Origin of the sequence: Tunturiibacter gelidiferens (genome assembly GCF_013410115.1) — a bacterium.
In the GTDB taxonomy this organism is placed as follows: Bacteria; Acidobacteriota; Terriglobia; order Terriglobales; family Acidobacteriaceae; genus Edaphobacter; species Edaphobacter gelidiferens.
In genome coordinates this window covers 576,140-691,482 of record NZ_JACCCV010000002.1, presented here as the reverse complement: position 1 = coordinate 691,482, position 115,343 = coordinate 576,140, and the positions used below count along the sequence as shown (strand labels likewise).

General features: G+C 59.3%; 91 protein-coding genes, 1 other RNA gene and 1 pseudogene (2 of these 93 running past the window's edge). 44 read left to right on the top strand and 49 right to left on the bottom strand.

All coding sequences use genetic code 11. The annotated features are described in order from the left end of the window. Positions 1 to 578: the 3' portion of a YqgE/AlgH family protein gene (locus HDF12_RS14945; RefSeq protein WP_179584631.1), read on the top strand. Its footprint begins 244 nt before the window's first position; 578 of the gene's 822 nt are visible here — the last part of the coding sequence; its start codon lies beyond the left edge, outside the window; its stop codon occupies positions 576 to 578. A gap of 78 nt (positions 579 to 656) precedes the next feature. Here the strand turns inward: HDF12_RS14945 and HDF12_RS14940 are convergent, their stop codons facing one another. The 7 genes from HDF12_RS14940 to HDF12_RS14910 form a co-directional block, all read right to left on the bottom strand. Beyond that, positions 657 to 1,046, bottom strand: coding sequence for a hypothetical protein (locus tag HDF12_RS14940; protein ID WP_179584629.1), 390 nt, complete (start codon positions 1,044 to 1,046; stop codon positions 657 to 659). Then, positions 1,027 to 1,524: a tyrosine-type recombinase/integrase gene (locus HDF12_RS14935; RefSeq protein ID WP_179584627.1), complete on the bottom strand. Its 498-nt coding sequence runs from the start codon at positions 1,522 to 1,524 to the stop codon at positions 1,027 to 1,029. Before HDF12_RS14935 ends, HDF12_RS14940 begins: the two co-directional genes overlap by 20 nt. Before the next feature lie 207 nt (positions 1,525 to 1,731). Then, positions 1,732 to 2,085, bottom strand: a transfer-messenger RNA (tmRNA) gene (ssrA, locus tag HDF12_RS14930). 79 nt (positions 2,086 to 2,164) lie between these two features. Then, positions 2,165 to 2,584, bottom strand: coding sequence for an EamA family transporter (locus tag HDF12_RS14925; protein WP_179584625.1), 420 nt, complete (start codon positions 2,582 to 2,584; stop codon positions 2,165 to 2,167). Between the two features lie 52 nt (positions 2,585 to 2,636). Then, complete coding sequence (locus tag HDF12_RS14920) at positions 2,637 to 3,074, bottom strand: CYCXC family (seleno)protein (protein ID WP_257025682.1); 438 nt, start codon at positions 3,072 to 3,074, stop codon at positions 2,637 to 2,639. A 1,322-nt stretch (positions 3,075 to 4,396) separates the two neighbouring features. Continuing rightward, on the bottom strand, positions 4,397 to 4,687 hold the full coding sequence (locus HDF12_RS14915; protein ID WP_179584623.1) for a 4a-hydroxytetrahydrobiopterin dehydratase: 291 nt from the start codon (positions 4,685 to 4,687) through the stop codon (positions 4,397 to 4,399). 24 nt (positions 4,688 to 4,711) lie between these two features. Beyond that, positions 4,712 to 5,830, bottom strand: a complete 1,119-nt coding sequence (locus HDF12_RS14910) for an HD domain-containing phosphohydrolase (protein ID WP_179584621.1) — start codon at positions 5,828 to 5,830, stop codon at positions 4,712 to 4,714. Positions 5,831 to 6,300: 470 nt separating this feature from the next. On the opposite strand from HDF12_RS14910, the gene HDF12_RS14905 reads away from it, so the two are divergent. Further along, positions 6,301 to 6,825 carry a DinB family protein gene (locus tag HDF12_RS14905; RefSeq protein ID WP_179584619.1) on the top strand — a complete coding sequence of 175 codons (525 nt, stop codon included), beginning with the start codon at positions 6,301 to 6,303 and terminating at the stop codon, positions 6,823 to 6,825. 183 nt (positions 6,826 to 7,008) lie between these two features. Here HDF12_RS14905 and glmU read toward each other — a convergent pair whose 3' ends face one another. Next, positions 7,009 to 8,433: a bifunctional UDP-N-acetylglucosamine diphosphorylase/glucosamine-1-phosphate N-acetyltransferase GlmU gene (gene glmU, locus HDF12_RS14900; RefSeq protein ID WP_179584617.1), complete on the bottom strand. Its 1,425-nt coding sequence runs from the start codon at positions 8,431 to 8,433 to the stop codon at positions 7,009 to 7,011. A gap of 172 nt (positions 8,434 to 8,605) precedes the next feature. Further along, positions 8,606 to 8,869, bottom strand: coding sequence for a hypothetical protein (locus tag HDF12_RS14895; RefSeq protein WP_179584615.1), 264 nt, complete (start codon positions 8,867 to 8,869; stop codon positions 8,606 to 8,608). 34 nt (positions 8,870 to 8,903) lie between these two features. Here HDF12_RS14895 and HDF12_RS14890 point away from each other — a divergent pair, with 34 nt between their 5' ends. Next, positions 8,904 to 10,193, top strand: a complete 1,290-nt coding sequence (locus tag HDF12_RS14890) for a YncE family protein (RefSeq protein WP_179584613.1) — start codon at positions 8,904 to 8,906, stop codon at positions 10,191 to 10,193. 65 nt (positions 10,194 to 10,258) lie between these two features. Here HDF12_RS14890 and HDF12_RS14885 read toward each other — a convergent pair whose 3' ends face one another. The 6 genes from HDF12_RS14885 to HDF12_RS14860 all read right to left on the bottom strand — a co-directional run bounded on the left by HDF12_RS14885 (position 10,259) and on the right by HDF12_RS14860 (position 19,944). Next, positions 10,259 to 12,361 carry a glutaminase family protein gene (locus HDF12_RS14885; protein ID WP_373563982.1) on the bottom strand — a complete coding sequence of 701 codons (2,103 nt, stop codon included), beginning with the start codon at positions 12,359 to 12,361 and terminating at the stop codon, positions 10,259 to 10,261. 131 nt (positions 12,362 to 12,492) lie between these two features. Then, the gene (locus tag HDF12_RS14880; RefSeq protein WP_179584611.1) at positions 12,493 to 12,915 is read right to left on the bottom strand and encodes a nuclear transport factor 2 family protein; all 423 of its coding nucleotides are present in this window, start codon (positions 12,913 to 12,915) and stop codon (positions 12,493 to 12,495) included. 300 nt (positions 12,916 to 13,215) lie between these two features. Beyond that, entirely contained in the window at positions 13,216 to 14,697 is a 1,482-nt protein-coding gene (locus HDF12_RS14875) for a M16 family metallopeptidase (protein WP_373563935.1), read from the bottom strand. A gap of 173 nt (positions 14,698 to 14,870) precedes the next feature. Continuing rightward, positions 14,871 to 16,427 (bottom strand): M16 family metallopeptidase, encoded by a 1,557-nt coding sequence (locus HDF12_RS14870; protein ID WP_218892472.1) that lies wholly within the window; start codon positions 16,425 to 16,427, stop codon positions 14,871 to 14,873. 61 nt (positions 16,428 to 16,488) lie between these two features. Further along, positions 16,489 to 17,130 (bottom strand): glycoside hydrolase family protein, encoded by a 642-nt coding sequence (locus tag HDF12_RS14865; protein ID WP_179584609.1) that lies wholly within the window; start codon positions 17,128 to 17,130, stop codon positions 16,489 to 16,491. Between the two features lie 252 nt (positions 17,131 to 17,382). Continuing rightward, complete coding sequence (locus tag HDF12_RS14860; RefSeq protein ID WP_179584607.1) at positions 17,383 to 19,944, bottom strand: glycoside hydrolase family 2 TIM barrel-domain containing protein; 2,562 nt, start codon at positions 19,942 to 19,944, stop codon at positions 17,383 to 17,385. A gap of 258 nt (positions 19,945 to 20,202) precedes the next feature. Between HDF12_RS14860 and HDF12_RS14855 the strand changes: the two genes are divergently transcribed. From HDF12_RS14855 to HDF12_RS14825, 7 genes are all read left to right on the top strand, one after another. After that, entirely contained in the window at positions 20,203 to 21,375 is a 1,173-nt protein-coding gene (locus HDF12_RS14855) for an ROK family transcriptional regulator (protein WP_179584605.1), read from the top strand. Positions 21,376 to 21,377: 2 nt separating this feature from the next. Then, positions 21,378 to 22,628 carry a glycoside hydrolase family 88/105 protein gene (locus HDF12_RS14850; RefSeq protein ID WP_257025680.1) on the top strand — a complete coding sequence of 417 codons (1,251 nt, stop codon included), beginning with the start codon at positions 21,378 to 21,380 and terminating at the stop codon, positions 22,626 to 22,628. A 91-nt stretch (positions 22,629 to 22,719) separates the two neighbouring features. Then, positions 22,720 to 23,625 (top strand): dihydroorotate dehydrogenase, encoded by a 906-nt coding sequence (locus HDF12_RS14845; protein ID WP_179586952.1) that lies wholly within the window; start codon positions 22,720 to 22,722, stop codon positions 23,623 to 23,625. Between the two features lie 39 nt (positions 23,626 to 23,664). Then, entirely contained in the window at positions 23,665 to 25,278 is a 1,614-nt protein-coding gene (purH, locus tag HDF12_RS14840; protein ID WP_179584603.1) for a bifunctional phosphoribosylaminoimidazolecarboxamide formyltransferase/IMP cyclohydrolase, read from the top strand. Positions 25,279 to 25,433: 155 nt separating this feature from the next. Beyond that, positions 25,434 to 27,527, top strand: a complete 2,094-nt coding sequence (locus HDF12_RS14835; protein WP_179584601.1) for a tetratricopeptide repeat protein — start codon at positions 25,434 to 25,436, stop codon at positions 27,525 to 27,527. 75 nt (positions 27,528 to 27,602) lie between these two features. After that, positions 27,603 to 28,745 carry a dGTP triphosphohydrolase gene (dgt, locus tag HDF12_RS14830; protein ID WP_179584599.1) on the top strand — a complete coding sequence of 381 codons (1,143 nt, stop codon included), beginning with the start codon at positions 27,603 to 27,605 and terminating at the stop codon, positions 28,743 to 28,745. Positions 28,746 to 28,806: 61 nt separating this feature from the next. Then, entirely contained in the window at positions 28,807 to 29,436 is a 630-nt protein-coding gene (locus HDF12_RS14825) for a DUF4126 domain-containing protein (RefSeq protein ID WP_179584597.1), read from the top strand. A gap of 463 nt (positions 29,437 to 29,899) precedes the next feature. On the opposite strand, the gene HDF12_RS14820 is transcribed toward HDF12_RS14825, so the two are convergent. Next, positions 29,900 to 30,802 (bottom strand): M23 family metallopeptidase, encoded by a 903-nt coding sequence (locus HDF12_RS14820; RefSeq protein ID WP_179584595.1) that lies wholly within the window; start codon positions 30,800 to 30,802, stop codon positions 29,900 to 29,902. Positions 30,803 to 30,930: 128 nt separating this feature from the next. Here HDF12_RS14820 and HDF12_RS14815 point away from each other — a divergent pair, with 128 nt between their 5' ends. The 3 genes from HDF12_RS14815 (at position 30,931) to HDF12_RS14805 (ending at position 35,875) form a co-directional block, all read left to right on the top strand. Then, the gene (locus HDF12_RS14815; RefSeq protein WP_179584593.1) at positions 30,931 to 32,628 is read left to right on the top strand and encodes a 30S ribosomal protein S1; all 1,698 of its coding nucleotides are present in this window, start codon (positions 30,931 to 30,933) and stop codon (positions 32,626 to 32,628) included. 147 nt (positions 32,629 to 32,775) lie between these two features. Then, the gene (locus tag HDF12_RS14810; protein WP_179584590.1) at positions 32,776 to 33,093 is read left to right on the top strand and encodes a hypothetical protein; all 318 of its coding nucleotides are present in this window, start codon (positions 32,776 to 32,778) and stop codon (positions 33,091 to 33,093) included. Positions 33,094 to 33,139: 46 nt separating this feature from the next. Further along, positions 33,140 to 35,875 carry a TonB-dependent receptor gene (locus tag HDF12_RS14805; protein ID WP_179584588.1) on the top strand — a complete coding sequence of 912 codons (2,736 nt, stop codon included), beginning with the start codon at positions 33,140 to 33,142 and terminating at the stop codon, positions 35,873 to 35,875. Positions 35,876 to 35,946: 71 nt separating this feature from the next. Here HDF12_RS14805 and HDF12_RS14800 read toward each other — a convergent pair whose 3' ends face one another. The 5 genes from HDF12_RS14800 to HDF12_RS14780 form a co-directional block, all read right to left on the bottom strand. Continuing rightward, positions 35,947 to 40,446 carry a glucoamylase family protein gene (locus HDF12_RS14800; protein WP_179584586.1) on the bottom strand — a complete coding sequence of 1,500 codons (4,500 nt, stop codon included), beginning with the start codon at positions 40,444 to 40,446 and terminating at the stop codon, positions 35,947 to 35,949. Positions 40,447 to 40,570: 124 nt separating this feature from the next. Further along, on the bottom strand, positions 40,571 to 42,388 hold the full coding sequence (locus HDF12_RS14795) for an ABC transporter ATP-binding protein (protein ID WP_257025679.1): 1,818 nt from the start codon (positions 42,386 to 42,388) through the stop codon (positions 40,571 to 40,573). Positions 42,389 to 42,529: 141 nt separating this feature from the next. Next, positions 42,530 to 43,543, bottom strand: coding sequence for a 3-dehydro-L-gulonate 2-dehydrogenase (yiaK, locus tag HDF12_RS14790; RefSeq protein WP_179584584.1), 1,014 nt, complete (start codon positions 43,541 to 43,543; stop codon positions 42,530 to 42,532). A gap of 76 nt (positions 43,544 to 43,619) precedes the next feature. After that, entirely contained in the window at positions 43,620 to 43,817 is a 198-nt protein-coding gene (locus tag HDF12_RS14785; protein WP_179584582.1) for a DUF1771 domain-containing protein, read from the bottom strand. A 52-nt stretch (positions 43,818 to 43,869) separates the two neighbouring features. After that, positions 43,870 to 44,655 carry a glucose 1-dehydrogenase gene (locus HDF12_RS14780; protein WP_218892553.1) on the bottom strand — a complete coding sequence of 262 codons (786 nt, stop codon included), beginning with the start codon at positions 44,653 to 44,655 and terminating at the stop codon, positions 43,870 to 43,872. A gap of 104 nt (positions 44,656 to 44,759) precedes the next feature. Here HDF12_RS14780 and HDF12_RS14775 point away from each other — a divergent pair, with 104 nt between their 5' ends. From HDF12_RS14775 to HDF12_RS14760, 4 genes are all read left to right on the top strand, one after another. After that, positions 44,760 to 45,299, top strand: coding sequence for a cupin domain-containing protein (locus tag HDF12_RS14775; RefSeq protein ID WP_179584580.1), 540 nt, complete (start codon positions 44,760 to 44,762; stop codon positions 45,297 to 45,299). A 72-nt stretch (positions 45,300 to 45,371) separates the two neighbouring features. Further along, positions 45,372 to 46,202, top strand: a complete 831-nt coding sequence (gene kduI / locus HDF12_RS14770; protein ID WP_179584578.1) for a 5-dehydro-4-deoxy-D-glucuronate isomerase — start codon at positions 45,372 to 45,374, stop codon at positions 46,200 to 46,202. After that, on the top strand, positions 46,199 to 47,299 hold the full coding sequence (locus HDF12_RS14765) for a sugar kinase (RefSeq protein ID WP_179584576.1): 1,101 nt from the start codon (positions 46,199 to 46,201) through the stop codon (positions 47,297 to 47,299). Before kduI ends, HDF12_RS14765 begins: the two co-directional genes overlap by 4 nt. 20 nt (positions 47,300 to 47,319) lie before the next feature. Beyond that, positions 47,320 to 47,976, top strand: coding sequence for a bifunctional 4-hydroxy-2-oxoglutarate aldolase/2-dehydro-3-deoxy-phosphogluconate aldolase (locus tag HDF12_RS14760; RefSeq protein ID WP_179584574.1), 657 nt, complete (start codon positions 47,320 to 47,322; stop codon positions 47,974 to 47,976). On the opposite strand, the gene HDF12_RS14755 is transcribed toward HDF12_RS14760, so the two are convergent. The 4 genes from HDF12_RS14755 to HDF12_RS14740 all read right to left on the bottom strand — a co-directional run bounded on the left by HDF12_RS14755 (position 47,912) and on the right by HDF12_RS14740 (position 51,764). Continuing rightward, a complete protein-coding gene (locus HDF12_RS14755) occupies positions 47,912 to 49,258 on the bottom strand; it encodes an alginate lyase family protein (RefSeq protein ID WP_179584572.1) in 1,347 nt (448 codons plus the stop codon). The genes HDF12_RS14760 and HDF12_RS14755 overlap by 65 nt on opposite strands. A 483-nt stretch (positions 49,259 to 49,741) precedes the next feature. Then, positions 49,742 to 50,122, bottom strand: coding sequence for an HPF/RaiA family ribosome-associated protein (locus tag HDF12_RS14750; RefSeq protein WP_179584570.1), 381 nt, complete (start codon positions 50,120 to 50,122; stop codon positions 49,742 to 49,744). 112 nt (positions 50,123 to 50,234) lie between these two features. After that, complete coding sequence (locus tag HDF12_RS14745) at positions 50,235 to 51,170, bottom strand: NmrA family NAD(P)-binding protein (RefSeq protein ID WP_179584568.1); 936 nt, start codon at positions 51,168 to 51,170, stop codon at positions 50,235 to 50,237. 69 nt (positions 51,171 to 51,239) lie between these two features. Then, the gene (locus HDF12_RS14740; RefSeq protein WP_179584566.1) at positions 51,240 to 51,764 is read right to left on the bottom strand and encodes a hypothetical protein; all 525 of its coding nucleotides are present in this window, start codon (positions 51,762 to 51,764) and stop codon (positions 51,240 to 51,242) included. 125 nt (positions 51,765 to 51,889) lie between these two features. Here HDF12_RS14740 and HDF12_RS22940 point away from each other — a divergent pair. Then, a pseudogene (locus HDF12_RS22940) lies at positions 51,890 to 52,051 on the top strand (TetR/AcrR family transcriptional regulator); the annotation flags it as partial. Between the two features lie 12 nt (positions 52,052 to 52,063). Further along, positions 52,064 to 52,465: a hypothetical protein gene (locus HDF12_RS14735; RefSeq protein ID WP_257025678.1), complete on the top strand. Its 402-nt coding sequence runs from the start codon at positions 52,064 to 52,066 to the stop codon at positions 52,463 to 52,465. A gap of 159 nt (positions 52,466 to 52,624) precedes the next feature. On the opposite strand, the gene HDF12_RS14730 is transcribed toward HDF12_RS14735, so the two are convergent. Beyond that, positions 52,625 to 54,319: a hypothetical protein gene (locus HDF12_RS14730; RefSeq protein WP_179584562.1), complete on the bottom strand. Its 1,695-nt coding sequence runs from the start codon at positions 54,317 to 54,319 to the stop codon at positions 52,625 to 52,627. Positions 54,320 to 54,431: 112 nt separating this feature from the next. After that, on the bottom strand, positions 54,432 to 56,087 hold the full coding sequence (pgm, locus tag HDF12_RS14725; RefSeq protein WP_179584561.1) for a phosphoglucomutase (alpha-D-glucose-1,6-bisphosphate-dependent): 1,656 nt from the start codon (positions 56,085 to 56,087) through the stop codon (positions 54,432 to 54,434). A gap of 802 nt (positions 56,088 to 56,889) precedes the next feature. Here pgm and HDF12_RS22675 point away from each other — a divergent pair. Next, positions 56,890 to 60,234 (top strand): DNRLRE domain-containing protein, encoded by a 3,345-nt coding sequence (locus HDF12_RS22675; RefSeq protein ID WP_179584559.1) that lies wholly within the window; start codon positions 56,890 to 56,892, stop codon positions 60,232 to 60,234. Between the two features lie 205 nt (positions 60,235 to 60,439). Here HDF12_RS22675 and HDF12_RS14715 read toward each other — a convergent pair whose 3' ends face one another. The 6 genes from HDF12_RS14715 to HDF12_RS14690 all read right to left on the bottom strand — a co-directional run bounded on the left by HDF12_RS14715 (position 60,440) and on the right by HDF12_RS14690 (position 67,679). After that, positions 60,440 to 60,760: an Hpt domain-containing protein gene (locus HDF12_RS14715; protein WP_179584557.1), complete on the bottom strand. Its 321-nt coding sequence runs from the start codon at positions 60,758 to 60,760 to the stop codon at positions 60,440 to 60,442. Between the two features lie 459 nt (positions 60,761 to 61,219). Next, positions 61,220 to 61,594: a response regulator gene (locus HDF12_RS14710; protein ID WP_179584555.1), complete on the bottom strand. Its 375-nt coding sequence runs from the start codon at positions 61,592 to 61,594 to the stop codon at positions 61,220 to 61,222. Positions 61,595 to 61,910: 316 nt separating this feature from the next. Continuing rightward, positions 61,911 to 63,518 carry a response regulator gene (locus HDF12_RS14705; RefSeq protein WP_257025677.1) on the bottom strand — a complete coding sequence of 536 codons (1,608 nt, stop codon included), beginning with the start codon at positions 63,516 to 63,518 and terminating at the stop codon, positions 61,911 to 61,913. Positions 63,519 to 63,933: 415 nt separating this feature from the next. Further along, on the bottom strand, positions 63,934 to 65,001 hold the full coding sequence (locus HDF12_RS14700; protein ID WP_179584551.1) for a 1,9-bis(guanidino)-5-aza-nonane synthase: 1,068 nt from the start codon (positions 64,999 to 65,001) through the stop codon (positions 63,934 to 63,936). Between the two features lie 179 nt (positions 65,002 to 65,180). Beyond that, a complete protein-coding gene (locus HDF12_RS14695; RefSeq protein WP_179584549.1) occupies positions 65,181 to 66,095 on the bottom strand; it encodes an alpha/beta fold hydrolase in 915 nt (304 codons plus the stop codon). A 249-nt stretch (positions 66,096 to 66,344) separates the two neighbouring features. Next, positions 66,345 to 67,679: a PP2C family protein-serine/threonine phosphatase gene (locus tag HDF12_RS14690; RefSeq protein WP_179584547.1), complete on the bottom strand. Its 1,335-nt coding sequence runs from the start codon at positions 67,677 to 67,679 to the stop codon at positions 66,345 to 66,347. 171 nt (positions 67,680 to 67,850) lie between these two features. Here HDF12_RS14690 and pncB point away from each other — a divergent pair, with 171 nt between their 5' ends. After that, positions 67,851 to 69,155, top strand: coding sequence for a nicotinate phosphoribosyltransferase (gene pncB / locus HDF12_RS14685; protein WP_179586947.1), 1,305 nt, complete (start codon positions 67,851 to 67,853; stop codon positions 69,153 to 69,155). 153 nt (positions 69,156 to 69,308) lie between these two features. Beyond that, positions 69,309 to 70,232, top strand: coding sequence for a S1/P1 nuclease (locus HDF12_RS14680; protein WP_246373391.1), 924 nt, complete (start codon positions 69,309 to 69,311; stop codon positions 70,230 to 70,232). A gap of 132 nt (positions 70,233 to 70,364) precedes the next feature. Here HDF12_RS14680 and HDF12_RS14675 read toward each other — a convergent pair whose 3' ends face one another. Next, on the bottom strand, positions 70,365 to 70,928 hold the full coding sequence (locus tag HDF12_RS14675; protein WP_373563934.1) for a DUF2062 domain-containing protein: 564 nt from the start codon (positions 70,926 to 70,928) through the stop codon (positions 70,365 to 70,367). 74 nt (positions 70,929 to 71,002) lie between these two features. On the opposite strand from HDF12_RS14675, the gene HDF12_RS14670 reads away from it, so the two are divergent. From HDF12_RS14670 to HDF12_RS14660, 3 genes are all read left to right on the top strand, one after another. After that, a complete protein-coding gene (locus HDF12_RS14670; RefSeq protein ID WP_179584543.1) occupies positions 71,003 to 71,800 on the top strand; it encodes a lysophospholipid acyltransferase family protein in 798 nt (265 codons plus the stop codon). A gap of 96 nt (positions 71,801 to 71,896) precedes the next feature. After that, positions 71,897 to 72,709 carry a GNAT family N-acetyltransferase gene (locus HDF12_RS14665; protein WP_179584541.1) on the top strand — a complete coding sequence of 271 codons (813 nt, stop codon included), beginning with the start codon at positions 71,897 to 71,899 and terminating at the stop codon, positions 72,707 to 72,709. Beyond that, positions 72,696 to 73,538, top strand: a complete 843-nt coding sequence (locus HDF12_RS14660) for a lysophospholipid acyltransferase family protein (protein WP_179584539.1) — start codon at positions 72,696 to 72,698, stop codon at positions 73,536 to 73,538. The genes HDF12_RS14665 and HDF12_RS14660 overlap by 14 nt, the downstream gene beginning before the upstream one ends. A gap of 379 nt (positions 73,539 to 73,917) precedes the next feature. Here the strand turns inward: HDF12_RS14660 and HDF12_RS14655 are convergent, their stop codons facing one another. Continuing rightward, entirely contained in the window at positions 73,918 to 74,823 is a 906-nt protein-coding gene (locus HDF12_RS14655) for a purine-nucleoside phosphorylase (RefSeq protein ID WP_179584537.1), read from the bottom strand. Between the two features lie 464 nt (positions 74,824 to 75,287). Between HDF12_RS14655 and HDF12_RS14650 the strand changes: the two genes are divergently transcribed. Next, the gene (locus HDF12_RS14650) at positions 75,288 to 75,827 is read left to right on the top strand and encodes a thioredoxin domain-containing protein (RefSeq protein ID WP_179584535.1); all 540 of its coding nucleotides are present in this window, start codon (positions 75,288 to 75,290) and stop codon (positions 75,825 to 75,827) included. A 92-nt stretch (positions 75,828 to 75,919) separates the two neighbouring features. On the opposite strand, the gene HDF12_RS14645 is transcribed toward HDF12_RS14650, so the two are convergent. Both HDF12_RS14645 and HDF12_RS14640 read right to left on the bottom strand, forming a co-directional pair. After that, the gene (locus HDF12_RS14645; protein ID WP_179584533.1) at positions 75,920 to 77,044 is read right to left on the bottom strand and encodes a PP2C family protein-serine/threonine phosphatase; all 1,125 of its coding nucleotides are present in this window, start codon (positions 77,042 to 77,044) and stop codon (positions 75,920 to 75,922) included. Positions 77,045 to 77,125: 81 nt separating this feature from the next. Next, positions 77,126 to 78,364 carry a NupC/NupG family nucleoside CNT transporter gene (locus HDF12_RS14640; protein ID WP_179584531.1) on the bottom strand — a complete coding sequence of 413 codons (1,239 nt, stop codon included), beginning with the start codon at positions 78,362 to 78,364 and terminating at the stop codon, positions 77,126 to 77,128. Positions 78,365 to 78,553: 189 nt separating this feature from the next. Between HDF12_RS14640 and HDF12_RS14635 the strand changes: the two genes are divergently transcribed. Beyond that, a complete protein-coding gene (locus tag HDF12_RS14635) occupies positions 78,554 to 79,711 on the top strand; it encodes a WD40/YVTN/BNR-like repeat-containing protein (RefSeq protein WP_179584529.1) in 1,158 nt (385 codons plus the stop codon). Then, a complete protein-coding gene (locus HDF12_RS14630; protein ID WP_179584527.1) occupies positions 79,708 to 80,004 on the top strand; it encodes a MoaD/ThiS family protein in 297 nt (98 codons plus the stop codon). Before HDF12_RS14635 ends, HDF12_RS14630 begins: the two co-directional genes overlap by 4 nt. 389 nt (positions 80,005 to 80,393) lie before the next feature. On the opposite strand, the gene HDF12_RS14625 is transcribed toward HDF12_RS14630, so the two are convergent. Continuing rightward, positions 80,394 to 82,253 carry a sigma 54-interacting transcriptional regulator gene (locus HDF12_RS14625; protein WP_179584525.1) on the bottom strand — a complete coding sequence of 620 codons (1,860 nt, stop codon included), beginning with the start codon at positions 82,251 to 82,253 and terminating at the stop codon, positions 80,394 to 80,396. 309 nt (positions 82,254 to 82,562) lie between these two features. Between HDF12_RS14625 and HDF12_RS14620 the strand changes: the two genes are divergently transcribed. After that, positions 82,563 to 83,222 carry an FkbM family methyltransferase gene (locus tag HDF12_RS14620; RefSeq protein WP_179584523.1) on the top strand — a complete coding sequence of 220 codons (660 nt, stop codon included), beginning with the start codon at positions 82,563 to 82,565 and terminating at the stop codon, positions 83,220 to 83,222. Between the two features lie 432 nt (positions 83,223 to 83,654). Further along, positions 83,655 to 84,080 carry a hypothetical protein gene (locus tag HDF12_RS14615; RefSeq protein WP_179584522.1) on the top strand — a complete coding sequence of 142 codons (426 nt, stop codon included), beginning with the start codon at positions 83,655 to 83,657 and terminating at the stop codon, positions 84,078 to 84,080. Positions 84,081 to 84,154: 74 nt separating this feature from the next. On the opposite strand, the gene HDF12_RS14610 is transcribed toward HDF12_RS14615, so the two are convergent. Beyond that, on the bottom strand, positions 84,155 to 85,558 hold the full coding sequence (locus HDF12_RS14610; RefSeq protein WP_179584520.1) for a thymidine phosphorylase: 1,404 nt from the start codon (positions 85,556 to 85,558) through the stop codon (positions 84,155 to 84,157). A gap of 28 nt (positions 85,559 to 85,586) precedes the next feature. Continuing rightward, positions 85,587 to 86,051 (bottom strand): cytidine deaminase, encoded by a 465-nt coding sequence (gene cdd, locus HDF12_RS14605; protein ID WP_306458030.1) that lies wholly within the window; start codon positions 86,049 to 86,051, stop codon positions 85,587 to 85,589. Between the two features lie 47 nt (positions 86,052 to 86,098). Between cdd and HDF12_RS14600 the strand changes: the two genes are divergently transcribed. The 7 genes from HDF12_RS14600 (at position 86,099) to HDF12_RS14570 (ending at position 97,110) form a co-directional block, all read left to right on the top strand. Continuing rightward, entirely contained in the window at positions 86,099 to 88,288 is a 2,190-nt protein-coding gene (locus HDF12_RS14600; RefSeq protein ID WP_179584518.1) for a chemotaxis protein CheA, read from the top strand. Then, positions 88,285 to 88,818, top strand: a complete 534-nt coding sequence (locus HDF12_RS14595) for a chemotaxis protein CheW (protein ID WP_179584516.1) — start codon at positions 88,285 to 88,287, stop codon at positions 88,816 to 88,818. The genes HDF12_RS14600 and HDF12_RS14595 overlap by 4 nt, the downstream gene beginning before the upstream one ends. Continuing rightward, positions 88,799 to 89,170 carry a response regulator gene (locus HDF12_RS14590; protein WP_179584514.1) on the top strand — a complete coding sequence of 124 codons (372 nt, stop codon included), beginning with the start codon at positions 88,799 to 88,801 and terminating at the stop codon, positions 89,168 to 89,170. The genes HDF12_RS14595 and HDF12_RS14590 overlap by 20 nt, the downstream gene beginning before the upstream one ends. A gap of 37 nt (positions 89,171 to 89,207) precedes the next feature. After that, the gene (locus tag HDF12_RS14585; RefSeq protein ID WP_257025676.1) at positions 89,208 to 90,437 is read left to right on the top strand and encodes a protein-glutamate methylesterase/protein-glutamine glutaminase; all 1,230 of its coding nucleotides are present in this window, start codon (positions 89,208 to 89,210) and stop codon (positions 90,435 to 90,437) included. After that, positions 90,424 to 91,251 (top strand): CheR family methyltransferase, encoded by an 828-nt coding sequence (locus HDF12_RS14580; protein WP_179584512.1) that lies wholly within the window; start codon positions 90,424 to 90,426, stop codon positions 91,249 to 91,251. The genes HDF12_RS14585 and HDF12_RS14580 overlap by 14 nt, the downstream gene beginning before the upstream one ends. A gap of 95 nt (positions 91,252 to 91,346) precedes the next feature. Then, complete coding sequence (locus HDF12_RS14575) at positions 91,347 to 96,191, top strand: Lhr family ATP-dependent helicase (RefSeq protein WP_179584510.1); 4,845 nt, start codon at positions 91,347 to 91,349, stop codon at positions 96,189 to 96,191. Further along, complete coding sequence (locus HDF12_RS14570) at positions 96,184 to 97,110, top strand: Fpg/Nei family DNA glycosylase (RefSeq protein WP_179584508.1); 927 nt, start codon at positions 96,184 to 96,186, stop codon at positions 97,108 to 97,110. Before HDF12_RS14575 ends, HDF12_RS14570 begins: the two co-directional genes overlap by 8 nt. Before the next feature lie 242 nt (positions 97,111 to 97,352). Here HDF12_RS14570 and HDF12_RS14565 read toward each other — a convergent pair whose 3' ends face one another. Continuing rightward, on the bottom strand, positions 97,353 to 99,959 hold the full coding sequence (locus HDF12_RS14565; RefSeq protein WP_179584506.1) for a transglycosylase domain-containing protein: 2,607 nt from the start codon (positions 99,957 to 99,959) through the stop codon (positions 97,353 to 97,355). A gap of 20 nt (positions 99,960 to 99,979) precedes the next feature. Next, positions 99,980 to 101,779, bottom strand: a complete 1,800-nt coding sequence (locus HDF12_RS14560; protein WP_179586939.1) for a proline--tRNA ligase — start codon at positions 101,777 to 101,779, stop codon at positions 99,980 to 99,982. A gap of 341 nt (positions 101,780 to 102,120) precedes the next feature. Between HDF12_RS14560 and HDF12_RS14555 the strand changes: the two genes are divergently transcribed. Both HDF12_RS14555 and HDF12_RS14550 read left to right on the top strand, forming a co-directional pair. Beyond that, positions 102,121 to 102,825: a Crp/Fnr family transcriptional regulator gene (locus HDF12_RS14555; RefSeq protein ID WP_246373394.1), complete on the top strand. Its 705-nt coding sequence runs from the start codon at positions 102,121 to 102,123 to the stop codon at positions 102,823 to 102,825. 110 nt (positions 102,826 to 102,935) lie between these two features. Next, positions 102,936 to 103,337, top strand: coding sequence for a hypothetical protein (locus HDF12_RS14550; protein ID WP_179584502.1), 402 nt, complete (start codon positions 102,936 to 102,938; stop codon positions 103,335 to 103,337). A 47-nt stretch (positions 103,338 to 103,384) separates the two neighbouring features. Here HDF12_RS14550 and HDF12_RS14545 read toward each other — a convergent pair whose 3' ends face one another. Further along, complete coding sequence (locus tag HDF12_RS14545; protein WP_179584500.1) at positions 103,385 to 104,386, bottom strand: KpsF/GutQ family sugar-phosphate isomerase; 1,002 nt, start codon at positions 104,384 to 104,386, stop codon at positions 103,385 to 103,387. A gap of 183 nt (positions 104,387 to 104,569) precedes the next feature. On the opposite strand from HDF12_RS14545, the gene HDF12_RS14540 reads away from it, so the two are divergent. The 3 genes from HDF12_RS14540 (at position 104,570) to alaC (ending at position 107,019) form a co-directional block, all read left to right on the top strand. Further along, complete coding sequence (locus tag HDF12_RS14540) at positions 104,570 to 105,226, top strand: TlpA family protein disulfide reductase (RefSeq protein ID WP_373563933.1); 657 nt, start codon at positions 104,570 to 104,572, stop codon at positions 105,224 to 105,226. Positions 105,227 to 105,231: 5 nt separating this feature from the next. Further along, positions 105,232 to 105,717, top strand: a complete 486-nt coding sequence (locus HDF12_RS14535; RefSeq protein WP_179584498.1) for a protein-disulfide reductase DsbD N-terminal domain-containing protein — start codon at positions 105,232 to 105,234, stop codon at positions 105,715 to 105,717. Between the two features lie 120 nt (positions 105,718 to 105,837). Further along, complete coding sequence (gene alaC / locus HDF12_RS14530) at positions 105,838 to 107,019, top strand: alanine transaminase (RefSeq protein WP_179584496.1); 1,182 nt, start codon at positions 105,838 to 105,840, stop codon at positions 107,017 to 107,019. Positions 107,020 to 107,219: 200 nt separating this feature from the next. On the opposite strand, the gene HDF12_RS14525 is transcribed toward alaC, so the two are convergent. After that, positions 107,220 to 107,624: a nuclear transport factor 2 family protein gene (locus tag HDF12_RS14525; protein ID WP_179584494.1), complete on the bottom strand. Its 405-nt coding sequence runs from the start codon at positions 107,622 to 107,624 to the stop codon at positions 107,220 to 107,222. A 109-nt stretch (positions 107,625 to 107,733) separates the two neighbouring features. Next, positions 107,734 to 110,631, bottom strand: a complete 2,898-nt coding sequence (locus HDF12_RS14520) for a S53 family peptidase (protein WP_179584492.1) — start codon at positions 110,629 to 110,631, stop codon at positions 107,734 to 107,736. A 217-nt stretch (positions 110,632 to 110,848) separates the two neighbouring features. On the opposite strand from HDF12_RS14520, the gene HDF12_RS14515 reads away from it, so the two are divergent. Then, a complete protein-coding gene (locus HDF12_RS14515) occupies positions 110,849 to 111,301 on the top strand; it encodes a DUF1569 domain-containing protein (protein ID WP_179584490.1) in 453 nt (150 codons plus the stop codon). Positions 111,302 to 111,326: 25 nt separating this feature from the next. On the opposite strand, the gene gltX is transcribed toward HDF12_RS14515, so the two are convergent. Both gltX and HDF12_RS14505 read right to left on the bottom strand, forming a co-directional pair. After that, positions 111,327 to 112,847, bottom strand: a complete 1,521-nt coding sequence (gene gltX, locus HDF12_RS14510) for a glutamate--tRNA ligase (protein WP_179584488.1) — start codon at positions 112,845 to 112,847, stop codon at positions 111,327 to 111,329. A 207-nt stretch (positions 112,848 to 113,054) separates the two neighbouring features. Beyond that, positions 113,055 to 113,555 (bottom strand): MarR family winged helix-turn-helix transcriptional regulator, encoded by a 501-nt coding sequence (locus HDF12_RS14505; protein ID WP_179584486.1) that lies wholly within the window; start codon positions 113,553 to 113,555, stop codon positions 113,055 to 113,057. Positions 113,556 to 113,609: 54 nt separating this feature from the next. Between HDF12_RS14505 and HDF12_RS14500 the strand changes: the two genes are divergently transcribed. Continuing rightward, complete coding sequence (locus HDF12_RS14500) at positions 113,610 to 114,305, top strand: hypothetical protein (protein WP_179584483.1); 696 nt, start codon at positions 113,610 to 113,612, stop codon at positions 114,303 to 114,305. Between the two features lie 99 nt (positions 114,306 to 114,404). On the opposite strand, the gene HDF12_RS14495 is transcribed toward HDF12_RS14500, so the two are convergent. Both HDF12_RS14495 and HDF12_RS14490 read right to left on the bottom strand, forming a co-directional pair. Further along, a complete protein-coding gene (locus HDF12_RS14495) occupies positions 114,405 to 115,163 on the bottom strand; it encodes a molybdopterin-dependent oxidoreductase (RefSeq protein WP_179584482.1) in 759 nt (252 codons plus the stop codon). Beyond that, on the bottom strand, positions 115,160 to 115,343 hold the 3' portion of the coding sequence (locus HDF12_RS14490; RefSeq protein WP_348641519.1) for a cytochrome b/b6 domain-containing protein. The gene runs 593 nt beyond the window's last position; 184 of the gene's 777 nt are visible here — the last part of the coding sequence; its start codon lies off the right edge, out of view — the gene reads right to left on this strand; it ends in the stop codon at positions 115,160 to 115,162. The genes HDF12_RS14495 and HDF12_RS14490 overlap by 4 nt, the downstream gene beginning before the upstream one ends.

The following is a 115,343-nucleotide window of genomic DNA, read 5'->3' as shown; positions in this document are numbered from 1 at the left end:
TTCAATTCAAGAACCCCAAAGGTTTAGGTATTGGAAAGTTGCTCGTCGCGAGCCGCGGCCTCGGCGACCCGCATTTCGCTGGAACAGTAATCCTGCTAGTTCACTACGATGAAAATGGCGTAGTCGGACTAATTCTCAACCGGCGCACCGATGTGCCGCTTTCTCAAGTTCTTGATCTCAATGCCGCGAAAGACCGCTCCGACCCGGTCTATATCGGGGGTCCTATGGAGCCTTCGGCTGCATTTGCACTTTTTCAGTCCTCGGCCAAGATTGAAAAAGCTGAGAACATCTTCGGTGGTGTTTATTTGATCTCCGACAAAGGCCTCTTCGAAAAAACAATTTCGGCCCGGCCTGACCCTAACGTTTTTCACGTTTACCTGGGATATGCCGGATGGACGCAAGATCAATTGCGGACCGAGGTGCAATTGGGCGCGTGGTTCGTTTTTCCGGTAGACACCGCCACAATATTCAATCCTGATCCGGATTCTTTGTGGTTGCAGATGATTCGGAAGACAGAGTTGCGATTGGCGAAGACTGAGCCCTTCGTAGAAATCTCCCAGCCAGTAGAATTGTTTTGATAAATCCCGAGTCATTCACCAAGCCGATATTTCGCACAATACATCGTTCCGGGAGAATCACCGCCGATTCGGAACTAACTACTTGATCAACACCTCGCAGCGGGTGTTGTCAAAGATGATCGCTTCGAGCAGCGAGAGGATTTGGTCTCGTTGTGTTCCCGGCTTTTCTGAGCGATGCGATTGTCCGAAGTGATCTCGAAAAATCCGACGAAGTGCGCGGGAAATCACGGGATAAAATCTTATTTTCTTGTGTGGGGATTTTTGTGGGTCATCGTCGAATATCGACATATCTCTTTGATTTTCAAAATTTTCGAATCCCTGGGGGGCAATACCATCGACACCCGCTTCGGCGATTCTAACGATTACGGAAAAGGAATCGATCAGGCCGTTCTCCGGTAGTAGGTGACCATGGATCTGCATATTCACGAAGAAAAATGACAGTAACGAGTCAATGGCCGGCCTTCGCACCGTGCTCCGACGTTACCCACGTTGCCACGACCAGAGAGTCGAGCCGATCCTGCCTCGCTGTCACCCACGGCGCATAATGCTTCTCTGTCGTCTTGATTGAAGTGTGGCCCAACAGCTTACTCACCTCTTCCATTGGTACACCCTTTTGTAGAAGCGAGACGGCGAATGTATCGCGCAGTTGGTGCGAGTGGCCGTCCGGCATCCCCGCCGCTACGAACGTTTGCTTTACATCGTGTTGCCAGTTGGTGACGACCGTTCGTTCCGTTCCCGTCCCTGAGTTCCAGAAGATGTACTTATGACTTTCGTTCAGCTTCATCACGGATAAGGCTTCCATTGCCACGTCAGGCGGAATCAGTACGCTTACATGTGTTCCCGTCTTCTGGCGACTAGTGACAATGCGATAGAGACCCTTGTGTTTGTCATGACGAAGCTCAGTGCGTTCGAGGGTCACCGTATCCCGTGTTTGGGGCAATTGCATTTCTTGTACTCGGGATCATCGCGCCGGAGACAGACTGCGGAGTGACGGACGAATATGTCGATTGAAGGGATGGTGGAAACTTTGACTGCTCTCGTCGTCATGTGCTTGTGCTGCCTCTCCGGGATGGTGACCCGAAAAGGTTAGCACGGAATTAGCACAATTTGTTGATGTAACTTGCTATGTTGCTGAAAATAAATTGCTTATAGATGGTGGAGGCGGTGGGAGTCGAACCCACGTCCGAAAAAACTTCCAACAGAGAGCTTTCATGCTTTTTCCGTGTCATTTTTGTCTCGTCATCGGCGCTTAGAACGGACGAAGATGCGACGACGACCAGTCTGATTGATCTCGTCCGACCCGCTCAGACGGAGCAGGGAAGACCAGCCTACTGTGCGACGATCGGTACAGGCCCGTAGGCGAAGCTTGAGCGATCGGCTACTTATTTAATTAAGCAGCAAGAGCGAACTGAGGTTCGGCACTTATAGTTTTGTGAGCGATTACGGGTGTCCACACCCCGGCATGCCTCTCTGCCACAAGCAATCCCGTCGAAGCCGTGACGCCCCCATCTGGAGCTGGCACCAACATTGCATTGGGCGCTACAAAGAACTATTGCGATTATAACTCTTACTGTTCGAGGCAGAGACTAGGCGAAGGCGAGGATCACGGCGCCAATGGTGATCAGCGAAGCCCCGCCGATCTTTAGTGGAGTCAGATGCTCGCCGAGGAACAGCCACGCGCCGAGAATGACCAGCACCACACTGAGCTTATCGACTGGCGCTACGCTTGATGCCGGTCCCATCTGCAGGGCGCGGAAGTAGCATAACCACGACAGGCCAGTGCAGATGCCTGAGAGCACTAGAAACACCCAGCTGCGCCGGCCGATCTGCGCGAGTGCGTGATGCTTCTCGAAGGCGACGGCGATGGCCCAGGTAAAGATCAGGATCACCGTCGTTCGAATGGCTGTCGCGAGGTTCGAGTCGATTCCCGAGACACCGACTTTGGCCAGCAGCGCAGTTGCCGCAGCAAAGACTGCCGATAGAACTGCCCAGAAGACCCAAGTCATAGATGCAAGCATACCTCGGTGGAAAAAACTTGTGCCACGAGATCGCAAGGCGCTACATCGTTGCGTTTACGAGGTCGACCTGCTGCCACTCGCCGCGCTCGATTCCAGCGCGAATCTGTGCCGGAGTCTGTCCCTTTTTCGTCTGCTGGTAAGCGTAGACAGCTTCTCTCATGCAGGTAGAACAGGCGGCGCCATGGGTGCCTTCGAAGCAGCTATGGAGACTGTTGTGATGCATCTCGCGGTCGCAATGACAGTAACAGGGTTGCTGATGCAGTACGGCGGGGATGGCGGCAGCCATCTTATAAGCAGTCACCTGATAGGGATGCGAGAAGTAGACTCCAGTCAGCTGATCGCCGCTAAGCACCGGGGGGAGGGGCTTTGTCGGAGCAGATGCGTTGTAGGCCGGGATATCTTCCGACGGGTTTGACCACTGGGCTGAGGCCACCATAGTGGCCAGACCTAACGCGATACATCCGAGGATCCGCTTCATGTCGGTATTTTAGATCAATCTCTTCTGGCGCCCGAATATCAACTTCGCTTGCGATCGTCTTTTCCGCCCGATCTAGATGGACTAATCGTCTGAGTGAGTCAGGATATCGTTCATCGACCATGTGGTACCCCCCTCCCCCCCGGGGGTATTTGGACGTAAACTGCTTATTTTCTTAGCTTTGCAGACACTATACGACTGTAAAATATTCTATCTAAATGGGTTGCGTCTAAAATATTCTATCTAAATGGTTTATGGAGCTATTTTGTCGGAGATCGGACTAACCCGGAAAAAATCTGGGCATTAGTGTTAATTATAGCGATCGAACGATAACTCATGCGCCACGGCTATCTCATTGTTATGGTTTGGGTTGCAAGAGTTTGGGACTTGACAACAAAAAATGGCGATTCTTTCATCCGTCTTCTACTGAAACGGCAGGTGGCGAGATTTTGAATAGGGGCAGATCTTTTCGATCCGGTGGCGTGCTAAGTCTGTCGAGAAAGGTGGGCAAGAAGCGACGCGGGAGCTTGGAATCATTAAGTGTGGGAAGGGACGTCAGAACAAAAAAATGCGGCACGAACGGTGTTTTGCTCGTGCCGGGAGGCCAGTGACGCAACTTGTATCAGCCTTGCTTCGATGATGCGGGCTGAGAGATTTCACGCCGGAAGACTCACGCTGCGTTGAATTGAAGATACCACAATATGGAGGGAAAGAAAGAAAAATATGTTCCATCATAGAAATCTGATGGTTTGGAGGCCGGTTTTTGGGCCGTCTTGCCTCGAGATTTTTAAGTAAAGCCATTGTAATCATAGTTTTATAAAAACTTACGCTTTTTCCACATATTTTCTTTGACGAGAAATACGGGTTCAAATTCTTTCTATGAAATACAGTTTTTTGCTGGGCTGAGTGTGGGCTGAGCGACTTTGCGTCAATGGGCGGGATTAGGAAAGGCAAAGGAAAATACGGGGGTCTCTCCACAGCGTCGCGCGATAAGACTGCGCGACTTCGGTCGAGATGACGAGTCGCAAGAGAAGGCCCTGTTAGAAGTAGAAGCTGTCCCGCCGGACGGGCCTCCTGCGCGGAGAGCGGTCACTTCGTGACTTGTATACCTTTTCTTGCAGCTACGATCGATTGTGAACCTCCCGTTGGTCGTGGATCCACTTTCTTCCGACCAACTTTCTTCCGACCAACGGGAGGACCAGCATCGTTCGCTAACCACAACAAGGTTTACACGCCGCGAAGTGGCCGCTCTCCGCGCAGTAGGCCGTCCGGCAGGACAGTCTCTGGGCAGCTTCTTACAGGCATCTTCTATCTGGGGGAACTACTTATGCGGGAGGGAACTCTTTGCTCAATTGGCTGGCCATGGAGGCGTCGCGCTGAGTAACTCCTGCGGCGTCGTGAGAGACCAACCCAAGGACGACCTGGTTGTAGCGGATGTCGATGTCGGGGTGATGATTTGCGGCCTCTGCCAGGACAGCGACGCGGTTGACGAAGGTCATTGCCTCGAGAAAATCCTTGAAGGTCCATTCGCGCACCAGCTTGCCGCCCTTGAGATGCCACTCGGGGTTAGCCTTTAGAACGTCCTCGATCTCGGCTGCATTCATGGCTTTCTTCATGGAGAATCACCTCGCCCTGCGATCCTAGCTGCGTTGTTTGTCCGGCGCAACCGGGAGAGCGTTGATGCTTCGCGAGGATGGGGAGGGGGATCGTAGTTCCGTTGCGACGCGCAGGTTGGACCAGGTTTCGGGGGGCAGGGCGAGAAAGACTTCAACGATATGCGGATCGAACTGGGTTCCGGCACAGCGGATGATCTCGTCTCTGGCCGCCGCGAAGGTTGTTCCTCTGCGATAGGGGCGGTCGGAGGTCATGGCGTCGAGGGCGTCCGCGATGGCGAAGATACGCGCGCCGAGGGGGATCTCCTCGCCTCGCAGGCCGCGCGGATAGCCACTGCCGTCGAACTGTTCCTGATGGGCGTAGACGATCTCGGCGGCCTCGCGCAGGAAGGATATCTTGCGTACCATCTCGTAGCCGCGTTCGCAGTGTTGCTTCATGATGGCGGTCTCTTCGGCGGTGAGACGGCCGGGCTTGAGGAGGATGGCGTCCGGGGTTGCGATCTTGCCGATGTCGTGAAGGAACGCTCCGCGAGCGATGATTCGCAGATCTTCGGCTTCGAGCCCCATGGCCTGGGCGAGTGCGTTGGTGTAAGCGGTGACGCGTCGGGAGTGGCCTTCGGTCTCCTGGTCGCGCAGATCGAGCGCGTCGCCCATGGCTTCGAGGGTGATGTCGTAGCTGCGTTCGAGATCCTGCATGGTGGAGCGGAGGCGGCCGGTTCTGGTGTTGACGATGGCTTCGAGGTTGTGGCGGTAGATGGTGTTCTGTTTGCGAAGCCGGCCGTGTTCGATGGCTCGCATGACGACGCTTTCGAGGTCGGTGCGCTCGAAGGGTTTGAGGAGATAGTCGACTGCGCCGCGGCGGAAGGCGCTGGTGACGACGTAGATGTCGTTGATGGCGGAGAACATGACGACGGGGATGCCGGGGTGGTCGGTGCAGAGGTGATCGAGGAGGGTGAGACCGTCGGTGATGGGCATCATGACGTCTGAGAGGACGAGGTCGTAGTCGGGGTCCTGCTGGAGCCGGGTGAGAGCCTCTTCGGCGCTTTCGGCGGTGGTGACGGAGTATCCGCTGCGGGTCAGAAGTGCTGCAGCGACCGATCTTACGGGTTCTTCGTCGTCAACTACCAGGATTCGTTCCTGCGTCATGGATGGATACTTTCGCGTAGCGACGCTGCCGTCTTTTGGTTAGATGCGAGCGGCTTCTCTTCTGTGTCTTTATCGGCAGACTGAGCGGCTGGATGAGCGGTTGGTTGCGGCGCTTTCGGCGGAAAAAATCCTGATATGGGCCGTGGGGCGGTTTCTCATCTTTTTCGGATTTTTTTGAGGGGGTTCGTGGAAAAAGGCCGGAGTTGGTGTGGTGAATTGGTGGTGAGATCGTGGTGGTTTGCGTGGTGGATGTGGTCTTTGGAATGTGTTTTGAGAGGTGCGAAAAAATGCGCCACGATCTTCGAGTTTATTTTTGGCCTTGTGTGATTTTGGTGGATTTTGACAGATAGAACAGGGGGATGTAGTTTTGGCGCCATCAGGACTGCTCTCGTTCTCCGTTGGCGATGCGCTTGAGAGCCCGGATGCTTGGAACTACAACCCGTAGTCACAGAAGCGATGGAGAGAGACTTATGAAGACGTTGTTACTTTTGCTGGTGATGTGCACGACCTCTCTGCACGCCCAGATGGAGGGGCTTTGGGAGGGGTATGACGGAGAGTGGGCGCATGTTTCGCGGCAGCTGGTGGCGCTTGCGGAGGCAACGCCGGCGGACAAGTTTGCGTGGCGTCCTGCGCCCGGGGTGAGGTCGACGAGCGAGGTGTACATGCACATCGCGTTGGCTAACTTCTATCTGCTCAGCGTGACCGGACCTGCGATGCCGCCGGACATCAAGTCTGAGGATATGGAGAAGACTGTGACCTCGAAGGCGGACGTCATTGCGTTTCTGAAGCGGTCGCTGGATGCGGTGAAGACGGCGCGTGCTCAGTTGAAGCCGGGGGATCTTCAGCGCAAGGTCATGATCATGAAGAAAGAGGCGACGGTGGATGGGATGTATCTGCGCATTCTGGTTCACGATAATGAGCACATGGGGCAGCTGATCGCTTATGCGCGCATGTCGGGCGTAGTGCCTCCGTGGTCGGAGCCGGTTCATAAATAAACCTGCTCACAATAATCGCTGGGCTTTGTGGGCTGGCTGTTTAGAGCGATGTCCCTGATACCTACAGCAGATTCCTCCGCTGCGCTGCGGAATGACAACAAAAAGCGCGGAACGACAACAAATAAAGCGCCGAATGACAAAACGAAAAGGAGAACAAAGCTCTACACCGATGCGCATTCTGCTCTAGCTGTTGGTGTTTTGTTTGGCGGCGGCTTTGCGGGCGGCTACCCAGCCGGGTTTGGTGGTCTGGCGGGAGCGGCCCAGGGCCAGTGCGCCTTCGGGGACCTCTTCGGTGATGCTGCTGCCGGCGGCGATGTAAGAGCCTGCGCCGATGGTGACGGGGGCGACGAGGGTGGAGTCGGAGCCGATGAAGGCGCCGTCGCCGATGATGGTGGGGTGCTTATGGACGCCGTCGTAGTTGCAGGTGATGGCTCCGGCGCCGATGTTGACGCCGTCGCCGATGACGGCGTCGCCGAGGTAGCTGAGGTGGTTGGCCTTGGAGCCCCTGCCGATGATGGTCTTTTTGGTTTCGACGAAGTTGCCGATGTGGGCTGCTTCGCCGATGCGGCTCTCGGGGCGGAGGTGGGCGTAGGGGCCTAGGATGGCGTTGTTGGCCACTTCGGAGGTATCGAGGATGCAGCCGTTGCGGACGAGGACGTTGTCGCCGAGCCGCGAGTTCTGGATGACGGAGTAGGAGCGGATGCGGGAGTCGCTGCCGATGTGGGTGTTGCCGAGGAGCTGTACGTAGGGCTCGATGATTGTGTCGGGGCCTACTGTGACGTGGGCGTCGATGACGCAGGTTTCGGGGCGGAAGATGGTGACGCCCTGGGCCATGAGACGGTGGGCGGTGCTAAGGCGCATGGCGGCGTCGAGGTGCATCATCTCGGCGATGGTATTGGCGCCGAGGACCTCGTCGACGCTGTCGGCTTTGATGGCTACGACGCGCTTGCCTTCGGCGACGAGCATGGCGGCGATGTCGGTGAGGTAGAACTCGCCGTGGGTGTTGTTGGTGGTGAGGGCGTTGATTCTGGCGAAGAGGGCTGCGGTTTCGAAGCAGTAGATGCCGGAGTTGATTTCGGGGGCGCTGAGCTGGTCGGAGCGGAGGGATTTTTGTTCGACGATGGCGGTGACTTCGGGTTTATCTGCTGATGCGCGGAGGACGCGGCCGTAGCCGGTGGGATCGGCGGGGACGGCGGTGAGGATGGTCATGGCAGCGTGCTCGCGGAGGTGGGTGTCGCGGACGGCGGCGATGGTTTCGGGGCGGATGAGGGGGACGTCTCCGGAGAGGACTAGAAGATGCTGTGGGATTGGCCTGCCGGAGAGCTCGAAGTCGGCCTTGAGCATCTGGAGGGCGTGGCCGGTGCCGCGCTGCTCGGGCTGGAGGACGAACTGGACGCCGGTGGCGGCGACGGCTGTGCGGACGCGATCGGATTCGTGGCCGATGATGCAGAAGATGTGGTCGGCTCGCACGACGGTTTCTGCGGCGGCGATGACGTGGAGGAGGAGGGCGCGGCCGCCGATCTCGTGAAGGACTTTGGGGTGCTTGCTTTTGAGGCGGGTGCCTTTGCCGGCAGCCATGATGGCGATGGCGAATTCGTTGGAGACCATAGAGGACTATCGTCTCATGTTTGGGTTGGAGGATCGCAGACCGACTGAACGCACTTGCAAATTGGCAAAAGACAATCCCACTTCCGTGGCAAGTCAATAGCCGGAATTTTCAAGAGTTCCCAACTAACGTTCATTGACCGGTACTTGGGGGCGGGGTAGCTTAACTTGGCTACTAACAATAGAGCTCGGAGCATTTTAGAGAGATGCGTTCCCTTTCTTCTGTTTCACTTTTTGCCTGCATAGTTTTCGGTTCATTCGGCCTCTTCGGTTGTTCGAAGAGCAACACTCCAACGGACCCATCGTCCCCGCCCACATCATCGACGCCTCCCGGTTCCTCATCCTCGAATCCGGTTCCGACTTTGAGTTCGCTCAACCCAGCCACAGCGACAGTTGGAAGCGCATCGATCAGCATTGCGGTAACGGGTTCTAACTTCATTTCCTCCTCTACCGTGATGTGGAACGGAGTTGCGTTGAGTACGTCCTACACGAATTCAACGACCTTGACCGCACAGCTGAGTGGGGCGGATATGCAGGTTGTCGGTAGCGACTCCATTTCGGTGGTCAACACAGCACCTGGCGGAGGGACATCAAACTCGATCTCATTCGCCGTGACCGCAGCTCCGACGCAGGGGACAACGGTTATTCCTATCCAAGCGAACGACCTGGCATGGGATCCAGTGAACAAGAAGATTTATCTTTCGCTTCCGAGCGTCGATGGTTCCACGGGAAATTCGGTGCAGGTGCTTGATCCGGCGACGGGCTCGCTGGGCGCCTCTACCTTTGCGGGGAGCGAACCTAATCTACTCGCAGTGTCGGCTAATAGTAAGTATCTCTATGTAAGTCTGAATGGCGCTTCGAACGTGCAGCGGATGACTCTCCCGAATCTGGGTCTCGATATTTTGATCCCGTTGGGTGGGGATAAATTCGATGGCCCTTTTTCTGCGATGGATATGCAAGCTGCCCCGAATTCTGACGCGACGGTGGCGGTCGTCCGCGACACGCCAGGGTTCAGCCCTGCGGAAGAAGGTGGCGTGGTGATCTATGACGATGGGACTGCGCGTACAAGCGCGTTGTGTGGGTGGATACAAGCTGGGTGCTTTAACGCGAGCCCAGGTTTGTTTGACTCGATTCAGTGGAGTTCAGATGGAAGCACCATGTTCGCAGCCAACAATGAAGACACGGGATTCGACTTTTATACAATCCCGGTGACGTCTGCCGGTTTTGGAAAAGTGACAGACTACGGTGGTCTTGCTGGAGGATTTGGACAAGACATTCACTACGATGCAGTGACGACTTATGTCTACGATGACAACGGCCGCATCATCAACCCGGGTTCCGGAACGGTGGTTGGCACGTTTAACGCGTCGGGACTTATGGTTCCCGACGGCTCGCTTGGTATGGCGTTCTTTCTGGGTCAGAGCATTGACAATTTCGGAAGTTCCACCTACACCTTGCAATCGTTTGATATTCGACACTTCACTCCCATAGCGACTCTGACGATCAACAATGTCGTAGGAACTCCGACGCACTTGATACGTTGGGGAACGGACGGACTTGCGTTTACTACATCGAATGAATTCGGGCCTCCCGGCACGACAGGTGGTGCGGTTTATATAGTGAGTGGCTCTTTCGTTCAGGGGACCGGGTCTAATGTGGTTCCAGCGGAGATCTCGAATGTGCAGCGCAGTTGGAAGCATCCGCAGGTCGTGCAGCGGACGCAGTCGGTCGAAGAGAAGACGCGTTCCGTCCTAGTGTTCTAGCAGACGAGGTAATCTTAGTCGCAATGCTCGAAGACTTCGAATGGCCGATTAGTTGATTCGATAGATTAGCGGACGACGGGTAGTTGGGTTATTTCGGGTGAGGTGGATTTGGCGCGCCACTTGGTGGTGAGTTGTTTGTCGGCGAGGGCTTTGATGAAGACGCCGCCTACGACGCTGCGGGCCTGGAAGCCTACTTGTTTGCCGGTTTTGGTGTCGTACCAGTCGGTGAGGGGGACGCGGGTTGGGGTCTCGTTGGTCCAGCGGTAGATGGGGTCGATGATGGCGTTGAACTGGTCGGGGTTGGAGGCGAGGGTTGCGGTCCAGATGGACCAGTCGAGCTTGGTGTAGTCGGCGCGGCTGTCGAGGGGGAGGCCGTAGAGGTTGAGTTTGGTGAGGTAGAAGGCGACCTCGCTGTCGCGGACGCTGTTGGGGAAGAGGTTGTAGTCGAGGAGTTTGTCCCAGACAAGGTTGTACTTCTGGCTCCAGGTGTTGGGGCTGTTGAAGGCTAGCTTGTAGTGGTCGCCTTCCTTGGCCATGGTGATCCACTTTGCGGCCATCTCTTTTGCGGTGGATTGGTACTGCTTTGCGACGGCTTCCTGCTTGAGGAGATGGGCTAGGTCGGCGTAGGCGGCTAGGGCGTCGATGGCTTTGAGGGAGAGGTTGGCGTTGTGGGCGACGTGGCCGGCGAAGTCGTCGGTGGTGAGCTGGGTTTCGGGGTCGAGACCGTGGACGTTGAGATACTCGGCCCATTTGGTGAGCTGGGGCCAGTAGCGTTGGGCTAGTTGTGGCGTGCCTTCGGCGCGGGCTACGGCGTCAACAAGGATGATCATGTTGCCGCTCTCTTCGACGGGCATTTGATCTTCTTCGGTTTTTTCGCCGCCGCCGTAGACCTGTCCGTTGGCCAGGGGGTATTGACCGAGATCGTGAGGAGAGAAGGGAAACTTCGAGCGTGCGAGGGAGGAGTACTCGAGGACGGGGAGGAGCTGGGCTTCGAGGAGCTTTGGGTTGAAGAAGAGGAAGAAGGGGGCTGAGGGGTAGAGGACGTCGACGGTGGCGATGCAGCCGTTGGAGAAGTTCTCTTTGGCGAAGAGCATGGGGTCGCTGTTGGCGTCGGCTACGAGTTTGTGCGCGGCGATAGCCTGGCGGTACGAGAGGATGGCGATGTAGGCGTAGTGTTCACCACCAACTTTGATGAGGTCTGCGGTGAGTTCTTTGTCGAGTGCGGTGCCGCGGGCTTCGAGCTCCGGATATTGCTGTTCGGCTAGATCGAGCATCTGGTCTACGGGCATGTTGTTGCGCTGCCAGTAGGGGCGGAGGTTTCGCTGGAGATATTGGATGGCGTAGTCGTCGGTGTAGGAGACGAGGATGTGGCGAGTGACGGGCTGCGCCGTAACGGAGCCGAAGTCGATGATGGCGGAGAGCGCGGAGGCGGAGTGGTCGGCGCGCTCGGGCATGTCCATGGTGTCGGTGGTTGGGAGCTGGCCGGTGGAGGCGAAGGCGGTGGCTGCGTGCGGGGCGAGGAAGGTTGAGTAGTGCGAATCTTTCGGCACGGCGAGATGGAAGTAGCCCCAGTCGATGCGGAGATCGTCGCCGGAGCGGTTGAGGATCTTTTGATCCTGAGAGCCGGTGGAGAGGACGTTGAGGGAGGAAGTTTGGTTGCGGAAGGAGTTGACTTGTTGGCTGCGGTCGTTGACGGCGATTAGTGGGTCTACGTCGAGAAGGATTGAGACTTGGTGAGGTGTGGCGTCAGTCGATTCGGCGGTCCAGGTGAGGTAGGTTACGGGGCGTGAGAGGACGTCGAGGTCGCTGAGGATGGCGGGGGTGAAGAAGACGAGGCGGAGGGTGATGCCGTTTTGGCGGAACTCGTAGGGGGTGTGGGTGGGTGTGATGGAGTGCGCTGTCTGCTGGGCGGCGGGGACGGTGTCTGGGTTGTGACCCATGAAGCGGAAGGGCTTGCCATCGATGCGGACGATGCCGGTGATGGGTTGCGGGGAGCCGGTCCAGTGGGTTGTGTCGGAGTCGGTGAGGTTGTCGGTGGTGGACCAGACGCTAAAGTAGGGGTCGTGCGTGATGAGCGGAGTGGCGGGAGGGCGTTGCTGGGCTGAGGCGGGGAGAGCGGTGAGCAGGAGAGAGGCAGCACTTAGCAGGAACGCGTGCGGGTTTTTTATGACGAACCTCCGGGACGATGACGCTTTTCAAGGATAGCGCCATCGTGCCCATTGAGGGGGCTGTTGCTCAGAACTCGATTAGGAACTGCTTGCTTGGGTAGCAAATTACTTGGCTGACCCAAAGCAGTCCGCTATTTACCTGGTGGCGGACTTGTCCAGTGCTCCTGCGCAACAGCGTCCGGCCATGCCGAGCCTGGCGGCGCCATCGTAAGCCAAGTCTCTGCGAGCTTGCCTGCCTCGATCCGGTAGAGTTGCATGCCAGCTTGGCTGTGCGCCTCGCCAGTCTTTGTATCTGTCCACTTAAATGCAAAGCGAAACCAAGCGCGGTCGCCTGCAAATGTGTGGTCATACACAACTACGCGAATGCCCGGGCGCTCCTCGCGAATCTTGGCTATCTCCGCCGCGTAGGCGTCTCGGGTTACTGTACGGTCGCCCTTTTGGTCATGTCGGAGATAGGCTTCTGCAACGCAGCTCGGTACCAGGTCGTATTGGCCCTCGTGCCAAACCCGCTCCCATCGGTCGAAGAGGCTTATTATTGCAGACTCGTTTGACATTGAACTCCTTCGTGCTGGTGGCTCAGTTGGCGTCTTCTGGCTAGCGCGAGAGGCGGTATTGTTTGCTCCCAAGAGCGCAAATAGAAGAATCAGGATTCGTTTCATTGTTCACTCTTCGAGGGTGACAACTATCGAGACAGGTCCTTGCCTTAGGGTAGGCGAAGAAACGGTGGGTCAGTCAAGTACTTGTTACGCTTGCTTGTGTCCTGCCGGACGGGCCCACTGCGCGTGGGGCGGTCACTTCGTGACTTGTGTACCGCTTCGCCTGGTGCTCCCGTTGGTCGCGGGTTGGATTTAGGTTTATTCGGCTGGCTTGCCGCCGGGTGGGGGCGGGATGGTGATGTCGAGGTTTTTTACGGTGCCTAATCCCAGGGTGGCGAGCGATGGCGTGATCTGTGACTCGTTGCCTACTACGATGACGGCGAGTTTGCTGGTGTCGATGTACTTGTTGGCTACGCGGGAGACGTCGGCGGAGGTGACTTTTTCGATGCCGGATTTGTATTTTTCGAGGGTGTCGGCTGGATAGCCGTAGAAGGCGAGAGTGACTTGCTCGCCTAGCGTTTTGTCGGGCGAGTCGTAGTGGAAGATGAAGGAGTTGAGGACCTGGTCTTTGGCCTTGCTGAGTTCGGCGGGGGTGGGTGGTTCTGTTTTGAGGCGGTCGATTTCGGCGAGGAGAGCCTTGGTTGCGGCTACGGTGGTGGCGCTCTTGGTTGCGGCTTCGACGACGAAGATGCCGGGGTGGTCGTAGGAGGCGCCGTAGTTGCCTTCGACGGAGTAGGCCAGGCCGAGTTTGGTGCGAACGTCCTGGACGACGCGGGAGCCGAAGCCTCCGGAGAAGACCTGGTTCATAACGGAGAGAGCGTAGTAGTCGGGGTTGCTGCGCTCGGTACCGAGGCCGACGATGATGACGTTGGATTGGTTGACGTCGTCTTTGGAGACGAAGTTGACGGTGGGTTTTGGGTCGGTGAAAGTGGCTTTGAAGGACTGGAAGCGCTGGCCGCGTGGGATGGGCGAGAAGGCAGCGCGGAGCTTGGCTTCCATGGCGGTGGAGTCGAAGTCGCCTGAGAGCGCGACGATGATGTTGCTGCCGACGACGGTGTGGGTGTGCAAGGCGTTGAGGTCGGCGAGGGTGACGGCGTCTACGGTGGCGTATTCGAGCTCGCGGGCGTAGGGGTTGTGGGGGCCGTAGGCGATCTTCGCGGCTTCGCGAGTGGCGATGCTGCCGGCGTCGTCGTTGCGGCGAGCGATGCCGGTCTCGAGCTGCTGCTTGGCGAGTTGGAGTTTGTCATCTTTGAAGGTGGGATGGAGGAGGAGGTCGATGGTGGAGGCGAAGACGGTGTCGAAGTCGCCTTTGAGGCTGGACCAGGCCATGGAGGTGGAGGCGGTGCCACCGCTGGTTTCGATGGAGGCGGCCTTGGCTTCGAGGACGTCGTCGAGCTTGTCGCCGTCGATGGTTGCGGTGCCGCTGGTGCGCCAGGTTTCGCCGTAGAGGGAGGTGAGGCCTACCTTGGCGTTGGGCTCATCGCGGCTGCCGCCTCGGATGAGGATGGTGCCGTTGATGAAGGGGAGCTCGTGGTCTTCCTGGAGGAAGAGGACTATGCCGTTTTCTAGTTCGACGCGGTGGGGTTGGACGGGTTTGAAGGCTGGAAGGGGTGGGATGGGGATTTGCTTCCACGGTTGTACCTGTGTGGCGGGGGCTGTTGGCGCTGCGGTCTGGGCGTAGATGGGGAGTATTAGGAATGCTGCTGCGGCTATGGTCGCGATGTACTTTGTGAATGGCACTGGTCTTAGTGATTTGTGGCTCTGGGTTGCGTTGGGGATTTTCGATGAGACGGAATTTGAAGCCGCGAAGACAACAGCAGATTCCTCCGCTGCGCTACGGAATGACAACCAAAAAAAACTAGATGACAACTGAGAGATATGCGATGACAGGTGAGAGAAGCGGAGACTTGGGTTCACTGAGCACCTCCGGCGGTTGGTTGGACCTGAGGAGCTTTGCGTTGGGGTGGGACGAATTCGATTCGTGCGCTGGTTCGGTTGCTGTCGGTGAAGATCTTGTTGGCTACGCGGCGGATGTCTGCTTTGTTGACGGCGTCGATCTTGTGGAGCTGGTTGAAGAGCTCGCGCCAGTCGCCGAAGCGGGTTTGATATTCGGCTAGTTGATGAGCAAGACCTTCGTTGTCGGCGAGGCCGCGGAGGAGGTCGGCGCGGGCGCGGGTCTTGAAGCGTTCGAGTTCAGCATCGGTGACGTCTTCGCTCTTGAGGCGGTCGAGTTCTTTGTGAATAGAGGTTCGCATCTCTTCAGGTGTGTGGCCGGGGAGAGGGACGGCGTAGACGGCGAAGAGGCCGGGGTACTTGTCGCCGGGGAAGCCGCTGAAGCCCTGGGCCTCGGCAGCGATGGACTGGTCGCGGACGAGAGAGCGATAGAGGCGAGCGGTGCGGCCGTTGGAGAAGATGTCGGAGATGGCGTCGTAGGCGGAGTCGTCGGGGTCGAGGTAGTCGGGGCGGTGGTAGCCCTCGATGTAGAAGGGCTGGGTGGCCTCGCGGATGGTGACGGATTTTTCGGCGACTTGTGGCGGCTCGACGGTGGTCATGGGCTCGGGGCGCGGGGCGGCGGGGATGGGGGCGAAGTAACGCTCGAGGATGGGCATGGTCTCGGAGGCTTTGAGGTCGCCTACGACGGCGATGACGATGTTTGCGGGGACGTAGTATTTTTCGTGGAAGGTGGTGGCTTCGGTGGCGGAGACCTGGCTTATCTCGCTCTCCCAACCGACGCCGGGGCGGCGGTAGGGATGCGCGACATAGGCGGTGGAGAGGAACTGCTCGACCATGCGGCCTACGGGAGAGGAATCAACGCGCGTGCGGCGCTCTTCCTGGACGACGTTGCGCTCCTTGTAGAACTCGCGCTCGACGGGATGGGCGATGCGCTGGCTTTCGAGGTAGGCCCAGAGCTCGAGGCGGTTGGAGGGCATGCTCCAAAAATATTGGGTGGAGTCTTCGGTGGTATTCGCGTTGATGCCTACGGCTCCGTTCTCTTCGGCGATCTGGGAGAACTGGTTGGGGATGACGTACTTTTGCGCTTCGGCCTGAGCATCCTGAAACGCTTTGAGGAGCTGTGCGAGTTTTTCGGCGTTCTGGCCGACACGTTTGCGGTACTCGGCGTCGTAGGCCGCGTAGGTGGTTTCGACTTTGGCGAGGGCGATCTTTTCTGCTGGGTAGTCTGTGGTGCCGATCTCGGTGGTGCCCTTGAAGGCCATGTGCTCGAACATGTGCGCGATGCCGCTGGCGCCGTCGGGGTCGTCGGCGGAGCCTGCATCGACGAGGGTGTAGAAGCTGAAGACGGGGGCCTCTGGGCGCTCGCAGATGATGAGGGTGAGGCCGTTAGGGAGAACTTTGACGGTGGTGCGCTTTTCGAAGCTTGCGAGGTCCTGTGCCTTCGCTGTGACGCCTAGAGCGACTGCACATGCGATGATGATCGCGATTGAGGCGATGCTACGTTTTACCTTTACCAAAAGCCCTCCGCAGACTTTTTTGAGTCAAGAGTTCCACTATATCGAAGCCCGGGGCCGGGCTCTATTGCCGGGGGCCGAATAAGGCGTTCCATATTTGACGTATGACACGCCAGATTTGCTTCAGCAGGCTCTCAGCCTCTGCCTGGATGCTGGTTACGACGGCGGAGAGGAACTGCTCGCGTGTCCAGTTGTTGCGGGCGGCGCTGGGGCCTCGGCGCAGGCAACGTGCTGCTGCTTCGGCCCAGGAGCCGGACTGGACGGCGGCGATGAGGTGAGGGAAGTCTTTGAAGAGGCCTGCGGGGCCGAGGTTGTAGGTCATGTCGAGAAGCGCGAGCTTTACGGAATCGGGGAGGGTGTCGTAGTGGGGGAGGTGGGTGCGGAGGTCGGTTTCGAAGCTGTGGAGGACGGCGGTTAGTTTTGCGTCGATGGTCTGCTGGGGGAGTTCGAGGCCGTTGGGGGATTTGTAGAAGGCGGCGGCTCGGCCTTGGGGAAGGGAGTTGATGCGTGTGTACTCGGCGGCGATCTCTTGTAGTGTGGCGGGGCGGCTGCCGAGGATGAAGGGGAGGGACTCGGCGGCTTTGGCGTCGGGGAGCATGAGGCCGACGCCGACGGTGACTTTGCCGACTGTGTCGCGATACATCCACCCGACGCAGCCTTCGAACTCTTTCAGCTTTGCAAGCGATTGCTCTAGGTAGGTCGCCACGATTTCAGGCTAGCATGCGCGGCTTTCTGGGTTGGAGAAGATGGCATACGCCAGGGGCTGAAGCCCACTACCGGTCTTGAGGCGCAGAGAGACCCCAAGGCTAAAGCCTTGGGGTCCCCTACGGCAAAGACTTGCAAGAGCAGATCCCTACATGATGGCAACAAAAGACAAATGCAACAGCAGATCCCTACGGGATGACAACAAAAAGAAGCAACAACAGGTCCCGAATTTGCGGCTTAGTGAGGCCTACTGCTAGGGGATGGTGTAGAAGGCGGCTTGCATGCCGGGGGTTGTGACGCTGACTACGGAGGAGCTGTTGTTGCGGATGATGGTGATTTCGGCGCGGCCGTTGGACATTTCTACGACGCGGGAGGCTTTGGTGGTGCCGCGGTTGTCGATGAGGGTGCCGAGACCGGCGATGGTAAAGCGCAGGCGGTTGCGGGCGTCAAGACAGAGGATGCCTTTTGCGTCGTAGAGCTTTGCTTCGACGGTGACAGTCTCTTTGCCGTCGATGGTGGTGCGGGATCTTTCGGTGAGTTTTAGGTCGGCGGGAGCGCCCCAGGGCTCTGTCTGATAGATGAAGGTGATTTCGTCGGTGATGGTTTTACCGGCTTTGGTGGCTACGACGCGGAGGGTGTTTTTGCCGGTGGCGAAGGGAGTCGTCCAGCGGAGGCCGGCGGCGGGGAAGTCCTGGCTGCTGCGTTGTTTTGTGCCGGCGGATTTGCCATTGACGAAGAGCTCGGCGGTGTCGCAGTTGGAGTAGACCTTGACCATCTTTTGTTCGCCTTCGGTGCCCCAGCGAATGGGCCAGGTGTGGCCGTAGATGTGGGCCATGGGGACTTCGGTCCAGTAGGACTGGAAGACGAAGTAGCTCTCCTTCTTCGTCATGTCTCGTTCGATGAGGCCTTTTTGGTTGATGCGCGGGATGGGATTTTCTACGCGGAGGGGAGTGGTGAAGTCTTTGAAGATCCACTGGGCGGAGCCGGTGAGCCAGGGGAGAGTCTCCTGGGTTTTGAGGTACCAGTCGAAGAGGTTGCAGGCGTAGGTCTCCGACCAGTCGCCGTCTTTGGATACGCGGGTCTGGCCGCCCGTGAGGAGATAGTCCATGCCGCGTTCATCTGTACCTTTACCAGTTACAATTTTGCCGAGGACTTTGTCGGGGTCTTCAGAGTGGCGACCGGCGTGGCTGTCGGCTCCCCACTCTGCGTGGAAGAGATGGTTGACGCGCTCACGCTCGGTTTCGAGGGTCTTCTGGTACTCCGGGTAGGTGCCGCGATACCAGCCGGCCCAGATGGAGGGCGAGTAGACGTCGGGGATGTCGCGCGCGAAGTCGCAGCGGCGGATGGTCGTGAGGCGTGAGGGATCCAGTTGGTGCGAGAGGGTATTGAGCTCCTGCAGGTAGGTGCGGATGGCCTGCTGGTTGACGTCCGGGTATTCGGTGGGCCAGTCGTCCTCGTTGCCGAGGCCCCAGAGGAGGATGCTGGGGTGATTGTAGTGTTGGGCGATCATGTTGCGGAGGGTGCGGCGGCCCATCTCCTGGAAGGTGTCGTTGCCGATGCCGCCGCGGCACCAGGGGATCTCTTCCCAGACTAGGATGCCGAGGCGGTCGCAGTGCTCGAGGACGCGGCGTGATTGCTGATAGTGGGCGAGGCGGATGAAGTTGACGCCCATGTCCTTGATGAGCTGCATCTCCTGGTTGATGAGATCGTCGGGCATGGCGGCGGCGAAGCCTGCGTGATCTTCGTGGCGATGGGTGCCGCGGAGGAGGAGACGCTCGCCGTTGAATTTGAAGGGACCGTGCTGGACGAACTCGGTGTGGCGAATGCCGAAGGTCTCGCGCGCTGTGTAGTCGGCGTCTGCGCTGTTGGCTGCTGAGGCGTGGAGGGTGATGTGGCACTCGTAGAGTTGCGGGTTGGCGGGGCTCCATAGTTGAGGCTTTGCGATGGTGAAGCTGGTGAGTTCGGCGGTGTCGTGCCAGGGTGGAAGCTTGTGGGTCGACTGATGAACCAGGGTGCCCTTCGCGTCGATCACTTCTATGGAGAGATTGAGTTGATCGGAGGAACTGGCGGGGTTGTGCAGAGAGCCGAGGATTGTGATCTTCGCTGGACTTCCTGGTGTGGGCAGATCGGTGCGGATGTGGACCGTCTCGAGCGAGACCGCTGGAACGTAGACGAGATTTACATGGCGATACATTCCGCCGTAGAGACTGAAGTCGCTGAGGTCGGAGGGCATGCGGTCCTGATCGCGGGAGTTATCGCAGAGGATCGAGATGGGGATGCCTGCGGGCTTCTTAACTTTTGGTTTCGTCGGAGCGGAAGCTGGATCTGCTGCTGTCTGGGAGGCGTCGGGGAGCAGGTCGGTGATATCGAAGACGAACTCGTCGTAGCCTCCGGTGTGTTTTCCTGCTAATTTTTCACCCACATAGACGGTATTAGTTTGGCCGGCTCCTTCGAAGTGAAGGAGGGTGCGTCCGTTGGGGAAGGGGTTGGCGATGGGGACGTGGCTGCGGTACCAGCCGTTGCCGCGGTAGTAGGGGATGTCGGGGTCGCAGCCGTCGTAGGCGTTGAAGCAGTGGGGCATGGCGATGGGCTGCCAGACGGCGACCTCTTCGCTGTGCCATGCCTCCCATGGGCTGCCGAGAGAGCCCTGGAGGAACTCCCATCCTTCGCTGAGCCGACGCGTGTGGGGTGTGTCGGCCGCTGGATTGGTGTTGCGGCCAAGGGTTGCGATGGAGGCTTGTAAGGGGAGAGCAGGGAGCCACGAAGCTGCGACGGCGGTCGCGCCAGTCTTTAGAAAATTTCGTCGCGAGTACATCGTGGCTGTCGTTCTCCTATTGGTGGTTTGCGTTGTTTTAATGGAAGATTTCTGGGTGTTAATAACGTTTTCGAAACAATAATTCAAAGTATCTACAAAATGCTTGATCTCCAGTGATATAAAGACTCGTCGCCAAAGATGTCAAGCGATGGGCGGCTCAAGATTGATTCGAACGACAGTGCGACGTTCGAGTTTTGCCCAGTTCGTATGTTTTGATATGGTTTCGCCTATTGATTTTATGAGACACGAAAGCTAACGATGCCCACCACACATTCGGCTCGGTTCACCTTTACCCGCAGACAGAGCGCGTCGAACAAAACGCCTCGCCAGATCAACCGGAACCTTGTCTTCAATCTGATTCGAACTCGTCAGCCACTCTCACGTGCCGATCTTGCCCGCGTCTCAGGTTTGCAGCGCAGCACGGTCTCGCTGATCGTCGAAGATTTGATCAAGGAGAGGTGGATTCTGGAGGGTTCGACGGGCCGGCCACCTCGCGGTCGCAGGCCGACTTTTTTAGAGCTGAATCATCAGCGGGCGGTGATTGCGCTGGACATTCATCCGTCGCAGACGACGGTTGCGGTGACTGATCTTGGCGGGAAGATTGTGGCGCAGAATGTGGTCGAGCTGCCGGAGGATCCGAAGAAGGCGATTCAGCCGATTATCTCTGCGATTCGGAAGCTGATCGCGGCGCATAGCGACAAATCGTTTGACGGAATTGGCATCAGTCTGCCGGGTCGAGCTGACCCGCTTCGCGACGAGCCGATCTTTGCGCCGAACTTGAAGTGGCCCATCTCGAGTATCAAGTCGCGTATTCAAAAAGCTACGGGGCTGCGCGTTGAGATGGATAACGTCGCAAATGCGTGCGCGCTGTCGGAGGTCTGGTTCGGCGACAGCGATGGCTTGCATGACCTGGTGGTGGTGAATGTTTCAGAGGGAATTGGAACGGGAATCTTTGCCAATGGGCAGTTGCTTCGCGGCGCAAACGGCATGGCGGGAGAGTTTGGCCATGTGCAGATGGAGATGAATGGACCGCGGTGCGGGTGTGGGGGGCGAGGGTGCTGGGAGACTGTCGGCTCGAATCGCGCGGGTCTGCGCTACTACGAAGAGATGAGTGGGGCGAGCGCGCCGCCTACCTTTGCAGCGCTGGTGAAGATGGCGCAGTCCCATGATGCCAATGCGGTCAAAGCTCTTGAGAAGATGTCTTCGTTTCTTGGACGGGGATTGAGGATGGTTGCCAATGCCCTGGCTCCGAGTGAGATTGTGGTCGTTGGGGATATTACGGCTGCGTGGTATCTGTTCGGGCCGATCGTTGAGTCTGAACTCAAACAGAATGCTCTTTCGAAGGCGCCGAGGTTACGGCCTGCCTTTGAAGGGAACACGGCGCGGTTGCGGAGTGCAGTTGCACTGGTAATGAATGGGAGTCTGGTTTAGGGATGATGTTTTTTTCGAATGTTGTGACGCTGCAGTGGGGATCCGGTGGGGTTTCTCGAACTGGATTGCTGGCAAGAACTTCGCGTGGCTTTGCTCTTGTTCTGCTGGTCGGGGCTGTTTCGATGGGGGCCTTTGCGCAGACTGCTCCGGAGGTGGCTCGGACAGCGAAGGTGGTGCCGGTGGATGGTAACGCTGCGGGGGATGCTCCGGATGATCCTGGTCCACTGGCGAGGGGACTCTCGACGGAGTTGAAGCCGAAGGCCATCGATGCGGCCATAAAGAAGGTTGCCGACTGGCAGGTTGCTTATGCGGAGCCGCACTTCAATAAGCAGTGGACGTTTGCTGCGCTCTATGACGGATTGCTTGCGGCATCAAAGACTACTGGTGATCTGAAGTATCGCGATGCTGTACTGCATCTGGCGGAGCGGTCGGACTGGACGCTGCTCGATGCGCGGTTTCCTCATGCAGATGATCAGGCTTTAGGGCAGGCTTACATGGACCTCTATCGCGAAGACTCGCAACCTGTGCGGATGGCGGACACGAAGGCGATTATGGATCGTCTGATTGTGCGTGAAGACGACCCCAATAAGCTGCTTTGGTGGTGGTGCGATGCTCTGTTCATGTCGCCGCCGGTGCTTTCGCGGATGTATGCGATTACGAAAGACCGGAAGTATCTCGACTACATGGATCACGAGTGGTGGCTAACGTCGGGGAGCCTCTACAGCCAGGAGGAGCATCTTTACTTTCGCGACAGCCGCTACTTTATGCAGAAACAGGCGAACGGCAAGCCGATCTTCTGGTCGCGCGGCAATGGCTGGGTGATGGGTGCACTGGTCAACGTGCTGCGGATCATGCCGGTGGACTATCCTTCGCGACCGAAGTATGTGGCGCAGTTTCGTGAGATGGCCGGGGAACTGGCGGCGATTCAGAGTCCGGATGGGTTGTGGCGATCGGGGTTGTTGGACCCGGAGTCTTATGACCTGCCGGAGGTCTCAGGGTCGGCGTTTTTTACGTTTGCGATTGCGTATGGGATCAATGAGAAGATTCTCGATCGCAAGACGTATCTTCCGGTGGTGGAGAAGTCGTGGAAGGGGATGCTTGGGCATATCTATGCGGATGGACGCTTGGGTTCGATCCAGCCGATCGATGGGCAGCCGGGCAAGTTCAAGCCTTCGGCGAGTTATGTGTATGGAGTTGGCGGTTTCCTGATGGCGGGCTCGGAGATGCATCGACTCGCTGCGTCGAAGCACTAGCGCGTTGTGCATCGAGGGGTAACGCTACACTGGATGGTATGGGAACGGAATCGAGACGGTGAGCGCGACTGCACGAACCAAAGGTCCGGACATGCGGGTGACCGTCGCCGGTGTTGAGTTCAGCTCGCCGGTGATTGCGGCAAGCGGAACCTTCGGTTATGGGATCGAGTTTGAAGATATTGTTTCTTTGGATCGCATAGGAGGGCTGGTCACGAAAGGGCTCTCGCGCGAGCCGATGGCAGGCAACCCGGCTCCGAGAATTATAGAGACCGCCGCCGGGATGATGAATGCGATTGGGCTGCAGAACATGGGGGTTCGCGCCTTTATCGCAGAAAAACTTCCCAAGCTGAGGAAGATCACGGGCACGGTCATTATTGCGAACGTCTTTGGGTTCACCATCGAGGATTGTGTCGCGGTTATTCAAGCCCTGAACGATGCTCCCGGTGTTGCGATGTATGAGCTGAATGCGAGTTGCCCCAATACCAGCCATGGAGGGATGGTCTTCGGGACTGATCCGCCGCAGCTTTGGGAGTTGGTGGCACGATGCAAGGCAGCGGCTCGCAGGCCCCTGATGGTCAAGCTTTCGCCTAACGTTACGGATATTGGATTGATGGCGCGCGTAGCAGCGGATGGTGGAGCTGACGCGGTCTCGCTGGTCAACACGTTCGTCTCTTTGGCGATTGATGTTGAGACGCGTCGGCCTCGCATCGCCAATATCACCGGAGGACTCTCCGGACCCGCAATCAAACCCATTGCGGTGCGGATGGTGCATGAGGTTTCAAAGAATGTGACCATCCCTATCGTTGGCATGGGAGGAGTTGTTCGGGCCGAGGACGCGGTTGAGTTCATGATGGCTGGAGCGACCGCGGTACAGGTTGGGACGGCCAGCTACGCGGATCCTCGCGCCGTCGAGAATGTTGCGAATGGGCTCAAGCGCTGGTGTGTCGCGCACCAGGTTCTGCACGTAAGCTCGCTGACTGGTTCGGCTCTGCTGTGACGAGATGCTGTCGCTTGCTGGCTTTAGAATAGTCAGGTGATGATTGAACACGACGTTGCTTCCTTAGCTGTTCCTACCGATCTTCGGCAGATCCGCCGCGCTCTCCTCTCTGTTACTGACAAGACAGGACTTGTTGATTTTGCTCGAGTTCTTGCGTCGTTCGGCGTGGACCTGGTTTCAACCGGGGGAACCGCCCGTGCGCTACGAGAAGCGGCTCTGCCCGTGCGCGATATTAGCGACCTGACCGGATTTCCCGAGATGCTCGATGGCCGTGTGAAGACCCTTCATCCGAAGGTTCACGGTGGAATTCTGCATATCCGTGATAACGCGGAACATATGGCTTCGGTCGCTGAACATCAGATAGAACCGATCGATATGGTGGTGGTGAACCTGTATGCGTTCGAGAACACGGCCAATCGTCCCGGGGTTGGTTTCGCGGAGGTGATCGAAAATATTGATATCGGTGGACCCTCGATGGTCCGGTCGGCGGCGAAGAACTTCGCGGACGTCGCGATTGTGACCTCAGTCGCGGACTATTCTCGATTGGCGGATGAGATGGCCGCGAACTCGGGCGGTCTGAGTCACGCGACACGCTGGAGGCTCGCCAAGACAGCCTTCGCGGTGACCGCAGCATACGATGCAGGAATAGCGACCGCCCTGGAGAGCATCGAGACTCCGAGCGGCAAGGCTATTTTTTCGCGAGAGCAGTTACCTACAACTATTCGGGTCAATGATGCGCTTCTCAAATCGCTTCGCTATGGGGAAAATCCACACCAGAAGGCTGCGCTTTATACCGACGGCAGTGACAAAGGTGTGGCGAATGCTAAGCAGCTACAAGGGAAAGAACTCAGCTACAACAACATCGTGGATCTTGACGCTTGCTGGGAGTTGGTAAGTGAGTTCGACGAGCCGGCGGTTGTCATTATCAAACACACCAACCCCTGTGGAGCTTCGACCGGAGCCACAGTTGCGGAAGCGTATCGCCGGGCACTTGAGGCCGATCCGGTGTCGGCCTTTGGCGGAGTGATTGGGATAAACCGCGAGGTGGATGCCGCAGCAGCAGAGGAGATTGCGAAGCTGTTCGTCGAGGCTATCGTCGCGCCCTCGTTCACCCGTGAGGCGCTGGAACGTTTTGGGGCGAAGAAGAATCTCAGGCTCCTTGAGATTTCGCCCGCTGATACTCCACGCGTCTTGAAGCAGGTTTCAGGCGGGATGCTGGTGCAGGATGCCGATCGGTTGCGGATCAGGGAGGGAGAGCTTCAAATCGTCTCCAAGCGAGCGCCCACTGCGGAGGAGTTGCGTGCTTTGCTGTTTGCCTGGCGAGTATGCAAACACGTCAAATCGAACGCGATCGTCTACGCTCGTTTCAGCGGTGGCCACGGCCAGACGGTCGGTATCGGGGCGGGCCAGATGAGCCGGGTGGATGCAGCTCGCTTCGGCGCAATGAAAGCCGTACTGCCGCTAAACGGCACCGTTGCAGCCTCCGACGCATTTTTCCCTTTCGCGGATGGCCTGGAAGTTGTAGCTCAGGCTGGTGCCACAGCGGTGATTCAGCCCGGTGGGTCGGTGCGGGATGCCGAGGTGATCGAGGCTGCAGACAGGCTGGGCGTGGCGATGGCGTTTACCGGCGTCAGGCACTTTCGGCATGGATAATCTTCCGGATTTGAGCTAATGACGGATATAATCACCGCCATGCTGCGCAAACGGCTAGTCTGGGCCCCCTGCATCCAATCCGCAGGTGGCATCGTCTAACCAGTGTCTAGTCGAGCAGCATCGACTTCCATTCCGTCGGCACAGGAAACTACAACATGACACTTCTTTTACGTGCCTCGTCTATTCGCCATCTCCGGCTGATTCCGGCTGCGTCACTTCTTTTTGCTGCGCACACGATGATCGCTCAGGCTCCAGCCGCTTCAAAGGGGTTGGTTGCAACTTCGGTTCAAACTGATCGCGCGTCTTCGTACTACCACTATGGGTTGGCGCGGCTCTATGAAGATATGGCGGTCAATGCGGGGCGATCGGATTATGCGACCCAGGCGGTGGAGCAATACAAGCTGGCTTTGGATGCTGACCCGAATTCGCGCCTTCTGCAGGATGGTCTGGCCGACCTTTACTTCAAGATTGGCCGCATTCGTGAGGCTGTGACCGCTGCGCAGGATCAGGTGACCAAGAATCCTGATGATGTTGAAGCTCATACCTTGCTGGGAAAGGTCTATCTGCGTTCGCTCGGAGATATGCAAAGCTCTCAGTCGGGGCAGATGCTTCAACTCGCGATTGCAGAGTACGAAAAGCTTGCTCAGCTGAAGCCGAACGACGTAGAGACGCATCTTTTGTTGGGCCAGCTGTATGGACTGAATCACGACTCGGGGAAGGCTGAGGCTCAGTTCAAAGCAGCGCAGGGCATTGACGCAAATTCGGAGGAGGTTGCGCTCAATATGGCGCGGCTCTATAGCGAGCAGGGAGATCCGAAGCGTGCCGCCGATGTGCTCAGCGCGATTCCGGTCGACGATCGTTCGCCGCGCGTCGAGTTTGCGTTAGGTGCGAGCTATGAGCAGCTGAAGAGAAATAAGGACGCAATCGCTGCCTATCATCGGGCTCTCGATGCTGAGCCCGATAATCTGGATACAGAGCGCGGTCTTGCCAATGCGTTGCTTGGCGATGGGCAACTTGATGAGGCGCTCAAGGTGCTGAATGGGATTGTCGCCGCTGAGCCGCAGGACGCCCAGTCGCAGATCCATATCTCCGAGATCGAGCGGAGACAAGGGCATTACGATGAAGCGCTGAAGACCCTGGATAAGGCAAAGCCGCTGGCTCCTGACTCGCTCGAGCTTACTTACAATGAGGCACTTATCTATGACTCGCTGGGTCGTTATGACGATGCGATTGGGGTGCTGACCAAGCTGGTGGCTGACTCTTCTCATCCGGATGGAAAGTACACGGATGGAGAGAAGGCCAATCGCTCGATCTTCCTCGATCGGCTGGCGATCATCTATCGCGAGGAGAACAAAACCGCAGACGCTGCTGCTGCTTATAAGCAGATAGCTTCGCTAGGCGGTGATTACGTCAAGACTGGTTATCAAGGCCAGATCGATGCCTATCGTGATGCTCATCAGTGGAAGGAAGCTACTGCGACTGCCGCTGAGATCGCGAAGCTGATGCCGAACGATCACGGGATTCAGTTGATGTATGCCGGTCAGCTTGCCGATACAGGTTCGGTTGATGAAGGAATCGCGTTGGCGAATGCGCAGTTCGCGGCAACGAAGGGGACTCCGGATGAGCGTGACTCGCATCTGGCTTTGGCCCAGATTTACACTCGCCTGAAGCGTTACCAGGAGGCTTCCGCTGAGCTGACGAGCGCTGATGCACTGGCGACGAAGCCGGATGAGAAGCTCTACGTGGCGTTTCTGCGCGGCGCGCTTTACGACCGGCAGAAACAGTATGATCTGGCCGAAGCAGAGTTTCGCAAGGCGCTTGCGATTGATCCGCAGAACGCGACGGTTCTCAACTATCTTGGCTACATGCTGGCTGATCGCGGCGTTCGACTGCCGGAGGCTCTGACGCTGATCCGCAAGGCTGTTGAGCTCGATCCCCAGAATGGTGCGTTTCTGGATTCGCTCGGTTGGGTTTACTACAAGTCGGGTCAATATGCTTTGGCAGAGGAAAATCTGCGCAAGGCAAATGAGCGAATCAACACCGACCCCACGGTTCACGATCATCTCGGCGAGGTCTATGAGAAGACCGGGAACCTGAAGATGGCTGTGGTGCAGTGGGAGCGGTCGATGACTGAATATGCTCGCTCGCTGCCCGCGGATGCCGATCCTGCGGATGTTGCGAAGGTTCAGCATAAGCTCGAAAACGCGCGCGTGAAGCTGGCGAAGGTCGGCACCGTCTCCGTCAAATAGAGCCATAGCGGCGAAAGTATGAGGCTCCTCGAGCGAATCTTGAGGAGCCTCACGCCGTTTACACTAGAGTTGACTATGGCAATCGATCTTCATCGCTGCGCGGTCGTTGCCGATCCGGGCGATCTGCTGCTGACTCGTGTGTACCCTGCACCTTTTCGGCCTTCGCGGACGCCGTTTCAGCGGGACCGGGAGCGGATTGTGCAGGCTCGCGCGTTCCGGCGACTCGCAGGGAAGACCCAGGTCTTTACCAGTCGTTCGTCGGATCACTTTCGCAGCCGGCTGACTCATACCATTGAGGTCGCGCAGATTGCACGTGCGGTCGCGGCTGCGCTCGGTCTGCATGAAGATCTGGCCGAGACGCTGGCATTGGTTCATGACATCGGACATCCTCCGTTCGGGCATGCCGGGGAGCGCGCGCTTGACCGGTGCCTGAAGAGGCATGGCAGCGGTTTCGACCATAACATCCATGCACTGCGCATCGTCGATCACTTTGAGCAGCGGTACGCGGCGCATCGTGGGTTGAATCTGACGCTGGGTGTTCGCGAGGGCATCATCAAGCACTCGCGTGACTACAGCTTCGAGAAGCATCCCGACCTGGTCGGCTTGCTGCTCGATCAACGACCTCCACTCGAGGCGCAGTTGATCGATCTGGCCGATGAGATCGCTTATCTTACGGCGGATCTGGATGACGGCGTCGAATCGGGGCTGCTTGAGATCGGCCACATCTGTGAGCATGTGGAGATCGTTGCGCGCTGCTATAAGACGGTTGAGCGAGAACATGCTGGTGTTGATGAGAAGTTTCTGTTCAACGAAGCGTTGCAGCTTATGCAGAACATTCTCACCGACGACCTGATTGAAAACACCGCTCGAAACACGCTGGCGATTGAAGCGGAATCGCTGGCCGATGTTCGCAAACACGCCAGCCGGCTCGCGCTGTTTTCACCTGCAGTGGAAGCGCAGCGTCTTCAGGAGAAGCAATATCTTTACGACACTCTTTACACCTGTCCGGCGCTCGAACATGAGCACGATAAGGCAGAAGAGGTGGTCACGGCGTTGTTTGACTACTGGATCAACGATCCGGAGGAGCTGCCGGTGAGCCACTTCGAAGCGGTGGAGAATCAGGGGCTGGCTCGCGTGGTGGCCGACTACATCGCCGGGATGACGGACAGCTTCATTCTGCTGCAGTATGCGCAGATCAAGCGGGCTGTTCGCCGGTAGAGCACCGGACGATTAATAAATGTGAGCCGCTGCTTTCCATAGGCGGTACACTTTCAGCCAAATGACCTTCAGTCCGGCTAATATCACGGCGCTGGTGATTGCTGCCAGCTTTGCGGCTGGTCTGAATATCTATGCCACCGTACTGACGCTCGGACTGCTTGCGCGTACGCAGTGGGTTGCATTGCCTCCTGGGCTGGATTCGTTGGGGCACACCTGGGTTCTGGTGGCGTGCGGGATCATGTTTGCGATCGAGTTCGTAGCGGACAAGATTCCGGCGGTTGATCTGGTCTGGAACGCTTTGCATACGGTAGTTCGCATTCCTATCGCTGCACTGGTGGCTTATCACGCGAGCTCGCAGTTGTCGCCGCAGATGCAGATACTGGCGACAGCGATAGGCGCTGCGGTGGCGCTGGCGGCGCATGGGTCGAAGACTGCGCTGCGTGCTGCGGTGACGCCAAGCCCGGAGCCGGTATCGAATATTGCGCTGAGCTCTTCGGAAGATGTGGTTGCGGTTGGGCTGACTTGGTTTGCGACGCATCATCCGATGATTGCGGCTTCGGCTGCTTTGATCTGTCTGGCGGCTGCGCTTCTGGCCGCGCGAGCGCTGCTTCGGGCGATACAGAAACCGCTGCGCCGGTTGTTCGGTACTGATCTTGAAGAAAGCCGGAGTCAGGTGAAGCCGCTTCCATGAGGGGTACCCCCTCCCCCATTACCCATCTCAACCTGCTTGTTTTCAGCGGTTTGCATTTTTTTGCTTCCTGCAAACTGTTCATTACAAATGAGTTATAGGCAAATTATTCTTATCAAAGGAGTTACCGTCCGGTGGGTCTGTGGACGCGAAAAAGCCCCAGGGTTGGCTGGGGCTTTTTCTTGTCTATGTCTAGTATAGCAATCTAGGTGGAACTGATACGCCACGGGTAAGTTGTTTATTTTTAGTTATTTATGGGGTTTGGGGGCTTGACAGGTTTTTTAGGGGCGGTTAGTGAGTTTGGGGCGACATGAGGCGGCTGTGAAATTGCCGAAGGACAAAACGAAATACGGGGGTCTCTCCACTGCGCCGTTCACGATGAGACCGTGAACGGCTTCGGTCGAGATGACGATGTTTACTCAGCAAATGCAAATGCGACAACTCCAAAACTAAGTGCGGGTGCGGATTAGTGGGCGTTGGGCATTTGCAGTTCGAATAGTTTGGCGGGGTCGATGTAGGTGCCTTGCCAGCGGACGCCGAGGTGGAGGTGGGGGCCGGTGGCGCGGCCTGAGGCTCCGCTGAGTGCAATGATCTGGCCGCGACGGATGCGGCGGCCTACGGCGACTTCGATCTTCGAGAGGTGCATGTAGACGCTCATGAGTCCGAGGCCGTGATCGATGACGATGCAGCCGCCTTCGAAGTAGAGCGGACGGGCGAGAACGACGCGGCCGGAGTTGATGGCGGCGACCGGTGTGTGCAGCTTCGCGTGGTAGTCGAGGCCGTGATGGACGCTGGCTACCTTTCCGTTGAAGAGACGTTGGTTGCCGAAGGAGTCGGACTCGGGCGCGAGTGGGAGAGGTGGAAGAAAGTTACTGGACCATAGCCGTGTGGGGGAGGAGCTTGCGAAGGCTTTGTTTTTCACGATCTGGTCTGCGGCGATTTGTTTGAGGGCTTTGGGATTGGGTTCGACGAATTTGTCAGGAACGGTGAGAGGCACCTGGAGATAGGGCGCGGTCTCAATGGTCAGTTGCTGGTGGAGTGTCTGGTGGGTTCCATCTTTGAGAGTGGCTTCGACAGCGAGGGGATAGCTGCCTGGTGCGAGTTCGACGTCGACGCCGGCGAGGGCGAACCATGTGCGGTGATCGGAGTCGGAAAAGAAGAGGATGCGGTGAGTCTGCCAATCACCAGTGACGGAGAGCGCTTCGTTTGGGAGTGAGACTGTGATGAGGTAAGGCGAGCCGTTCATCAAGGGAGCGGGGGAGACCTGGATAGCGTTGTCGTCGCGCTTGTTGGCGCAGTGAGCTACAGGCGCGAGGGAGAGAAGCGTTGCGGCGGTGAGGATAAGAATTCGTTCGAACGCACGGAGCATGAGATGTGAGTGTAATGGGAGAAAGCGGATTGGTGGTGAGGCAAATTGTTGCCAGGGGCGTGTGGGGCCGGAGATGTTGTCGCGGTGATATTCTAGCCAGAATCAGTAGGAATGAGGCCTTAGTTTCCATGTCAAACCCCAGTGCACCAGAGCCCACATCGTTCGAATCCCCTGAAACCTTAGAGTCCACCGAATCGTTTGACGCGATTCTTTCGCAGTTTGAGCGAACCCATTCGCGACGGTCTGCTGAGGGCGGAAAGCAGATCGCGGGAACAGTGGTTGCGGTGTCGGCTGATTCTGTTTTCGTCGATATTGGGTATAAGACCGAGGGCGTGCTGCCGCTGGCTCTGTTTCAGAGTGCGGGCGAGACGGTTGAAGTGGGGAGCAAGCTGTCGGTTTCGGTGAAGGGGCGCAACGAAGAGGGATATTACGAGCTGTCTCGGATGCGGGTGGAGCAGCCGAAGGATTGGAGCGCGCTGGAGCAGGCGTTTGCGGATAAGTCGGTGATTGCGGGGACGGTGACGGGTGTGGTGAAGGGCGGCCTGACGGTGGATGTGGGCGTGAGGGCGTTTATGCCGGGGTCGCGAAGTGGGGCGCGCGATGCGGCGGAGATGGAGAAGCTGGTGGGGCAGGAGATTCGCTGCCGGATCATCAAGCTGGATGTTGCGGAGGAGGACCTGGTTGTCGATCGGCGGGCGGTGGCGGAGGAGGAAGATCGTTCGACCAAGGAACGGCGGTTCGGGGAGATCAATGAGGGTGATGTGGTGTCGGGCACGGTGCGGAGTCTGATGGACTATGGGGCGTTTGTGGATATCGGTGGAGTGGATGGGTTGCTGCACATCAGCGATATTGCGTGGGCGCGGGTGGAGAAGCCGGCAGATGTGTTGACGGTGGGGCAACAGATTGACGCGAAGGTACTGAAGGTCGAGGCGGCGGGGAAGAGGATTTCGCTGGGGATGAAGCAGTTGTTGGCGCATCCGTGGGACGCGGTGGCAGGGAAGTATGCGGCGGGCGAGCGGGTGCGTGGTGCGGTGACGCGAGTGACTGATTTTGGCGCGTTTGTGGAGCTGGAGCCGGGCATTGAGGGGATGGTGCATATCTCGGAGATGTCGTGGGTGAAGAAGGTGAGGAAGCCAGGGGACCTGGTAAAGCCGGGGGACGTGGTTGATGTGATGATTCTTGGCGTGAGTGCGGCGGAGAGGCGGATGTCGCTGGGGTTGAAGCAGACGCTGGGCGATCCGTGGGTGGACGCTGCGGAGAAGTTTTCGGTGGGCTCGCAGGTGGAGGGGCCGGTCACGAGCTTTACGAAGTTCGGCGCGTTTGTGCAGCTGACGGAGGGTGTTGAGGGGATGATTCACGTCAGCGAGATCAGCGCGGAGAAGAGGCTTGAGCGGCCGCAGGATGTGCTGCGCGTTGGGCAGGTGGTGAAGGCTAAGCTGCTCGATTTCGATATGGAGAAGAGGCAGATCAAGCTGAGTATGAAGCAGCTTGTGCCGACGGGTTTGGATGAGTATATCGCTGAGCACAACGAAGGGGATGTAGTGACGGGGCGGCTGATCGAGGTTTTGGGGGAGCAGGGGACGGTGGAGCTGGGCGAGGGGATTCGCGCGAGGGCGCGGCTGGTTGCAGAGGCTGCGGCGAAGAAAGAGACGAAGTCGGCAGGGGTTGATCTGTCGTCGTTCAGCTCGATGCTGGCGGCGCGGTGGAAGAATGGACCGAGCGCTGCCGAGACGAAGGCGGAGCCGGTTCGAGCGGGGCAGATTCGGAGCTTTCGGATAACGTTGCTGGATCGCGAGGCGAAGAAGGTCGGCGTGCAGCTGGTCTAAAGATATCAAGAATAAATTCGCAGTAGCGAAAATGCGCGATTGTCCTTAGTTTTCAATGAAGTGCAGTGCCTCGTGGTGTTTTAGATGGTTTGGACGCGGGTTTGCGGCGCTTTTACGCGTAAGATACTGCGCTATATTAGATTTATCGTGTTCAGCCTGAGGCCAAAGACGAATACGCAGGGCTCGTGGAGGATCTTCCTCGCGCTGCTTTGTGTATTGCTGGTTTTGGCGACCGGAACGATTCAGGCTGTTCACTCCCACCCAGTTGATGACATCTCGCATGCGGACTGTGCGCTCTGCGTTACAGCTCACGTTGCTGTAGAAGTTGCTCAGCCGCCGGTGACGCTGTTTGTCGCTTCTGTTGTATCAGCGACAGAGGTCTTTGATCCGCTGACGCGGACGAAGACTTTCTCGACGTTTGCACTCTTCACCCGACCCCCACCAGTCGACGCTTATCTCTCGTAGGTTTGCGTTTACAAGCGAGTAACTGAACAATTCAGGGGGTCATGATATGCACTCGTCTTCGCGTCGTGCCGTATATATTTTAGTTTTCCTTTTTTCCATTCTCGCGTCCGTCTCGACGCTCTTGGCGCAGTCCAACTCAGGGATCGTCAGTGGAACCGTAACCGATCCCATTGGCGCCGTGATCCCAGGTGCGGTCGTTTCAATCTCAAATCCTATCAGCGGCTACTCCCGTTCGGCGTCGACCGATTCGGCCGGGCACTTCCAATTTACAAATCTCCCCTTAAACTCGTATCACTTGACGGCAACTGCTAATGGGTTCGCTTCTGTTGCGCAGGATGCCCATATAACTTCGTCGATCCCTGTGACCATGACAATCGCTCTGAAGGTCGAGGGATCGTCAACCACTGTGACCGTTGAGGCGGAAGACCTGGTGAGCAATGACCCGCTCGCACACACCAATGTGGACCGGAACTTGTTCAACAGGCTGCCGCTGGAGAGCCAGTCTTCTTCACTCAGCTCGCTCGTGACCCTAGCCTCGCCGGGTGTCGCGGCCGATTCCAACGGCCTCTTCCACGGTCTTGGCGATCACGCCTCGAACTCGTTTTCCATTGACGGACAGCCGATCACCGATCAGCAGAGCAAGGTGTTCTCCAATCAGATCCCGTCGAATGCGATCCAATCGATTGAGGCGATTCCTGGAGCCCCGACCGCCGAATACGGTGGCAAGACCAGCCTCATCATTAATGTGACTACACGCTCCGGCCAGGGTTCGACCACTCCGCATGGAAGCGTAACCTCCTCCTATGGATCGTTCGGCTCCGCGACAGGGGGCTTCGATCTCTCCTACGGCGGCACGAACTGGGGGAACTTCTTTGAGGTGGACGGGCTGAACACCGGCCGTTTTCTTGATGGCCCCGAGTATGCCGTCTTTCACGACAAGGGCAACGAACTCAACTTCTTCGATCGCGTCGACCGCAGCTTCACGCCGAAGGATTCGATACACCTCAACTTCAACTACACGCGTTCTTGGTTTCAGACGCCGAACACCTTCGACAACCTGAACGTTCAGAATGTGATCAGTGGAGGCTCTACCAGCAGTCCTGTGTTTGGCAGCGTAGGAAATACCGATCAGCGCGCGAAGATTCAGACCTTCGACATCGCGCCGCTCTACACCCATCTGATCGGCTCGAACGCGATCTTCAACTTCGGCGGCTTCGTTCGGAGAGACGGTTTCGACTACTACCCGAGCAATAACCCCTTTGCGGATCTTGGTCCAATCCAGAGCCAGACGATCAGCCAGAACCGAAGCCTGCTGAACGCCGGCGTCCGGTCCGACTACTCCGTTCAGTATGGTAGAAACAACATCAAGATCGGTGCTCTTTATCAGCAGACATTTCTGCGGGAGAGAGATCCGATCGCCGTGATCAACTCCACGTTCAATTCGCCGTGCGTTGATGGCAGCGGCAACCCTCTTCCCGGCTTTACAGATCCCGGACAGTGTGCGGCGGCGGGTGCCTTTTCCAATGCTCCCTCAGTCGGGGGAACCTTCAATCCGGTCCTGCTTCCCTTCGACCTTACCCGCGGCGGCACAAGCTTCAACTACTTCGGTCACACCGACATCAAAGAGCTTGCGCTGTACGTTCAGGATCAGATCAAGGCGGGCAACTGGCTCTTCAACGTCGGCATTCGCGGGGATCTGTACAACGGGTTAGCTGTTGCGCGGCAGGCGGAGCCTCGTCTTGGCATATCCTACAGCGTAAAACAGACTGGAACTGTGCTTCGTGTCTCCTATGCTCGGACACTGGAGTCACCGTTCAATGAAAATCTTGTGCTTTCGAGTCAAGGTTGCGCGAGTGACATTCTGGCTCCTCTGCTCAACTGCCAGGGGGGATCGAACGTCGTGACGCCGGGATATCGGAACGAGTTTCATGCGGGATTCCAGCAGGGCTTCGGAAAGAACTTCGTCGTCGGCGGCGACTACATCTGGAAGTACACGCATAGCGCGTTCGACTTCTCCATCCTCGGCAACACGCCCATCTTCTTCCCCATTGACTGGCACAACTCGAAGATCCCGGGCTTTGTGATCCACGCTGATCTCCCGAACTATCACAACTTCTCTGCCTTCGTCTCGATGTCTTCGGTCGCTGCACGTTTCTTCCCGCCTCAGAGCGCAGGTGCGGGAGCCACTGTGGGACAGAGCGGGTATCCGTTCCGCATCGACCATGATGAGAAGTTCAACCAGACGACCCATGTTCAATATCAGGTTCCCGGCAAACGTGGCCCTTGGGTCGGCTTCAACTGGAGATACGATAGCGGCCTCAACGCGGCTTCTACCCCTTGCTACAACATCACTGACCCTAACAGCCACTGCGCGAGCGTTTCGACAACTCTCAATGGTCAGCCGGCAATCGATCTTAGCGGGTTTACCGCAGATCAGGAGTTCGAAGCCGGACTCTCCTGCAATGGTGTAAAAGCTACGCCCACAACGCCGCTGCCGACGCCTTGCCTCGCCACGCAACTTACATCTAGCCTCCTCTCAATCCCAGCGCCAGGAACTGAAAATGACGATAAGAACCCCTCGCGGGTAAAACCCCGCAGCCTCTTCGACGCTTCAATCGGTGAGGACAATCTGTTCGGCGGTGACAAACACCGGGTGAGCCTCCGCCTGACGGCTGTTAACCTCGCCAACAAGGTCGCGCTGTACAACTTCCTTTCAACCTTCAGCGGTACGCACTACGTTACGCCGCGCGCTTTGACGGCGGAGGTAGGCTTCCACTTCTAACGGAGGCATGCAACAAAGGAAGATCGGCAGTGGGATTGAATCCACTGCCGATCTTTGTTGAGTTGCTGAGTTTACTCTGCTGCCTGTAACTTTGATTGCTTCTCAAGATCCTTGAGTGTTTCCTTGCTCAGGGCTTTTTCGTGGAGGAGGAGTTCTGCTGCGCGGACGCGAGGCGTGCCGTGGAACCACTCCTGCACGATGTTGTTCTTGAGCAGGTTGGTAACGGCGAGCAGGCACATGCCCTGATGATGGGCCATCCAGGAGCGAACCAGTTCAGGTTGATTGCCCTGGGTGTAGTCGGCCGCTTCGTAGAAGCCGTAGGCGCCCATCCAATCCATCGATGCCATGCGGCGAAGATTTGCAATGGAGTCTTTGCGAAGAAGAGGCATGGCGAGGAAGCTGGAGTAGGGTGATATGACAGGACCGTCTTCGGCTCCGTACTTCAGCGCGAGCTTTGGAATGCCCCAGGCCTGGTAGCCGTATCGGCCTTGCGGATCTTTTTTGGAGAAGCCTGACTCGGAGATTCCCCATGGGATGCTGCGGACGTGATCTTTTTGTATGCGAACGGCGGATTCGAGAGAGCGTGCGATGAGGGTGTCGGGGAAGGTGCGCATCCATAGTGACGGCATCATGTACTCGAACATGGTTCCGGTCCAGGAGAGGAGAGCGGCACGTCCGTTGACCAGGACGTGAGAGCGGTCGAGGCGGAACCAGGATTGCTGAGGGATGTCGCCTTTGGCGACGGCGATGAAGGATGCGATGCGGGCCTCTGAGGCCAGGAGATCGTAGCAGGAGGAGTAGAGTTCGTGGGTGATGCCGTCGTAGCCGATGGAGAGGAGTTGGCGGGCTTCGACGAGGAGGAATCCGTACTCCATGGCGTCGGCGTGGCGCTCTGCCTCGGCGGCGATTTTCGTGATGTCGGATTTCAGCTGTTCGAGACGCTGCTTTGTGGCGGGGAGGAGAGCCAAAAGTTCGGCGGCTGCGGTGGCGAGCGCGGAGTCCTTTGGCAGGTCGCGGGATGTTCCGGTAAGTTTTGATTCCAATTCTGTTACGTATTCGGCTGCGTCGAGGAGCGTCGGAATTGCTTTGTGTTCGGAGCCGTCAAGTTGAGGTGGGACAAAGAGCGATTCGAAGCGGGGAAGGAGCCAGGGAGTGTACTGTTCGGCGAATTGAGACAACGCCGCGAGACGGCTTGAGATCTCGTTGGCGAACCATTGTTTGCTGTCCTGACTCTGGTTCGGCGGAGGGTTGTCTGTGGGTTTGGTTTGTTGGGCGATGGATCGAAGATGCGATCTGATGGCGGATGAAGGAGTTTCTGCGGGCGTGAGGGTGATTGTCGTTTTGACGGGTGGTTGCTGTGTTTGTTTCAGGCCTGCGAAGGTCTCTGGGGCGAGTAGTGGGCGCTTGAGAAGATCGAGGGCACCGGTGCGGAGGGTGTAGAGAGAGGCAGCGAGATTGCCACTGTCGACTGCGGAGACGATGTGCGGTGGGATAGGGCGGAGGGTCTCGATGTCATACCAGTTGTAGATGTGGCCGCGTTGTTTCTCAAGGCTGTCGTAAGTGTTGAGGGTTCCCAATGTAGCCTGGGCAAACTCTGGGAGTGTGGTGAAGCCGAACTCGTACGCGGCCTGGCGAGCATTGAAGAGCATGCCGAGGTTTGTAGGCGAAAGCTTCCGGATCTGAAGAGTGTTTTGTTCTTCGACGTTGTCGGGGATGAGCCAGTGATTTTTTTCGTCGCCGAAGTCGTGAAAGTAGCGCCAGATGTGGAGCGCCTGCTGCTGCAGGAAGTGGGTGTCTTCTGAGGTGAGGGGGCCCTCCTCGCGACGAGGCGGCGAGTTCAGCCAGATGGCTACGAGGGGCGCTATGGTCCAGAGAAGAAGAACTGGGGAGGCTGCTACGAGAGACCGGATGTTGTGGAAGGCGAGGGCGAGGGCTATGAGGACGGCCGCGACGGGGGAGAGTTGGAGGTAGATGTCGAGGGGCGTTCGGGATTTGCCGGATTCGGCTTGCGCGGCGGTCTCCCACTCGAGCATGTGTTTACCTGATACCAACGTGCGGCTGAGAGAGCGGACGATGGCGTCGATGGCGAGGAACATGTGGTGGGGTAGGAAGGTGAGGTTGAGCATCGTGAAGCCGAAGGAGGTGGCGAAGGTGAAGACGCCCTCGCGTGCGCCGACGAAGCTGAATTTCAGCAGGGCTCTGCCGAGGTTGAAGCCGAGTTGCACGAGGACTGGAAGGAGGAGGAGGACTAAGCCGGCGATGGTCCAGTAGAGTGCGCCGCCAGGGAGCATGAACCAGCCGAGGAGGAAGAGCAGGAAGGTGACTGGTTCGACGAGGCTGCGGCGGAGGTTGTCGAAGATCTTCCAGCGCGAGACGGTGTTGATGGGGTTGGGAACGGACTTACCGGATTCGTCGGGGACCTGGGCGAAGAGCCAGCGTGCAATCTGCCAGTCGCCGCGGACCCAGCGATGCTTGCGGCGGGTGTGGGCGGAGTAGTGGGAGGGGTAGTCGTCGATGATTTCGATGTCGGTGACAAGACCGGCGCGGGCGTAGGAGCCTTCGATGAGGTCGTGCGAGAGGAGAGCGTTGCGGGGGAAGCGGCGGTCGAGGACTTCGTGGAGGATGGCGACTTCGAAGATGCCCTTGCCGGCGAAGATGCCTTCGCCAAAGAGATCCTGATAGACGTCGGAGACGGCGCGGGTGTAGATGTCGAAGCCGGTCTCGCCAGAGTAGAGGGATGCGAGGCGGGAGCGCGATGCCGAGGCGACGCTGACGCCGACGCGTGGTTGCAGGATGCCGTAGCCCTGGGTGACGATGCGAGTGCGCGGGTTGACGATGGCCTGATTGAGCGGGTGCGCCATGGTTCCGACCATGCGGGCAGCAGTGCCGCGTGGGAGCTGCGTGTCGGAGTCGAGGGTGATGACGTAACGGACGTGATGAAGGGCGTCGAGCGGACCGGCCTTGAGGGGGAAACTGTCGAATTCGTTCAGCAGGAATTTATTGAGGTCGAGGAGCTTGCCGCGCTTTCGCTCCCATCCCATCCAGACGCCCTGGCGCGAGTTGAAGACGCGGTAACGGTGGAGGAGGAAGAAGGCTCCGCCTTTGGTGCGCGGGTATTTTTCGTTGAGATGATCGACGCACTGGACGGCGAGTTTGGCGAGAGGGTTGGAGTCTTCGTCGAGGGGGCGAGCCTTGGTGTCGGGAAGATCGGTGAGGAGACCGAAGTGGATGTTGGGATCCTGGTTGGAGAGGTAGCGGGCTTCAAGTTCGTCGAAGAGTTCGCGGACTTGGATCTCGTTGAGCAGGAGAGTGGGGACGACGACGAGGGTGATGGCGTCGTCGGGGACGCCTTTGGAGAGGTCGATCTTCGGGAGAGACTCCGCGTGCATGAGTGCGGTGATTGTGTTGTTGATGAGGTCTACGCCGCCCTGGGTTGCGGGGAGCAGAGCAAGCAGGAGTGCTCCCATGACGGGCCAGAAGGCGTGGTGCGGAACCAGGGGAGCGATGATGGCTACGATGAGAAGACAAGAAAGCGTGAAGATGCCGAGGATGTAGAAGTCTTCGTTGTAGCGGCGCAGAAAGCGGCGGATCTGTTCGATGGGCGGGGGATGGTACCCGATGCGTTGGCTCAGCGCGGGCAGGCCTTCGGCGAAGAGATAGTAGCCGATGTGCCTGGTTCTGAGGGCGAGGCGAGGATCGTGGTCGGAGGCTGCTGCAGCTTCGCGTGCCAGGTTGAGGGCGATCTTCGCGGTTTCGACTTCGCTGGCGTCGGCGTAGTGAGCCAGTTCAGCTACACGCATGTGGTAGTTGTGGCGGGTTTCGTCCTCCATGCGTGCGAAGACGGAGGCGGGATCTTCGCGGAGAATGGAATCGAAGGCAATGAGGGGCTCGAGGACGTTGCGCCACTCGAACTGATTGAGCCTGCGCATGCTGTGGAGGATGGCGGAGAAGGGAGATTGCTCGATAGGTGGCAGCGGGCCTGCGGCGAAGGCCTCTTCGGCGCGGTCCAGAATGTATTCGAGCTGTGCGAGCTTGAGGGCCTGGGGGAGGACTGTAATCTCTTCGAGCAGGAGCGCGTCACGCTGCTGGGCTTGGTTGACGTAGACGGTGAGGGACTCGTCGGACCAGATGCCGCGGGCTGCGACGAGGTATCCCTCGGTGAGGTTGATCGCTCGTGGCAACTCGCTTTCTTTGTCGACACGCACGTGGGGAAGAGAGGCGAAGGTTTCGGCGGTGTTGTCTCCTGCGATGAGCGCGGACTCCAGCATGCGGGTGCTTTCGAGGAGTTCGAGTTCGGGGGTGAGTTCGTGGATGGAAGCGGTTTTTTTGCAGGTGCGAAGGACCTCGGTAAGGCGCTGCTTGAGGCTTTCGAGTCGCTTCGAGAGGCCGTCCGATTTTGTGCTGGCCGGCACCATCTCCCACTGGCGGCTCATGGCATCGGCGCGCTGTCTCAGCTCTGCGTCTGAGACAGAGGGCTTTTCGGGAAGACCCGCAGTCGGCATCTCCAGGGCCGGAGCAGTGGGTGGCAGAGCGTGTTCTGCGGTGACCGGATTCTCTGAAGACGGTGCCATGGAGCCTTTCTCAAACCGTTCTCCCGCCGCGGCGGGTGCTGAGTGCGATTATCTGCTTGTGCTGACTTATCTGCTGGTGGCGATGTGTCCGCTGGTGCTGACTGGATGAGATGCGGGAGCGAGGTTACCTGTAGCTTGCGGCCTGCATCTCAAACATGCTCGCATAGAGTCCATTTTTGTCTATGAGCTGTTGGTGGTTGCCTTCTTCGATCAGCCGGCCGCCGGAGAGGACGACGATGCGGTCGGCCATACGTACGGTGGAGAAGCGGTGCGAGATCAGTAGAGCCATCTTGCCGAGGGTGAGTTCGGCGAAGCGCTCGAAGACTTCAAGTTCGCTGCGTGCGTCGAGGGCGGCGGTGGGCTCGTCCAAGATGAGGAGCTGGGCGTCGCGGAGGTAAGCGCGGGCCAGGGCAATCTTCTGCCACTCTCCGCCGGAGAGTTCGACGCCACCTTCGAAGCGACGGCCGAGCATCTGATCGTATCCGCCGGCGAGCTTGTCGACTACGGTGTCGGCGAGGCTTTTGTGGGCAGCAACCTCGATGTCGCTGTCCTGATGGGGCTGATCGACGCGGCCGACGGCGATGTTTTCGCGCGCGGTCATCTCGAAGCGCATGAAGTCCTGGAAGATGACTCCTATGTTGCGGTGCAGATCTTCGAGGTTGTACTCGCGGAGGTCGATGCCGTCGAGCAGGATCTGTCCTTCGGTGGGATCGTAGAGGCGCGTGATGAGTTTGACGACTGTGGTCTTTCCCTGGCCGTTTTCGCCGATGAGCGCGATTCGTTCTCCGGGGGAGAGGGTGAGGTTGAAGTTCTTGAGGACGGTTCGGTTGGTGCCGGGATAGGTGAAGGAGACGTTGCGGAACTCGAAGCCGCTTTGAATTTTTGCTGGGGCGGGAAGGCCGTCGGGGTTGGAGAGGACGGTTGGCTTCATGTCGAAGAAGGCGATGAGGTCGGTGAGGAAGAGGGCCTGGTCGGCGATTCCGGAGGCGGTGGAGAATACCTGCTGGAGGTTGGAGCTGGCTTGCTGAATGGCAGTGGTGAGGAATCCGAACTGGCCGATGTTGTAGGCGCCGTGCAGGGTGCGCCAGATGACGTAGACGTAAGCTCCGTAGTAGCCAAGCGTGCCTATGATGCCGAGCAGACCGCCGACGATGAGCTTGGATCTGGATAAGGTGACGTCTTCGAGGTAGATCTGATTGGCGAGCGTTTGAAATCTATCGGTGAAGAACTTATTCAAACCGAAGAGCTTTACTTCTTTTGCGCCTTCGCGGCTACCGGCGACCTGCCGGAGGTAGTCCATCTGCCGCTTGGCTGGGGTCTGGCGGAAGTTCTTGGCGTAGCCGAGGAAGGCATAGTGGGTTTCGCCAAGGAAGGAGGGAAGGACGCCTAGCGCGAGCAGGAGGACAAGCCATGGGGAGGCAAGCGCCAAGGCAGCTGAAAAAGCCAAGGTGGTGATGATCTGCGTAATCAGGCGGCCCAGCTGTTGGATCATCGCAAGGCGATCTGTGGCCTGCACACGAGCGCGTTCGAGGCGATCGTAGAAGACGGGATCTTCGTAGGTGGTGAGATCGAGACGCGCGGCCTGCTCCATGACTCGAACGCTGACGTACTGGGTGTAGCGGTTGGCAAGGAGCGAGTCGGAGTAATCGATGGCGCGGGTGATGAGGCCGAGGGAGACGTTGAGGACGACCTCGGCGATGACGAGCTTCCAGAAGTTGGGGGCAAGGGCGTGGCCGCGGATGACCTCTGCGATGTCATTCAGGATGTATGCGGCGATCTTCGCGATACCAAACGGAAGAGTAGCGACGATGAGACGAAGGAAGAGCCCCCAGGTGACGACGGCACGGCCTGACTCCCAGAGGATGCGCAGGACGGCCGGCATATTTCGAAGGGCGCTGATCCGATCACGCCATGGACTCTCAGCATTCACAAGGTCTTTCAAATCGCTCCTAAAGTGAGACTGCAAAAGAGAAAGGAAGAGTCACATAGAAGTTGGGCTTCGTTTAATGGATGCAGTAAAGCTATCAGGTGTTGGATATGTAATGGGGCAAGTGATTGACGTGGAGGTCGTTCGCCTGGGGAATCAGGAGAGTTGGAAGGGGTTTAGCTGATGCCAGATTTCGGGATCGACCGGGACGCCGAGGCGTAGGTTCTCTTCGCGGAGTTGCAGGGTCTGTTGGCCGGGGTAACGGATGGGTTTGCCGGGGTCGGCTGGGGTTGCCTGATGGAGCGAGTCGAGGATGGCGTCGGCGATTTGGGAGAGCTCTTGCGGATCGGCGATGGTGGTGGGGTCGATGGCGAGGAAGACCTGGGAGAGGCCGGACTCGCGGAGTGGATCGCGGGGGATCTGGTGGGTGGCCAGGCCGCCGGAGATCATCGCGGCGAGCATGTCGAGGACGAGGGAGAGGCCTGAGCCCTTCCAATAGCCGACGGGGAGGGCGCGCTGGGAGGACTCGATGGCTGCTGGATCGCGGGTGAGATTGCCTGCGGTGTCGAAGCCGCCGTCGACGGGGAGAGGTTGTCCGCGTTTGCTGTAGGCGGCTAGTGTGCCGTAGGAGAACTGCGACATTGCCATGTCGAGAACGACGTGACCGCCGGGGCGAGGAACTGCGATGACGAACGGGTTGTTGCCGAGGGTGGGTGTGGTGGCTCCCCAGGCGGGGAGGTTGGCGAGGGTATTGGTCCAGCAGAGGGCGAAGAGGCCTTGCTCGGCGGCCTGCCAGCCGTAGGTTCCGCCGCGCATCCAGTGGTTGGTGTTGGCGAGGGCTACTGCGCCTATGCCGTGTTGTTTTGCGAGGGTGATGGCTCGCTGCATGGAAGCGTGGGCGTTTAGATTGCCCACGCCGCGATGGCCTTCCCAGCGCTCGATGGCTCCGATGCCGGTGGTTTTGGTGGGTTCGGCGTGGATGTGGATACTGCCGTTGCGGATGGTTTCAACGAAGCGGGGAAATCGATTGAGGCCGTGGGTATATACGCCGTCGCGTGTGGTTTCAGCGAAGAGACGGGCGCACAGGGCGGCGCGGTCTTCGGTGAGGCCGAGTTGCTGCATGGCGCGGCGGAGGGCCGCGTGGAGTTCGTCGAACGGGACTCGAAGCATGGCTCTAGTTTAGAGCTTGTCTAATTTGTCTTCCGTCGATAAGAGTTGGCCGCGGATTTGGCGGCGCATCAGACGCTTAGTTCTTGTTGGCTGGGGCCTGGTCGACTGTCTCCTTCGAGTGCTCGAAGGCTTTGGTAGAGTGCTCTTGGGCTTGTTTGGAGAGCTCGTGGGCGGTAAGGTGATCGCCTTTGCCGTGCGCAGTTGCTGCGGCCTGGTGGGCGTGGGCTGCTTTGTTGTGATATTCGGCGGCGCGGTCGTGCGGGCTTTGCGGCATTATGTGCTCCTTGCTTTGTTGGATGCGTGTTCGCGTCAGGGTGGAGTAGGTGTTATCTGCCCATCCAGCCGCCGTCGACGGTGAGAACAGTGCCGGTGACGTAGTTGCTGGCGGGAGAGCTGAGGTAGAGGGCGGCGCCGGCGATGTCTTCGGGTTGGCCCCAGCGGGCGGCGGGGATGCGCTCGAGGATCTGGCGGTTGCGGGCTTCGTCGGCCTGAAGGGCCTCGGTATTGGTGGTGGCGAAGTAGCCGGGTGCGATGGCGTTGACCTGAATGCCTTTGGGAGCCCACTCGTTGGCGAGCGCCTTTGTGAGCTGGGCGACTCCGCCTTTGCTGGCGGCGTAGGCAGGTACGCGAATGCCTCCCTGAAAGCTGAGGAGGGAGGCGATGTTGACGATTTTGCCGCAGCTTGTGCCAAGGCCGCCGCGCGGGATCATGTCGCGGGCCGCGAGCTGGGAGAGTTGAAAGACACTGGTGAGATTGACCTGAAGGACTTGCTGCCAATCTTCGAGGGTGACCTCTTCGGCGGCGGCGCGCAGGATAGTTCCAGCGTTGTTGATCAGGATGTCGACGCGTCCGAACCTCTGCTTGACTTGGGTGAAGAGATCTTCGGCTCCGCTGGTGGAGGAGAGATCGGCGCGAAAGGCTGCGGCATTTTTGCCTATGGCTTCGGCGGTCTCGGTGGCGGCGCGGCGATTGCCGTGGCAGGCGACCGCGGCCCCCGCTTGCGAGAGTGCGATGGCGATGGCTGCGCCGAGCCCGCTGGCCGAGCCGGTAACGAGTGCTACTTTGTTGTCGAGGCGGAAGCTTTCGAAGATGTTTGCTGAGGTGATTGGCATTATGGTCAATGTACGCGGAGGGTCTCGGCGAGACAACTGATGTGGATGTTGACGGGAAGGGGATGGTTTCGTATGGTTGGGTGATTGTTCGAGGAGAGAACTATATGCGGTCCATGAGGAACTGGGTGGCGGTAGTGTTGATGAGCGGAGCGTCGTTGGGGTGGTCGCAGGCGGTGACGCCAGGGGCTACCACGCAGGCGCAGATCGGGCTGGTAGATCTGTTGACACCGAAGGATGTCGCGGCCCAGGGGGCGGAACAGCTGGAGAGGGCGAAGGCGAGCGCCAGTGGAAGCTCTGGCGCGACGCTGGCGAAGTATCCGGGGCATTACACGATGATTACGGCACGGGCGAAAAGCGGTGGCGCCGAGGTGCATGCAAACTTTTCGGACTTTCTGATTGTTGTAGATGGCGAGGGGACGGAACTGACTGGCGGCACCGTGGTCGATCCGAAGGAAGGGGAGAATGGAGAGACTCGGGGGGTGCGCTTGGAGGGTGCAACGGCCCATTCGCTGCATAAGGGAGATATTCTTCACATTACGGCGGGGACACCGCATCAGGCGATTGAAGCTCCGGGACAGACGATTACTATCTTCGTCATCAAAGTGCAGAAGCCAGCGGTAGAAGCAAACGTGGCAGCGAGGTAGTCAGGTTTTTGGTGTATGGAGTCGCCAGGGGCTCTTGGATTTATTGAATTCGATAGGGGATGGGAGATCGGAATGCGGCTTTATCAGATGGCAGATGCGGTGCGCTACGGGTTGATGAATACCGAGGAGTTGCGGGAGACCTTTCTGCTGGAGGGGATGTTTGAAGTTGGAGAGATCGAATTGGCCTACGTGGATCTTGACCGGACTGTGATTGGTTCGGCGGTTCCTGCCGGCGAGGAGTTGACACTTGAGACGGAGCCAGAGCTGCGCGCGGATTATTTTCTGGAAAGGCGCGAGCTTGGAGTTTTGAATGTAGGGGGAGCGGGTTCGGTGGTGGTAGATGGAAAAAGCTTCGAGATGGGTAAGCTGGACTGTTTGTATGTAGGTCGAGGAAGTAGGGTAGTTACTTTTTCCAGTAAGAGTGTGAATGATCCGGCTTATTTTTATTTATTGAGTTACCCGGCTCATACGGAGTATCCGACTGCGATGGTGAAGTTCGCTGATCTTCAGGGGACGCAGCTAGGAGCTGCGGAGACTTGTAACAAGCGAACTATTTATAAGACTATTTATAGGGACGGGATCAAGAGTTGCCAGTTAGTGATGGGTTTTACGTTGTTGGAGTCGGGGAGTAACTGGAATACTATGCCTCCGCATACGCATATGAGACGGAGTGAGGTGTATTTTTATTTCGATGTGGATCCTGCGCACCGGGTACTGCATTTGATGGGGCCGCCGGACGCTACGAGTCACTTAGTGGTGGCGGATAAAGAAGTGGTGGTGTCGCCGGGGTGGTCGATCCACGCTGGGGTTGGGACAAAGAACTATGCGTTCTGTTGGGGGATGGGTGGGGAGAACCAGGCTTATGACGATATGGATCCTGTCGCGATCGCGGATCTGAGATGAGTGATACCTCGGCCGGTTTGACGATTCGTATAGCGAGTGAATGCAGATGGGACCTGTTGAGTCTCGGCGAAGTGATGCTGCGATTTGATCCGGGCGAAGAGCGGATTGCGGGAGCGCGAAACTTTCGCGTGTGGGAGGGTGGCGGCGAGTACAACGTTGCTCGGGGGTTGCGTCGATGCTTTGGGAAACGGACGTCGATTGTGACGGCGCTTGCGGATAATCCGGTGGGCCGACTGCTGGAGGATCTGATGCTGCAGGGCGGCGTCGATCTGTCACATCTCCGCTGGATGGAGTATGACGGGGTTGGGCGAGAGGCGCGCAATGGGATCTACTTTTTAGAGCGTGGATTTGGATTGCGTGGTGCGATGGGGATGATGGATCGAGGACATACGCCGATCTCTCAGATGAAGGTTGGGCAGGTGGATTGGGATGCGATCTTTGGCGGAGAAGGCGTGCGCTGGTTTCATACGGGTGGCGTGATGTGTGCGTTGTCGGCGGAGGCTCCGGCGGTTGCTCGAGAGGCGATGGTGGCGGCGAAGGGGCATGGGGTGGTTGTGTCGTATGACTGTAACTATCGGCCTTCGCTCTGGAAGAGTGCCGGTGGGCGGGAGGGGGCGAGCGATGTGAATCGTTTGCTCGCTCCGTTTGTGGATGTGATGTTTGGGCATGAGGGAGATTTGGCGGCGGTGCTTGGCGAATCTTCCCAAGGCGCGCCGTGGCATAGCTTTGAGAGCTATGGAGAGATGGCGGCGCGGGTGTGCGGCGAGTTTAGGAATATCAAGGTGATTGCGACAACTACGCGGAGGCCAAAGACCGCGAACCGGAATGACTGGGCGGCTTTTGGTTATGCCGAGGGAAAAGTTTACGAGAGTATTCGATTTGATGATCTTGAGGTATTCGACCGTGTTGGGGGTGGGGATTCCTTTGCTGCAGGTTTGATTTACGGGTTGTTGGATGCGAAGGGAATGCAGTGGGCTCTCGATTGCGGAGTGGCGCATGGGGCTCTGGCGATGACGACTCCAGGAGACAGTTCGATGGCGACGCTGAGTGAGGTGGAGCGGTTGATGGCGGGTGGGGCGGCGGGAGTGCAGCGGTAGAGTTGAGATCAAGGAGATTTATGGAGAAGACTGCGGTACTGCGGGAGTTGCGGGAGATTGGGCTGGTGCCGGTGCTGCGGGCGGATTCGGTCGACCAGGCGCTGGCGCTGGCTGATGCGATTGCCGCGGGTGGGGTGACGGTGCTTGAGGTGACGATGACGGTGCCGGGGGCGATCGAGGTGATGCGTCGGTTGGCGGAGCAGCGGCCGGAGATCCTGATTGGGGCGGGGACGGTGCTGGATGCGGAGACGGCGCGGATGTGCATCCTGGAGGGGGCACAGTTTGTGGTGAGTCCGGCGTTGAATGTGGCGACGATCGAGATGTGTCATCGGTATTCGGTGGCGGTGCTGCCGGGAGCGCTGACTCCGACTGAGATTGTGACTGCGTGGCAAGCGGGGGCGGATGTAGTGAAGGTGTTTCCGGCGGGTGCGATGGGTGGACCGAAGTATCTTACTTCGCTCAAGGGGCCATTGCCACATATCGAGATGATTCCTACGGGCGGCGTGATGTTGGGGACGGCTGCGGAGTTTCTGGAGGCTGGTGCGTTTGCGCTTGGTGTGGGCTCGGATCTGGTGTCGGCGAAGATGATTGCGGATGGAAGGCCAGAGGTGATCACCGAGATTGCGCGGAAGTATCTGGAGATTGTGCGGGCGTTTCGTTTGAAGCAGAAGGCTTAGTTTGTTGGGGGGTGTCGGTGGGTAGCCAGGGCTTTGGGCGGGTGACCCAGAGGAGGGGCTGGCGGATGGGGAAGGTGCGCTGCAGCTCCATGTTGGGCGGGTCGGGGGACAGCGTCTTCCAGAGGGCGGCGTACTCGGGGCGGTCGTAGGCGCGGGCGGCGAAGAGGAGGCTGGGCGGCCGGATGGGGAGGGCCGTGAAGTAGGCTGCGTCAGCACGGTAGGGCCATGTGCCACGGTTGACGAGGTAGGGGTAGAGGCGGGCGATGACGGTGTGCATGCCGGGGCCGTCTTGTAGCTCATACTCCCAGACGCTCTCGAAGCGGGTGGAGAGGAGGAGGCAGATGGCGGTGAGCATGTCCAGGTTGAAGAGAGTGTTGCGGTAAGGGTTTGGGGTGGTGAGTTCGTGGGGGAAGGTGCCGTCGGCGACGATCTGGGCGCGGAGGGTGGAGGTCTTGTACTGGTGGCGGAGGGTGGTAAGGGGGCGGTCGTCGGTTAGCTCGGTGAGGCGAGCGATGGCGGAGGCTTGAAGGAGCCAGGAGGTTCCGTGGTGGCTCTTGTTGTCCCGGGCGAGGCCGGCGAGGCGTGAGGTGTTGAGCCAGTCGAAGTAGTCGGTGAACCACTTGGTGAGGGCGGTGAGTTCTTCAGAAGTGAAGGCCTCGGAGCTGATGAGGAAGGGGAGGGATTGGACAACCTCGGCGAGGTGGACTACTTCGACTACGCCTTCGAGGCGTCCGCTTTTTGAGGGGGGAATGGTCTGAGCGTACTGGAGGCTTGGGGTCATCCGGGTGGCGGGGTTGATGAACCAGGCTCGGAGGTGGGCGGCGGCTTGCTGGGCGTAGCGTGGGTCGCTGGTTAAGAGGAAGGCGGCGGCGAGGGCGGGGACGTAGAGGCTGAGGTTGAGCAGGGCGTCGCGGTGGGAGGTGAAGGCGTCAGGATTGGGGGTGCCGTCCGCGTGTTGGATCCAGGGCGCGTTGGGGTTGGCGGGGTCGGGGAAGTAGTCTTCGGGTTCGGAGTAGAAGTCGTTTGGGGTGCTGGGGTTGCGGGGGGAGGGGAGGGTGGTGAGGGGGACGGGAGGCTGGGTGAGGTAGCGGTTGGCCTGGGCGAGGATGCGGTCGTGGTCGATGGTGGCTACGTCGGGGCGGGCGGTGGGTTTGGGCTGGGTCTGAGAGCTCGGGTTCTGAGAGCTTTGGGTCTGGGTGCTTTGGGTCCGGGCGCGGAGGAGACTGGGGGAGAGGAGGAGGGTGGCGGCTTGGGAGCAGAAGGTGCGGCGGGTGACGGCCATGGTGTTTGAAGCCTCTTCGGCGGCAAGGGTACCACGAGGTTTGCGATGAAGGCGTCGCGGGGCCCCCCTCCCCCCGGGGTATCCTGCACGCAAGTCTATTTTTATCAAGGGTTTGCGGAGGGATAATGTCTGCAAAATATTGCAAAAGAAAGACTTGTGCACAAAATACTTAGAATCAATGTGATAGCCACAGTGTAGAGCCCCGGCTTATGTCCTGGGGCTCTTTACTGGCCTGCTTCTATTTTAGCTTGTTGGTGGAAACTAATGCGCCACGCGAAAGTCCTTGTCTGGCAAGGAGATGTGAGGTCTGAGGGCTTGACAGGTTTTTGAGTGGGGCGCTTTGAGGAAAGGGATGCGACGGTTGTGATTGGGCTGGAAGGTTCGAACGTAGGGGTGGATTCCGTTGGTTCGGTCGAGTCGACTTGTCTTCGGGGGCGAGTCGTGGCGGTTCCGCAGGGGGTGGCTCCCCCTGCGGAGGTCTTCTTAGATGGCTTCGGGTTTGAGGACCAGGTTTTGACCCTGGCCGCTTGCTCTCGTGGTGAGGGCACGGTTTTTGTCTTCGATGCGACCGAAGGTGCTTACGAGGAGTCGTTGCATCTTGGCAGCGGCACCGGTGACTGCGGTTGGGATGTCGGAGGAGTCGTTGGTGACGGCGAGTGCCTGGTGATGTTTGTGACGGACTTCGAGGCGGCAGCGTTTGTCCTGCGCTCCGGACTTGTCTCCGTTTTCGTCGCTGAGATGGACCTCAACACGAGTTAGCTGGTGTTTAAATCGGTTCAGGATGCGGTGAAGATCTGATTCGATCAAGTTGGAGAGTTTGTTGTGCATGGAGATGTTTTTATCGCTGCTGATCTGAATCTGCATTCGTTAAACTCCTTCTCTCTTGCCTGCGAGGTTAGACGCATCAGGTAAGAGAGAAGTGGCCGGCTATTTCGGCTGGTTAGCTGCGAGGCTGTGCAAAACTTTTTGAGAGCTGTTAGATGTTTTGGGCTGCTCTGAGAAATTCAGGAACACTTCCGAATTCTGCTGCGTTGACTTTGAAGAAGTCCTCCAGAGTCTGCGCGCGGCTTCCCGTGACGGTGCGAATTGTATCGGTAACTTTGCGAGCCTCTTCAGTTCGTCCTTCGGTCGATCGAAAGTATCGCCAGAGATGGGACAGATGATCGAGCGCGTGAGAATTAATATGATCTCTCATGGCGTCGGTCCACTGCTCATCCGTGATGCTGACATACCGTATCGGGCGCTGAAGTACGGCGCTCAGTGTGTCGAATATCTGCTTCACTGTGGGTGTTGCAGCGACCAGATCATACGAGCTGGCGGAAGGCGTCTCTGAATGAGCCAGCAGCGTGGCCGCCACACGAGACACGTCCTCTGCGCCTACCAGGGAAATTGTGGCGCTCCCGTCGCCCCATGGCAGAAACACCGCGCTCTGTTCGGCGACACTCTTTCTCACCAGCGCGCGCACGTTTTCAAAGTACGGCGGCGCATTCAGATGAACCGCTCCCACCTCTGCCCAATCGAAGATGCGATCTGCCAATCCATGTTGCATATTGCGAAAGCTCGGTGCTTTGCGCGCGCCCTGGAGTTGCGAATTGTTGACGACGAACTCGGTCTCCGCTTCGCGTGCGGCGGTAGCAAAGATCGTTGTAGCCTCCAGCAGCCCATCCGTTACGGGGTAGGTAAAGTAAGCCCGTTTTATCCCTTTGAGAGCAGCGCGGACGGAGTCTGGGTCCAACAGATCCCCTTGCACAACTTCCGCACCGAGTGCAGCGAGAGCATCGGACCTTGCATCCAGCTTATGGACGAAGGCACGAACCGGAATACCCTTTTCGAGCAGAAGAGCTGTTATTCGGCGTCCTGTGGAGCCCTGGGATCCGCCAGACGCACCCGTGACAAGGATAGGTTTAGACATTGTTCTTCTCCTTCGTGACATGTGGTCGTGAGGTTTCTTAGAAAACGATTGGTGCGGAGTTGATATGAATCAGGATGCGGTCGCATCGCCGATGAGGACAGAGGCGGCCCTGGGGTGCGGACGCACCAGCCAATAGAGAGCGACAACGTGCGTGATCATCAGCAAAGGCACATAGAGGATCGGGATCGCGTATGCGGCACCCAACTGCCCGGCCACCACAGGAAGACCGAGCCTGACCGCGTGATAGTAGTCGATGAGGATGTCGACTGTTCCCACGAGATTGAAGGCGACGACGAAGAACCAAAAGAGCGGACGGACCCTTACCGTAAGAAGAGCCAACAGGGCGAGGACTCCGGCTGCAAAGTCGCCGTAAGCGGCGAAGTTGGCGAAGCCAGCCGGCAGATTGGGGCCGACAACGCCTGGGAGAATAAAGACGAGCCCGAAGAAGCGGAAGCTGTGCACAGTGGCGATGACGCGTTGCGCTTCAACCCGTTCCATCGACCTGAGCCGGGGCAGAACATACACGCTGAAGCAAAGCAGGCACGCGACATAACCTAAAACGAGATGGGTTTCGAAGAGCGTTTGTGGCGACATTTGAGGCCTCCTGTACGCATAGGATTACGTTAATCATCCTATGGATTCAGAGTTTTTCTTTGGATGGGGCCTGGGCGGCTGACGGATTGCACCGTGAGATGATCGCCAGCATCCTATAATGAACGATGCGCTACAGGCCCGAACACAAGGTTGAAATCCATCAGAAGATTGTGAAAGATGCGTCGCGGCGCGTTCGTACCGAAGGCATTAACGGCGCCGCGGTTTCAGCTGTGATGCGGGACGCCGGCTTGACCCATGGAGGCTTTTACAAGCATTTCGAAAGCAAGGAGGAGTTGCTTATGGAATCGCTGAGCGAGGCTTTCCAGGAGATAGCCGACCGCCTTGCTCAAGTCGGCGAGCAGTCCAAACCCGAGACGGCGTGGAAGGCGATCGTAAAGACCTACCTGAGCCTGGAATATTGCGATCACGTCGAGTACGGATGCCCCTTGCCTGCTCTTGCGCCCGAGATGGCGAGGGTGGATAAGGCGATGAAGCCCCGGATCTTTGAGGAACTGAAGAAATACAGGAGCCGAATGCTTCCGTTTATGCCTGGCCGGCGGACTGCCGATAAAGAGCGGGCTTTCTTTTCGATCTTTTCAACGATGGTGGGGGCGATTGAAATCGCCCGGATGCTGCCAGAGCCCGTGATGCGAGAGAAAGTGCTGGCGAGTGCCAGAGAGCTTCTTTTGCGGAGCTTTTGATCTTTCGAGTGGGACTGGCGGCGGCACAGACGCCAGCGCGCGTACCGATAGACCGGTGAATCAAGAAACGTAGCTCTCAAAGACGGAACGCATCGCGGCGGGAGATGAATTTCCGCCGCGATGCGTTGTGGGTGGACAGGTGTTTCGGGTGAACTGCGACTACCAGCGATCGTGATCTGGCCGTGTGCCGGGAGTGAAGGAGACGCCACGGAGGACCTCGGCGAAGTCGGCTTTACGGAGGATGGTGAACTTCTCCTTGGCGACTTTGGCGGCGTCGGTGTTGGATAGATCGTCGGTGACGGCTACGAGGCGGTTTGGATCGGCGCCCTGGTCTCCGCTGCCGCTGACGGTGGAGGTGATGGCGTAGAGGGTGACCTTGCCGTCGTCAGTGATTTTGCCAGTGAGATTGCGGACGCCGTCGGTGGCTGGCGACCAGGGAAGGCTGGTGGCTGAGTTGGTACCGGTGGGGTACTTGTTGACGGTGTAGGGGACGCCGAGTTCGAGGCCGGTCTGCAGGGTGTAGGCGCGGCTCCAGGTCTTGGTGGAGGCGTTGAAGATCCACTTCTGGATGCCTGCGCTGGTTTGGGCGGCGGCGTGGGTGTAGAGGGTGGTGTCGCTGGCGAAGCCGTCGCCTTCATCGGCTACGTAGAGGGTGTCAGCATTGGCGAACCAGATGCCGAAGGGAAAGGCGAGAGGGTTGGCGGTCTTGGCGAGGGCGGTGGGGAAGCCAGCGAGGATGCACATGTTGCTGGGCAGGCCGGAGGTTTGGAGCTTGGTTGGGTCGTAGGCAAGAGGCGAGATGGGGAGCGTTGCTCCGACGGCGGGGACGCCTACGCCGTTGGGGCAGGCGGTGCCGGTGGTGTCGACGAAGTAGACGGTGTTGACACCGTTGCCGCCGCTGCCTTTGGTGAAGTAGAGGACGTTATTGAAGACGGTCAGGCCGCGGAAGTTGTCGTCTTTGCCGATCTTGTCGGCCTTATCGCCAAGCAGGGTAACGGAGAAGCTGGCGACAGGGGTGGGGGCGCCGGGGTTCTGGAAGCTTTCCGGTGCATTGGCGGGGTCGATGATCTGGGCTCCAGCGCCGAGGATGACGCCGTTGGGCTGGGGGTTGCTGCCATTGCCGGCGTTGCCGGAGGTGTAGAAGAAGCTGGCGCCGTTGGTGTTGTTGAAGATGGCGGCGCGGCCGTTGTTGCCGCTGTAGGCGTTGGTTTCGGTGAAGGTGAATTTGCCGGAGCGGTTGACGGTGGCGACGGCACGATAGTAAGCCACGCCGACGGGGTTGGTGGGATCGATGACGCCGGGGGTGTTGGAGTTGGAGACGTCGATGGTGTTGACGGGAGCGACGTAGTCGACGAAGGTGAGCAGCTTGCCGTCGGTGGAGAGGTTGAGAGCTTCTTCAGACTTCGAGCTGAAGCTGGTGACGAGCTGATTGCTCTCGGAGCGGATGTTGCGCTGGGAGCTGTTGGGCACTTCGAGGCTGTCGAGGAGGAAGCCGAAGGGGGTGATCTGGTCGAGATAGACCTTGGAGGTGATACCGAAGCTGCCATCGGCGAGGACGTTGTTGAAGACGAAGGGGAAGGTGCCGTCGTTGGTCGCGGCGACGCAGGGAACGGTGGTGTTGGCGCAGTTTGGCGGGAGGAGCGCGCCTACCTTTACGTTGTTGGGGTTGTTGTCGTAGACGCTGCGAGAGACGACGAGATTTCCGGGGTAGAAGTGAATATCAGCGTCGCGGTCGTGGTCCTGTGCGCTGGCGGGAATGCTGGCGGCGAGGGTGGTCAGGGAGAGAGCTGCGAAGCTTTTTGCGAGAAGAGGCCAAGAGCTTGTCTTGCCTGTTTTGGTGAAGGGGGAAGTCATTCGTGTCTCCGGATCAGTGAGATTTACGTTCTCTGATACGAAGAGGACTCTAGTCGGTCGATGTTAGCGATTCGTGAATCCGGGCGAAGGGTTCAATGACGTGAGGGATTGGTCAGGAGATGGCGGTGGTCACGAGCGATTGCGCTTCGGTCTGGATTTGTTTCAGGTGGTCTTTGCCTTTGAAGGATTCGGCGTAGATCTTGTAGACGTCCTCGGTGCCGGAGGGGCGGGCGGCGAACCAGCCGTTCTCCGTTGTCACTTTCAGCCCGCCGATGGGGGCGTGGTTGCCGGGGGCTTCGGTGAGGATGGCGGTGATGGGTTCACCGGCTAGTGTTTTCGCGGTGACTTGTGCAGGGGAGAGTTTAGCTAGCTTAGCTTTTTGATCTTTGGTGGCTGCGGCGTCGATGCGCTCGTAGACTGGATTGCCGTATTTGGCGGTGAGTTCGGCGTAGAGCTGGCCGGGGTCTTTGTCGGTGCGGGCGGTCATCTCGGCGGCGAGGAGGCCGGGGATGAGGCCGTCCTTGTCGGTGGTCCAGACATGGCCGTTGCGACGGAGGAAGGTGGCTCCGGCGGACTCTTCCCCCACAAAACCTAACGACCCGTCGATGAGGCCGTCTACGAACCACTTGAAGCCTACCGGGACCTCGAGCATGGGGCGGTTGAGGCCCTTGGCTACGCGATCGATGATGCTGGAGGAGACTAGGGTTTTGCCGATGCCGACTTTTTCCGACCACTGAGGGCGGTTGGTGAAGAGGTATTGAATGCAGACGGCAAGGTAGTGATTGGGGTTGAGCAGGCCAGAGGTGCGGGTGACGATGCCGTGGCGGTCGTGGTCGGTGTCGGCGGCGAAGGCTACGTCGAACTTTTCGTTGTTAGCGATCATGGAGGCCATCGCGTAGGGGCTGGAGCAGTCCATGCGGATGCGGCCGTCCCAGTCGGTGGTCATGAAGCGGAAGGTGGCGTCTACGTTGGGGTTGAGTATTTGTAACGGTAAGTGATACTTATCCGCGATGCGGGGCCAGTAGTGGACGCCAGCTCCGCCGAGCGGGTCGACGGCCAGTTTGAGGGTGGTTCCGGCGAGGACTTCGAAGTCGATGACGTTGGCGAGATCGTCGACGTAGGAGGTGATGTAGTCGTGGCGGTGGGTGGTGGAGGCGGTGAGGGCTTTGGCGTAGGGGATTTTTTTTACGGCGGTGAGGCCGGCGGCGATGATGTCGTTGGCTCGGTTCTCGATCCACTTGGTGGCGGTGGTGTCGGCGGGGCCGCCGTTGGGTGGGTTGTACTTGAAGCCGCCGTCCTCGGGTGGGTTATGGGAGGGGGTGATGACGATGCCGTCGGCTAGCTTTTCTTTACGCTGCGCGTTGTAGGTGAGGACGGCGTGGGAGAGGGCGGGGGTGGGGGTGTAGGCGAGGTCGGTGTCGACCATGACGTCGATGTTGTTGGCGGCGAGGACCTCGAGGGCGGTGGCGAAGGCGGGCTCGGAGAGGGCGTGGGTGTCTTGCGCGAGGAAGAGGGGGCCGGTGGTGTGCTGGTCGCGTCGGTAGTCGACGATGGCCTGGGTGATGGCGGCGATGTGGTCTTCGTTGAATGCGGTTTTGAAGGCGCTGCCGCGATGGCCGGAGGTTCCGAAGGCCACACGCTGGGCGGGGACGGTGGGGTCGGGATGGAGGGTGTAGTAGGCGGTGACGAGGCGGGAGAGATTGACCAGGTTGGCGGGAAGCGGGAGTTGGCCGGGCTGGTTGGGGGTCTGAGTTGGTTTGGTGCTCATGCCGTTCACGTCCCTCTTCGATTGCCTTCGATTGTTGTGACCTCTGCTCTGACCCTTTGACACTATATGGGATGCGGGTGGTGTGGGAAATATCGGTCTTAGAAGGTGTCCGGAAATTCAAGAGATCTTGTAAGAGCCTGTCCAGAAACTGTCCTGCCGGACGGGCCTCCTGCGCGGAGGGCGGGCGTTCGCACGCATTCTTACTGCTTCGCGTGGTCCTCCCGTTGGTCGGAATCAACTTCCTTCCGACCAACGGGAGGACCGAAGCAGCTAACCTCACCCAAACAAGGTACACACGTCACGAAGTGACCGCTCCACGCGCAGTGGGCCCGTCCGGGAGGACAGTCTCTGGACAGCTTCTTAGAAAGCTGTCCAGAAGTTCAAGAGATCTTGTAAGAGCTATCCGGGCTTGTGACCTGATTTCAGTGAGAACAAGCAACTGCAAAGGCGAAATACGGGGGTCTCTCCACTGCGCCGTGCGATAAGACCGCACGGCTCTGGTCGAGATGACGATCTATAAAGTTTCTGGACAGGTTCTTAGGGTGGAGGGTGGAGTTGGTCATGGGGTTGGTGGGGAGCGGGGAGGACTTGGCTTGACACGGAAGTCGCAGTGGAAGGTGCTTGTGTTTTGGGTGCGGTTAGCCTAAAACGGGAATGATCCGGGTTGTTTGTTTTGATTTGGAACACTGCTGGGCCGCTTTCTAGCTGCCTTCGACGTGCGCCGTAGAGTTTGAATCGTGGAACGATGGCTGGTCTAGTTGACGCGGAGGGTGCGCAGCGGGACCTGTCCATGAGGGGTTGGATGGGCCAGGTACGTCGGATTCTGCTGCACGGGGTGGGGCTTGCGGGGCTGTGGGCCGCGGCTTTGCCGGCGTCTGCGGTGGAGGCGACGCTGGTGGCGGACGCTCATGTGAACAGCGCGCGGCCAGCGGTGAATAGCGGGACGATCTCAAACTTGAATGTGGGCGGCGGGTATACGGCGCTTCTGCAGTTTGATCTTTCGATGCTGCCGGCGGGGACTACGGCGGCGCAGGTGTCGCGGGCGACGCTGCGGCTGTATTGCAATCGGGTAGATACGGCGGGGTTGGTGAGTGTGCAGCCGGTGAGTGGGAGTTGGGGGGAGTACAGCGTGACGTATGGGACGCTGCCGGCGCTGGGGAGTGCGGCGAAGACGGTATCGGTGGGGCAGGCTGGAGTTTATGTGGTGGTGGATGTGACGGGGCTGGTGCAGGGATGGGTGAGTGCTCCGGCGACCAATAATGGGGTGGCCCTGACGACGGGGACTGCGGTGGTGCAGTTCGATAGCAAAGAGAACGACCTGACGGGGCATGCGGCGGTGCTGGATGTAGCGCTGGCTTCGGGTGGAGCGCCGGGAGCCACCGGGCCGGCGGGGCCTGCAGGGCCTGCGGGGCCGGCTGGAGCGACAGGGGCTACGGGGCCTGCTGGGGCGGCGGGGGCGCCGGGGTTGAGCTTTCAGGGAGCTTATGCGGCGGGGTCGACTTATGCGCTGAATGATGTGGTGACTTATTCGGGGTCGAGTTTTGTCTCGCTGACAGGAGGGAACCGGGGGAATACGCCGGGAATCGCGGCTCAGTGGTCGGTGTTGGCGCAGGGTGGGACGGGTTCAGGTGGTAGCGGGGGGACGGCGGGGTTGGCGTATCAGGGGACGTATGCTTCGGCTACGAACTATGCGCTGAATGATGTGGTGACGTATCAGGGGTCGAGCTATGTTTCGCTGATTGTGGCGAACCATGGGAATACACCGGGGTTGAGTCCGGGGCAATGGGGTGTGTTGGCGTTGGGGGCGGTTGGGATTCAGGGGCCAGCGGGACCGGCAGGGGCTCAAGGGCTTCAGGGGTTGACCGGACCGGCTGGACCGACGGGGGCTGCGGGGCCGACGGGGGTGGCTGGGGCGGCGGGTGCTCCGGGGCTGCCGGGGTTGGTTTATCAAGGGAACTACTCTTCGATGACGAACTATGCGCTGGGAGATGTGGTGCTTTGGCAGGGGGCTAGTTATGCTTCGCTGCTGAATGGGAATCATGGAAATACGCCGAGTGCGAGCCCTGGACAGTGGGGAGTGCTGACGGCGCAGGGACCGGCGGGGCCTACGGGAGCGCAGGGGGCACAGGGGGTGGCGGGGCCGCAGGGATTGCCGGGGTCTGTGGGGCCGAATGGGCCGCCGGGGCCTCAGGGGTTGCAGGGGATTCCGGGGCAGGCTGGGGCGCAGGGTTTGACGGGAGCTACGGGCGCTCAAGGGCTGAGTGGGCCCATGGGTCCGCAGGGGCCTGTGGGGCCGGTGGGGATGACGTTTCGCGGGACGTACTCTTCGGCGGTGAACTATGCGCTGGCGGATGGGGTGCTGTTTGGCGGGTCGGCTTACGTTTCGCTGGTCGCGGGGAATCTTGGGAATACTCCGAGCTTGAGCCCGGCGCTGTGGTCCCTGTTTGCGACGGGATCGCAGGGGGCGCAGGGGCCTGCCGGGCCAGTGGGGCCTCAGGGTGTGCCTGGTGTGCCGGGACAGGCTGGGACGGCTGGGCCGCAGGGAGCGACGGGAGCTACGGGGCCGCAGGGGCCTCCGGTGGCGAACTATACGGGGAACTATGTCTCGTCGACAAACTATGCGCTGCATGATGCGGTGAGCTTCAGTGGATCGACTTACGTCTCGCTGCTGGCAGGGAATGTTGGGAATACACCTTCGCTGAGTCCGGGGCAGTGGGCGGTGCTGGCGGCGCAGGGAGTTGCTGGACCCGCTGGTGCGGCGGGACCTTCTGGGCCTGCTGGGGCTATGGGGCCAGCGGGGGCCGATGGAGCGGTCGGGCCGCAGGGGCCGCCGGTTAGTTTTCTGGGGGGATGGCTGGTGGGAACCAGCTATTCTGTTGGCGGTGCGGTGAGCTTTGGTGGGTCGAGTTACATTGCGCTGGCGGCGAATAGTGGAAGACAGCCGGATGTGAGTCCGACATTTTGGGGGGTGCTTGCCCAGGCGGGAGCGCAGGGGCCAGTGGGTGCTAAGGGCGCTACCGGTCTGCAGGGGCCGACAGGGTTTCCTGGTGCCCAGGGGCCAGCGGGGCCTACGGGACCTACGGGTTCGGCGGGACCCACGGGTTTGACCGGGGCGATGGGGCCGGCTGGGCCTCAGGGTGCTACGGGATCCGTGGGAGTTGCGGGACCGGCGGGGATGGTTTATCGGGGGAGCTACTCTTCAGGTATTAACTATGGGTTGAACGATGCGGTGAGCTATCTTGGATCGAGTTATATCTCTTTGGTTGCTAGCAACTTCGGGAATGCACCTAATGTAAGTCCTTCAATGTGGAGTTTGTTGGCGGCGCAGGGTGCGGCTGGCGCCACGGGAGCTACCGGGGCGACGGGCGCGCAAGGGACGGCGGGTGTGCAGGGTCCGCAAGGTGTGGCGGGTCCGGCTGGACCGGCGGGCGCGGTGGGCGTGACGTTTCGCGGGCCGTGGGGAGTTGCGGCCACTTACCGTGCGAATGATGTGGTCAGCTTTGGTGGGGCGACGTACCTGGCGGCTACCGGGTCGGTCGGTGCGGAGCCGGATCTCTCGCCAGCGGTGTGGGGGGTGCTGGCACAGGATGGAAGCGCTGGGGCCACGGGGCCGGCTGGTGCGGCGGCTACGGTGAGCGTGGGAACGGTGACGACCGGCGCGGCGGGAACGCAGGCGAGTGTAACCAATGTTGGGAGTGCAAATGCCGCGGTGTTGAACTTTACGATTCCGCAGGGAGCCGCGGGGGCGAATGGGACGGGCGGCAGTGGCGGTGGAGGGGGGACGAGTGGGATACCGTTTGCTTCGATCTATCACTCCGTCTCGTTCAATCTGCTGTTTCATTCGGTGAATAGTTCCACGGATGCGTCGACGGAGACTGATGCTGTGCTGACCTGGGTTCCGGCGGGGTGCACGGCGACACAGTTGAGTGTGTTTTCGCGTGAGACGACGAACACGGTGAATGTAATTTTGCGGCAGGGGACGCCGGGGAGTATGGCGAATACATTACTGGCTTGTTCGGTCGCGCCGGGCGCGGCGTGTACGCAGGAGGGCAACGTGACGGTGGCGGCGGGGAACTTTGTGGACTTCACGGTTACGGGAGCGAGCGGGACGGCTACGGGGATGTGGATGGCGTTGGCTTGTAACTGATTTGGTTTTTCCTGCCGGATGGGCCCGCTGCGCGCGGGGCGGTCACTTCGTGACGTGTGTACCGGCCTTGGGTTGGTCTGCTGCTCGGGTCCTCCCGCTGGTCGGCACGGACTTCAGCCTGCGACCAACCAGAGCGCCTCGCGAAGCAATTACGAGTCACGAAGTGACCGCCGCCCGCGCAGGGCGCCCGTCCGGCAGGACATTCTCAGAGGCCGGCGGAGAGGGAGGTGCGAAGGTCTTTCGCGAGGGCGGGGAGGGTAGTGAGTTGGGTGGGGGTGGGCGCCTTTAAAATTTGCTCAATCTTGCGGGCGATGTCGGTGCCCTGCTGGTAGCCGAACATGCCGAGAGAGCCTGTGAGTTTGTGGGCGATGCTGTAGGCCTCGAGGCGAGGCTCGTCGGCGAGGTTGCCGGAGGCGGCGATGGAGGCGGTGCGATCGAGCAGGTCGAGACGTTCGCGCAGGGTCGGAAGATTTTTCTTCCAGAGACTGGCAAGGAGATCGTCGATCTTGTCTGGTGCTTTCTTCATGCAGAAGGGCTTTGGTGTGGAGCTTCGGTGAATGATCGAATGCGGTTCGGTGAGCAAAGCATGCCGGTAGTTTACTGCGGATTGTGCGGACGGGGTGGAACGAATGTCATGTCCTGATGTTGCAATATGATACGGAGGTAATGGGAGGCGGCGAGGGAAGTGCTCTTGGGTGCGCGAGTAATTTCGGCCGAGGACTGTATCGCCCTTCGTCTGAAGTTCACGACACAAGAGTTTCACGACACAAATAAGGACTGCGTTGGGGGAGCGGCCTCTTGCAGGTGAAATGAAGGACAGACAACGGCGAAGGCGGGAGAGAGTGGGTTTAAAGGGACGAGCGGTCAGGGTGGGTTGGGTCGTCGGGATCCTTCGCTGCGCTTAGGATGACCGCAAAGGCTTTAGTGCGGATGATAGCTCAGGCTTGAGTGGGCAGTTGTGGTGCTTCTTTTAGAGACGAGGGTGCTAGTTTGCCCAGCCGAGCGCCGTGGAGATCTGATCGGCGAGAGTGAGGGGATCGAAGGGTTTGAAGAGGATTCCGGCGAGACCGAGGCCGGCGAAACGTCGCTGGTCGACTCCCTGCACCTTGGCGGTGAGCAGTAGAACGGGGATGTGGGAGATGGCGGGCGTCTGCTGCATCCTGGCGAAGGTGGTGGGGCCGTCGACGCCTGGCATCATGACGTCCATGAGGATGGCATCGGGTTGTTCGGCGGAGGCGATGTCGATGCCTTCGGCGCCGGAACTGGCGGTGAGAATCTCCCAGCCTGCGGTTGCTTCGAGGGACAGCGCGGCTACTTCGCGAATGTCATCTTCGTCGTCAATGATGAGAATGCGTCGCATGAGCGAGTTTATTCTCTCATGCGGCGCGAGTTGGTGGAGTTGTCTTAGTGGCTTCGCCTGCGAATGGGTGGGTAGGCTGCCTGGAGTTGGATAAGAGAAAAAAACAAGCAACAACAAAGGCGAAATGCGGGGGTCTCTCCACTGCACAGCAAACGATGAAACTGTCTGCTGTTTCGGTCGAGATGACGCTTCTTATAGGAAGGATGAAATAAGAACAGACAACAACAAAGGCGAAATGCGGGTTCTTTCCAGCCTTCGGCGGGCTCATGGCAGAATGACAATAATTTCGTTTGGTGCCACAGCTCGAGGAGTTTCGTTAGGCTGCGGGGCCTGCGGCGGCGAGGTCGGAGAATTTGGTGCGGAGACGGTGGACCATGGAGAGGACGAGTTCTTCGACCTCCTGGGGCTGGACCTTGGCCTTGGTGAGGAACTCGGTGGGACCGAGGCGGAGCTTGGCCATCTCGGTCTCAGACATCTCGCGGCCGGAGTAGACCACCAGCGGCATGGTGCGCAGGGTGGGTTGCTGGCGGAGCCACTCGACGAGGGAGAAGCCGTCGCCGTCGGGGAGGGTGAGATCGAGGATGAGAAGGTCGGGCGGGCGCGTGATGCATTGGCGGATGGCCTGCTGGCGGGTGGCAGCGTGATCGACGTGGACGGCTGCGTCCTGGAAGCTGGCGGTGAGGACGCTGGCGAGGTCTTCGTCATCTTCGACGAGGAGGACGTAGGCGGGGCCTTCGCCTTGATGCAGGACGCGGCCTAGTTCGGCGAAGAGGAGATTTTCGTTGAAGGGTTTCTGGACCCAGCCTTGCGCGTCGCCGGTGAGCTGCGGGCGGAGGGTGGAGGAGAGAACGCTGAGCACAACGACAGGGATGTTGGCGGTGATGGGGTTATTGCGGAGACGCTGCAGGGTCTCCCATCCGCTGAGGCCGGGCATATAGAGATCGAGGAGGATGGCTTCGACGTGATGCTCGGCGGCGAGGACGAGGGCCTGTTCGCCGGAGCTGGCTTCGACGACGGTGTAGCCCTGGCGGGTGAGGTGCTCGGAGACTACGGTGCGGATGCCTGCGTCGTCGTCGCAGACCAGGATGGCGCCTTCGCCGCGCGGGGGAAGCTGGGAGGGGACGGCGACGTCGGTGGCGCGGGTGGTGCGGGGAAGCATCATGTAGAGCGTGGTGCCGGGGCCGAGGTTGCGCTGGGCCCAGATGGAGCCGCTATGCTGCTGGACGATGCTGCGGCAGATGGCGAGACCGAGGCCGGTGCCGCCCTTCTGGCGGGCGTCGGAGGGTTCGATCTGCTGGAAGCGGTCGAAGATGGTGTCGAGTTTGTCGGCGGGGATGCCGCGGCCTTCGTCGACGACCTTGAGGAGGATGGAGTCGGAGGCGGCTTCGGTGTGGATGCGAACGGTGGAGGCGGCGGGGGAGAACTTAATGGCGTTCGAGAGGAGATTGGTGAGGACCTGGAGGATACGGTCGGCGTCGCCGTCGAAGAAGAGAGCTTCGGGATAGGCGGCCTGGGCGACGGTGGAGGGCTCGAGCGCGAGATGGACAGTGTTGGCGTCGGCCATGGCGGTCATGGTGTCGATGGCCTGCTGGGCGAGGTCGCGCAAGGAGCAGCGGCGAATCTGCAGGGGAGCGCGGCCGGACTCCATGCGCTCGAGGTCGAGGATGTCGTTGATGAGGCGGATGAGTCGGTCGGTGTTGGTGACGGCGATGCGGAGCAGGTTGAGGGCTTTGGCATCGACGTCGCCGATGATGCCGGAGGAGAGAAGGCCGAGTGCGCCGCGAATGCTGGTGAGGGGAGTGCGGAGCTCGTGCGAGACGGTGGAGATGAACTCGTCTTTGAGAGTGTCGAGCTCGGAGCGATGCGTGAGTTGAAGGGTGTGCTGGTGTTGCTGCTCCCGGGCCTGGTTCAGCTGGTCGGTCATCTCACGGCAGCTACGTTGGACGCGCAAAAAGGCGACAAGCAAAACTGCGGAGGTTGTCAGGAGCGAGAGATAGCCAAGTAGAGGAAGAATGTGCATTTTTGCCGGTGACCTATGGTAACTCTTATGCTACTTGTCGGTAACTTTATTTGGTAACCGTTGGAAGCTTTATAGCACGTACGTGTTAAAGCGCAGTTCGGATGGGGGGCTCGGCTGGAGATTTCAGGAACCCCTATCTGTCAGCGTAAAAATTCTGATTTCACGCTGAGAATGACAGAAAGTAAGTTGTAGTGGGAATAACACGTCGGTGGGTTATCAGAGATGACAACATTGGAGACAAAGCACTTAGGTCGAGAATTGACCTAAAAAAGCCGCTTTTTCACGGGGAAAAGGCGGCTTTCATTGGGTTTTATCGGGTTTAGGCGGTTACGGCAACCTGATCGAGAATGCTGGTCCATTTTTTCCCTTTTCGGGAAGAGTGGGCGTTCTTGTGGAAGGCATAACCGGTAATCAGGGGGAGAGCGAGGGTGGCCTCGGAGTAGACCATCTGCTCGTAGGTGAGGTCGACTTTGCCCCAGCTGGAGGCCTCTTTGAGGGTGGAACCGGAGAGGGCGCCGTCGCGGGCATCGGCTACGGTGATCTGAATGGCGTACTTGTGCATGGGAGCGTCTACGCCGAGGATTTCGGCGGAGACGACGATGTCCTGCGCGAAGTTCTTGGGGGTTCCGCCTCCGAGCATGAGAAGACCGGTGGAGGGATTGGCGATCTTCAGCTGGGTCAGTTCGTAGAAGTCCTTGGCGGAGTCGATGGAGACCATGGGCTTGCCCTGGCGTGCGTGCTGGTGGGCTACGAAGCCGAAGCCGGCGGAGCAGTCGGAGAAGGCCGGAACGAAGATGGGGACGTTCTTCTCGTATGCGGCAAGGATGACGGAGTCAACGCCACCGGCCTGCGGGGTCTTGCCTTCGCGCTGGAGGTAGGCGCCCATCTCGCGGATGAACTCGCGGGAGCTGTGGGGGCGGGGCTCGAGGGAGTTGGTGATCTGGTGGGTGACCTCGTCGCAGATGCGGAGCTCGTCCTCGTCGATGAAGGTGTCGTAGATGCGGTCGATGGCGAGCTCGCGGAGGACGGCGTCTTCGTTGCCATATTTGTACTGGTCGTCGGCGATGTAGTGCTTGAAGCCGAGAGCTTCGAAGAAGTCCTGATCGACGATGTTGGCTCCGGTGGCGACGATGGCATCGACCATGTTGTTGCGGATCATGTCGATGAAGATCTGCTTGAGACCGGCGGAGATCATTGATCCGGCGATGCAGAGGATGACGCCACAGTCGGTGTCGCGCAGCATCATGTCGTAGATGGAGGCGGCGCGGTAGGTGTCGCGCGAGCTGTAGGCCATGTGTGCCATCGCTTCAACGAGGGGCACGACATTGTGCTGCTTGATGTCGAGGTGCTGGATGGGGCGGTCGAGGAGTTCTTTTTTTGTAGGCATGGCCTTTACAGGATATCAACTTTAGCCAGTACTGACGCGGGTTTTTGTGTGAATTTTGTATGAGACGCTGGTGTCCTGCCGGACGGGCCTCCTGCGCGGAGAGCGGTCACTTCGTGACTTGTGTACCGGTCTGGGTGGGATGGGCCGCTGGGGCCTCCCTTTGGTCGGAGGGGAGATTTTTAGGGCTTGAGGAAGGTTTGGACGGCTTTGTCGAAGGCGATGGGCTGGTCGTACATGATGAAGTGGCGGGAGTCGTCGATGCGGGTGATCTTCAGGTTGGGTTTGGCGGCGTAGGCGGTGGTGTAGAGGGCGGTGACCTGGTCGGCTGGACCCTCCGCGGCTTCATAGGGATAGAGAAGGGTCATCGGGGTTTTGATGGCGGCGAGTTGGGGGCGAAGGTCGGTGCCGAGGTCTTCGAGCATGGCATTGGCGAAGACCGTGCGGTCGGAGGAGATGGAAGAGGCCGTGACCTGACGCTGCCCTTCGGGATCTTTGACGAGGCGGTTGGTATAGGAGGGGGCTGATGCGGCGAACTGGTCGTTGGGCAGGGCGATGAACTGGTCATGCGTGGCTTTGGCCTGCGACGCGACGCTTTCGACGGTTGCGGCGGGGTTGAAGACGAGACCGTAGAAGGGGAGGGTGTCGATGATGAGGAGCTTGCCGACGTCTTCGGGGTGGGCCTGGGCGAGCATGAGTGCGAGAAGGCCGCCCATGGAGTGGCCGATGACGGGGATCGGCTGGAGGTGGTTGTCTGAGATGTATTGGTGAAGCTGCTCGACCACGGGGCCGAAGATGGGGCCGGTGGCGTTGGGGCCGGCGGGCTCTCCGGCGAAGCCTGCCAGTTGGATGAGGTGAAGGCGGTAGGTGGCGGTGAGGAGTCTGGCCTCGGCGGCGTAGACGTCTCGGGAGCTGGCGAGGCCGGGGATGATCAGGACGTCGGGGCCTTTGCCGGGGGCTACGCCTTCGATGATGACAGAGAAGCGCGTGGGTGCGGCGGTGATGGCCTGGCTGCAGAGAGGCTTTCGCAGCAGCAGGACGCCGGCAAGGAGGAGGAGAAGGACGACGATGCGAAGAGCGGTGCGGGATGTAGTCATCAGGAGGCTCCTTGGGCGGTCCATTGGAACTACCTCAGTGTGCGGTGCGGGTTGCGTTACGGCCAGTGTTCTGCGTCATGGAAGTGGGGTGACAGATGTCATGGTGCGGGTGGTTGCAACGGTAAGTAGCAACTAGACAGCGGATTCCTTCGCTTTCGCTGCGGAATAACAACAAACGCTTTCGCTGCTGAATGACAACAAATAGGTGCGGCACGGACTGATACAGGGTCCGATTGGGGGAACTCGGGTTTATGTGAGTTTTGCGGTTCGTACTTTGGAGCGACTCTTCGAAAGGGTTGTCGTTCGGACGGCGGGTGGGATCTGCTGCTGTTTCAGTCGGGCGGGAGTGCACTTTGCGACGATGAGTGTGATGTCGTCGTGCTGCTCGTGGGGGCTGAAGATTTTTATCTCGTCGACGATGGCGGATAGAAGGGCCTGGGGCGGGAGATCGGAGTTGCGCTGGAGGGCGGCGATCAGACGGTCTTCGCCAAACTCCTCTTCGGACTCGTTGAAGGATTCGGTTACGCCGTCGGTGTAGAGGGTGAAGAGGTCGCCTGGGGCGAGCTGGCATTCGACGATGGGGGAGTGCCACTCTTCGAAGAGCCCGAGGACAGTGGTGGTGGAGTGGAGGCGTTCGATGGATCCATTGTGGCGGAGAAGGATGGCGCAGAGGTGGCCGCAGTTAGCGTAGCGGAGGAGGCGGGCACTGTCGTCGTAGTCGGCGAAGAAGACCGTGGCGTAGGCACTGTCGGTGGTGTTTTGGTAGAAGAGGCGGTTGACGGATTGCAGGAAGCTGTGGGGCTCGTCGCGGGCGAGGGTGAACTGGCTGCGGAGGTTGGCCTGGAGGTTTGCCATGAGGAGGGCGCCGGCGATGCCTTTGCCGGCGATGTCGCCGATGACGAGACCGAGGCGACCGTGACCGAGCGAGAGAAAGTCGTAGTAGTCGCCGCCGACGTGGCGGGCCTGGATGCAAATGCCGGCGTAGTCGAGGGTCTCAAGCGGGGGTAGTGTCTGGGGAAAGAGACGGGCTTGAACCTGTCTGGCGATCTCGAGCTCTTGCGCGGCGCGGCGCTCGGACTCGATCTTCTCGGTGGCGTCGCGGCGCTGGCGCTCGATCTCGCGGCTGATCTGGTCGGAGCCGAGGAGTTCGAAGGAGTTGCCATCGATGTCGTAGAAGCCGGCGACGGTGGCTCCGAAGATGGTCTGCTGGGGCGGGTGGTGGAATCGGACGCCGCGTCTTTGCCAAAGCTCGTAGGTGGTGTTGATGTCCTCAGAGATGAAGCCGATTTGGGTATTGCGGCCGATGAGCTTGTAGTTCTCGGAGCCCCGCTTGGGCGCGATGAGGGCTAGGACGGCGGAGCCGTCGGGAGGAGCGATGGCGACCCAGCGGCCGTCGAAGTCGAAGCGGGCGTCGGCGACGATGCTGAAACCGAGCTGGTCGATGTAGAACTTGAGGCTCTTTTCGTGGTCGCGGACGTAGACGGTGGATTTGAAGATACGCAGATAGGGGCACTCTGGACACTCGCGCTCCGCCAGTTCGGCGAAGATGCGGGGGGAAGAGGTTGCCTGAGGTTCGGGCTTCACGGGTTAGCTCCCTTTGAGGTCTAGAGGCTTTCAACTGCGCGGGTCTGTCGCTGGGTTTGCGAGACCATCATCAACCCTTTGCCGATTCGATGTACAGGGCCACTTGTCGACTCAACAGAAGGCGGTGGAAAGAGAGTTGCTTTGAGCCGAGTTGGAGGCGAGACTGTTGGGATGAACGTCAACTTTGCGGAACGGGCCCATAACCATAACTGGAAGCTGGATCCGATTGTGCGATCGCTGCTGGATACGGATTTTTACAAGCTGCTGATGCTGCAGTTTATCTGGAAGAACTTTCCCAGGGTTCATGTTACCTCGGAGGTTACAAACAGAACGGTGTCGGTGCGGCTGTCGGAGGAGATCCCGATGGCGATGCTGATGGACCAGATGGAGCATGTACGGGGGCTTCGGTTTCGACGGTCGGAGATTATCTGGCTGGCGGGAAATACGTTTTATGGGACCCGGACTATCTTCGAGCCGGCGTTTCTGGAGTGGCTGGAGAAAGACTTTCGGTTGTCGGATTACACGGTGACAGAGCAGGATGGGCAGGTTGTGGTGTGCTTTGAAGGGCTGTGGACCGAGGTGACGATGTGGGAGGTCTATGGGCTGGCGCTGGTGAGCGAGATGAAGACGCGGGCCGCGCTGAGCACACTGAGCGAGCTTGAGCTGGATGTTTTGTACGCGAGGGCGAAGACGAAGCTTTGGGAGAAGATCGAACGGCTGCGGGGGCTGCCGGAGGTGAGAATCTCGGAGTTCGGAACGAGGCGGCGGCATAGTTTTTTGTGGCAGGAGTATGTCGTGCAGGTGATGCGGGTGGCTTTGGGGGCTAGTCTGTCGGGAACTTCGAATACTTTTCTTGCCTACAAGCATGATTTGGAAGCCATGGGGACCAATGCGCATGAGCTGCCGATGGCGATGGCGGCGCTTGCAAAGGATGATGAGGAGTTGCATGCTTCGCAGTATCGCGTGCTGGAGCTTTGGCAGAAGAGCTATGGCGGCGAGTTGTTGATTATGTTGCCGGATACGTTTGGTACGACGCAGTTTTTGGAGGGAGCTCCGGATTGGGTGGCGGATTGGACGGGGCAGCGATGTGACAGCAAAGATCCGTTTGTTGCGGGGGATGAGTACATCGCGTGGTTGACGGAGAGGGGAAGAGATGCGAAGAAAAAGCGGCTGATCGCGTCCGATGGGTTGGATGTGGAAGATATTCTGCGGCTGCATGAGTACTTTCATGGACGGATACGGTTTAGCGCTGGTTGGGGGACGTTGCTGACGAATGATTTTCGTGGGTGCCATCCGAGGGGGGAGACTGTGCTTGAGCCGATCAGTTTGGTTTGCAAGCTGATGACGGTGGAGGGGAGGCCGGCGGTGAAGCTGTCGGACAACGCGCGGAAGGCGACCGGGCCGGCGGCGGAGATTGCGCGGTATCGACGAGTGTTTGGGAGTGTGGCTGTGGAGGGTGCTTTGGTTGTGGTTTGAGGTGGCCTGCCGGCCGGGCTCGCTGCGCGCGACGCGGTCACTTCGTGACTTGTATACCTTTAGTTGGCGCGTGAGGTTGTTGGCCTCGCGTTGCTCGGCGCGTCATTTTTTTGTTGGTGCGAGCCACGTATACTTTTTTGCATGAAGAGATGGATGGGCTCGGTTCGGGTTGCGGCAGCAGTTGCTTTGTTGCCGGTGATGCTGGTTCAGCAGAGTGTGGCGTGGGGGCGGGACGGGCACATGATGATTAACCGGTTGGCGGGAGCGGCGCTGCCGTCGGATGTGCCTGAGTTTTTGCGATCGAAGCAGGCGCTGGATGCGCTGGAATACTACGGGCCGGAGCCGGACCGTTGGAAGTCGCCGTTGGAGCCGGAGCTGAATGCGGCGGGTTCCCCGGAACACTATATCGATCTGGAGTGGGCGGACCTGGTTGGGGAGCTACCAAGGCGGCGGTATGACTATGTGCGCGCACTCGAGTTTGCACAGAAGTCTCACCTGGATCTGGCACTGACGCCGGAGAAGGTGGGGTTGCAGCCTTATGTAACTGTCGAGGTGTGGGAGCGGTTGAAGAGTGCTATGCGGGACTATCGGAAGCTGAAAGAAGACCACAAGGATACGAAGCCTTCGGAGTGTGAGATCGTGTTTCTGGCCGGGTGGCTGGGGCATTATGTGGCGGATGGTTCGCAGCCGCTGCATACGACGATTCAGTACAACGGATGGACGGGGCCGAATCCGAAGGGATATACGACGGAGCATAGGATTCATGCGCTGTTCGAATCGACTTTTGTGTCTGCGAATGTGAAGCCGGAAGAGGTGGCTCCATTGATTGCGGAGAAGCCGGTGGTGTTGGGGGATGTGTTTACCGACTACATGGCTTACCTGCGGCATACGAACTCGCTGGTGGAGAAGACGTATCAACTCGAGAAGGCGGGAGCGTTTGTTGGCGCGGGAACGTCGGAGGGGAAGGCGTTTGCCGAAGAGAGGCTGGCGGCGGGAGCGACGGAGCTGCGGGACATGATCTATTCGGCGTGGGTGAAGAGTGCAGAGCTGTTGCCGTCTTCGAAGTACGAGAATTAGGGGGTCGCTTTTCGTATTTGCGGCAGAGAAAAGCAAAAGCAAGAGACGAAATACAGGGATTCTTCACTGCGTTCAGAATGACAGGCTTTCCCCTTTCCATCTACATCTATACGACAGCCGCTCTGGTCAAAGCTATTTTTCGGGCTGTGTCGGTGATGAGAGAAGTGGGTACTGATGGTGCTCGACGCGCTTGAGGAGTCTTCGGAGGAGTGGGGTAAGTGCGAGCGCGATGACTGGGATTGCGATTGCGGCGAAGATGGCCCAGAGGATGAAGGCATGCCACTCCCATAGCCAGAGCTGACAGGAGAGGGCGAGGGGACGCTCGCGGGCGGCGTGAAGCAGCTCGTTTGCCGAGAGGGGCATGGGTGCGGTGTGGAAGACGCGGCTGGCGAGACGGATGAACGGGATGACGAGAACGATTTCGAGCGGATAGACGATGTGGTTGCCTAGCTGTGAGGCGGCTATGTTGAGGCGCAGGAGGAAGGCTACGGCGAGGCAGAGGACGGTGGTGCTGCCGAGGATGGGGTTGATGCCGATGAGGAGGCCAACGGCGAGGCTCCAGGCTAGTTTTTCCGGAGACGCTCCCATTCGGAGGAGCGCGAGGACGGGGAGGGCTACGCGGCGGTATACCCAGTTGTGATGGACGGGAGCGGGGACTTCGCTCGGTTCACTGAGATTGGATTCGCGGGACTGCACTGCTGACAGGATAGACTGCGCGATGAGGCTTCGTTGAGCGGGGGCCTGCTTCAGGCGAGTGAGGATTGGATCTGGTGAACTTTTTTCGGGCTGCGGGGCGGAGTGTTCGGCTGGTGGGGATGTTTGTGGTGGCGGGTGTCGAACTGGCAGTGACGCAGCCGGAGACGCGGGAGCAGAGGGCGGATTGGCTGCATCGATTTTGTGCGAGAGCTATGCGCGGGATGGGGATTGAGATCAAGGTTTCGGGGAGCTTTCCGAAGCGTGGAGCGGTGATCTCGAATCACTTGAGTTATCTGGATATCGTGGTGTATGCGGCGGTGCATCCGTGTGTGTTTGTGTCGAAGGCGGAGATCAGGAGTTGGCCGGTGGTGGGGTGGATGACGACGATGTCGGGAACAGTTTATGTCGAGCGGGGGCATGGCGGGTCGGCCATGAAGGCGCGGGCGGGAATGCAGGCGGCGATGGACGCGGGATTACCGGTGGTGTTTTTTCCTGAGGGGACGACGAGTAATGGAAGCGGATTGCTGAAGTTTCATAGTGGGCTGCTGGCGCAGGCCATCGATGGTGGTGCTCCGGTGACGGCGGCTTATCTACGCTATGGATTTCGGGAGTACAACGGGCCTGATGTGAGTGTCGCAGATGACGTTTGCTATTGGGGTGACCGGAATATGCTGGGGCATATATTTACATTTCTTGGGCTGCGCGGTGTGCGGGCGGAGGTTCGGTTTGCTGAGCGGCCGATGGAGTTTTCGAGTGATGCCCTGCACCGGAAGAAGGCGGCGGTGGAGGCTCGAGCGGCAGTAGCGACGCTTCGGGCGGCTAACGCCTTTGGGGGAGAGGAACAGGTGGCGGGGCAGATGCACCATTTTTGATTCAACGAATGTTCATTTGACGTGAACATTCTGTAACAGAAGACGACGCAGACTGACATCGAACGCACCACATCCTGGCAGTTGCAAGGAGAGTCGATGCTTACAGTGACTGAGTCGCGGTCTATCGCACTTCTTCCAAATAGGGCTGTATCTCCGGAGCTGCCGTCGAAGAAGGATATTCGACTGGAAGCAGGAGATTACGTTGTGCGGCTTGCGTTGAGCGAGGGGGAGCGGGCTGCGGCGTACAGATTGCGCTTTCTGGTGTTCAACCTGGAGATGAATGAAGGGCTTGAGTCGGCCTACGTGGATGGGTATGACAAAGATCACTTCGATGATGTGTGCGACCACATGATTGTGCAGGAGCGCAGCACAGGCGCGATTGTGGGGACGTACCGAATGCAGATGGGTGACGTTGCAGGGAAGTACTTCGGGTATTACAGCGAGCAGGAGTTTTGTTTTGCTCCGTACGAGGCCATGCGTGGACAGATCGTTGAGTTGGGGCGGGCCTGTATTCATCGGGAGCATCGGTCGTCGGAGGTGTTGCATCTGCTGTGGCGGGGGATTGCGCGGTATGCGCTGGTGAACGGCGGGCGGTACATGATGGGATGCTGCTCGCTGACGTCGCAGGATGCGGAGATGGGCCATGCGGTGTATGAGTCGCTGCGTGGCTGCATGGTGGAGCCGGCGCTGCTCACGGTTGCCACGGCGCCGTTTCGATTGCCTGCGGCGAAGGTTGAGATGACGGAGGTTCGCGCGCCGAAGCTGCTGCGGGCTTACCTGACGATTGGGGCGAAGATCTGCAGTGAGCCGGCGATCGACCGCGACTTCAAGACGATCGATTTTCTGACGTTGCTGGATCTGCAGACGTTGCATCCGAGGGTGGCGAAGAGATTTCTTGAGGGGTGCTGAGGTGAGTGGGGTGATCGCCGTGCGGCGATTTTTGCGTTCGGGGCTGCGTAGCTTTTTGTTTGTGGGATTGCTGGTGGCGGCGGTGGTGGACTGGTGGATGCGGCGGCCCAGGGTTGGGGCTGAAGGGGCGGTCTGGATTCATGGGTGGTGCCGGCGGATTGTGAAGGTGATGGGGTTTGAGTGCAGTGTTGAAGGGACGGTGCCCACTGGCGGGGCGGTGGTGTCGAATCACCTGAGTTATCTGGATATTCTGCTGTACAGCTCGGTGCAGCCGTTCGTGATGGTGGCGAAGACGGAGGTGCGCGGCTGGCCGCTGCTGGGTTGGCTGACGGCGCAGGCGGGGACTGTGTATGTGGAGCGCGGCGGTGGGCCGAAGACGTATCCGAGTGTGAATGGGGCGATGGCGGAGGCTTACCGGAGCGGGTTGCCGGTGTTGTTCTTTCCGGAGGGGACGACGACCGACGGAGCCGAGGTGTTGCCGTTTCGGCGGGGGCTGTTTCACTCGGTGTTGAATGGTGGGGTTGCGTTGCGGGTTGCGGCGCTGCGGTATTCGCTTGATCCACATCGGGTGAATGGGAGTGCGACGGTGGGGGAGGATGTGTGCTGGTGGGGCGATATGAAGTTTACGCCTCACATGTTCCGGTTTCTCGGGTTGCGGGGGCTGAGGGCGAAGATACGGTTTGGGGAGGAGATTACCCGGCGGACCGATCGGTTTGTGCTTTCAGAGACTGCGCAGGGCGTTGTGGCTGAGATGTATGAGGATCTGGGGCTAGAGGTTGGGGCGAGCGTGGGTTGGGAGCGTGACTCGGAATTGGTGGAGGCGGTGTAGGGTTATTTGGGTCGCCCAGTATTATGTTTCTTTTCCAGGCACAATTTAGTGCTTTCGCTCCGCGCGACTGCAGGGCGCGTAATGACAATAAACAGACGACGGAAAGAGAACAGCGATAGCAGCGACAAAAACCGCAGATTCCTCCGCTGCGCTGCGGAATGACAACCAAGAAAACAGACAACAGCAAATGCAATGAAAACAGGCAACGGCAAGTGCAAAAAAAACAGACAACGGCAAGTGCAATGAAAACAGACAACGGCAAATGCAATGAAAACAGACAACGGCAAGTGCAATGAAAACAGGCAACGGCAACTGCAAAACAAACAGGCAACTGCAAAAAAAGGCAACGGCGACTGCAGTGATTCTGCAACGACAATAGTTACGATTTGTTGTTGACGAGTTGCTCTAGTGCGACCTGCGGGATGAGGGCGGTGAGGAGGCTGGTGAACTGTCTTTCTACACGCTTGCCTATCTCCATGACCTCTTCGTGGTCGATGGTGTCGGCGGTTTCGCGTCCGTAGGCGGGGACGCCGGCGGCCATGTTGGTGACGAGGGAGAGACCGAGGACTTCGATGCCCATGTGACGGGCGACGATGACCTCGTGGACGGTGGACATGCCGACGAGATCGGCTCCGAGGGTGCGGAAGGCGCGGATCTCGGCGGGGGTTTCGAAGCTCGGGCCGAGGACGGCGAGATAGACGCCTTCGGTGAGGAGAAACTCCTGGCGGGCGGCCTCCTCGATGGCGAGGGTGCGGAGGCGGAGGGAGTAGGCGGTTGACATGTCGAAGAAGCGCTGGGCCGGCGTTGGGACGACGGTGAAGCGGGGCTCGTTGGGGCCGAGGGCGGCGTTGGTTCCGGTGAGGTTGATGTGGTCGGAGATGGCGACGATGGAACCCTGCGCGAGGGTGGTGCGGATTCCGCCGGCGGCGTTGGTGACGATGAGGGTTTTGCAGCCGAGCAGGCCGAGGACGCGGGTGGGGAAGGTGACCTGCTCCATGGCGTAGCCCTCGTAGGCGTGGACGCGGCCCTGCATGACGGCGACGGGTACGCCTGCGATCAGGCCGAGGACGAGGTGGCCGGAGTGGCCCTGAACGGTGGATTGGGGGAAGTGGGGGATGTCGGCGTAGGGGATGCGGGTGGCGGATTTGACGTGGGTGGCGAAGTTGCCGAGACCGGAGCCGAGGATGATGCCGATGGCAGGCTGTAGCGGAGCCTTGCTGCGGATGTAGTCGCCGGCGGCCTGTGCCTTGCCGTAGAGGTTGTTCGTCTTGTTTGTCTCGGTCATCGTGATCCTTGCATCTTCAGGTTTCCACTATGGGGTATCCCCCTCCCCCATTATGGAGGAGTAAATTAGCCAGAATGAACGACTTACAGATGGGCCTCTTTTGTAAATACGTCATTGCAAAAGGGTTAGGGCTAAATTCGTCCATTCAAAGGACTTAGCTCCCCCACTTGAGCTGACGTCGATCCGCTCCTCTTGTGAATTCGTTACTGTTATAAGTCTATCGAGATGGCGGGGGTAAATGCGCCACGTTCCTGCGATTTATTTTTTGCGTGGCGGGAGTTCGGAGATGCAGGATTGGCGCGGGTTTTGTGTCGTTGAAGAAGGTATTTTTTTTCTTTCTGCAAGCGCCAGGGGCTTGACAGGAAAAACGGAGTCGGCGCACAGCGGTTCGCCGCTCGAAAAACGGTGACCGCAGTGAGGTTTTTAATGAGAGTGTTTTGTGCGGAGCAAATGGGCGTGAGGGAATGAGCGCGGATACGAGTTCTGCCGGAGAGGTTGCGCAGGCGTTTGCTTCGATTCATACGGAGTCGGGTGCGAGCTTGCTGGAACTGGTGGAGGCTTCGCCGGTCCTGCTGATTTTTTTGAGGCACTTCGGGTGTTCTTTTTGCCGCCAGGCGATCAGTGATGTTGCGGAGATTCGCGGTGAGTTGGCGCAGCGCGGGGTGCGGCCGGTGTTTGTGCATCTGGGAACGCCGGAGCGGGCGAAGCCGTTCTTCGACTACTACGGGATCGGGGACGTGGAGCGGATCAGTGATCAGGAGGCGAAGATCTATCAGAATCCGGTGTTTCAGTTGTCGAGGATAAACCCGTGGCTTACGCTGCTGCAGCCCTCGGTGTGGGCGGGATGGTTGAAGGGTACGATCTTCAAGCATGGAATTGGGACGATCAAAGAAGACGGCGAGCAGATGCAGGGACTCTTTTTTTTGAAGGGGCCTAAGATTGTTCGGCAGTTTCGGTATCGGACAATCGCGGATGAGCCGGATTATTTGAAGCTCATTGGGTGAACGTCGTTTTGTCCTGCCGGACGGGCCTCCTGCGCGGAGCGCGGCCACTTCGTGGCGGGTATACCTTTTCCTTGCGTTGGTCGGGGCTTGGTCTAGATAACTTTTGCTACTACGACGGTTAGATCGTCGGTTTGATCGGTTGTTCCGGCAAAGGTGGAGACGGCCTCGGAGATGTCGGCGACGATGGTGGCCGCGGGAACTGCTTCTTTGCTGAGGACGAGTTTTGTTAGACGTTCGAGAGAGAACTGTTCTTCGCGTTCGTTCTCCTGCTCGGTGACTCCATCGGTGTAGAGGGTGAGGATGTCGCCGGTTTCGAGGGGGATGAGCGTGTCAGAGAATTGAGCGTCAGGGAGAATGCCCATGATGGGACCGGATTCCTCCAGAAGGATTGATTCTCCTGTGCTGGTTCGCAGGAGGAGGGGTGGGTTATGGCCTCCGCAGGCGTACTGGAGCGTCCGAAGGGTTGGATTGAAGCGGGCGTAGAACATCGTGACAAAGGTGGCGGGGTTGGTGATCTGCTTGAGACAGACGTCGAGGTCTTTGAGAATGGCGGCTGGGCCGCTGAGTTCGCGAGCGCGGAGGCGAAGTGCGACGGCGAGCGAGGGCATGAGGAGAGAGGCGGCTGCGCCTTTGCCGGAGACATCGGCGATGACGACATCGACGATGCTGTCTGAGATCTGGAAGAAGTCGTAGTAGTCGCCGCCGAGCAGACGCGCGGTTTGCATGGCCGCAGCCAATTCGAGTCCAGGAACGATGGGAGGCTTTGACAGGACTTGCCGCTGGACCTGGGAGGCGAGGGTAAGATCGCGCTCGTATTCGTCGCGCTGGCGGCGTACCTCTGCTGCGAGGCGCCCGCGCTGTCTTGCGATGAGGGTGACGAGAAAGCCTACGATGAGAAAACTGGCGATGGCGAGCGCGATGTGGGCGATTCTGAGGGGAAGGGATTCGGATGCTGGTCCGAAGATGTCCTGGAGGATGGTGCAGAGGATGGCTAAGGCGATGGTGAGGGGGAGCGGGTTGACAAGAGCGCTGAGTGCGATGGGAAGTACATAAAGGTAGCCGAGCGAGACATTGGCCACGACAACCCAGTCGGTGTAGGCGACGGCAGCGATGGCGAGGAAGACGACTGTGTTCAACCATCCGGTTGTCTTGTCCTCTTCGGATTGAAAGAGCCGTTTGTATTCGTCTGTGTTTTTGCTGCTGTTTTTGAAGGCCATTCCTGCGATGCTCCCTCGGCAACAATCGAACGGTCACTCTGAAGAGAGAATTTTACGGTGGCACCTGGGGAATGAATAGGGCTATTTGATGAGCATCGAGACGATGCTGGCGGACATGAGGTTGGCCATGGTTCCGGCGAGCATGGCGCGGAGGCCCAGCTGGGCGAGGTCGTTGCGGCGGTTGGGGACAAGGGCTCCGATGCCGCCGATCTGCATGCCGATGCTGCCTACATTGGCGAAGCCGCAGAGGGCGAAGGTGGCGATGGAGAAGGTGCGCGGGGAGAGGGTGGACTTGATGGCGCCGAGCTGGGTGAAGGCAACGAACTCGTTGATCATGGTGCGGGTGCCGAGGAGGTTGCCGATGGTGTGGGCGTCGTGCCATGGGACGCCGATGAGCCAGGCGATGGGCGCTCCGGCGACGCCGAGGATGGCGTTGAGGGAGTGGGGGAAGGGGATGTGGCCGTGTGCCCAGAGGAAGTTGGAGATGCCGAGCATGATGGCGTTGAAGAGGCCGACGAGCGCGACGAAGCTGATGAGCATGATGGCGACGTTGAAGGCGAGGCGGCCGCCGTCGATGGTGCCACGTGCGACGGCGGCGATGAAGTTTTCGTTTTTGTGTTCTTCGTTGGGCGGCATGTGGACGGTGCCGATGGTGGCGGGGACTTCGGTTTCGGGGACGAGCATCTTGGCGATGAGGATGGTGCCGGGTGCGGTCATGATGACGGCGGATAAAAGGTCTTGGGCGTTGATGCCGAAGCTGATGTAGGCGGCCATGATGCCGCCGGAGACGTGAGCCATGCCGGAGGTCATGATGACCATGAGCTCGCTACGGGTGGCGCCGGCGAGGAAGGGACGGATGGTGAGGGGGGCTTCGGTCTGGCCCATGAAGATGCTGGCGGCTACGTTGGTGGATTCGGCTCCGGAGGTTCCCATGGTGCGCTGCATGATCCAGGCGACGATGCGGATGATGTGCTGCATGAGGCCAATGTGGTACATGATCGCGAAGAAGGCGCTGACGAAGATGATGGTGGGAAGGACGGCGAAGGCGAGGACAGCGAAGGGGCGACCGGGGATGCCGAGCTGTCCGAAGACGAGGGAGGAGCCGTCGACCGAGTGGGCGAGCAGTGAGGTGATGACGTTGGAGATGTTGCGGAGGATGGCCTGGCCGGCGTTCCATTTGATGACGAGGAAGGCGAAGACGATCTGCAGGCTGAGCCCCCAAACCACAGTGCGCCAGCGGATAGCGCGGCGATTGGTGGAGAAGGCGTAGGCGAGGCCGAGGAAGGTGATGAGGCCGAGCAGACCGGTGAATCGAGACAAAGGCTTTGCTCCTACTGCGAGATGGAGGCAGTGTGATTGCTTTGGTTGAGTGTACTGGGTGGGAGGGGAGGGGCCTAGGGATTTCCTTAGCGGAGCGGGCTTGGTGGTACATTGGCGTGAACAAAAAAGGGCCGTGATCGTATTCACCAGAGGCAGGGTGTCGGTGACAGATGCTGAGAGGAGCGGACGATGAGCAAGGTGAGATTGCTGGTTGGCACGCGCAAGGGCGCTTTTGTGATGACTTCAGATGGGAAGCGGGAGAGGTGGGAGATTACGGGGCCGCACTTTGCGGGGTGGGAGATTTATCACGTGAAGGGATCGCCGGTTGATCCGAACCGTTTGTATGCGTCGCAGTCGAGTGGATGGTTTGGGCAGGTGATTCAGCGGTCGGATGATGGTGGGGCGACGTGGGTGCAGGCGGGGAACAAGTTTCTTTACGACGGGGTGCCGGGGACCCACCAGTGGTATGACGGGACGCCGCATCCGTGGGAGTTCAAGAGGGTGTGGCATCTGGAGCCTTCGCTAAGCAATGTGGATGAGGTGTACGCGGGGGTGGAGGATGCGGCGCTGTTTCGGTCGGCGGACGGGGGAGGGAGCTGGGAGGAGATGTCGGGGTTGCGTGGGCATGGTTCGGGGCCGCACTGGCAGCCGGGGGCGGGTGGCATGTGCCTACATACGATCATTCTTGATCCGAGTGATCCGGCGAGAATTTTTATTGCTATTTCGGCGGCAGGTGCATTTCGAACGGACGACGCGGGGAAGACGTGGAAGCCGATTAACCAGGGGCTGCGATCGGAGCAGATTCCTGATCCGACGGCGGAGGTCGGGCATTGTGTTCATCACATCGCGATGCATCCGTCCCGGCCTGGAGTGCTGTTTATGCAGAAGCACTGGGACGTGATGCGCAGTGACAATGCAGGCGATTCGTGGCGAGAGGTCAGCGGGAATCTGCCAACGGACTTTGGATTTGTGATTGATGTACATGCGCATGAGCCGGAGACGGTCTTTGTGGTGCCGATCAAGAGCGACTCGGAACACTTTCCGCTGGATGGGAGACTGCGGGTTTATCGGAGCAGATCGGGCGGCAATGAGTGGGAGGCGCTGACGAAGGGGCTGCCGCAGAAGGATTGTTATGTGAATGTGCTGCGCGACGCAATGGCGGTGGATTCACTGGACGAGTGCGGGGTTTACTTTGGCACGACGGGAGGGCAGGTGTATGGGTCCTCCGATGGCGGAGACAGCTGGACGCCGATTGTGCGGGATCTGCCGGCGGTGTTGTCGGTAGAGGTGCAGACCTTGGATTCGGGGTCGCAGCCCTTGTCCTCTGAGTCGCGGACGCTCGCATGATTCGTATTTTGCTGCCGGCGCATCTTCGAACTTTGGCGGGTGTGAGTGGCGAGGTGATCCTCGAGGTTGGGGGCGCGGTGACGCAGCGCTCTGTGCTGGACGCGCTAGAGGCGAAGTATCCGATGTTGTGCGGGACGATTCGGGAGCATGGAACGATGAAGCGCAGGGCGTTTCTGCGATTCTTTGCATGTGGGGAGGATCTGTCGCATGAGCCGCCGGAGGCTTTGTTGCCTGAGGCTGTGGGGAAGGGGGTTGAGCCGTTTCTGGTGATTGCTGCGGTGGCTGGCGGGTAGGTGGAGGTGGATTTGTTGGCTGGATGAACCCAGGCGATATGGAACAGGCAGCAGTGCGTGGGTTGAAAGGGACGAGCGGTTTTGGGCAGGGCGGAGTTCGTCGGGATCCTTCACGTCGTTCAGGATGACGGCGAAGAACGGACAACGGCTGTGGCAAGGGCAGCAACGGCAAAGGCAAAGGCAAATGCGGGGGTCTCTCCGCTACGCTGTTCACGATGAAACTGTGAACAGCTTCGGTCGAGATGACGATTTTTGTGGCAGGGAGAAGCTGGAACGGTTGGAGCGTTTGGGCTGGAAGGTTCGAGCGGTATGGGGTGCGTGGGATGTGTCGGGATCCTTCGCTGCGCTCAGGATGACAGCAAGGGCCTGATGACAGCAAGCGCTTGATACTAGGGTGGATCGGATTTCAGGTTGAGGTTTCGTGCGAGGCGGTGGAGATACTTGGGGTGAATGCCGAGGGTGCGTGCAGCTTCGGGATAGCTCCCTTTTGAGTCTCGAAGCGCGTTGAGGATCAGCTCTTTCTTGGACTCGTTCAGGACGTCGTGATACTTCGCCCCTACGAGTTTTGCGGACTGCTGCTCGAGGATGACGTTGGGGAGGTCTTCGGCGAGGATCTCTTCGGTGAGGCCGAGGACGAGGGCATGCTCGATAGCGTTCTCGAGTTCGCGGACATTGCCGGGCCAGCTGTAACCGAGGAGGAGGGAGCGGGCTTCGGAGGAGATGCCTTTGAAGGGCCGTTTGTTTTTTTGCGCGTACTTCGAGGCGAAGTAGAGGGAGAGCAGAGGGATGTCTTCGCAGTGTTCGCGCAGCGGCGGGACGGAGACCGAGACTACGTTGAGGCGGTAGTAGAGGTCCTGGCGAAACTCGTTGGACTTGATGGCCTGCTCGAGATTTTTGTTGGTGGCGGCGAGGACGCGGGCTTTGAAGGCGACGGAGTGTGTGCCGCCTACTCGTTCGAACTCTCTTTGCTGTAGTACTCGCAGGAGTTTGGCTTGCATTGCGGGAGCGAGTTCGCCGATCTCGTCGAGAAAGAGAGTTCCATCTTCAGCGGCTTCGAGCTTTCCCTTCCTCATGCCGAGGGCTCCGGTGTATGCGCCCTTCTCGTGACCGAAGAGTTCGCTCTCAAGGAGTGTCTCGGGGATGGCGGCGCAGTTGATGGCGACGAAGGGGCGTTCGCTTCTTGGGCTGCTTTGGTGAATGGAGCGTGCGACGACCTCTTTGCCGGTGCCGCTCTCGCCTCGAATGAGTACGGTGGAGTCGCTCTGTGCGACTCGGGAGATGAACTCGCTGACCTGACGGATCTGCCGACTTTCACCGACCAGGTTGGTGACCGGGTTGAGCTGACGTTTCAGTTTTGAGTTCTCGGAGCGCAACGCATCGAGGGCAAGAATGTTTTCGAGGGTCACCGCTGCGATGCGGGAGGCCGAGTCGAGGAAGTAGATATGGTCTTCGCCAAAGGGTGGAGCGGGATGCAGGGAGGTGAGATAGAGGACGCCGATGGTTCGTTCTATAGCGACCAGCGGCAGGCAGAGTATGTTGTTCATCTGGCCTGCGTCTGGATCGGCGTCGATGTGGACGGCGGTTCGTTCCCAGAAGGCGCGGTGAACGAGTTCTCTTTGAACTTCGATGTTCGAAGGTGCGCCGGTATGACGGTTCCAGCTGCAGATTTCGAGGGTCTCTTCTTCAAAGTCAGCGAGCAGAACGACTGCACCTTCGTCGGCTGGGACGACCTCGAAGATAAGCTGCAGAAGCTCGCGTTGCAGGAGTTGCGAGTCGCGGATGGAGTTGATGACATTGCTGATTCTGAAGAGGGCGGTGAGGTCTCGCGCCATGCGTCCGACTTCTACTCCGAAGGTTGGGAGGCCCGCGGGTGGCGCGATTGGCGTGGCTTCTGATGGTGGGCTGGAAGAAAGGTCACTCGCGCGTCTTCTGGGAGTGGCCACCGCTTCGCCTTCGTGCGTCAGGAAGACGAAGTCGGCGTTGCCGATACGGATGGTGTCTCCGTGGTCGAGGGAGCGACGCAGGATGGGCATTCCATTGACAAAGGTGCCGCTTCTGCTGTCGAGATCGACCAGTTCATATTGGCCGTTCTGGTCAACACGCTGGATGGTGCAGTGGTTCCGGGAGACGGTGGGATCGGTGAGGCATAACTGGTTTGCTTCGAGTCTGCCAACAGAGATTGGACTGTCGATCAGCTCTCGAACGGTTCCGGTCAGCGAGCCCGAGATGGCGAGGAGCCGCGGTTTCATCGGGGCCTCCGTTGATTGAAAGTGTATCTGATGCGGCCGACAAAAGACCTGTCTCTCGAATAAGTAGAAATAGCCGGCACGTTGCGTTGAGCTGGAGATCGGTGTCAGGTAAAGAGGAGCAAGAGACAGGACAGGCTCTTTAGCGAGGCAACCTTTGTCAATAAACGGAAAAAGCTCGATGCCACTTATTCAGGTGTGACAAGAAATCGCTTAACATCGCTCTTCAGCCGAAATAATGAGTACGTACCATGTAGATGGAATAAACAAGGCTCATTCTTGTTATGAAGAGGAAGAATCGAAGGGGAACGTATGTCATTACGATCCAAAGTTCGTAAGATCTTAGGGGTTCGTTCCTTCAATTCAGATGACGACCATCTGCGCATGATTCCGAATGCAGCTACCATCTTCGATGTGGGCGCTAACGTAGGTCAAACCGCAAAGAACTATCGCAGACTGTATCCACAAGCCAATATATGGTCTTTTGAACCAGCGCCAGAGCCGTTCAAGGAATTAGAGCACTGTCTCAGCTATAAGTTCACTCCTATGCGGCTTGCTCTATCAGATCTCAAAGGTAGCGCACAACTGAACATTGGTGATGAGAGCTATACAAACTCATTGCTTGTGAGAGGCAATGGCGCAAGACGAACCATCGATGTGGCGACAGATACCGTCGACAATATCTGTAGCTCTTATCGTGTCCATGAGATCGATATTCTTAAAATAGACGTAGAAGGAGCAGAGACGCGCGTGTTGAACGGAGCGGTAGAGACGTTTAGCCGCAGGGCGATCAAAGCTGTCTTTATTGAGGTGTACTTCACTCCAGCATATAGAGATATGCCGCTGTTTTCAGCTCTGGACGACCACTTGAAATCATCAGGCTTCTATCTTCATGGGTTGTATTCGTTTTTTCGAGGACACAACGAGAGGCTTAGTTTTGGTAATGCTTTGTATTTGCTGGATAAAGGCTAAGGTGCGGAGCGAAGGTGTCTGTTGATCCTCTGCTAGCTTGTCTATCGTCGCAACTTCTAACTGCAATGCCGATAGTGGTTTCATTTTGAACGGCCGATATCGATGGTGGTCTTCTAACCACCAATGAGGTATCTCGATGAGTGTGGGAACAGGCGATTTCAGGAACCGACGTGGCGGGTGGGAACCGATCGGATACCCGATGGGAACCATTCGGATACCAGCTGAACTGAGTGGGGATTGACCTGGTTGTTCGGCGAACGGGTGCGGGGACGCTATCTCATTGCAAACAGACGCGGGTTCTTAATTGGCGGGAGTTTGGCTTGGTTTGGCCATGTGGTTGCAATATATCCGGGCATAACAGGAAGCTCCGGAGAGAACGAAATCCAGAGACCAATCGGGACCTGAGAGAGGTATCTCACAAAGGAGATCGTCATGAAAAACCTTACTGCAATCGCACTCTTCGTCGCCGCCGGTATCGCCACCGCTGGTAGCGCTTTGGCCCAGGATCATAAGGTCACGGCAAACGTTCCCTTCAACTTCACGGTGAATGGTCGCACGCTCCCTGCCGGGCATTACACCATCGGCAACGACTCCAGCTCGCCCAGAACGCTTACGATTTCGGATCGAGAGAAGGGCGTTGCCGTGATGGCTATCACAGTGCCTGACTATCGCGCCTCCGCGGACAATAAGCTGGTCTTCCACCGTTACGCCGGGCAGTACTTCCTTAGTGAGATTCGCACCACGAACGAGTCGATGACATGCCACCTGCCGACGTCGAAGCAGGAGAAGTGGGCCAAGGCTCAGACGCAGGAAGCGTCCGTACGCGACAATCACGATGTTCTGATCGCGCTCAACTAGTAGTTGCATTCTTCGAGCGAGTCGGACCCGGCGACGAAAGTCTCCGGGTCTTCTTTTTTTGCGTTGGCTGTGACTCAGGAAGAGAGAGTGTTCTTCGTGATGACTTCGCGGAGGAGAGGCTGGAGTTCAGGCGGGCTCGCTGCGATGTGAATGGTTTCGCGGAGCATGCTCTCGGGTTCGTCGAGTAGTGAGATGTCTTCGCTGAAGAGGGTGACGAGGGGCTGGCCTGCTTTGATCGGGTCTCCCAGCTTGGCATGCATCTCGATACCGGCGTGGGCGCTGACGGGATCACCGGGTTTGGCGCGGCCTGCGCCGAGTCGTTGGACGGCCCAGCCTACTTGTTTGCAGTCCATGGAGGCGAGGTATCCGGAGTGGGTTGCGGTGAGGGTGCGGGAGGCAGTGGGCTGATGGTGCGCGGCGGGGTCGTGGAAGAGGGAGACGTCGCCGCACTGGATGGCTACGATTCTGAGCCAGGCTTTGAAGGCTGCGCCGCTGAGGAGGATCTCGTCGGAGAGCTTTGCTCCTTCTTCGGGGCTGTCGGCGTGGCCGGCGAGATGAAGCATCCAGCCGGCGAGAATGTTCGAGAGATGGATGAGATCGGCGGACATGGGGTGGCGGTCTTCCGTCCGTTTGGCGCGGAGGATGTCGACGCACTCCCAGACTTCGATCCAGTTGCCGGCGAAGCGGCCGAGGGGTTCGTCGTGATTGGTGAGCAAGGCGATGGTGCGGGTGCCGGAGGATTCGCCAGTCTGGACCATGAGTTTGGCGAGGAGCTTCGATTGGTCGTAAGTGGGCATGAAGGCGCCACTGCCGGTTTTGACGTCGAGGACGAGGGCGTTGAGGTCTTCGGCTAGTTTTTTGCTCATGATGCTGGCAGTGATGAGGTAGGGAGATTCGACGGTGCCGGTGTGATCGCGGAGGGCGTAGAGGATGCGGTCGGCGGGGACTAGACGCGGGGTCTGGCCGACGAGGGCGGCGCCGCACTTTTCGAGGGAGAGGAAGATCTGGTCGAGGGTGAGTTGGGTTTTGAAGCCGGGGATGGTTTCGAGCTTGTCGAGTGTGCCGCCGGTGTGACCGAGGCTGCGGCCGGAGATCATGGGGACGCAGATGCCGGGGATTCCTGACGGTGTTGGCGAGGCGAGGCCCGCGGCGGCTAGGATGGGGGCGATGAGGAGCGAGGTCTTGTCGCCGACGCCGCCGGTGGAGTGCTTGTCGACGGTGAAGGTGTGGAGGGGGGCGGCGTCGAAGGTCTCGCCGGAGTAGCGCATGGAGGAGGTGAGGGTGGCGAGTTCTTGCGCGGTGAGGCCGCGGTGGAAGACGGCCATGAGGAAGGCGGCGATCTGGGCGTCGGTGACGAGCTGTTTTTCGGGAGTGCGTTGGACGAGAGCGTGGATGAAGGCCTGGATCTGTGCGTCGGTGAGGACGCGGCCGTCACGCTTGTGGAGGACGACGTCGAGGGGATGGATGGTCTGGGTCATTGGATATGTATCAGTATGGGTTACGATTTTAGAGGAGGAAGGCCGCGGGTAAGAGCTCTGCGATGGTGGCGTGGGCGATGGAGCCGGCTTCGGCGGGGAAGAAGACGATGGTGTCGGGGGTGCTGAACTCGTAGATGGTCTGGCGGCAGGCTCCGCAGGGCTGGCTGGCGGTGGCGTTGAGGTTGGCGACGGCGATGGCGCGGATGCGGATGCCGGGGCCGCGAAGGGCGACGGCGGAGGTGATGGCGGTCTGCTCGGCGCAGGTGGTGAGGCGGTAGGAGGCGTTTTCGACGTTGCAGCCGGTTACGATAGTACCGTCGGTGAGGAGGAGGGCGGCGCCGACGCGGAAGTTGCTGTAGGGGGCGTAGGCGTGATGGGCAACGGCGGCGGCTTGCTGCTGCAGGCTGGCGATTTCTGCGGGAGTGAGCGCGTCGGCGGAGGGTTGGGAGGACATGATGTGAGTGAGGCTATCGGGTGCGGGGAGCGATAGCAAGTGGTGGGGCGCCTCATGGTTACCGCTCTGCGCCCGATATAAGGTGTGTGGACGAGCTAACCAAAGAGTTTATTGCGGAGAGCCAGGAGGGTCTGGACCGGATGGAACGGTGCCTGACCGAACTGGAGATGCGGCCTGACGATGCTGGATTGCTGGGTGAGATCTTCCGCGCCGTCCATACGATCAAAGGGACGACGGGTTTTCTGGGATTCGATCGGCTGGAGAAGCTGGCGCATGCGGGAGAGCACCTGCTGGGGTCGCTGCGGGACGGCAAGCTCGAGGTGAGCTCGGATCTGATCAGCGGGCTGCTTCGCCTGATGGATGGACTGCGCGCAATTCTGGGGCTGATCGAAGAGACCGGGAGTGAAGGGACGCGGGCAGGTGATGAAGATGGCGAGCTGATCGCGGAACTGGCGATGTTGAACGGGCAGGTGCCTGCGGAGTTGCCGGAGATCGAGGCTCCGCAGATCGCGCTGGTGGAGACGACCAAGCTAGAGGGTGCTGCGCCGGTTGCTTCGAACAGTAGCGCCCCGCCTGCTTTGCAGCCGACCGTGGTGACCGAGAAGGCGAGCGCGGATAAGACACTGCGGATTGATGTGGATGTGCTGAACCGCATGATGAACCTGGTGGGCGAGCTGGTGTTGACGCGCAACCAGATGCTGCAGAGCGGGATGGAGGCGGCAAACTTTCCTGAGCTGGCACGGCGGCTGGATAGCGTTACGGCGGATCTGCGCGAGACGGTGATGCAGGCTCGGATGCAGCCGGTAGGGAATCTGTTTGGGAAGTTTCCGCGGATGGTGCGGGATCTTGCGCGGACGTGCGGACGTGAGGTGCGGGTTGAGTTCAGCGGGCAGGAGACGGGGCTAGATAAGAGTCTTCTGGAGGCGATCAAGGATCCGCTGACCCATGCGGTGAGGAATGCGGTCGATCATGGGATCGAGTCTCCTGCGGACCGTGTGCTGGCGGGGAAGTCGGCTGAGGGGTGTCTGCGGCTGAAGGCATTTCACCAGAGTGGATCCGTAGTCATTGAGATTGAAGATGATGGCGCCGGGATTCCGATCGAGCGGGTGTTGCAGAAGGCGATCGAACGCAACCTGGTAACGGCGGAAGATGCTGCGGGGATGTCGGAGCGGGAGGCGTTGCAGCTGATCTTCCTGCCGGGATTTTCTACAGCTGCTGCGGTGACTACGGTCTCCGGGCGCGGCGTCGGCATGGATGTGGTGCGCGCCAATGTGGAGAAGGTTGGCGGGAGCGTTGAGGTGGAATCGCGCAGGGGTGTGGGGACTACGCTGCGCCTGAGGGTGCCGCTGACGCTGGCGATTGTTCCTTCGCTGGTGGTGAAGAGCGGAGGGCAGGCGTTTGCGCTGCCGCAAAGCACGCTGGTGGAGCTGGTGGACATACCGGAGCGAGAGTTTGCGCAGGTGGTGCAGCGAATTGGTTCGTCCGAACTGTACCGGCTGCGAGAGCGTCTGTTGCCAATGGTGTGGCTGGACCGGCTGCTTGGATTGGAGGCTGATAATCCGGACCAATCGAAGGGACACTACCTGGCGGTGCTTGAGGCCGAAGGTTGCAGGTACGGTCTGGTAGTTGATGACCTGATGTCTCCTGAGGAGATTGTGGTGAAGCCGCTTTCGCCGGTGCTGCGAGAGATCGGCTTGTTCTCTGGCGCGACAGTGCTGGGGAATGGAACGCTCGCTTTGATTCTGGATATCGGTGCAACTGCTGCGCGTGCAGGAGTGAAGCCAATTGAAGAGGAGGTTGCCGAGATTGGAGCGGGAGAGGCTGCGGTGCAGGAGGCCACGGGTACATCATTCCTGATCTTTGAGGATCGAGTGAGAGAGAGAACAGCGTTGCCGCTGGATGCGGTGGAGCGGATTGAAAGCGTTCCGCTGGGACAGATTGAGTATGCGGGTGGGAGGCCGTTGCTGCAGTATCGCGGCGAGCTGCTGCCGCTGAGAGATGAAGGGAATGTGCTGATGGAGATGGAGGCTGCCCGTCATGCCGGCGAGGAAACGATGGTAACGGTGCTAATTTGTGGCGATGCCAGTGTGGGAGGAGCGCAGCGGGGCGGCATGGTCGTGCGGCAGGTGCTGGATGTTTCGACCGGAACGTTGATCGATCAGGATGAGGCTAGCCAAGGGATGGGGATGGAGCTTGCCTTGGTGAAGGAGAAGCTGACGCAGGTTCATCGTGAGTTTGGCGTGAAGGCGAAGGCCGCATGGCAGGAGGTCGCGTGAGAATAGCCGGTCGGGAGAAGGTCGACGAGATTCAGGACGAGAATGATGCAGTCTCGCTTTGTTCACTGTACGCAGGTAGTGAGATGTTCGGCATCGATACAAGGAAGATACGCGAGGTGCTTGGGGAGCGGGATCTGCAGCGAGTGCCGATGTCGCCGGCGTTCATCGCGGGAGTTGTCCCTTACCGTGGCGAGGTGCTGACGACGGTGAACCTTCGAGCTCTGCTGGGGCTGGAGGCACACTCCGGTAAATGCTGCGTGCTGGTGATGGCGGACGATGAGGCTGCGGAACGGTTTGGGCTGGTGGTGGATGCGGTGGGAGGCGTGGTGACGGTGAGCCGGCGGGCGTTGGAGGCCAATCCGTGCACGCTCGAGGCCAGGGGCAAGTGGCTATTCGATGGAGCCTACAAGATGGAGGCGGGTCTTATGGTGCAGCTGGATCCGCAGAAGCTGTCGCCGTCGCGTTTGTCTGAGGTGGGATTGTTCAAAAACAGTTCGAATGGAGGTACAGATGCGAGCCCTGATCGTTGATGATTCGAGCTTTATCCGCGAGTATTTGCGGCACCTGCTGGGTCGCATGGATGTGGTGTGTGAAGAGGCGAAGGATGGGAGCGATGCGCTGGCGGTGCTTCGGGCGGAGGAGTCGTTCGACCTGATGCTGCTGGACGTCAACATGCCGGTGATGAATGGGTTGGAGTGTGTGAAGAAGCTACGCGAGGCGAAGCTGGGGCCTGAGATGAAGGTGATGATGGTGACCACCGAGGCAGATCACTCGTTTATCACGACGGCGCTGGATAATGGCGCGGACGAGTTTTTGATGAAGCCGTTTACCCCTGAGAGCCTTCGGGAGAAGATGCTTCTGCTTGGTGTGATCGCAGCTTGAAGTTGTGGGTGGAAGAGAAAGGCTGAGGAAAGCAGATATGGGACCCATGGAGGAGCGGCCGCTCCGCATTCTTGCAGCGGACGACTCGGCGGTGATGCGCGGCGTGATGTGGAAGCTGTTTCAGATGCACGCGGAGGATCGGTCGAGCGAGCTGCCGCGCATGGAGTTGTGCGGTGTTGCGTTGGACGGAGTGGATTGCCTGGAGTCGGTAAAGCGGCTGTCGCCGGATGTTCTGGTGCTGGATCTCGAGATGCCGAGGCTGAATGGGCTGGAGGTTTTGCGTCGCTTGCAGGTGGAGAGTCCGGGTCTGCCGGTGATCATGTGCAGCGCGCATACGGAACGGGGAGCGAGGTCGACGCTGGAGGCGCTGGCGTGCGGGGCCGGAGACTATGTGACCAAGCCGGCGGAGCAGCGTGACTTTGCCTCGGCGATGCTTTCGCTGTCGCAGCAACTGCTGCCGCGGATTGCTGCGCTGGCCAGAGGCGCGAAACGGAAGCAGGAGAGCGGTGTTGCGCGGGGTGGGTCGGGCAATGCACGCGAGGCTCCGGCTGGAGGGGTGCCGTCGAAGGCGTCCTCTCCGATTGAGGTGGTGGTGATTGGATTGTCTACTGGAGGGCCTTCTGCGCTGGAGCAGTTGTTGCCGAGACTGCCCGCAGATTTTCCTGTTCCTGTGTTGATCGTGCAGCATATGCCTAAGCTGTTTACGGGCGCGTTGGCAGAGCGGTTGGACAAATGCTGTTCTCTGCGAGTGAAAGAGGCCTATGAGAACGCGATGATTCGCCCTGGCACAATCTGGCTGGCGCCGGGAGATGCGCACATGGAGGTCGGCCCGGGCAACGGGTTGACGGACAGGCGGGAGGGAAGTCTCGCGGGACGGAGCAGCAGGGTTCGGCTGCATCAGCGGGAACCGTTGAATCACTGCAGGCCGGCGGTGGATTATCTTTTCTTTTCTGCGGCGCGGATGTACGGTGCATCGACGCTGGCGCTGGTGATGACGGGCATGGGCGCCGATGGGCTGGATGGAGCGCGAGCTGTTCATGAACGCGGGGGGGTGGTGTTGGCGCAGGATGAGGCAAGTTCCGCCGTGTGGGGCATGCCGGCGAAGGTGGCCGAGGCTGGTATCGCCAGTGCAACGCTTCCGCTTTCGGAGATTGCGGACGTGCTGAAGCAGAGAGTTGACGTGGGAAGATTGACGAAGATGGATATAGCACGCCATGCGGCATCGGCGATGGTGCCGCGGAGGGAGATGAACGATGGCCTGCTCTGATACGGACTACGCCTACCTTCGTGAGCTGGTGCTGGAGCAGTCGGCGAATCTGATTGATCCGTCGCGCAATGCTCTATTTGACACGAGGTTGACACCGATTGCGCGGTTGTCGGGCGCGGATAATCTCGAGGATTTTGTGAATATGTTGAAGGCGGGAAGGCCGGCTCATCTACATCGCGCGGTTGCTGAGGCGATGACGATCAACGAGACGAGCTTCTTTCGCGATATGAGGCCGTTTGAGATGCTGCGGCAGATTGTTATTCCGCGACTGATCGAACGGCGAGCGGAGACGCGGCGGCTGCGCATATGGAGCGCGGCGAGTTCGACGGGGCAAGAGGCTTACAGTCTGGCGATGATGATCTCGGAGCATTTTCCTGAGCTGGCGAGCTGGGATTTAAAGATTGTCGGCACCGATATCTCGCGGCAGGTTGTCGACTATGCCCAGAAGGGGAGATATCGTCGGCTGGAGGTGAATCGAGGTCTGCCTGCGCGGATGCTGCTGAAGTACATGACCCGGCATGGAGAAGAGTGGGAGGTTAGTCCGCAGATCCGGTCGATGTGCGAGTTTCACTATGCCAACCTGTGTGCTCCGTTGCCTTTGTTGCCGACTTTTGATTTGGTGTTGTTGAGAAATGTGCTGCTTTATTTTTCTCAGCAGGATCGAAGGGCGCTGTTCGGGGAGATTTACCGGAAGCTGTCTCCTGCCGGGTACCTGGTGTTGGGGAATGCGGAGCAGGCGGAGGATTCTACGAATCTTTTTGAGGTGGAGTTTGGGGCGGACTGCTATTTCTATAGTCCGGTGAGCGCGAGTTGAGTGGATCGATGACAGGTCTAGGACTGGACCTGAGGGCTTAGGCGCGCATCCAATAGTGTGCGGCAGTTATGCTGCCGAGAGCGCACACTTTGACCATGCCGCCAAATACTACTAAGCCTTCTAAGTCGAAGAAGAAGATCGTACCGGAGAAGACGGAGCCGTTGCTGCCTGAGAATCTCAGCGGTGAGGCGGCGCTTGCGCTGTTTCATCCGATAACGGCGAAGTGGTTTCGGGCTGTGTTTGATGCGCCGACGGCTCCGCAGGTGGAGGGCTGGCCGGTGATTGCTCGTGGAGAGTCGACGCTGATACTTGCGCCGACGGGCACGGGGAAGACGCTGACGGCGTTTCTGTGGTGTCTCGACAGATTGATGATGCGGACGGCTCTTGAGGCTGAGAGAGGGTGCAGGGTGGTGTATCTTTCGCCGCTCAAGGCGCTGGCGGCGGATGTGGAGCGCAATCTCAGGTCTCCTCTTGTGGGGATTGCCAATATGGCGAAGCGCGAAGGGGTCGCGGTGCGGATGCCGGAGATTAGTGTGCGAACGGGGGACACGTCGCAGAAGGAGCGTGCGCGGTTTCGCAAGCATCCTGGCGACATTCTGATTACTACGCCGGAGAGTCTGTATCTGTTGCTGACCTCAGAGGCGGGTGAGTCGCTGCGGGCGGTTGAGACGGTGATTGTGGATGAGATTCATGCGCTGGTTCCGAGCAAACGCGGGGCGCATATGGCGCTGTCGCTGGAGAGGCTGGAGGCGTTGACTGGGAGGAGGCTGCAGCGGATTGGGCTGTCTGCGACGCAGAGGCCGCTTGAGGAGGTGGCGCGTTTTCTTGGCGGTGCGGAGACCACTGAATATGTAGCGAAGAAAGATACAAATTTGAGCCACGCTGCGGAGGCCGACGCGGAGACTGCCAGTGTGTTGATGGAGGTGGCTGGTCGAGAGGACACGCAGGTAGATGTGGGGGCTGGTGCGGCGAGATTTCGTGCGGTGACTGTGGTGAACGCCGGTGCTCGAAAGCTGCTGGAGTTGAAGGTCGAGGTTCCAGTTGAGGATATGGCGCGGCTGGGGGAGATTCAGGAGCAGCCAAGCGGGCCTGCTTCGCAGGGGCCGAAGAGGACTTCGATCTGGCAGTCGATTCATCCGCGACTGCTGGAGATTATTCAGGGGCGGACCTCTACGCTGATCTTTGTGAATGCGCGAAGGGTGGCGGAGCGGTTGGCCGGCGCGCTGAATGAGCTTGCGGGAGAGCAGATTGCACGGGCGCACCATGGCTCGCTTGCGGCTACACAGAGGACGGAGATTGAGGAGCTGCTGAAGGCGGGAAAGATCAAGGCGCTGGTGGCTACGTCTTCTTTGGAGCTGGGGATCGACATGGGGGCGATCGATCTGGTGATTCAGATTGAGGCGCCGCCCTCTGTGGCTAGCGGGATGCAGCGGATTGGAAGAGCGGGGCACCAGGTGGGCGCGCCGTCGCATGGGATTATCTTTCCGAAGTATCGGGCTGATTTGATTGCGTGCGCGGCGGTAACGCGGGCGATGCATGAGGGCCATGTGGAGTCGACGCGATTTCTGCGGAACCCGCTGGATGTGCTGGCGCAGCAGATGGTGGCAGTGATCGCTCATCCACCGTTGAACGTCGGAGATGCGGAGCGACGGACGAAGCATAAGACGGAGGAAGAGGAGAGCCCGGGGATCAGCTACGCTGCGCTGTTTGCGCTGGTGCGAGGTGCGGCTCCGTTTGCGGGGTTGAGCCAGAGTGTCTTCGATGGAGTGCTGGATATGTTGGCGGGGCGGTATCCGTCGGATGAGTTTGCTGAGCTGCGTCCGAGGATTACGTGGGACAGGACAAGGAACTGGATTACTCCTCGGGCAGGGGTGAAGCGGATTGCGATTTTGAACGGTGGGACGATTCCTGATCGTGGGACGTATGGGGTGTTTCTGGCAGGGCAGCGATCGAAACCGGTGCGGGTGGGTGAGCTGGATGAGGAGATGGTCTTCGAGAGTCGGACGGGGGATACCTTCATCCTTGGGGCTTCGACGTGGAGGATCGACGAGATTACGCATGACCGGGTGCTGGTGACGCCGGCGCCGGGTGAGGCGGGGAAGATGCCGTTCTGGCATGGAGATCAAGCTGGGCGGCCGCTGGAGTTTGGACGAAGGATTGGGGCGCTGGTGAGGGAGTTGCGGGATGCTCCGCGGAGCGTGGCGATGGCTCGGCTGACGACGGAGCATGATCTGGAGCCGGGGGCGGCGGAGAACGTGTTGCGCTATCTGGCGGACCAGGAGTTGGCTACTGTCGTTGTTCCTGATGACCGGAATATTGTGATTGAGCGCGTCAGGGATGAGCTGGGGGATTGGCGGGTGTGCGTGCTGACTCCCTTTGGCAGTCGGGTGCATGCGCCGTGGGCGATGGCGGTGACGGCGAAACTACGCGCGGGGAACGGGCAGGAGGTGGAGACGATGTGGTCGGAGGATGGCTTTGTTTTGCGCTTTCCTGAGACCGAGGAGGCTCCCGCGATTGAACCGATTCTGCTGGAGGCGGAGGAGGCGGCTGAACTGGTGCTGCGGCAGTTGGGGTCGACGGCCCTGTTTGCAGCGAAGTTTCGCGAGAGCGCGGCGCGGGCTTTGTTGCTGCCGAGGAGGAGGGCGGATGGACGCACTCCGCTTTGGCAGCAGAGGAAGAGGGCGTATGACCTGTTGAGTGTGGCGAGCCAGTATGCTTCGTTTCCGATTGTGCTGGAGGCTTATCGCGAGTGCCTGCGGGATGTGTTCGATATGCCCGCGCTGATGGAGACGCTGCGGAATATTGACAGTCGCTCGCTGCGAGTGCATACGGTTGACTCGCGGACGCCTTCGCCATTTGCTTCGGCGTTGTTGTTCAGCTATGTGGCGAACTACATCTATGACGGGGACGCTCCGCTGGCCGAGAGACGGGCGCAGGCGCTTTCAATCGATCAGGATCAGCTGCGGGAGTTGATGGGGGATGCGGATCTTCGGGAGTTGTTGGATATTAATGCGATTGAGGAGACCGAGGAGCAGCTGCAGTGTGTCGCTGAGGGGTATCGTGCGCGGAATATGGACGGCGTGCATGATCTGCTGCTGCGGCTTGGGGATTTGACGCGGGATGAGCTGCGATCTCGATGTGTAACTGAGGAGGTTGCAGAAGCGATTGGGAAGCTGGTGCGGGCTCGTCGGGTGCTCGAGGTTCAGATTGCCGGGGAGAAGCGGTTGATTGCGGTGGAGGATGCGGCGCGGTATCGGGATGCGTTGGGTGTGCCGCTGCCGCCGGGATTGCCGGGCGCGTTTTTGCAGGAGATGCCGGATGCGCTGCTGGATTTGATGAGGAGATTTGCGCGGACCCATGGCCCTTTTACGACGCCTGAGGCTGCGGGGCGATTTGATCTGCCGGCGGAAAGCGTGGAGGCTGTGCTGCAGCGGTTAATTCAGAACGGCAAGGTGGTGGAGGGTGGGTTTCGGCCAGGAGGGATCCATCGGGAGTGGTGTGACAACGAGGTGCTGCGATCGATTCGGCGAAGGTCGCTGGCTCGGTTGCGGAAGGAGGTCGAGCCGGTGGAGCAGAGGACGCTGGCGCGGCTGTTTACGCGGTGGCAGGGTGTGGTGCAGCCGCGGCGAGGGCTGGATGCGTTGCTGGATGTGATCGAGAATCTGCAGGGAGCGCCGCTGCCGGCTTCGATTCTGGAGACGGAGATTCTGCCGGCGCGATTGGTGGGGTATAAGAGTTCGGATCTGGATACGTTGATTGCGGCGGGAGAGGTGGTGTGGGTTGGGTTCGATCCTATTGGCGAGAGAGATGGGAGGATTGGGCTTTATCTGGCGGAGAAGCTGTCTGCTCTTTGGCCGATGGCCCCGACGCTGCCGGCGGAGCGGGTGATGCGGGATCAGAAAGGCAAGGTGATTCCTGCTGCGGCGATTGCAGTGAGTAAGGAGTCTGAGATTGTGGAGTACCTGAAGGGGCATGGGGCTTCGTTCTTTCAGGATCTGCATGATGGTGTTGGCGGCGGATATCCGGGAGAGACGTTGGAGGCGCTCTGGAGTCTGGTGTGGCGAGGGATGCTGACCAACGATGGGTTGGCGGCGTTACGTGCGTACTGTGAGAGGCCTGCGGCGAGTGGTTCGAGGAAGCCGGCGCGAAGGGTGCATCAGCAGACGGGATTTCGTTCGAGAAGGACGACTCCGCCTACGGCGCAGGGACGATGGGCGTTGAATCCTGCTGCGTTTGCGAGGGACAGATCGGCTACGGAGTGGAGTCATGCGATTGCGCAGCAGCTGCTGACGCGATATGGCGTGGTGTTTCGCGAGACGGCTCATGCGGAGAATCTGCCGGGTGGGTTTTCGGCGATCTATGACGTGATGAAGGCGCTGGAGGAGAGTGGAAAGATTCGGCGAGGATATTTTGCAGCGGATCTGGGGGCGACGCAGTTTGCGCTGCCGGCTGCCGTGGATCTGCTGCGGTCGCTGCGGGTTTCGATCCAGGGCGATAAGACGGAGATGCTGCAGTTGGCGGCAACCGATCCGGCAAATCCTTATGGGGCATTGATGCGGTGGCCTGCGGCTCCCGAAGAGGGAACTTCCTTGACGCGGAGCGTTGGGGCTCGGGTGATTCTTTGCGATGGGGCGTTGGTGACTTATCTGCGGAGGGGGAATCCTAATCTGCAGGTGTTTCTGCCGGAGGAGGAGCCGCAGCGGTCGCAGGTGGCGCGGAGTCTCGCGGAGTTTCTGGTGTCACGAGTGCAGGACCAGGAGGATGCGCAGGGCAGGGGTGGAATGTTGATTGCGAGTGTGAATGGGGTCGCGGTGGCGGAGCATTGGATGGCGCGGTTTTTGCTCGATGCGGGATTTGCGGCGGGAGCCATGGGGTTCAATGTGCGGAGGGGATTGCCGCCGCTGCCGGGTATGAGGGGTGAGGTGAGGGCGAATGCCTGAAGGAGACACAATCTATCGGGCGGCGCGGGCGCTGCAGAAGGCGATTGGGGGCAAGGTGGTGACGGGGTTTGAGACTGGGCTGGCTAAGCTGGCGCGGGTGAATGACGATGCGCCGCTTGTGGGGAGAACGGTGGAGAAGGTGGAGTCGCGGGGGAAGTGGTGCCTGATTTTCTTTTCGGGTGATTTGATTCTGGTGACGCACATGTTGATGAGCGGGAGCTGGCACCTGTATCGTACTAGGGAAAAGTGGTGGATGGGGCGGGATCGGATGCGGGTGGTTGTTCGGACGGCGGAGTGGGAGGCCGTGGGATTCAATGTTCCGGTCGCGGAGTTTCATACTGCGCGGTCTTTGGAACGAAGCAGCCAAGTGCCGAAACTAGGGCCGGATGTCTTGTCGGATGAATTTACGGTGGAGGGTGGGGTTTCTCGGCTGGCTGCTTATGGAACAGAAAATCCTGATGCGGAGATTGCGGTGGTGCTGCTGAATCAGCGGGTGCTGGCGGGGCTGGGGAATGTTTATAAGAGCGAGGTGGCGTTTGCGGCGGGAGTGAATCCGTTTCGCGCGATGAGGACGATTACTTCGCGAGAGAGGGAGGTGATGGTGGAGGTGTCTCGGAGATACATGAAGGCGAATGTGGTGGATGGGTCTTCTTCTCTGGGAGGAGAGGACGGGATTGTGACTTATTCGGGGAACCGGCGGACGACGCACTCGTCGAATCGCGAGGAGAGGCTGTGGGTGTATGGACGGCAGGGGCAAGAGTGCCGGCGGTGTGGCGCGACCGTGATGATGCGGAAGCAGGGGCTGCAGGCGCGGTCTACCTATTGGTGTCCGGAGTGCCAGCCTTGGGTGGGGATGGGCGAGACGGCTGCTCCGGTGGGGAGGGTGGCTGTGGTGCGGCGGGGGAAGATTGGGTGCTAGCTGTCTGTAGTCATGACGTTTCCGAGGATCGCTGCGGAAACGAGTTACGACGGTTCGCGACTTCGCGCGAATGCCCACATCTCAAGATCGAGATATGGGGCACCCGGCTCGGTCGACGTATTGGTGTCCGGAGTGTCAGCCTTGGGTGGGGATGGGGAGTCGGCTGCTCCAGTGGGAAGGGCGAGGGCTGTGCGGCGCGGGAAGATTGGGTGCTAGATAGCTGAGCTTGAGGGCACGATTGTTTATTGCGGTGGCGGGGTGGGTTGCGGCTGCGGTTGCTGTTTGTCTTTATCTTTGCCGCCGCCGAAGATCTTCTGCAGGAAGTTTTTCTTCTTGGGTTGGACAGGCTGCTGGGTGGTGTCGGGGGCGTTGCCGTCGGGTGGGGTGTTAGGTGTGACGCGCACGATGGGGGCGCCGGTGGTGGGCGGCGGTGGGGGTGTCTCTGATTTGCTGCCGCCTATGCCGAGGATCTTCTGGATGAGGTTTTGGGGGCTTTCGCTCATCTGGCTGCAGGTGTTGGTTGGGGCAGTGCCGTCGAGGAAGGCGGCGTAGAGGATGTTGCTGGGGCAGGTGGAGTCGGCCAGGAGGTTCGAGGTCTTGTCGATGCGGGCGGTGGTGATGCCCTCGGGTGGGGAGAAGGGCTTGACGTCGGAGTACTGGGGGAGTTGGATGGCGCGCTTCATGAACTCGGTCCAGATCGGTTCGGCGGCGTGTGCGCCCTCGATCTTGACGTCGGTGTAGTCGTCGTTGCCGACCCAGATGATGCAGATGAGGTTGGAGGTGTAGCCGGCGAACCAGGCGTCGTGACTGGTTCCGGTCTTGCCGGCGGCTGGTGCGGTGAAGCCATGGCCTCTGACGGCGGCGGCGGTGCCGTAGTTCATTACGCCTTCGAGCAGCGACTGGGTGAGGTAGGCGGCGCGAGGATCCATGACTTGCTTGGCCTCGGGAGAGAAGTCGGAGACGATGTCGCCGCTCGCGTTACGGACGGAGGCGAGCATCCACGGGGTAAGGTGGACGCCGTTGTTGGCGAAGACCGTGTAGGCGCCCGCCATGTCGATTGGTGTGGCATTGTAGGTGCCGATGGCAACCGAAGGAGTGCCGCGGGCGTTGGTGATGCCGGAAGAACGGGCCAGCGCGGCAACGTTGTCGAAACCTACCATCTGGCCCAGCTGAACAGTGGCCGCGTTGAGGGAGTGAGCGAGAGCGTATGCTGCGGTGACGTCGCCTTTATAGCCGCTGATGAGGTTCTTTGGCGTGTAGGTTTGGCGGCCATTGTCGTAGGTGAAGGTGGTCTCTTCATCGTTGAGTTGTGTGAGAGCAGTGAAGACGCCCCCGCCGCCGTCTTCGCTGCTGAGCGAGAGGCCGTTGAGGGAGCTGTTGTAGGCCGCGGCGTAGACGAAGGGTTTGAAGATGGAGCCGGTGGGGCGCTGGGAGACGGCGTGGTTGAGCTGGGAGAGGCCGTAGTTGCGGCCGCCGACGAGGGCGAGAATCTGTCCGGTGTGGGGGTTGATGGCGACGAGGGCGACCTGGGGGTAGGTGATGGGGCCGGGCTGTTCGCCTTTGGGTGTCTTACGCTGTTTGCGGACGAGTTCGTCTACATTCTTCATTCCGATCTCGACGGCCTCGGAGGCAGCGCGCTGAAGTTCGGGGTCGAGCGAGGTGTAGATGCGGAGGCTCTGGTGGGCGATGTCCTGATCGCCGATGCGCTTGACGAGCTGGTCGTGGACGAGATCGACGAAGTACGGGGCTTCGCTGGCGTCGATGTTGGGGGGCGCGAGGCGGACGGGTTCGGCCTTTGCGGCTTGTGCCTGACTGGCGGTGATCGCGCCGGTTTCGACCATGGAATCGAGGACCACGTTGCGGCGCTCCATGGCGCGCTCGGGATGCCGGTAGGGGTTGAGGCGAGTGGGTGACTGGATGGTGCCGGCGAGGAGAGCGGACTCGGCGAGGTCGAGCTGCTGGAGGTTCTTGCCGAAGAAGGTCTGTGCGGCCTCGCCGAAGCCGTTGATGGCGTAGCTGCCGCGCTGGCCGAGGTTGATCTCATTCGCGTACATCTCGAAGATCTGCTTCTTGGTGAAGCGGGCTTCAAGCTGGAAGGTGATGAGAATCTCGATCATCTTGCGCTTGATGCGCTTTTCGGGCGAGAGGAAGAGATTTTTCGCCAGCTGTTGAGTAAGCGTGGAGCCGCCGCAGGTGCGATGGTGAGTGACGAGGTCGGAGAAGGCGCACTTGGCGATGCGCATGTAGTTGATGCCGCCGTGATTGAAGAAGTCGCGGTCTTCGATGGCGATGACGGCCTGCACCATGCGGGGAGGGATCTCGTCGTAGGAGACGAGGCGGCGCTTGGTCCGGTTTTTGTCTTCGGAGAGGGCGGTGATGAGCTGGGGCTCGAGCTCGTAGGCGCTGAGGGTCACTCCGTTTTCGGCAGTGATGCTTTGGACGACTCCGCCGGAGGTGTTGATGGTGGCGCCGTCGGTGTTGTGGTAGCTCTCGGTGCCGGGCTTGATGAAGATGTTGTCAGCGTTGAGCTGGTAGGTGCCGAGGTGGGAGTTGGCGTTGTAGCCTGCCTGACGCAGGTCGGCGGCAATGGCTGCGGCGGAGAGCTTCTGTCCGGCACGGACCTCGCGCGGCGCGGCGTAGATCTGCGAGACGCTGGCGAAGATGGGGCCGGCGGCGATGCGGTCATCGACAACGCGTTGGTAGTGGTAGTAGAAGTAGCCGAAGACGCTGCAGCCGACTACCAGAATGGCAAGCAACGTGATGAGCGCGATGCGTAGAAGACGTGACTCCACAGCTAGAGCTTTGGTGCCGGTGCGGGCGTTGCTGCCGTATTTGAGTTTGACTGGCAAGATGCTCTTTCGTTGGACGTTTAGAGGCCAGCTGCGGGGAGCGAGTTGTTCAGCGTAGAGGTTATCTGGCCGGATACCTTCGCGGTAACCTCGTTGATGGCGACGTCTTCGGTGACGCTCCGGAGGCGGTCGAGAAATTCTACCTTGCCCTCGGCGACTCCGCGACCAATATTGATTCGATAAGGGATTCCAACGAGATCGGCGTCTTTGAATTTGACGCCGGCGCGCTCGTCGCGGTCGTCGAGGAGTACGTCGACACCAGCGGCTTCGAGGTCCGCAGCTATTTTTTCTCCCGCGGCGAGCAGGGCCTGGTCGGCGACGTTGGTGATGGTGACGACGACCTGGAAGGGGGCGATGGCGGGGTGGAGAGCGTAGCTTGCACCCTGGTTGGCGGCGGCTGAAGTTTCGATCGCCGCGGTGAGGATGCGTTCGATGCCGATGCCGTAGCAGCCCATGATCGGAGTGACCTCTTTGCCGTCACGGTTGAGGACAGAGGCTCCCATGCTTGTCGTGTATTTGTTGCCTAGTTTAAAGATGTGGCCGATCTCGACCGCCGTGCCGAGACGCAGGGGCTGACCGCCGATGGGATCGAGTTCGCCTTCGATGATGTTGCGGACGTCGGCGACGAGGGTGGACTTGAAGTCGCGGGTGGGCGTGACGTTGCGGAGGTGATACTCCTCTTTGTTGGCTCCGGCGATAAGGTTGGTGCGGCCTTCGAGGGCTTTGTCGAGGATGACCAGGGTGCCGGGTTTCTTTGGGTGCGGAGCGGCTTCGAGGCCGATGGGACCGAGATATCCTGCGGGTGCTTTGAAGGTGGCTTCGATCTCTTCGGTGACCATGGGGCGGAGTTCACCGCCGGCCAGGAGAAGGAGCTTTGCTTCGTTGATGGAGTGGTCGCCGCGCAGGAAGACTACGACGGGGCGGAGTTTGCCGAGTTTGGCGTGGTCTGATTCTTTGAGTTCGGCCATATAGGCCATGGTCTTGATCTGATGGACCGGGGCGAGGTTGAGGAAGGCTCCGACCTCGTCGATGGTGCGCTGGCCTGGGGTATGGACAAGCTCGGGGAGGCCGTCGCCGGTGGGGGCGAGGTCATCGACGGGAGCAAGCTGCGAGGTGGCCTTTTCGAGGTTGGCGGCGTAGCCTGAGGCGCTGCTGGCTATGAGATCTTCGCCTGCGTCGGTGTAGACCATGAACTCCTGCGAGGCGGAGCCGCCCATGGCGCCGGAGTCGGCGTCGACGGCGACGAACTGCAGGCCGCAGCGAGTGAAGATGCGGCGGTAGGCCTGATCGTGTTTGTTGTAGGAGATGTCGAGGCCGGCTTCATCGATGTCGAAGGAGTAGGCGTCCTTCATGAGGAACTGGCGGACGCGAAGCAGGCCGGATTTGGGACGGGGCTCGTCGCGGAACTTGGTTTGGATCTGGTACCAGATCTGGGGGAGCTGTTTGTAGCTGCGGAGTTCCTTGCGAGCGATGTCGGTGACGATCTCCTCGTGGGTCATTGCGAGGCAGAGCTCGGCGCCCTTGCGGTCCTTGAGACGGAACATGTTTTCGCCCATGCCGGACCACCGGCCGCTGGCCTCCCAGACTTCTTTAGGGTTCAGTGCGGGGAGCAGGAACTCTTGGCCGATGCGGTCCATCTCTTCGCGCACGATGGCGACGATCTTGTTGACGGAACGATTGCCGAGGAAGAGGTAGCTGTAGATGCCAGCGCCGAGTTGGCGGATATAACCGGCGCGGAGGAGAAGCTTGTGGCTGGCGACTTCGGCATCTGCGGGTGCTTCACGGAGGGTGGGGATAAAAAGTTGAGACCAACGATGCATTGTCAAAAAAGGCGCTTTCCGGCCCATCGCATCGTGGCTGCGTGAGCATTTTAAGATGAGCCTCCATTCTAAACCGGGTGACTTCGGATTTATTTGGGGACGAGGTTTGTTCGGGTTGATGGGGCATGCAATGGGGTTAGGTCTGCATTCTATTCGCTATGTCGTTCATGCGACATACTTTCTATCTTGATAAAGCGTAGAGTCCAATCAATCGCATCTACCCGCCCTGCAATGTGTGGGCAACTCGTCTTTGCGGCTAGAGAGGCGACTCTCGTGCAAAGGACCTCGGGGTGCGAAATAACCACACTATGACTGAGTCACTACCGCGACCAAGAAATCTCATGCTGGCTCAGTTGCCGGATGTCGAGTATGAGGCGTTGGTCAAATTTCTTGTGCCTGTGGAACTGCCGTTAGGCACGCGTCTCTCCGAACCCAACGAACCTGTCGAGTTTATCTATTTTTTGAATAGCGGCCTGATCTCGACCGATGCGCTGACCGAGAAAGGCGAATCAGTAGAGGTTGGAGTGATTGGCCGTGAGGGATTCTCGGGACTGCCGGCGCTTCTGGATCAGCCTCAAATGTCGCACTCGGTGTTGATGCAGGGAGTAGGCGAGGGGCTACGAATCCGATCTTCCATCGTGCGCGATCAGTTTTTGAAGGGTGGAATGCTACAGCGGCTCGTACATTCGTTCGCCTATTTACAACTTGCACAGACGTCTCAGTCGGTGCTCTGCAACCGGATGCACGAGGTGGATGCGAGGCTGGCGCGATGGCTGCTCACCTCTGCCGACCGGATGGAATCGGAGTCGTTGAACCTGACGCAGGAGTTTCTGGCGCAGATGCTGGGGGTGCAGCGGTCGACGGTGACGGTGGCGGCCGGAGATCTGCAGAGAGCCGGTGTCATCGGGTACAGCCGCGGAAAGATCAACATTTTGGATCGCCCGGCGCTGATCGGGAGGGCGTGCGAGTGCTACAGCATTGTTACTTCTGCGTACGATCGGATCATTACCAAAAAATTTTTAGCAGAATTGAGTTATGTCGAATAGGAGATTGAAAGGATGCTCGTATTCTGCTAGGCTCACCGGGCGATTGTGTAGACCCAACACACTTCTTGATTTGCTCAAACGCGTCGAAGAAACCCATTCGGGAGACGACCGTGCCGAAGATTCTTTTGGTGGGACAGGACGTTCGCTTGTTAGGCACGCGGGCTGCCGTGCTCAGGAAGACCCGCGCCCAAGTGAACTACTGCCTGGGGTCGCAGGCGGTCGGAAGGGTAAAGAGCGAACGGCCGGATCTCGTGGTCCTCTGTCATTCGCTTCTAGAGGGTGAGGCGGAGTCGATCGCAGATGATATCCGTAAGTGTTGCAAGACGACGAAAGTTTTGATGGTTCTATCCGAAGCGGGGACTGAATTTCCGCTTCAGGATGGAAAGTTTGATGCGATTTGTTTGTCACGTCCTGATCGACTCATCGCTTGTGCAAAGGGGTTGCTGGGTGGGCCTCTACCCCATTGTGTGCAGGGAATGAAGGGCAATGGAGAGGCAACGCTGGCTCCCTGATTGGTGCCGAGATTACATGACACTGATTGTTCGATGCGGCTTCGGGATCAGGTGAGTTGCAGGGTCCATAGGTCGTGGAGATGGACGACGCCTTCTACCTGACTACCAAGGGCTACAACGATGAGTGAGGTGATCTTCTTGTCCTCCATGATTGCCAGGGCTGAGGAGGCCAGGGCGCTGCCTTCAATCGTGTGGGGATGGGAGTTCATGATTTCGGCGGCTGTGTGTTCGAGGGCGTGGGATCCGTCGCGCTCGAGGAGTCGGCGGAGGTCGCCATCGGAGATCATACCGGCTAAATGACCGTCTTTTAGGACGGTGGTCATGCCGAGCTTTTTTCGCGACATCTCATAGATGACCTGCGGCATGGGCGTGGATTCGCTGACCTGTGGGAGGGCATCGCCGGTGTGCATCAGCTCGCGGACGCGGGCGAGCCGTCTGCCGATGCGGCCGCCGGGATGGAGGTCGGCGAAGTCTTCGACCTTCCATTGACGGAGGCGGCTTACTTCGAGGGCGAGGGCGTCGCCGAGAGCGAGCATGACGGTGGTGGAGGCGGTGGGCGCGAGGTTGAGGGTGCAGGCTTCGACAGAGACGCTCGCGTCGAGGAAGATGTTGCTGGCCTGGGCGAGGGTGGAGGTGCCGCAGCCGCTGATGGCGATCAGTGTGGTGTTGAGGCGCTTGAGCGTGGGGAGGAGACGGAGCAGCTCTTCCGTTTCGCCGCTGTAAGAGAGGGCCAGGACGACACCGCCGGAGGTGAGCATGCCGAGGTCGCCGTGAATCGCTTCGGCAGCGTGCAGGAAGTGTGCCGGGGTCCCGGTGGAGCGTAGAGTGGCGGCGATCTTGCGCGCGATGATGCCGCTCTTGCCGATGCCGGTGACGATGACTCGGCTTTGATTGGTAGCGGCTTGAAGCAGATGATTGATCGCCTCGGTAAACGGGGCGAGCAGCGTGGTGTCGAGGCGGTGGGCTAGCTCGTTGAGCGCGGCGGCTTCGATGCGGACGAACTCGGAGGGACGCGGGGAATCGGATGGGGCGGTGGCTTTGCTGGACATAGTGGCTGAACCATGTCGATGCTAGCAGAGGTCTGCGTCGGAGCAAGACTGATGTGCGTTTTCGAGGTTCGGCTACGAGAGGGTCGTGTAACTTGCAGAGAAAGCTGCCGGTGCATCGTTTACGGGGTCTTTGCGTCTAAACTACTGGTGTGGCGCGAGGTTCGTGCTGAAAGGATTTCTGACGTGAAGCGGAGTGGATTGGTCTTTGGTGTGATGGTGGTTGGGATTGCGCTGCTGTTGTGGGCGGGATGGCACAATCTGCGCGAGCGGAGGCTTGCGATGCAGCAGGCCCAGGAGAACCACGTGGTTCTTGTGCCGGAGAAGGCGGGGCCGGCGGCGCAGACAGATTCCCAGTCGCCGGAAGCAGAGGCGATGCAGATGCGTGGCAAGGTTGCCCCAGCCTTTACCCTCGTGACGTTGGACGGTAAGAAGGTTTCGCTGAGCGACTACAAGGGGCGGCCGGTGCTGGTGAACTTCTGGGCGACATGGTGCGGGCCCTGCAAGGTGGAGATGCCGTGGTTTGAGGAGTTTCGCAAACAGTATGCGGCGCAGGGGTTTGAGATACTCGGGCTGGCCGATGATGTCGATGCGGGCAAGGACGCGATCGCGAAGGTGGCGCAGAAGACAGGGGTGACTTATCCCATTTTGCTCACCGATGGGAAGATCCAAAAGGCTTATGGCGGACCGGATGGGATGGACTATCTGCCGATGTCGTTCTATGTCGACAAGAACGGCGTGATCGTCGAGGAGACGGCTGGGCTCGGAAGCAAGGATGAGATCGAAGCGCACATCAAGAAGATTGTTGCTTCGGGAGCGACGACGGCGGCGGGTGGACAGTGACGGGATTGACGAGTTCCTTCGCGGGATTGTTGATCGCTTTGCCAGTGGCGTTGGCGGCGCAGCAGGTCGGCAATCTTGATACTCCGGTGGTGAAGCCGAAGTCGTATGTTGTGTATGGGGCTGATCAGCAGAATGTCGTTGCAGGCAAGCGCAGCGTGGTGGAGCTGCACTTTCGCGTGCTGGATGGCTACCATGTGAACTCGCACACGCCCAAGTCGGAGCTGTTGATTCCGACCAGGATAGAGTTGCAGCCGGCGACTGGAGTGAAGGCTGAGGCGGTTGAGTATCCGACTGGTACGTCCTACAGCTTTAGCTTCGATCCGACGGAGAAGCTTGACGTTTACACGGGGACGTTTACCGTGAGGCTGCCGGTGGTGGCTGAGGCGGGGACGCATAGTGTGGATGGAACGCTTCGGTATCAAGCATGCGATCATGCGGCGTGCTATCCGCCGAAGAGCCTGCCGGTACAGGTAATCTTTACGGCGAAGTAGCTTCGGGCTTGTGCGTCAAACGGCAAGATTTCTGTTGGTAGGCTCGATACGTCCGGCGGTTTTTCTCATGGAGTGGTGGCATCATGGAGGAACAGGACAGACAGGAGCGGGCGGACGGAAATGGAAGAATTTCGAAGGCTGACACGGCTGCCGGCGTATGTATTCAACATCACAAGTGAGCTGAAGGCTGCGGCGCGCAAGCGTGGGGAAGACATCATTGATTTCGGGATGGGGAATCCCGACGGCGCGACGCCGAAGCATATCGTCGACAAGCTGATTGAAGCGGCGCAGCGGACGGCTACGCATCGCTACTCGTTGTCGCGAGGGGTGCCGCGGCTGCGTCGAGCGATTTGTAACTGGTACAAGCGGCGTTACGATGTGGATCTTGATCCTGAGACCGAGGCGATTGTTACGATCGGTTCGAAGGAGGGGATTGCGCATCTTTGCGTGGCGGTACTGGATGATGAAGACACGGTTGCTGTTCCAAATCCCAGCTATCCGATTCACATCTTTGGGCCGGTGATCGCGGGCTCGAAGGTGCAGAGCATTCCTATGCGGGGCGGGACTGCGGAGGCGCTGCTGGAGGAGTTGGAACATGATCTGCCGCGTATGGAGCCGCGACCGAAGCTGCTGATTCTGAACTTTCCTTCGAACCCAACGGCGCAGTGCGTGGAGCTTTCTTTCTTTGAGCGAATCGTCGCGCTGTGCAGGGAGTTGGGGATCTACATTGTTCACGATCTTGCTTACGCGGATATAGTTTTCGATGGCTATCGTGCTCCGAGCATCCTTGAAGTTCCTGGAGCTAAGGAGATTGCGGTGGAGTTCTTTACGCTCTCGAAGAGTTACAATATGCCGGGCTGGCGGGTCGGCTTCATGGTGGGAAACACCAAGCTGGTCGCGGCTTTGGGACGCATCAAGAGCTACTTCGACTATGGGACTTTTACGCCGATTCAAGTGGCGGCAATCTGCGCGCTGGATGGGCCGCAGGAGTGTGTGGCGGAGATTCGCGATATTTACAAGGAACGGCGGGATGTTCTGGTGCCGGGGTTGAATAAGCTGGGATGGCCGGTGGATCTGCCGAAGGCTACGATGTTTGCGTGGGCGAGGATTCCGGAACAGTACAAAGGGCTTGGATCTGTTGAGTTTTCGAAGAAGCTGCTGCTGGAGGCGAAGGTTGCGGTGAGCCCTGGAGTGGGTTTTGGCGAGCATGGGGACGGGCATGTTCGGTTTTCGTTGATTGAAAATGAGGAGCGGACACGGCAGGCGCTGCGGGGGATTAAGCAGATGTTTAAGGCTGGTTGAAGATCGAGTTTTGCAAAAAATATTTGCCCCGGTGAGAGCCGGGGCTTTTGCTGTTTTACTGGTGTTTTTGAGGGGTGTTTTGGGAAATTGTGGTGTTTGGCGATGGTGAGTTGTGGTTAGGATCGTGGTGGATTGTGGTGGGGAAGTGGTGTTTTGCAGTCGCATTTTCAGGCGCGAAAAATACGCCATGTTTTTGAGATTTATTTTCGGGTTGCGGGTGGATTTTGAGTGGCGAGTATCGGGGTGCCTTGGTGGAAGGTGATCTGCCATTGGCCGTTGACGTGCGTCCAGATGGAGCTTCGCAAGGACTGGCCGATTGGTTCTCCCGCGGCGTTGCGCCGGGTAGCTTTGTAGGTTGCGAGGATGACGTTGGGGGCTAGTTCTCTGGTTTTGAAGTCAGAGAGGAGGGAGGCTGGGCGGGGTGGTTCGTCTTGAAACTCTTTTGCGAGGTCTTCGAGGATGGCGGCTTTGTCGAAGACTCGGCCTGAGCCACCGAACTCGAGGAAGTCGTCGGCGAGATAGGAGGCGAGGGTTTCCGAGTCGCGGCGGACGGTGGGGTCGAGGAGATGTTCTTCGAGGGACTTCAGGTGGTCGGCGATTTGCATAATGAAACCATTTCGGCAGTTTCAGAGATGGAGATAGTCTAGCGTGGCTAAGGGTTTCAAATTTCCTGATTACGGTAGCCGTGACGCTTCGGGGTTCGGGTGAATCCGGCTAATTTACCGTGAGGGTGAAGTTGGTTGAAGCTTTGATTGCGGTGTTCACGGAATCGGTTCCGGTCAGTGTGAGGGTGTAGGTGCTCGCGTTGGGCGGGGGTGTTGTATTGCCGGTTCCGCCGGAACTTCCACCTCCACTTCCTCCGCAGCCCGAGAGTCCCAGGCTCGCTATTGTGATGAACGCGACAGCGAGCCACAGTGATGGGCTGAGTCTTCTTCGTCTTCTCGTAAAGAAAGATCCGCCCACCAGCAGGCCTGCATAGATGACAATTCCTGGCGTGCTGCGCCACTTCGATGACGTTTCTCGTCTCGAAGATGCGTGTGAGGTGAGAGTGCGAAAACTCGTAGGTTCGCCCGAAACTACGCGAGTACATGCCGAGCCGACGCCGATGTTCAGTGTGGCCGCGTTCGGATTGTTGGTGGTCGATGCGCTGATGAAATAACACACCTCAGAGGTGCCAGTAGACGTAGCGGCGGCGAGAGACCAGGCGACCCTGCCACTGTAGCCTCCAGCGGGTGTTGCGCTGATTGGAATGCTGCCCTGGCTGCCGTTTGCGACCGTGATGTTTGCGGCTGCCACCGTGAAGCTACCGGTCGCTGTCAGGTTCCCGACCTGGAAGGCGTAGGTCGCGATGGAAGGTGAAAGCGTTGCGTCGCCCGGATAGGCGACGGTCAGCAGATGAGAGCCGGGGGTTGACGGCTGCGGAAAAGGAAAGGTGATGAGTTGGCCGCCGTCGTTATAGTAAGGAGTCGACGGGAACGCAAGCGAAGGGTTCAAGACAGTGCCATCGAGGGAGACCGAAATGCCGCCGGTGAGAGCAACGGCATTCACAGGAGAGATGGCCGGTCCCACGGTAATTTGAACGGCAATATCTCCGGGAGTGTCGGTACCAACAGAATTGATCCGGATAGTGGTCGGCACTAGTTTCGTGGTTGGGCTCGAAGGTAACGCCTTAGCCAACTGGCCGAAATCGACGCTGCCTAGGCCGGTGGCCTCGTCATATCCCGGAGTTGCTGTATATCCTGACTCGCCGGGGGCTGCACAAGAGGGAGTGGTGGAAGCGCAGGCATTCGTGCCCGAGACAATATCGTGAAATACCGCTGCGTACGATGCAGGATTTGATGCCAGGCCGTACAGGATGGGATTGATGTTTCCCTGTCCTGTTTCCTGCTGGGCCTGATTGAGGATGGCGATTAGACCAGCGAAGATGGGCGTGGCAAAGCTAGTTCCTCCGGCTACGGGGAAGTTCGTGTTGCTACCTCCCAGTCCATTGGCACAACTGGCTGTCTCCCCTTGTGAGTTCGTCAGGGAAGGGTCGCCGGAGCAGAACAGAAAGCCGGGACTGGCGATGGAGGACTGAAGCGCGACGTCGGGCAATAGGCGATAGGCTCCAGAAGGTATCCCGGGAACGGCGGACTGCCATGTGGGTCTGGAGAAGTGGGTGCTGGCCCCACCCCCACCCGCGGCGATGCCGAACGAAGACGAACCCTCGTTCCAAACCACCTCTGGAACGTAGGAAAGTAAAGAACTGCTCAGGTTTTCGTTGTTGGCGGCTGACCAATATTGACTGGACCCTGGGGCAAAGGTTCCGGTCGCCATCTGGGTTCCGCCAATTGCTGTGACATAGGGACTGTCCGCAGGATAGGAGACCGAGAGAGCCTGTTGCTGCGTGAGCGAGAGCCCTGAAGAGGTGAAATCGACGCAAGCTGTGGAGCCGCTGTCACCCGCAGCAGCGACAATGGTTTGTCCTTGGGCGGCCGCTCGTTCGAAGAGCGCATTTCCCTGATCAAGATCTGTCGCGCTCATCAGCGATTCGCAGACGCCATAACTGATGCTGATTACGGGGGCTATATTCTGGTCGATCGTGAACGCCAGGGCGTCGAATACATCGTAGTTCTGGTTAGCACCTACATGAACGAAGAATATGTTGGCCTCTGTTGCGATACCGGAGGAGTATTCGAGGTCGATCTCGGACTCCCCCTCATCGCCTGGCGAGATGGCCTCGACACCTGAGCCTGGAACCAGGACAAAGCTGATGTTACCGATGCTGCCCGGCGAGAGGTTTCCCTTGAAGAACGAGACCGCGGAGGTAGTATCCGCATCGGACTGACCGACCACAGCGAGGCCTTGGCCCGAACCCGTGAACCCGCTGCTGTAGAGCGTGTTCAGGTCGTACATTGTGGCGATGTCTTGTGGGCCGAGGTAGTGGGTTTGGGTTGCCAGTGTTGTGTAGTCGGGATGGGGGTGGGTTTGTACTTTTAGGTTTGGCTTGGGGCGGAAGTCGGAGAGGTGGAGGACGGCGGCGGTGACGGGGGTGAGTTCGGCGGGGAGGGTGAGGTCGGCGGCGGGGGCGAAGTGTAGCTCGCCTTCGGTGCGGTAGTTGTGGAGCTCAGTGCCGAAGGCGGCCTGGACCTGCGCGGCGGTGCCGGAGAAGGTGATGCGGTCGCGGCTGCGGGAGACGCTGTCGATGTGAAAGCCGCGGGATACGAGCCAGCTTTGAGTTGCGGCGATGTCCTGGTCGGCGACACCGAAGCGGGTGGCGAAGGTCTCCGGGGTGAGCCATTGGTGATAGAGGGGCGAGGCTGGGTTCTGCTGGGCGGAGAGAAGCTCTTGCAGGGTGGCTTCCTGCGTGGCGGAGCGCTTGAAGACGAGCGTGATGCCGGGGATGGGTGTCTCGGAGGAGAGGGCGCCGAGGTCGTCAGCGGTGTGGACTCTGGGGGTGCGTGAGTTGGAAAGGACTACGCGAGATGCCTCGGTGATGGGGCCTTTTATCCGGGGCTCCGGAGTTTGGGAGAACGAGGTTTGGGAGGCAGGGGTTTGGGAGAACGAGGGCAGAGAGGAGACCAGCAGGGCCACGGTAAGGAGTGGCAGGAGTACTCGACGAAAGTGCTTCATATGGAGCTAATACTCTTTTCTTGGGCCTGAACGCGTTGGGGGAAACAGACAAGAGACTAGCAGAGGAGGTTGCGGGAACTCTAATAGATTTTGCGAGAGAACAGTTGCGGCGGTAACGTGCCACGATTGTGCCATGTACAAACGAAGAGTTCGGGAGGCTTTGAGCGGGAGTTGGATCGCGACTGGGGCAGGTTTTTTTCTGGAGTAGACTTTTCGCATGAAAAATCTCTTTGAACGGTCGGCAGTGGAAGAGGTGAAGGGACGGATGGCGCAGTTGCGGCCTGATAGCGCTGCGCATTGGGGCAAGATGAATGCTGCGCAGGCGGTGGAGCATTGTGCGAGGGGAATGGAATTGGCGTTGGGGGATCGGCGTCCGCCGCGGGTGTTGATCGGGCGGATTCTGGGGCCGTTGGTGAAGCCGATGGCGTTTCGAGACGGTGAGCCGATGCGCAAAAACTCGCCTACGGTGCCGGGGCTGGCGGTGGAGGACGAACGGGACCTTGAGGCGGAACGTAGCCGGTTATGCGGGCTGATCGACCGTTTTGCTGCGGGTGGGCCGGAGGGATGTACTGACCATCCGCATAGTTTCTTCGGGCGGTTGACGCCGGAGGAGTGGTCCGCGTGGATGTATAAGCACCTGGATCATCATCTGCGGCAGTTTGGGGCTTAGTGCTTCCTGGGGCCCAGGGCTTCGACTACTTCTTTGTGTTGGCGAGTTTCTTTTGGGTTTCGAGGAAGCGGCGGACTCGGTCGAGGGTGCGGGATTTGCCGAAGACTACCATGCTTTCCAAGAGCGGCGGGGACATGGTGCTGCCCGTGAGGATCGCGCGGAGGAGCATGAAGTTTTCTTTGACGGACCACTGCTTTTCTTCGCCTAGTTTTTTTAGGGCGGGCTCGAGGGCTTCGTGGGTCCAGTCGGTGGCTTCGAGCACGGTGAGTTGCTCGGCGGCGAAGGCCAGGGTTTCTTCGGGGGTGCGCTTTTTGGGGACGAAGACTTCAGCGGGCGGCATGATGTAGTCGGCGAAGAGGAAGTGGGTGAGGTTGCCGAACTCGCCGAGGGTTTCGATGCGGGTTTGGACTAGTGGGGCTATTTGTTGCAGGTAGGCGTCGCTGAGGATGGTTTCGCGTAGGGCAGCGTAGAACTTCTCTGGCGTGAGGGCGCGGATGTACTCGCCGTTGAGCCACTTGAGTTTGGTTAGGTCGAAGACGGGGCCGCCCAGGCGGATGTTTTTTACGTCGAAGCGGGCGACCATGTCGGGGAGGGTGAAGATGTCGGTCTCGCTTGATTTCGTCGCGGGCTGTGTGGGTGTGGATTCGGTGGTGGGTGCTGGCATGCCGCCGCCCATGAGGCCGAGGAAGTTGATCATGGCTTCGGGGAGGAAGCCGGCCTGGCGGTAGTAGATGAGCGAGACGGGATTCTTGCGCTTGGAGATTTTGGACTTGTCGAGGTTGCGCAAGAGGGGCATGTGCCAGAAGCGGGGGATCTGCCAGCCGAAGGCTTTGTAGAGGAGGACGTGCTTGGGAGTGGAGGAGATCCACTCTTCGGCGCGGATGACGTCGGTGATGCGCATGAGGTGGTCGTCGACGACGTTGGCGAGGTGGTAGGTGGGGAAGCCGTCGGACTTCATGAGGACCTGGTCGTCGACGTTGGAGTGCTCGAAGCGGATGACGCCGCGGAGTTCGTCTCGGAACTCAGTGAAGGCGGGGTCGCCGGCAGGAACTTTGAGGCGGACAGTGTAGGGGCGGCCTTCGGCGAGGTACGTGTCGATTTGTGCCTGGGAGAGTTCGCGGTGGGCGCCGTCGTAGCGCGGCGGGAGCTTGGAGGCGATCTGGCGCTGGCGCAGGTCTTCGAGCTCTTCGGGAGTTTCGAAGGAGCGATAGGCGGTGCCGTTGGCGAGGAGGAGCTCGACGTGCTCGCGGTAGATTTCGGTGCGCTCGGACTGGCGATAGGGGCCGTAGGGGCCGCCGAGGTCGGGGCCTTCGTCCCAGGTGAGGCCGAGCCAGCGGAGGGAGTTGAAGATCTCCTGCTCGGAGGTGGCGACGAAGCGGGCGCGGTCGGTGTCCTCGATGCGGAGGACGAATTTTCCGTTGCGCTGGCGGGCGTAGAGATAGTTGATGAGGCCGATGTAGGCGGTGCCTACGTGGGGGTCGCCGGTGGGGGAGGGAGCGATGCGGACGCGGATGGGGGCTTCGGTGGTGCTAGTGCTATTCGTCATAAAGGCCAAGAGTTAATGCTAGCAGAGCGGGCGGCAGGTCCGGGGATTCATGGCGATGGCCGGGAGGGATGCAGGCGCGCGGTGGGCTGCTCTTTGATGACGCCGGCCGCTTTGCCGGATCGTGCGCTTTGATCAGGACAGGCTCATTCTGCTCTGCCGACGTTTACGCTTTCTGGAACACCGGGGGATCGAATGGTTGGTAGAGCATTAGGAATGCTTGAGGTCGGAAGGCTTCGTCTTGCCCAGCCGCTGATACCCAGGGTGAACACCGCGAGTGAGCTTCTGCTGGTCTGCAACCTGCAGCAGCAACTCGGTTAACTTTTTGCGATCGCCGGCGCTCAGTGCGGAGAGGAGCGCATCCTGATGCTCACGGGCCACCTTGCCAATTCGCTCCAGGATTTCGCCTCCTGCCCTGGTGAGATGGAGCGAATACAGCCTTCGGTCGTTGGGGTTTGGCTTCCGCTCGACAAGTTGCCGGCGTTCCAGATTGTCCAGGATGGCCACCAGGCGGCTTGGATGGATGCGCAACTTCTCGGAGAGTTCCTGCTGGCTGATCGCCGCCGCGACGCGCAGCAACCGCAGGATCCCCGCATCTGCTGGAGTAAGTTGCAACACAGCTAATCGCTCGGTGAATTGATTCGCGGCATGCGCGCCCAACTGCGCGAGCAGAAATGCCGGCTGTCCGTTTTCCATCTCTTTGCGGTCCATGTCGTAAGAATATCATTGCATTTAATATTCATTTATAATATAAACGATTATATTATGAAAGTATCTCCGAAATTTCGTGGACCTTCGTTAATTCTGCTCGGGACGGTACATATCCTGCTCTTCGCAGCGGGTCTCGTAGCAGGTGCGACGCTCCGGCACGGGGCGCCTTATATCAACCCTTTTGCGGCGGGTGAGACTGTCCGCGCTTTTTTTGAACAAAATCCCACCGCTGTCCGTGTAAGCAACTTCTTCTTATTTGCCTCCGCCGTACCTCTTGGGCTCTTTGCCGTCACGATGGTCAGCCGGTTGCGGTTTTTGGGGGTTCGGGCTGCGGGTACGAACATTGCGCTCTTCGGCGGATTGACGGCGGCCAGCGCGTTGATTCTTTCCGGACTATTCGGCTGGGTGTTGTCTTTGCCTGATGTTGCCGCGTCTGTGCCGATGGTTCGGGCTATCCTCTTTCTCAGTTTTCTGTTTGGAGGGGCCGCCTACGCGGTTGGGTTCGGCTTGCTGGCTGCAGGGGTGTGCGTCACGAGCTATTTTTACCGTCTCCTTCCACGTTGGTTGATTGCACTGGGAATGCTTGTCGCAGTTGCGGGAGAGTTCTCCTCGCTCAGCCTGGTCGCATACCCGGCGAACTTTCTGATCCCAATCACTCGATACCTGGGGTTCATTTGGCTGTTGCTTGCGGCGGTGAAGTTGACGAAGAGCCGCGACGAAGCGGGAGCGGCCAGTGTCCTCGATGCTTAGGAGGTTGCCGTTGCGCGGGACGCGATAACACGAACGTGTCTTCAGTTGTCAGTTGTCAGTTGCTGGTCGGTTTGGAGGTGCGGTGACGTGCCGATGCCTTTAGATGCCGGCATACCAGGCATAGCCGAATTCGGGCTCCGAGGAGCCCAGACCCTTTCCGAAGCTTTTGAGCGAATCGGTGGCTGTGATGCGGTGGATGAACTTCACACTCTTGTAGCCGAGCTGTCGGGGGACGCGGAGGCGAAGAGGGCCACCGAAGGAGACCGGGAGGTCCCCGTCGTTCATGCCCCAGGTGAGGAGCGTTTGAGGGTGCAGGGCGTCGGCCATGTCGATGCTGTCCCACCAGTCGCTCTCGATGGAGTGGTAGACGATGTAACGCGCCTGCGGCAGGATCCCTGCGCAGTGGAGCACGTCGGTGAGCGGCGTGCCGATCCACTCGGCGATGTAGGACCATCCCTCTTCGCAGACGACCTCGGTGATCTGGCTGTTAAGAGCCATGCTGCGGAGGTCGGGGAGCGAGAAGCTGGTGGGATGCGCAACCATTCCATCTACGTCCAGCTTCCAGTTGGCGAATCCGCTCGCCTGATGAGCCTTGAAGGCGTCGTTTGGTGGGGCGATGGCGTTGGCGAACGGCATCTTCGAGATCATTCCGCGTGGGAACTGACGTGCCGGCGAGTGCGCGGTGATGAGGCGTTGCGCGGCGTAGGTGAGTGTGGTGCCGAGGCCATAAGGGCCGGCGCAGTCGGGTGGGATGAGTCCGAAGCGGCGAGAGAGATGGGAGGCGACGGCCAGGCCTGAGACGCCGGCGGTCGCGGCCAAGCCAGAGGTGATGAGCTTGCGTCGTGAGATAGGAGTCATGGCTGCTCCGGTAGGGATGCGACTGTTGGGTGGGCTGCCTGCGTGGGTGCTGGGTTGTCGGTCCGGCCTGTGATCATCGCCCGGACATGGCTGCGGAAGCCTGCGTGGATGACCATGGCGATGTGAGTCAGGACAAAGAGCAGGATTGCTCCGGAGACGAGGAAGTGCAGCGTGCGTGCG

What these genes read in the sequence shown, in the direction of transcription:
- HDF12_RS14935 (WP_179584627.1), bottom strand. Translation starts at nt 1,524, where the DNA reads ATGCAATTGCCCCAAACACGGGATACGGTGACCCTCGAACGCACTGAG.
- HDF12_RS14925 (WP_179584625.1), bottom strand. Translation starts at nt 2,584, where the DNA reads ATGACTTGGGTCTTCTGGGCAGTTCTATCGGCAGTCTTTGCTGCGGCA.
- HDF12_RS14920 (WP_257025682.1), bottom strand. Translation starts at nt 3,074, where the DNA reads ATGAAGCGGATCCTCGGATGTATCGCGTTAGGTCTGGCCACTATGGTG.
- HDF12_RS14915 (WP_179584623.1), bottom strand. Translation starts at nt 4,687, where the DNA reads ATGAAGAAAGCCATGAATGCAGCCGAGATCGAGGACGTTCTAAAGGCT.
- HDF12_RS14910 (WP_179584621.1), bottom strand. Translation starts at nt 5,830, where the DNA reads ATGACGCAGGAACGAATCCTGGTAGTTGACGACGAAGAACCCGTAAGA.
- HDF12_RS14905 (WP_179584619.1), top strand. Translation starts at nt 6,301, where the DNA reads ATGAAGACGTTGTTACTTTTGCTGGTGATGTGCACGACCTCTCTGCAC.
- glmU (WP_179584617.1), bottom strand. Translation starts at nt 8,433, where the DNA reads ATGGTCTCCAACGAATTCGCCATCGCCATCATGGCTGCCGGCAAAGGC.
- HDF12_RS14895 (WP_179584615.1), bottom strand. Translation starts at nt 8,869, where the DNA reads ATGAAGTTAGAACCCGTTACCGCAATGCTGATCGATGCGCTTCCAACT.
- HDF12_RS14880 (WP_179584611.1), bottom strand. Translation starts at nt 12,915, where the DNA reads ATGTCAAACGAGTCTGCAATAATAAGCCTCTTCGACCGATGGGAGCGG.
- HDF12_RS14860 (WP_179584607.1), bottom strand. Translation starts at nt 19,944, where the DNA reads ATGTACTCGCGACGAAATTTTCTAAAGACTGGCGCGACCGCCGTCGCA.
- HDF12_RS14855 (WP_179584605.1), top strand. Translation starts at nt 20,203, where the DNA reads ATGCCCACCACACATTCGGCTCGGTTCACCTTTACCCGCAGACAGAGC.
- HDF12_RS14850 (WP_257025680.1), top strand. Translation starts at nt 21,378, where the DNA reads ATGATGTTTTTTTCGAATGTTGTGACGCTGCAGTGGGGATCCGGTGGG.
- HDF12_RS14845 (WP_179586952.1), top strand. Translation starts at nt 22,720, where the DNA reads ATGCGGGTGACCGTCGCCGGTGTTGAGTTCAGCTCGCCGGTGATTGCG.
- purH (WP_179584603.1), top strand. Translation starts at nt 23,665, where the DNA reads ATGATTGAACACGACGTTGCTTCCTTAGCTGTTCCTACCGATCTTCGG.
- HDF12_RS14835 (WP_179584601.1), top strand. Translation starts at nt 25,434, where the DNA reads ATGACACTTCTTTTACGTGCCTCGTCTATTCGCCATCTCCGGCTGATT.
- dgt (WP_179584599.1), top strand. Translation starts at nt 27,603, where the DNA reads ATGGCAATCGATCTTCATCGCTGCGCGGTCGTTGCCGATCCGGGCGAT.
- HDF12_RS14825 (WP_179584597.1), top strand. Translation starts at nt 28,807, where the DNA reads ATGACCTTCAGTCCGGCTAATATCACGGCGCTGGTGATTGCTGCCAGC.
- HDF12_RS14820 (WP_179584595.1), bottom strand. Translation starts at nt 30,802, where the DNA reads ATGCTCCGTGCGTTCGAACGAATTCTTATCCTCACCGCCGCAACGCTT.
- HDF12_RS14815 (WP_179584593.1), top strand. Translation starts at nt 30,931, where the DNA reads ATGTCAAACCCCAGTGCACCAGAGCCCACATCGTTCGAATCCCCTGAA.
- HDF12_RS14805 (WP_179584588.1), top strand. Translation starts at nt 33,140, where the DNA reads ATGCACTCGTCTTCGCGTCGTGCCGTATATATTTTAGTTTTCCTTTTT.
- HDF12_RS14800 (WP_179584586.1), bottom strand. Translation starts at nt 40,446, where the DNA reads ATGGCACCGTCTTCAGAGAATCCGGTCACCGCAGAACACGCTCTGCCA.
- yiaK (WP_179584584.1), bottom strand. Translation starts at nt 43,543, where the DNA reads ATGCTTCGAGTCCCGTTCGACGAACTCCACGCGGCCCTCCGCCGCGCC.
- HDF12_RS14785 (WP_179584582.1), bottom strand. Translation starts at nt 43,817, where the DNA reads ATGCCGCAAAGCCCGCACGACCGCGCCGCCGAATATCACAACAAAGCA.
- HDF12_RS14780 (WP_218892553.1), bottom strand. Translation starts at nt 44,655, where the DNA reads ATGCCAATCACCTCAGCAAACATCTTCGAAAGCTTCCGCCTCGACAAC.
- HDF12_RS14775 (WP_179584580.1), top strand. Translation starts at nt 44,760, where the DNA reads ATGCGGTCCATGAGGAACTGGGTGGCGGTAGTGTTGATGAGCGGAGCG.
- kduI (WP_179584578.1), top strand. Translation starts at nt 45,372, where the DNA reads ATGCGGCTTTATCAGATGGCAGATGCGGTGCGCTACGGGTTGATGAAT.
- HDF12_RS14765 (WP_179584576.1), top strand. Translation starts at nt 46,199, where the DNA reads ATGAGTGATACCTCGGCCGGTTTGACGATTCGTATAGCGAGTGAATGC.
- HDF12_RS14760 (WP_179584574.1), top strand. Translation starts at nt 47,320, where the DNA reads ATGGAGAAGACTGCGGTACTGCGGGAGTTGCGGGAGATTGGGCTGGTG.
- HDF12_RS14755 (WP_179584572.1), bottom strand. Translation starts at nt 49,258, where the DNA reads ATGGCCGTCACCCGCCGCACCTTCTGCTCCCAAGCCGCCACCCTCCTC.
- HDF12_RS14750 (WP_179584570.1), bottom strand. Translation starts at nt 50,122, where the DNA reads ATGCAGATTCAGATCAGCAGCGATAAAAACATCTCCATGCACAACAAA.
- HDF12_RS14745 (WP_179584568.1), bottom strand. Translation starts at nt 51,170, where the DNA reads ATGTCTAAACCTATCCTTGTCACGGGTGCGTCTGGCGGATCCCAGGGC.
- HDF12_RS14740 (WP_179584566.1), bottom strand. Translation starts at nt 51,764, where the DNA reads ATGTCGCCACAAACGCTCTTCGAAACCCATCTCGTTTTAGGTTATGTC.
- HDF12_RS14735 (WP_257025678.1), top strand. Translation starts at nt 52,064, where the DNA reads ATGGAATCGCTGAGCGAGGCTTTCCAGGAGATAGCCGACCGCCTTGCT.
- HDF12_RS14730 (WP_179584562.1), bottom strand. Translation starts at nt 54,319, where the DNA reads ATGACTTCCCCCTTCACCAAAACAGGCAAGACAAGCTCTTGGCCTCTT.
- pgm (WP_179584561.1), bottom strand. Translation starts at nt 56,087, where the DNA reads ATGAGCACCAAACCAACTCAGACCCCCAACCAGCCCGGCCAACTCCCG.
- HDF12_RS22675 (WP_179584559.1), top strand. Translation starts at nt 56,890, where the DNA reads ATGGGCCAGGTACGTCGGATTCTGCTGCACGGGGTGGGGCTTGCGGGG.
- HDF12_RS14715 (WP_179584557.1), bottom strand. Translation starts at nt 60,760, where the DNA reads ATGAAGAAAGCACCAGACAAGATCGACGATCTCCTTGCCAGTCTCTGG.
- HDF12_RS14710 (WP_179584555.1), bottom strand. Translation starts at nt 61,594, where the DNA reads ATGCGACGCATTCTCATCATTGACGACGAAGATGACATTCGCGAAGTA.
- HDF12_RS14705 (WP_257025677.1), bottom strand. Translation starts at nt 63,518, where the DNA reads ATGACCGACCAGCTGAACCAGGCCCGGGAGCAGCAACACCAGCACACC.
- HDF12_RS14700 (WP_179584551.1), bottom strand. Translation starts at nt 65,001, where the DNA reads ATGCCTACAAAAAAAGAACTCCTCGACCGCCCCATCCAGCACCTCGAC.
- HDF12_RS14695 (WP_179584549.1), bottom strand. Translation starts at nt 66,095, where the DNA reads ATGACTACATCCCGCACCGCTCTTCGCATCGTCGTCCTTCTCCTCCTC.
- pncB (WP_179586947.1), top strand. Translation starts at nt 67,851, where the DNA reads ATGAACGTCAACTTTGCGGAACGGGCCCATAACCATAACTGGAAGCTG.
- HDF12_RS14680 (WP_246373391.1), top strand. Translation starts at nt 69,309, where the DNA reads ATGGGCTCGGTTCGGGTTGCGGCAGCAGTTGCTTTGTTGCCGGTGATG.
- HDF12_RS14665 (WP_179584541.1), top strand. Translation starts at nt 71,897, where the DNA reads ATGCTTACAGTGACTGAGTCGCGGTCTATCGCACTTCTTCCAAATAGG.
- HDF12_RS14655 (WP_179584537.1), bottom strand. Translation starts at nt 74,823, where the DNA reads ATGACCGAGACAAACAAGACGAACAACCTCTACGGCAAGGCACAGGCC.
- HDF12_RS14650 (WP_179584535.1), top strand. Translation starts at nt 75,288, where the DNA reads ATGAGCGCGGATACGAGTTCTGCCGGAGAGGTTGCGCAGGCGTTTGCT.
- HDF12_RS14645 (WP_179584533.1), bottom strand. Translation starts at nt 77,044, where the DNA reads ATGGCCTTCAAAAACAGCAGCAAAAACACAGACGAATACAAACGGCTC.
- HDF12_RS14635 (WP_179584529.1), top strand. Translation starts at nt 78,554, where the DNA reads ATGAGCAAGGTGAGATTGCTGGTTGGCACGCGCAAGGGCGCTTTTGTG.
- HDF12_RS14630 (WP_179584527.1), top strand. Translation starts at nt 79,708, where the DNA reads ATGATTCGTATTTTGCTGCCGGCGCATCTTCGAACTTTGGCGGGTGTG.
- HDF12_RS14625 (WP_179584525.1), bottom strand. Translation starts at nt 82,253, where the DNA reads ATGAAACCGCGGCTCCTCGCCATCTCGGGCTCGCTGACCGGAACCGTT.
- HDF12_RS14620 (WP_179584523.1), top strand. Translation starts at nt 82,563, where the DNA reads ATGTCATTACGATCCAAAGTTCGTAAGATCTTAGGGGTTCGTTCCTTC.
- HDF12_RS14615 (WP_179584522.1), top strand. Translation starts at nt 83,655, where the DNA reads ATGAAAAACCTTACTGCAATCGCACTCTTCGTCGCCGCCGGTATCGCC.
- HDF12_RS14610 (WP_179584520.1), bottom strand. Translation starts at nt 85,558, where the DNA reads ATGACCCAGACCATCCATCCCCTCGACGTCGTCCTCCACAAGCGTGAC.
- HDF12_RS14590 (WP_179584514.1), top strand. Translation starts at nt 88,799, where the DNA reads ATGCGAGCCCTGATCGTTGATGATTCGAGCTTTATCCGCGAGTATTTG.
- HDF12_RS14585 (WP_257025676.1), top strand. Translation starts at nt 89,208, where the DNA reads ATGGGACCCATGGAGGAGCGGCCGCTCCGCATTCTTGCAGCGGACGAC.
- HDF12_RS14580 (WP_179584512.1), top strand. Translation starts at nt 90,424, where the DNA reads ATGGCCTGCTCTGATACGGACTACGCCTACCTTCGTGAGCTGGTGCTG.
- HDF12_RS14575 (WP_179584510.1), top strand. Translation starts at nt 91,347, where the DNA reads ATGCCGCCAAATACTACTAAGCCTTCTAAGTCGAAGAAGAAGATCGTA.
- HDF12_RS14570 (WP_179584508.1), top strand. Translation starts at nt 96,184, where the DNA reads ATGCCTGAAGGAGACACAATCTATCGGGCGGCGCGGGCGCTGCAGAAG.
- HDF12_RS14560 (WP_179586939.1), bottom strand. Translation starts at nt 101,779, where the DNA reads ATGCATCGTTGGTCTCAACTTTTTATCCCCACCCTCCGTGAAGCACCC.
- HDF12_RS14555 (WP_246373394.1), top strand. Translation starts at nt 102,121, where the DNA reads ATGCTGGCTCAGTTGCCGGATGTCGAGTATGAGGCGTTGGTCAAATTT.
- HDF12_RS14545 (WP_179584500.1), bottom strand. Translation starts at nt 104,386, where the DNA reads ATGTCCAGCAAAGCCACCGCCCCATCCGATTCCCCGCGTCCCTCCGAG.
- alaC (WP_179584496.1), top strand. Translation starts at nt 105,838, where the DNA reads ATGGAAGAATTTCGAAGGCTGACACGGCTGCCGGCGTATGTATTCAAC.
- HDF12_RS14525 (WP_179584494.1), bottom strand. Translation starts at nt 107,624, where the DNA reads ATGCAAATCGCCGACCACCTGAAGTCCCTCGAAGAACATCTCCTCGAC.
- HDF12_RS14520 (WP_179584492.1), bottom strand. Translation starts at nt 110,631, where the DNA reads ATGAAGCACTTTCGTCGAGTACTCCTGCCACTCCTTACCGTGGCCCTG.
- HDF12_RS14515 (WP_179584490.1), top strand. Translation starts at nt 110,849, where the DNA reads ATGAAAAATCTCTTTGAACGGTCGGCAGTGGAAGAGGTGAAGGGACGG.
- gltX (WP_179584488.1), bottom strand. Translation starts at nt 112,847, where the DNA reads ATGACGAATAGCACTAGCACCACCGAAGCCCCCATCCGCGTCCGCATC.
- HDF12_RS14505 (WP_179584486.1), bottom strand. Translation starts at nt 113,555, where the DNA reads ATGGACCGCAAAGAGATGGAAAACGGACAGCCGGCATTTCTGCTCGCG.
- HDF12_RS14500 (WP_179584483.1), top strand. Translation starts at nt 113,610, where the DNA reads ATGAAAGTATCTCCGAAATTTCGTGGACCTTCGTTAATTCTGCTCGGG.
- HDF12_RS14495 (WP_179584482.1), bottom strand. Translation starts at nt 115,163, where the DNA reads ATGACTCCTATCTCACGACGCAAGCTCATCACCTCTGGCTTGGCCGCG.